114 protein-coding genes and 2 pseudogenes (1 of these 116 only partly in view) are annotated in these 113,682 nt (G+C 71.4%); 54 read left to right on the top strand and 62 right to left on the bottom strand.

Annotated features, from left to right (window positions below):
- The 5 genes from OQ02_RS25400 to OQ02_RS25380 form a co-directional block, all read right to left on the bottom strand.
- On the bottom strand, positions 1-559 hold the 5' end (the start) of the coding sequence (locus OQ02_RS25400; protein WP_033441070.1) for a hypothetical protein. 662 nt of this gene lie to the left of the window's left edge; 559 of the gene's 1,221 nt are visible here — the first part of the coding sequence; it begins with the start codon at positions 557-559; the stop codon falls past the left edge of the window.
- A gap of 65 nt (positions 560-624) precedes the next feature.
- A complete protein-coding gene (locus OQ02_RS25395; protein ID WP_033441069.1) occupies positions 625-1,167 on the bottom strand; it encodes a YbaB/EbfC family nucleoid-associated protein in 543 nt (180 codons plus the stop codon).
- Complete coding sequence (locus OQ02_RS25390; RefSeq protein WP_033441068.1) at positions 1,164-1,538, bottom strand: hypothetical protein; 375 nt, start codon at positions 1,536-1,538, stop codon at positions 1,164-1,166. The genes OQ02_RS25395 and OQ02_RS25390 overlap by 4 nt, the downstream gene beginning before the upstream one ends.
- A 4-nt stretch (positions 1,539-1,542) precedes the next feature.
- Entirely contained in the window at positions 1,543-2,709 is a 1,167-nt protein-coding gene (locus OQ02_RS25385; protein WP_033441067.1) for a C40 family peptidase, read from the bottom strand.
- Between the two features lies 1 nt (position 2,710).
- Positions 2,711-3,034: a hypothetical protein gene (locus tag OQ02_RS25380; protein ID WP_033441066.1), complete on the bottom strand. Its 324-nt coding sequence runs from the start codon at positions 3,032-3,034 to the stop codon at positions 2,711-2,713.
- A 128-nt stretch (positions 3,035-3,162) separates the two neighbouring features.
- On the opposite strand from OQ02_RS25380, the gene OQ02_RS25375 reads away from it, so the two are divergent.
- The 8 genes from OQ02_RS25375 (at position 3,163) to OQ02_RS25340 (ending at position 9,089) form a co-directional block, all read left to right on the top strand.
- Positions 3,163-3,729, top strand: a complete 567-nt coding sequence (locus tag OQ02_RS25375) for an SMI1/KNR4 family protein (protein WP_063747150.1) — start codon at positions 3,163-3,165, stop codon at positions 3,727-3,729.
- A 108-nt stretch (positions 3,730-3,837) separates the two neighbouring features.
- Positions 3,838-4,428, top strand: a complete 591-nt coding sequence (locus OQ02_RS25370; RefSeq protein ID WP_033441064.1) for a type II toxin-antitoxin system antitoxin SocA domain-containing protein — start codon at positions 3,838-3,840, stop codon at positions 4,426-4,428.
- On the top strand, positions 4,425-5,003 hold the full coding sequence (locus OQ02_RS25365) for a Fic/DOC family protein (RefSeq protein WP_033441063.1): 579 nt from the start codon (positions 4,425-4,427) through the stop codon (positions 5,001-5,003). The genes OQ02_RS25370 and OQ02_RS25365 overlap by 4 nt, the downstream gene beginning before the upstream one ends.
- An 88-nt stretch (positions 5,004-5,091) precedes the next feature.
- A complete protein-coding gene (locus OQ02_RS25360; RefSeq protein WP_442973677.1) occupies positions 5,092-5,613 on the top strand; it encodes an RNA polymerase sigma factor in 522 nt (173 codons plus the stop codon).
- Positions 5,610-6,380: an anti-sigma factor family protein gene (locus OQ02_RS25355; protein ID WP_033441061.1), complete on the top strand. Its 771-nt coding sequence runs from the start codon at positions 5,610-5,612 to the stop codon at positions 6,378-6,380. Before OQ02_RS25360 ends, OQ02_RS25355 begins: the two co-directional genes overlap by 4 nt.
- Before the next feature lie 17 nt (positions 6,381-6,397).
- On the top strand, positions 6,398-7,189 hold the full coding sequence (locus tag OQ02_RS25350; protein WP_033441112.1) for an ABC transporter ATP-binding protein: 792 nt from the start codon (positions 6,398-6,400) through the stop codon (positions 7,187-7,189).
- The gene (locus OQ02_RS25345) at positions 7,186-8,523 is read left to right on the top strand and encodes a hypothetical protein (RefSeq protein WP_051772793.1); all 1,338 of its coding nucleotides are present in this window, start codon (positions 7,186-7,188) and stop codon (positions 8,521-8,523) included. Before OQ02_RS25350 ends, OQ02_RS25345 begins: the two co-directional genes overlap by 4 nt.
- On the top strand, positions 8,520-9,089 hold the full coding sequence (locus tag OQ02_RS25340) for a hypothetical protein (protein ID WP_033441060.1): 570 nt from the start codon (positions 8,520-8,522) through the stop codon (positions 9,087-9,089). Before OQ02_RS25345 ends, OQ02_RS25340 begins: the two co-directional genes overlap by 4 nt.
- A gap of 15 nt (positions 9,090-9,104) precedes the next feature.
- Here the strand turns inward: OQ02_RS25340 and OQ02_RS25335 are convergent, their stop codons facing one another.
- The 9 genes from OQ02_RS25335 to OQ02_RS25300 form a co-directional block, all read right to left on the bottom strand.
- Positions 9,105-9,971: an aldehyde dehydrogenase family protein gene (locus OQ02_RS25335; RefSeq protein WP_033441059.1), complete on the bottom strand. Its 867-nt coding sequence runs from the start codon at positions 9,969-9,971 to the stop codon at positions 9,105-9,107.
- Positions 9,964-11,397, bottom strand: coding sequence for an aldehyde dehydrogenase family protein (locus tag OQ02_RS25330; RefSeq protein ID WP_033441110.1), 1,434 nt, complete (start codon positions 11,395-11,397; stop codon positions 9,964-9,966). Before OQ02_RS25330 ends, OQ02_RS25335 begins: the two co-directional genes overlap by 8 nt.
- A complete protein-coding gene (gene deoC, locus OQ02_RS25325) occupies positions 11,394-12,359 on the bottom strand; it encodes a deoxyribose-phosphate aldolase (RefSeq protein ID WP_033441058.1) in 966 nt (321 codons plus the stop codon). The genes OQ02_RS25330 and deoC overlap by 4 nt, the downstream gene beginning before the upstream one ends.
- Positions 12,360-12,457: 98 nt before the next feature.
- Positions 12,458-14,638, bottom strand: coding sequence for a bifunctional polysaccharide deacetylase/glycosyltransferase family 2 protein (locus OQ02_RS25320; protein ID WP_063747149.1), 2,181 nt, complete (start codon positions 14,636-14,638; stop codon positions 12,458-12,460).
- Positions 14,638-15,015 carry a hypothetical protein gene (locus tag OQ02_RS25315; protein ID WP_033441057.1) on the bottom strand — a complete coding sequence of 126 codons (378 nt, stop codon included), beginning with the start codon at positions 15,013-15,015 and terminating at the stop codon, positions 14,638-14,640. Before OQ02_RS25315 ends, OQ02_RS25320 begins: the two co-directional genes overlap by 1 nt.
- 74 nt (positions 15,016-15,089) lie before the next feature.
- Positions 15,090-15,737, bottom strand: a complete 648-nt coding sequence (locus tag OQ02_RS25310) for a DUF1707 SHOCT-like domain-containing protein (RefSeq protein WP_033441056.1) — start codon at positions 15,735-15,737, stop codon at positions 15,090-15,092.
- 34 nt (positions 15,738-15,771) lie between these two features.
- Positions 15,772-16,227 carry a hypothetical protein gene (locus OQ02_RS25305; RefSeq protein WP_156077308.1) on the bottom strand — a complete coding sequence of 152 codons (456 nt, stop codon included), beginning with the start codon at positions 16,225-16,227 and terminating at the stop codon, positions 15,772-15,774.
- Positions 16,224-16,391: a DUF397 domain-containing protein gene (locus OQ02_RS41970; RefSeq protein ID WP_063747148.1), complete on the bottom strand. Its 168-nt coding sequence runs from the start codon at positions 16,389-16,391 to the stop codon at positions 16,224-16,226. The genes OQ02_RS25305 and OQ02_RS41970 overlap by 4 nt, the downstream gene beginning before the upstream one ends.
- A gap of 16 nt (positions 16,392-16,407) precedes the next feature.
- Complete coding sequence (locus tag OQ02_RS25300; RefSeq protein WP_033441055.1) at positions 16,408-17,244, bottom strand: helix-turn-helix domain-containing protein; 837 nt, start codon at positions 17,242-17,244, stop codon at positions 16,408-16,410.
- Between the two features lie 96 nt (positions 17,245-17,340).
- On the opposite strand from OQ02_RS25300, the gene OQ02_RS25295 reads away from it, so the two are divergent.
- A complete protein-coding gene (locus tag OQ02_RS25295) occupies positions 17,341-17,541 on the top strand; it encodes a hypothetical protein (protein ID WP_033441054.1) in 201 nt (66 codons plus the stop codon).
- A 17-nt stretch (positions 17,542-17,558) separates the two neighbouring features.
- Here OQ02_RS25295 and OQ02_RS25290 read toward each other — a convergent pair whose 3' ends face one another.
- The gene (locus tag OQ02_RS25290) at positions 17,559-18,539 is read right to left on the bottom strand and encodes a Gfo/Idh/MocA family protein (RefSeq protein ID WP_033441053.1); all 981 of its coding nucleotides are present in this window, start codon (positions 18,537-18,539) and stop codon (positions 17,559-17,561) included.
- Positions 18,536-23,815, bottom strand: coding sequence for an NACHT domain-containing protein (locus OQ02_RS25285; RefSeq protein WP_033441052.1), 5,280 nt, complete (start codon positions 23,813-23,815; stop codon positions 18,536-18,538). Before OQ02_RS25285 ends, OQ02_RS25290 begins: the two co-directional genes overlap by 4 nt.
- Before the next feature lie 29 nt (positions 23,816-23,844).
- Here OQ02_RS25285 and upp point away from each other — a divergent pair, with 29 nt between their 5' ends.
- The gene (upp, locus tag OQ02_RS25280) at positions 23,845-24,471 is read left to right on the top strand and encodes a uracil phosphoribosyltransferase (protein WP_033441051.1); all 627 of its coding nucleotides are present in this window, start codon (positions 23,845-23,847) and stop codon (positions 24,469-24,471) included.
- A 195-nt stretch (positions 24,472-24,666) separates the two neighbouring features.
- Here upp and OQ02_RS25275 read toward each other — a convergent pair whose 3' ends face one another.
- Positions 24,667-25,506, bottom strand: a complete 840-nt coding sequence (locus OQ02_RS25275; protein WP_033441050.1) for an NmrA family NAD(P)-binding protein — start codon at positions 25,504-25,506, stop codon at positions 24,667-24,669.
- 201 nt (positions 25,507-25,707) lie between these two features.
- On the opposite strand from OQ02_RS25275, the gene OQ02_RS25270 reads away from it, so the two are divergent.
- A complete protein-coding gene (locus OQ02_RS25270; protein WP_033441049.1) occupies positions 25,708-27,009 on the top strand; it encodes a glycoside hydrolase family 18 protein in 1,302 nt (433 codons plus the stop codon).
- Positions 27,010-27,091: 82 nt separating this feature from the next.
- Here the strand turns inward: OQ02_RS25270 and OQ02_RS25265 are convergent, their stop codons facing one another.
- Complete coding sequence (locus OQ02_RS25265) at positions 27,092-27,682, bottom strand: TetR/AcrR family transcriptional regulator (protein WP_033441048.1); 591 nt, start codon at positions 27,680-27,682, stop codon at positions 27,092-27,094.
- A 75-nt stretch (positions 27,683-27,757) separates the two neighbouring features.
- Between OQ02_RS25265 and OQ02_RS25260 the strand changes: the two genes are divergently transcribed.
- The 5 genes from OQ02_RS25260 to OQ02_RS25240 all read left to right on the top strand — a co-directional run bounded on the left by OQ02_RS25260 (position 27,758) and on the right by OQ02_RS25240 (position 31,319).
- Entirely contained in the window at positions 27,758-27,964 is a 207-nt protein-coding gene (locus OQ02_RS25260; protein WP_033441047.1) for a ribbon-helix-helix protein, CopG family, read from the top strand.
- Between the two features lie 388 nt (positions 27,965-28,352).
- Entirely contained in the window at positions 28,353-28,736 is a 384-nt protein-coding gene (locus OQ02_RS25255) for a type II toxin-antitoxin system death-on-curing family toxin (RefSeq protein WP_033441046.1), read from the top strand.
- A 200-nt stretch (positions 28,737-28,936) separates the two neighbouring features.
- Positions 28,937-29,320, top strand: coding sequence for a MerR family transcriptional regulator (locus tag OQ02_RS25250; RefSeq protein WP_033441045.1), 384 nt, complete (start codon positions 28,937-28,939; stop codon positions 29,318-29,320).
- Positions 29,321-29,364: 44 nt separating this feature from the next.
- Positions 29,365-30,309, top strand: a complete 945-nt coding sequence (locus tag OQ02_RS25245; protein WP_051772798.1) for an aldo/keto reductase — start codon at positions 29,365-29,367, stop codon at positions 30,307-30,309.
- 26 nt (positions 30,310-30,335) lie between these two features.
- Positions 30,336-31,319, top strand: a complete 984-nt coding sequence (locus OQ02_RS25240; RefSeq protein WP_033441107.1) for an aldo/keto reductase — start codon at positions 30,336-30,338, stop codon at positions 31,317-31,319.
- Between the two features lies 1 nt (position 31,320).
- Here the strand turns inward: OQ02_RS25240 and OQ02_RS25235 are convergent, their stop codons facing one another.
- Positions 31,321-31,770 (bottom strand): flavodoxin family protein, encoded by a 450-nt coding sequence (locus OQ02_RS25235; RefSeq protein WP_033441106.1) that lies wholly within the window; start codon positions 31,768-31,770, stop codon positions 31,321-31,323.
- Between the two features lie 141 nt (positions 31,771-31,911).
- On the opposite strand from OQ02_RS25235, the gene OQ02_RS25230 reads away from it, so the two are divergent.
- Positions 31,912-32,244, top strand: a complete 333-nt coding sequence (locus OQ02_RS25230) for a hypothetical protein (protein WP_033441043.1) — start codon at positions 31,912-31,914, stop codon at positions 32,242-32,244.
- On the opposite strand, the gene OQ02_RS25225 is transcribed toward OQ02_RS25230, so the two are convergent.
- The 3 genes from OQ02_RS25225 to OQ02_RS25215 all read right to left on the bottom strand — a co-directional run bounded on the left by OQ02_RS25225 (position 32,231) and on the right by OQ02_RS25215 (position 36,472).
- Positions 32,231-33,856, bottom strand: a complete 1,626-nt coding sequence (locus tag OQ02_RS25225) for a phospho-sugar mutase (RefSeq protein ID WP_033441042.1) — start codon at positions 33,854-33,856, stop codon at positions 32,231-32,233. The genes OQ02_RS25230 and OQ02_RS25225 overlap by 14 nt on opposite strands.
- A 34-nt stretch (positions 33,857-33,890) precedes the next feature.
- The gene (locus OQ02_RS25220) at positions 33,891-34,703 is read right to left on the bottom strand and encodes a purine-nucleoside phosphorylase (RefSeq protein WP_081915937.1); all 813 of its coding nucleotides are present in this window, start codon (positions 34,701-34,703) and stop codon (positions 33,891-33,893) included.
- Positions 34,704-34,768: 65 nt separating this feature from the next.
- Complete coding sequence (locus OQ02_RS25215) at positions 34,769-36,472, bottom strand: serine/threonine-protein kinase (protein ID WP_051772791.1); 1,704 nt, start codon at positions 36,470-36,472, stop codon at positions 34,769-34,771.
- Between the two features lie 103 nt (positions 36,473-36,575).
- Here OQ02_RS25215 and OQ02_RS25210 point away from each other — a divergent pair, with 103 nt between their 5' ends.
- From OQ02_RS25210 to OQ02_RS25180, 7 genes are all read left to right on the top strand, one after another.
- Entirely contained in the window at positions 36,576-38,381 is a 1,806-nt protein-coding gene (locus OQ02_RS25210) for a methylmalonyl-CoA mutase family protein (protein WP_081915936.1), read from the top strand.
- On the top strand, positions 38,378-40,582 hold the full coding sequence (gene scpA / locus OQ02_RS25205) for a methylmalonyl-CoA mutase (RefSeq protein ID WP_033441040.1): 2,205 nt from the start codon (positions 38,378-38,380) through the stop codon (positions 40,580-40,582). The genes OQ02_RS25210 and scpA overlap by 4 nt, the downstream gene beginning before the upstream one ends.
- On the top strand, positions 40,575-41,588 hold the full coding sequence (gene meaB, locus OQ02_RS25200; protein WP_033441039.1) for a methylmalonyl Co-A mutase-associated GTPase MeaB: 1,014 nt from the start codon (positions 40,575-40,577) through the stop codon (positions 41,586-41,588). Before scpA ends, meaB begins: the two co-directional genes overlap by 8 nt.
- Positions 41,589-41,681: 93 nt before the next feature.
- Positions 41,682-42,002, top strand: a complete 321-nt coding sequence (locus tag OQ02_RS25195; protein WP_156077307.1) for a hypothetical protein — start codon at positions 41,682-41,684, stop codon at positions 42,000-42,002.
- 176 nt (positions 42,003-42,178) lie between these two features.
- Positions 42,179-43,345: a M20 family metallopeptidase gene (locus OQ02_RS25190; RefSeq protein WP_051772790.1), complete on the top strand. Its 1,167-nt coding sequence runs from the start codon at positions 42,179-42,181 to the stop codon at positions 43,343-43,345.
- Positions 43,342-44,604 (top strand): amidohydrolase, encoded by a 1,263-nt coding sequence (locus OQ02_RS25185; RefSeq protein ID WP_033441037.1) that lies wholly within the window; start codon positions 43,342-43,344, stop codon positions 44,602-44,604. The genes OQ02_RS25190 and OQ02_RS25185 overlap by 4 nt, the downstream gene beginning before the upstream one ends.
- Before the next feature lie 70 nt (positions 44,605-44,674).
- A complete protein-coding gene (locus tag OQ02_RS25180) occupies positions 44,675-45,049 on the top strand; it encodes a hypothetical protein (RefSeq protein ID WP_156077306.1) in 375 nt (124 codons plus the stop codon).
- Positions 45,050-45,188: 139 nt separating this feature from the next.
- Here the strand turns inward: OQ02_RS25180 and OQ02_RS25175 are convergent, their stop codons facing one another.
- Complete coding sequence (locus tag OQ02_RS25175) at positions 45,189-46,916, bottom strand: glycerol-3-phosphate dehydrogenase/oxidase (RefSeq protein ID WP_033441035.1); 1,728 nt, start codon at positions 46,914-46,916, stop codon at positions 45,189-45,191.
- A 181-nt stretch (positions 46,917-47,097) separates the two neighbouring features.
- Between OQ02_RS25175 and OQ02_RS25170 the strand changes: the two genes are divergently transcribed.
- Both OQ02_RS25170 and glpK read left to right on the top strand, forming a co-directional pair.
- Positions 47,098-47,838, top strand: coding sequence for an MIP/aquaporin family protein (locus OQ02_RS25170; RefSeq protein WP_033441034.1), 741 nt, complete (start codon positions 47,098-47,100; stop codon positions 47,836-47,838).
- A gap of 14 nt (positions 47,839-47,852) precedes the next feature.
- Positions 47,853-49,358 (top strand): glycerol kinase GlpK, encoded by a 1,506-nt coding sequence (gene glpK, locus OQ02_RS25165; protein ID WP_033441033.1) that lies wholly within the window; start codon positions 47,853-47,855, stop codon positions 49,356-49,358.
- 48 nt (positions 49,359-49,406) lie between these two features.
- Here glpK and OQ02_RS25160 read toward each other — a convergent pair whose 3' ends face one another.
- On the bottom strand, positions 49,407-50,810 hold the full coding sequence (locus OQ02_RS25160; protein WP_033441032.1) for an NAD(P)H-quinone dehydrogenase: 1,404 nt from the start codon (positions 50,808-50,810) through the stop codon (positions 49,407-49,409).
- A gap of 146 nt (positions 50,811-50,956) precedes the next feature.
- Between OQ02_RS25160 and OQ02_RS25155 the strand changes: the two genes are divergently transcribed.
- Positions 50,957-51,409: a gamma-glutamylcyclotransferase family protein gene (locus tag OQ02_RS25155; RefSeq protein WP_033441031.1), complete on the top strand. Its 453-nt coding sequence runs from the start codon at positions 50,957-50,959 to the stop codon at positions 51,407-51,409.
- A 3-nt stretch (positions 51,410-51,412) separates the two neighbouring features.
- Here the strand turns inward: OQ02_RS25155 and OQ02_RS25150 are convergent, their stop codons facing one another.
- From OQ02_RS25150 to OQ02_RS25110, 9 genes are all read right to left on the bottom strand, one after another.
- On the bottom strand, positions 51,413-52,330 hold the full coding sequence (locus tag OQ02_RS25150; protein WP_051772789.1) for a DUF559 domain-containing protein: 918 nt from the start codon (positions 52,328-52,330) through the stop codon (positions 51,413-51,415).
- A 143-nt stretch (positions 52,331-52,473) separates the two neighbouring features.
- Positions 52,474-53,274, bottom strand: coding sequence for an ESX secretion-associated protein EspG (locus tag OQ02_RS25145; protein WP_156077305.1), 801 nt, complete (start codon positions 53,272-53,274; stop codon positions 52,474-52,476).
- Complete coding sequence (locus OQ02_RS25140; RefSeq protein WP_033441030.1) at positions 53,274-54,572, bottom strand: PPE domain-containing protein; 1,299 nt, start codon at positions 54,570-54,572, stop codon at positions 53,274-53,276. Before OQ02_RS25140 ends, OQ02_RS25145 begins: the two co-directional genes overlap by 1 nt.
- Before the next feature lie 28 nt (positions 54,573-54,600).
- The gene (locus OQ02_RS25135) at positions 54,601-54,915 is read right to left on the bottom strand and encodes a transcriptional regulator (RefSeq protein ID WP_231500221.1); all 315 of its coding nucleotides are present in this window, start codon (positions 54,913-54,915) and stop codon (positions 54,601-54,603) included.
- A gap of 162 nt (positions 54,916-55,077) precedes the next feature.
- Complete coding sequence (locus OQ02_RS25130) at positions 55,078-55,665, bottom strand: DUF3558 domain-containing protein (protein ID WP_051772788.1); 588 nt, start codon at positions 55,663-55,665, stop codon at positions 55,078-55,080.
- Positions 55,666-55,671: 6 nt separating this feature from the next.
- Complete coding sequence (locus tag OQ02_RS25125; RefSeq protein ID WP_051772787.1) at positions 55,672-56,112, bottom strand: GNAT family N-acetyltransferase; 441 nt, start codon at positions 56,110-56,112, stop codon at positions 55,672-55,674.
- Positions 56,113-56,123: 11 nt separating this feature from the next.
- Positions 56,124-56,369, bottom strand: coding sequence for a hypothetical protein (locus OQ02_RS25120; protein ID WP_033441028.1), 246 nt, complete (start codon positions 56,367-56,369; stop codon positions 56,124-56,126).
- Positions 56,366-56,752, bottom strand: coding sequence for a DUF1707 SHOCT-like domain-containing protein (locus OQ02_RS25115; RefSeq protein ID WP_033441027.1), 387 nt, complete (start codon positions 56,750-56,752; stop codon positions 56,366-56,368). The genes OQ02_RS25120 and OQ02_RS25115 overlap by 4 nt, the downstream gene beginning before the upstream one ends.
- Before the next feature lie 10 nt (positions 56,753-56,762).
- Positions 56,763-58,526 (bottom strand): acetyl/propionyl/methylcrotonyl-CoA carboxylase subunit alpha, encoded by a 1,764-nt coding sequence (locus OQ02_RS25110; RefSeq protein ID WP_033441026.1) that lies wholly within the window; start codon positions 58,524-58,526, stop codon positions 56,763-56,765.
- Between the two features lie 117 nt (positions 58,527-58,643).
- Between OQ02_RS25110 and OQ02_RS41310 the strand changes: the two genes are divergently transcribed.
- Positions 58,644-59,315, top strand: a complete 672-nt coding sequence (locus OQ02_RS41310) for a hypothetical protein (RefSeq protein ID WP_156077304.1) — start codon at positions 58,644-58,646, stop codon at positions 59,313-59,315.
- Between the two features lie 190 nt (positions 59,316-59,505).
- On the opposite strand, the gene OQ02_RS25100 is transcribed toward OQ02_RS41310, so the two are convergent.
- From OQ02_RS25100 to OQ02_RS25090, 3 genes are all read right to left on the bottom strand, one after another.
- Entirely contained in the window at positions 59,506-60,825 is a 1,320-nt protein-coding gene (locus OQ02_RS25100; RefSeq protein WP_033441025.1) for a dicarboxylate/amino acid:cation symporter, read from the bottom strand.
- A gap of 201 nt (positions 60,826-61,026) precedes the next feature.
- Positions 61,027-61,647 carry a Maf family protein gene (locus OQ02_RS25095; protein ID WP_033441024.1) on the bottom strand — a complete coding sequence of 207 codons (621 nt, stop codon included), beginning with the start codon at positions 61,645-61,647 and terminating at the stop codon, positions 61,027-61,029.
- Between the two features lie 99 nt (positions 61,648-61,746).
- Positions 61,747-62,652 (bottom strand): NAD-dependent epimerase/dehydratase family protein, encoded by a 906-nt coding sequence (locus OQ02_RS25090; RefSeq protein WP_033441023.1) that lies wholly within the window; start codon positions 62,650-62,652, stop codon positions 61,747-61,749.
- 75 nt (positions 62,653-62,727) lie between these two features.
- Between OQ02_RS25090 and OQ02_RS25085 the strand changes: the two genes are divergently transcribed.
- Together OQ02_RS25085 and OQ02_RS25080 are read left to right on the top strand one after the other, a co-directional pair.
- Positions 62,728-63,642 (top strand): AraC family transcriptional regulator, encoded by a 915-nt coding sequence (locus OQ02_RS25085; RefSeq protein WP_033441022.1) that lies wholly within the window; start codon positions 62,728-62,730, stop codon positions 63,640-63,642.
- A gap of 95 nt (positions 63,643-63,737) precedes the next feature.
- Positions 63,738-64,142 (top strand): hypothetical protein, encoded by a 405-nt coding sequence (locus tag OQ02_RS25080; RefSeq protein WP_156077303.1) that lies wholly within the window; start codon positions 63,738-63,740, stop codon positions 64,140-64,142.
- A 115-nt stretch (positions 64,143-64,257) separates the two neighbouring features.
- On the opposite strand, the gene OQ02_RS25075 is transcribed toward OQ02_RS25080, so the two are convergent.
- Both OQ02_RS25075 and OQ02_RS25070 read right to left on the bottom strand, forming a co-directional pair.
- The gene (locus tag OQ02_RS25075) at positions 64,258-64,470 is read right to left on the bottom strand and encodes an acyl-CoA carboxylase subunit epsilon (RefSeq protein WP_033441020.1); all 213 of its coding nucleotides are present in this window, start codon (positions 64,468-64,470) and stop codon (positions 64,258-64,260) included.
- The gene (locus OQ02_RS25070) at positions 64,467-66,098 is read right to left on the bottom strand and encodes an acyl-CoA carboxylase subunit beta (RefSeq protein WP_033441019.1); all 1,632 of its coding nucleotides are present in this window, start codon (positions 66,096-66,098) and stop codon (positions 64,467-64,469) included. Before OQ02_RS25070 ends, OQ02_RS25075 begins: the two co-directional genes overlap by 4 nt.
- A gap of 176 nt (positions 66,099-66,274) precedes the next feature.
- Between OQ02_RS25070 and OQ02_RS25065 the strand changes: the two genes are divergently transcribed.
- The 7 genes and pseudogenes from OQ02_RS25065 to OQ02_RS25035 form a co-directional block, all read left to right on the top strand.
- Positions 66,275-67,099 (top strand): biotin--[acetyl-CoA-carboxylase] ligase, encoded by an 825-nt coding sequence (locus OQ02_RS25065; protein WP_051772785.1) that lies wholly within the window; start codon positions 66,275-66,277, stop codon positions 67,097-67,099.
- Positions 67,100-67,159: 60 nt separating this feature from the next.
- Positions 67,160-67,690, top strand: a complete 531-nt coding sequence (locus tag OQ02_RS25060) for a PH domain-containing protein (RefSeq protein ID WP_033441017.1) — start codon at positions 67,160-67,162, stop codon at positions 67,688-67,690.
- Positions 67,677-68,606: a hydroxymethylglutaryl-CoA lyase gene (locus OQ02_RS25055; RefSeq protein ID WP_033441016.1), complete on the top strand. Its 930-nt coding sequence runs from the start codon at positions 67,677-67,679 to the stop codon at positions 68,604-68,606. The genes OQ02_RS25060 and OQ02_RS25055 overlap by 14 nt, the downstream gene beginning before the upstream one ends.
- Positions 68,607-68,759: 153 nt before the next feature.
- The gene (locus tag OQ02_RS25050; RefSeq protein ID WP_051772784.1) at positions 68,760-69,239 is read left to right on the top strand and encodes a YbaB/EbfC family nucleoid-associated protein; all 480 of its coding nucleotides are present in this window, start codon (positions 68,760-68,762) and stop codon (positions 69,237-69,239) included.
- The gene (locus tag OQ02_RS25045; RefSeq protein ID WP_033441015.1) at positions 69,236-69,544 is read left to right on the top strand and encodes a hypothetical protein; all 309 of its coding nucleotides are present in this window, start codon (positions 69,236-69,238) and stop codon (positions 69,542-69,544) included. The genes OQ02_RS25050 and OQ02_RS25045 overlap by 4 nt, the downstream gene beginning before the upstream one ends.
- Before the next feature lie 14 nt (positions 69,545-69,558).
- Positions 69,559-72,288 carry a TNT domain-containing protein gene (locus OQ02_RS41305; protein WP_051772783.1) on the top strand — a complete coding sequence of 910 codons (2,730 nt, stop codon included), beginning with the start codon at positions 69,559-69,561 and terminating at the stop codon, positions 72,286-72,288.
- Positions 72,285-72,530 (top strand): annotated as a pseudogene (locus OQ02_RS25035) (hypothetical protein); the annotation flags it as partial. The gene OQ02_RS41305 and the pseudogene OQ02_RS25035, both read left to right, overlap by 4 nt.
- A 94-nt stretch (positions 72,531-72,624) precedes the next feature.
- Here the strand turns inward: OQ02_RS25035 and OQ02_RS25030 are convergent.
- Together OQ02_RS25030 and OQ02_RS25025 are read right to left on the bottom strand one after the other, a co-directional pair.
- Positions 72,625-73,899 carry an ATP-binding protein gene (locus OQ02_RS25030; protein ID WP_033441014.1) on the bottom strand — a complete coding sequence of 425 codons (1,275 nt, stop codon included), beginning with the start codon at positions 73,897-73,899 and terminating at the stop codon, positions 72,625-72,627.
- Positions 73,899-74,570 carry a response regulator transcription factor gene (locus OQ02_RS25025; protein ID WP_033441013.1) on the bottom strand — a complete coding sequence of 224 codons (672 nt, stop codon included), beginning with the start codon at positions 74,568-74,570 and terminating at the stop codon, positions 73,899-73,901. The genes OQ02_RS25030 and OQ02_RS25025 overlap by 1 nt, the downstream gene beginning before the upstream one ends.
- A 33-nt stretch (positions 74,571-74,603) precedes the next feature.
- Between OQ02_RS25025 and hisN the strand changes: the two genes are divergently transcribed.
- On the top strand, positions 74,604-75,383 hold the full coding sequence (gene hisN / locus OQ02_RS25020; RefSeq protein ID WP_033441012.1) for a histidinol-phosphatase: 780 nt from the start codon (positions 74,604-74,606) through the stop codon (positions 75,381-75,383).
- Between the two features lie 9 nt (positions 75,384-75,392).
- On the opposite strand, the gene OQ02_RS25015 is transcribed toward hisN, so the two are convergent.
- The 3 genes from OQ02_RS25015 to OQ02_RS25005 are packed head-to-tail and all read right to left on the bottom strand — an operon-like array spanning position 75,393 to position 78,844.
- Complete coding sequence (locus OQ02_RS25015; protein WP_033441011.1) at positions 75,393-75,944, bottom strand: GtrA family protein; 552 nt, start codon at positions 75,942-75,944, stop codon at positions 75,393-75,395.
- Between the two features lie 35 nt (positions 75,945-75,979).
- Positions 75,980-76,495, bottom strand: a complete 516-nt coding sequence (locus OQ02_RS25010) for a GtrA family protein (protein WP_033441094.1) — start codon at positions 76,493-76,495, stop codon at positions 75,980-75,982.
- Between the two features lie 36 nt (positions 76,496-76,531).
- Positions 76,532-78,844, bottom strand: coding sequence for a sigma-70 family RNA polymerase sigma factor (locus OQ02_RS25005; RefSeq protein WP_063747147.1), 2,313 nt, complete (start codon positions 78,842-78,844; stop codon positions 76,532-76,534).
- A gap of 267 nt (positions 78,845-79,111) precedes the next feature.
- On the opposite strand from OQ02_RS25005, the gene OQ02_RS25000 reads away from it, so the two are divergent.
- The 7 genes from OQ02_RS25000 (at position 79,112) to OQ02_RS24970 (ending at position 85,264) form a co-directional block, all read left to right on the top strand.
- Entirely contained in the window at positions 79,112-79,801 is a 690-nt protein-coding gene (locus OQ02_RS25000) for a GGDEF domain-containing protein (protein WP_231500220.1), read from the top strand.
- Between the two features lie 181 nt (positions 79,802-79,982).
- Positions 79,983-80,372 (top strand): GntR family transcriptional regulator, encoded by a 390-nt coding sequence (locus OQ02_RS24995; protein WP_033441010.1) that lies wholly within the window; start codon positions 79,983-79,985, stop codon positions 80,370-80,372.
- Positions 80,369-81,241: an ATP-binding cassette domain-containing protein gene (locus tag OQ02_RS24990; protein WP_051772781.1), complete on the top strand. Its 873-nt coding sequence runs from the start codon at positions 80,369-80,371 to the stop codon at positions 81,239-81,241. Before OQ02_RS24995 ends, OQ02_RS24990 begins: the two co-directional genes overlap by 4 nt.
- Positions 81,238-82,218 carry an ABC transporter permease gene (locus tag OQ02_RS41300; protein ID WP_051772780.1) on the top strand — a complete coding sequence of 327 codons (981 nt, stop codon included), beginning with the start codon at positions 81,238-81,240 and terminating at the stop codon, positions 82,216-82,218. Before OQ02_RS24990 ends, OQ02_RS41300 begins: the two co-directional genes overlap by 4 nt.
- 125 nt (positions 82,219-82,343) lie before the next feature.
- Positions 82,344-83,531, top strand: a complete 1,188-nt coding sequence (locus tag OQ02_RS24980) for a 5-(carboxyamino)imidazole ribonucleotide synthase (protein WP_033441009.1) — start codon at positions 82,344-82,346, stop codon at positions 83,529-83,531.
- Complete coding sequence (purE, locus tag OQ02_RS24975; protein ID WP_269321638.1) at positions 83,528-84,049, top strand: 5-(carboxyamino)imidazole ribonucleotide mutase; 522 nt, start codon at positions 83,528-83,530, stop codon at positions 84,047-84,049. The genes OQ02_RS24980 and purE overlap by 4 nt, the downstream gene beginning before the upstream one ends.
- Positions 84,050-84,100: 51 nt before the next feature.
- Complete coding sequence (locus OQ02_RS24970) at positions 84,101-85,264, top strand: acyl-CoA dehydrogenase (protein WP_033441008.1); 1,164 nt, start codon at positions 84,101-84,103, stop codon at positions 85,262-85,264.
- On the opposite strand, the gene OQ02_RS24965 is transcribed toward OQ02_RS24970, so the two are convergent.
- The gene (locus tag OQ02_RS24965; protein ID WP_033441007.1) at positions 85,254-85,517 is read right to left on the bottom strand and encodes a hypothetical protein; all 264 of its coding nucleotides are present in this window, start codon (positions 85,515-85,517) and stop codon (positions 85,254-85,256) included. The two genes, OQ02_RS24970 and OQ02_RS24965, sit on opposite strands and share 11 nt — an antisense overlap.
- A gap of 105 nt (positions 85,518-85,622) precedes the next feature.
- On the opposite strand from OQ02_RS24965, the gene OQ02_RS24960 reads away from it, so the two are divergent.
- Positions 85,623-86,027, top strand: coding sequence for a hypothetical protein (locus OQ02_RS24960; RefSeq protein WP_033441006.1), 405 nt, complete (start codon positions 85,623-85,625; stop codon positions 86,025-86,027).
- A gap of 19 nt (positions 86,028-86,046) precedes the next feature.
- Here OQ02_RS24960 and OQ02_RS41295 read toward each other — a convergent pair whose 3' ends face one another.
- The 6 genes from OQ02_RS41295 to OQ02_RS24930 all read right to left on the bottom strand — a co-directional run bounded on the left by OQ02_RS41295 (position 86,047) and on the right by OQ02_RS24930 (position 91,845).
- Positions 86,047-87,126: a VanZ family protein gene (locus tag OQ02_RS41295; protein ID WP_051772779.1), complete on the bottom strand. Its 1,080-nt coding sequence runs from the start codon at positions 87,124-87,126 to the stop codon at positions 86,047-86,049.
- 105 nt (positions 87,127-87,231) lie between these two features.
- Positions 87,232-87,708 carry an SRPBCC family protein gene (locus tag OQ02_RS24950; RefSeq protein ID WP_033441005.1) on the bottom strand — a complete coding sequence of 159 codons (477 nt, stop codon included), beginning with the start codon at positions 87,706-87,708 and terminating at the stop codon, positions 87,232-87,234.
- Complete coding sequence (locus OQ02_RS24945; protein WP_033441004.1) at positions 87,698-88,036, bottom strand: ArsR/SmtB family transcription factor; 339 nt, start codon at positions 88,034-88,036, stop codon at positions 87,698-87,700. The genes OQ02_RS24950 and OQ02_RS24945 overlap by 11 nt, the downstream gene beginning before the upstream one ends.
- 110 nt (positions 88,037-88,146) lie before the next feature.
- The gene (locus OQ02_RS24940; RefSeq protein WP_033441003.1) at positions 88,147-88,842 is read right to left on the bottom strand and encodes a TIGR03089 family protein; all 696 of its coding nucleotides are present in this window, start codon (positions 88,840-88,842) and stop codon (positions 88,147-88,149) included.
- Between the two features lie 286 nt (positions 88,843-89,128).
- Positions 89,129-90,310 (bottom strand): LCP family protein, encoded by a 1,182-nt coding sequence (locus tag OQ02_RS24935; RefSeq protein ID WP_033441002.1) that lies wholly within the window; start codon positions 90,308-90,310, stop codon positions 89,129-89,131.
- An 80-nt stretch (positions 90,311-90,390) separates the two neighbouring features.
- Complete coding sequence (locus OQ02_RS24930) at positions 90,391-91,845, bottom strand: LCP family protein (protein WP_231500219.1); 1,455 nt, start codon at positions 91,843-91,845, stop codon at positions 90,391-90,393.
- A 211-nt stretch (positions 91,846-92,056) separates the two neighbouring features.
- Between OQ02_RS24930 and rfbB the strand changes: the two genes are divergently transcribed.
- Entirely contained in the window at positions 92,057-93,049 is a 993-nt protein-coding gene (gene rfbB, locus OQ02_RS24925) for a dTDP-glucose 4,6-dehydratase (RefSeq protein WP_033441001.1), read from the top strand.
- On the top strand, positions 93,049-93,942 hold the full coding sequence (gene rfbD / locus OQ02_RS24920) for a dTDP-4-dehydrorhamnose reductase (RefSeq protein ID WP_033441000.1): 894 nt from the start codon (positions 93,049-93,051) through the stop codon (positions 93,940-93,942). The genes rfbB and rfbD overlap by 1 nt, the downstream gene beginning before the upstream one ends.
- Positions 93,943-94,140: 198 nt before the next feature.
- Here rfbD and OQ02_RS24915 read toward each other — a convergent pair whose 3' ends face one another.
- From OQ02_RS24915 to OQ02_RS24900, 4 genes are all read right to left on the bottom strand, one after another.
- Positions 94,141-94,581, bottom strand: coding sequence for an Imm1 family immunity protein (locus OQ02_RS24915; RefSeq protein ID WP_033441086.1), 441 nt, complete (start codon positions 94,579-94,581; stop codon positions 94,141-94,143).
- Positions 94,582-95,020: 439 nt separating this feature from the next.
- Positions 95,021-95,851, bottom strand: a complete 831-nt coding sequence (locus OQ02_RS24910; RefSeq protein ID WP_033440999.1) for a hypothetical protein — start codon at positions 95,849-95,851, stop codon at positions 95,021-95,023.
- Between the two features lie 140 nt (positions 95,852-95,991).
- Positions 95,992-96,228, bottom strand: a complete 237-nt coding sequence (locus OQ02_RS24905) for a DUF397 domain-containing protein (RefSeq protein ID WP_033440998.1) — start codon at positions 96,226-96,228, stop codon at positions 95,992-95,994.
- A complete protein-coding gene (locus tag OQ02_RS24900) occupies positions 96,210-97,061 on the bottom strand; it encodes a DUF5753 domain-containing protein (RefSeq protein WP_051772777.1) in 852 nt (283 codons plus the stop codon). The genes OQ02_RS24905 and OQ02_RS24900 overlap by 19 nt, the downstream gene beginning before the upstream one ends.
- 126 nt (positions 97,062-97,187) lie before the next feature.
- On the opposite strand from OQ02_RS24900, the gene OQ02_RS24895 reads away from it, so the two are divergent.
- Positions 97,188-97,418: a hypothetical protein gene (locus OQ02_RS24895; protein WP_156077302.1), complete on the top strand. Its 231-nt coding sequence runs from the start codon at positions 97,188-97,190 to the stop codon at positions 97,416-97,418.
- Here OQ02_RS24895 and OQ02_RS24890 read toward each other — a convergent pair.
- From OQ02_RS24890 to OQ02_RS24870, 5 genes are read right to left on the bottom strand one after another with little or no spacing between them, the layout of a single operon-like run.
- Entirely contained in the window at positions 97,394-98,479 is a 1,086-nt protein-coding gene (locus tag OQ02_RS24890; RefSeq protein ID WP_231500218.1) for a glycosyltransferase family 4 protein, read from the bottom strand. The genes OQ02_RS24895 and OQ02_RS24890 overlap by 25 nt on opposite strands.
- Positions 98,472-100,964, bottom strand: a complete 2,493-nt coding sequence (locus tag OQ02_RS24885) for a glycosyltransferase (protein ID WP_033440995.1) — start codon at positions 100,962-100,964, stop codon at positions 98,472-98,474. Before OQ02_RS24885 ends, OQ02_RS24890 begins: the two co-directional genes overlap by 8 nt.
- A gap of 47 nt (positions 100,965-101,011) precedes the next feature.
- A complete protein-coding gene (locus OQ02_RS24880; protein ID WP_051772776.1) occupies positions 101,012-101,404 on the bottom strand; it encodes a CU044_2847 family protein in 393 nt (130 codons plus the stop codon).
- Positions 101,405-101,418: 14 nt separating this feature from the next.
- A complete protein-coding gene (locus OQ02_RS24875) occupies positions 101,419-105,291 on the bottom strand; it encodes an nSTAND1 domain-containing NTPase (protein WP_033440994.1) in 3,873 nt (1,290 codons plus the stop codon).
- Positions 105,292-105,303: 12 nt separating this feature from the next.
- Positions 105,304-106,218, bottom strand: coding sequence for a glycosyltransferase family 2 protein (locus OQ02_RS24870; RefSeq protein ID WP_231500222.1), 915 nt, complete (start codon positions 106,216-106,218; stop codon positions 105,304-105,306).
- Positions 106,219-106,244: 26 nt separating this feature from the next.
- On the opposite strand from OQ02_RS24870, the gene OQ02_RS24865 reads away from it, so the two are divergent.
- Both OQ02_RS24865 and OQ02_RS24860 read left to right on the top strand, forming a co-directional pair.
- Positions 106,245-107,279, top strand: a complete 1,035-nt coding sequence (locus OQ02_RS24865; RefSeq protein ID WP_033440993.1) for a glycosyltransferase family 4 protein — start codon at positions 106,245-106,247, stop codon at positions 107,277-107,279.
- Positions 107,280-107,358: 79 nt separating this feature from the next.
- On the top strand, positions 107,359-108,483 hold the full coding sequence (locus tag OQ02_RS24860; RefSeq protein ID WP_033440992.1) for a glycosyltransferase family 4 protein: 1,125 nt from the start codon (positions 107,359-107,361) through the stop codon (positions 108,481-108,483).
- Positions 108,484-108,485: 2 nt separating this feature from the next.
- Here the strand turns inward: OQ02_RS24860 and OQ02_RS24855 are convergent, their stop codons facing one another.
- Positions 108,486-109,877: a hypothetical protein gene (locus OQ02_RS24855; RefSeq protein WP_033440991.1), complete on the bottom strand. Its 1,392-nt coding sequence runs from the start codon at positions 109,875-109,877 to the stop codon at positions 108,486-108,488.
- A gap of 92 nt (positions 109,878-109,969) precedes the next feature.
- Here OQ02_RS24855 and OQ02_RS24850 point away from each other — a divergent pair, with 92 nt between their 5' ends.
- On the top strand, positions 109,970-110,395 hold the full coding sequence (locus OQ02_RS24850) for a DUF4396 domain-containing protein (RefSeq protein ID WP_033440990.1): 426 nt from the start codon (positions 109,970-109,972) through the stop codon (positions 110,393-110,395).
- A gap of 10 nt (positions 110,396-110,405) precedes the next feature.
- Complete coding sequence (locus tag OQ02_RS24845) at positions 110,406-111,257, top strand: glycosyltransferase family 2 protein (RefSeq protein ID WP_081915941.1); 852 nt, start codon at positions 110,406-110,408, stop codon at positions 111,255-111,257.
- Positions 111,258-111,290: 33 nt separating this feature from the next.
- Here OQ02_RS24845 and OQ02_RS24840 read toward each other — a convergent pair whose 3' ends face one another.
- Both OQ02_RS24840 and OQ02_RS24835 read right to left on the bottom strand, forming a co-directional pair.
- Positions 111,291-112,178, bottom strand: a complete 888-nt coding sequence (locus OQ02_RS24840) for a DNA-3-methyladenine glycosylase family protein (RefSeq protein ID WP_033440988.1) — start codon at positions 112,176-112,178, stop codon at positions 111,291-111,293.
- Positions 112,179-112,192: 14 nt separating this feature from the next.
- Positions 112,193-113,269 (bottom strand): sugar phosphate nucleotidyltransferase, encoded by a 1,077-nt coding sequence (locus tag OQ02_RS24835; protein WP_033440987.1) that lies wholly within the window; start codon positions 113,267-113,269, stop codon positions 112,193-112,195.
- Positions 113,270-113,426: 157 nt separating this feature from the next.
- On the opposite strand from OQ02_RS24835, the pseudogene OQ02_RS24830 reads away from it, so the two are divergent.
- Positions 113,427-113,682: pseudogene (locus tag OQ02_RS24830) on the top strand (hypothetical protein); the annotation flags it as partial.

Below are 113,682 nucleotides of genomic sequence, written 5' to 3'. Positions count from 1 at the left end.
TCCCGTCGACGTCCGGCGTGTTCACGACCTCGTCGATCGCGTCGAGGACCTCGTCCCACTTCTCGGAGACGACCTCGGCGATCTCGGTCCACAGCGCCTGACCCTCGCGGCCGGTGAACGGCAGCGTGCCCTGCGGCAGCAGCGAGAAGCCCTCCGCCGAGTCCAGGATCTCGTGCACCTTCTCCAGGTCGCACACGTCGGCCAGCGAACGCACGATCGAGACCACGTCGGCCAGCTCGCCGATGACCCAGGTGTCGGGCTCCTCGGCGACCAGCTCCGGCACGCCGACCAGGTCGAACTGGTGGTTGTCGTCCGGCGACAGCTCGCCGACCGACAGCGCCGGCACCACGTGCCACGCCGGGTGGTCGGTCAGGTCGTGCTCTTCGGCCTTGCGCACGAACGCCGCCAGGTGCGCGGCATCCGGAAAGGCGTACAGGTCCTCCTCGTGGCCGAGGAATGCCTCCCACTCCTCGCCCTCTTCCCGCCAGCGCGGAGCCCAAAGGGTGACCACATCACCCTGAGTGAGCCCCAGCTCGATCGGGACGATGTCCTGTGCCATCCGACCTCCCGGTCACGCCATGCCCCTTTGCGATGCGGTGGCAAGAGTACGGGGTCGATCACGCACTACTGCCGTTGACCACGGAAAGGGTCGGCGAAGTAGTCGTCGTCGTCCGTTTCAACGGGCTCCGGGCGGGCCGCGGGCCGGCCCTGCCGCTGCCCGGCCCACGGCGGCGCGGGTGGTCCGGCGGCGCGCGGAGGTGCTGCCGGCCGGGCCTGTTCACCCCGTCCGGCCTGGTGCGCGCCGGTGGTCGTCGGCACGGGAACCGCAGGCACGGGAGCCGTGGGAACGGGCGCGGCCTTCAGGGGTGGCGGGCCGGCGAAGGCCTCCACCGCCATGGCCATGCCGTCGCCCAACGACTTGGCCAGCTCGTTGTAGCCGGTCTGCACGGCCGCGTCGGTCGCCAGCCGGGCCGTCTCCACGACCAGTCTGCCGACCGCGTCCGGTCCCTGCGCCAACGCGTTCGGGTGCAGGTCGAGCGCCTTCAGCTCACCCGTCGCGGTCGCCGTGGCGCGGACCAGGCCGGTCGGGTGCTCGGCCGAGCCGGTCGTCCGGGCCAGCAGCTCGGTCAGCCCTTCGGCCGCCGAGAGTCGTTGCTCCTGCGTCACCGCGAACCCCTCAGGTACGAGCCGCCGAAATCGTCGTCGTCCGGACCTCGTTCGAAGCCGATCTCGGTCAACGCCCGCACGGTCGCCGGATCGGCCACCCGTTCCACCGTCCGGTGCAGCCGCGTGGCGGCGTCACGGGACGCCCGCGCCGACACGCGCAGGATCTCGTCCGCCAACGCCCGCGGCCCCATGGTCAACGCCCCGGGCGCGATCCGCACCTCCTGCGGCGGGCCGCCGGGCGCCGCCACGACCGTGACCGCGCCGTCCGGCGACGACGCGCGGCCGAGCACCGGCCCGGTGCGCGCCGCGTGCTCGGCGACCTGCCGCCCGGTGTTCGCGACCCGTCGGGCCGCCCGCTCCGTCTCGTCCACGTCCTCAGCCCGTCGGTCGGTAGAAGCCCATGAAGCCCATGCCGCTGTTGCTCGTGCGGATCGCGCCCACCTGCACCGGGTCGCCCGCCTCCACCATCTGCCCGTTGCCGATCACCATCGCCACGTGCCCGTCCCACACCACCAGGTCGCCGGGCAGCAGCTGGTCCGGCGGCACGGACGCGCCCATCGCCTGCGACGACGCCGGCCGGGGGATGTCGAAGCCGGCACCCGCGTACGCCCACTGGGTCAAGCCGCTGCAGTCCGTGCCCTGCGGCGGGTTCGCGCCACCCCACACGTACGGGGTTCCCAAGGCGGACAACGCATTGCGCACGGCGCGTGCGGCCGTCTCGTTGGGCGCTTCGGCGGAGCTGCCGTCCGGCAGGTTCACGCCGACGCCGGTGCCGGGCTGCGGTGGGATGGCCACCGGCAAGCGCGGCCCGGTAGCACCGCCACCCCCGCCTCCACCCCCGCCACTACCTCCGCCACCGCCACCGCCACCGCCACCGCCGCTGTCACTACCGCCACCGCCGCCGGTCGAAGTGGACTGGCGCCCGCCGCCGTCACCGCTCGCCGACGACGCGGACGTGGTGCCGCCGCTCTCCGCGCCGATCGGATCGCCGAGCCCGGCGAAGTCCGGCTGCGCCAAGCCCTGCAACTGCGCGACCACGCCGGTCAGCTCGGTCCGGACCCGTTCCAGCTCCTGCGCGGTCCTGCCCTCGTAGTCGCGGGCCTTCGCGGTCACCTCGGCGGCCACCGCGAGCACCGCGCCGATCCCGCCGAACACGCCCGCCGCCACGGCCGCCGCCAACCGGGGCCACGCCCAGCCGGTGAACTCGTCGATCAGGCCCTGGATCGCGGTCTTGCCGGACGTCACCGCGTTCACGGCCGTGGTCGCGGCCTGCTGGGTGGTCGTCGCGTTGCGCGCCAACGTGCCGACGCCGCCGGAGAAGGTCGACACCCGCGCCTGGAACGCGTTCGCCTTCTCGCCGTACCAGTCGGCGAGCGCGGCGTTCGCCGCGCCGGTGTGCCTGCCGTCGATCTCGGTCAACGCCGAGGACGCCCGCCCGAACGCGTCCGCCGCGCTCGTCGCGCCGCCGGTGTCGCCGTCGAGCTTGGCCAGGTGGTCCTTCATGGGCTGGACCAGGGCCGCCAGGAAGCCTCCGACGTCCACGTCAGACCTGGGCCGCGCGGTCGATGTCGGCGCGGTTACGCGCCTCCTGCTCGGTGTACGCCTCGCCGGTCTGCCGCACGGCGGTGGCGAACGCGGACAGCCCGGCCGCGGCGGCGGCCACACCGTCCACTTGGGCCTGTGCCGCGCGCTGGAACGCCGCGCCCAACCCGACCTCGTCGCCGATCCCGCCGAAGCTGCCCGCGGCCAACGACGTCGTGCCCGCCAGCGTGGACGTGCCGATCGCGCCGACCTCGCTCGCCAGACCCGCGGCCGTGCCGCCGTACGCCGACAGCGCCGCGGTGTCGACGCCGAAACCCCGTTCCACCCTTGTCCCCCTTTTGGTGCCGTGCGGTCGCGATCCTGCCGCATCCGGAACCCCGTCGTGCGGCGTTCGACGAGATCCTGCCCCGATGGGCGGTACCACCGGCGGTGTCACGACCTGATCATGTGTGCGTGGGTGTTTTGCGCCATTGGGAACGGATCGTGGCGTGGCTCGACCACCACGCCCCCTCGACCGCGTCGGCGTTCGTGCCCCCTGAGGACAGCGCCGCGGTCGAGGCGCTGGCGCACGCGAGCGGGCTGACGCCGCCGGACGACCTGCGTTCGTGGTGGTCGGTGTGCGGCGGCACGGCCAACCTGGCGTTCGCCGAGGTGCTGCCGCCGTTCTACACGCCGCTCGGCCCGTCCAACGCGCTGCGGTCGTGGCGGCTGAAGGAGCGGTTCTGGCCGACGGACCTCGATTCGGAGGCGGGCACGCCGACGCTGGGCTTCCACCCGATGTGGTTGCCGATCGCGTTCGACGGGTGCGGTGACGCGCTGGCGGTCGACCTGCGGCCGGGTGTGCTGTGCGGGTGCGTGGTCGAGTGGGACCGGCAGGCGGGCGAGATGCTGAAGCCCGAGTGGACCAGCCTGGACGAGATGCTGGACCAGGTGGCCACCGCGCTGGAGCACCGCGGGCGCCTCGGCCACTGCGAGCCCCTGGTCACCACCGACGGACGGTTGGGGTGGCGCACCGACTGACGGGAGACCACCCCGGTGGCGGGGAACTCGCCGCCACCGGCACGACCGTCGCGCCACGATCTCCGGTAGAATGGGTTGTCGCAGCTCAGAGCACTAGCTGGAGGTGGCATGGCGGACGTCCACGACGTGGCCGCGGCCGTGCTCGACGCCACCGGTCCCGAGTCGCCGATGAAGCTGCAGAAGCTCCTCTACTACGCGCAGGCGTGGCACCTGGCCAAGTACGACGAGCCGCTCTTCACCGCCCGCATCGAGGCCTGGCGCCGCGGCCCGGTGGTGCCCGACGTCTACGTCCGGCACCAGGGCCAGTCCGAGGTCTGCGCCTGGGAAGAGGGCGATCCGGACGGCTTGAACGACCGTGAATCGTCGGTCGTGCGGTCGGTGGTCGAGCGGTACGGGCACTTCAGCCGGCACGAGTTGAGCGACATGGCGCACGACGAGGCGCCGTGGCGGGCGGCGCGGGACGGGCTGCCGGAGTCCGAGCCGAGCAGCACGCCCCTCTCGCACGAGGTGATGGCGCACTACTTCCGCAGGCTGACCAGCGGTCCGGACGAGGCGATCGAGGAGGCCGTCGGGAGTGCCCGGCTGGAGGGCCTGGAAGTACCGGACGACGTGGTGGCGACCATGCGCGCGGTCGCGGCTGGCGAGTTGACGATGTCCGAGGCGATCGCCAGGGAGATCGAGGCACTGCGGCGGTCGTGAACTCCGACGACCCCTACCTGGACCCCGAGTCCGGGGTGCTGCGCAACGTGTTCGGCTTGACCGACAAGGAGGAGTGCGACCAGGCCGAGACCAGGCTGAGCACGATGCGGGTCGAACAACTCGCGTTCGCGCCCATGCCCGGCCTCTACGACCTGGCGCACCTGCAGGCGTTCCACCGCCGGATCTTCGGTGACTTCTACCCGTGGGCCGGCGAGATCAGGCGGGTCGACATCGCCAAGGCGGCGATGTTCGCGGCGTGGCGGCAGATCGAGCCCTACGGGCTCTGGCTGTTCACCGAGCTGAAGAAGGAGCGGTACCTCCGCGACCTCGACCGCGACCCGTTCCTGGACCGCTTCACGTACTACTACGTCGAGGTCAACGCCCTGCACCCGTTCCGCGAGGGCAACGGGCGCACGCAGCGGGCCTTCTTCCGGCAGCTGGCCCGTGAGGCGGGCTGGCGGGTCGCCATCCACACGCTGGAACGCGGGGCGTTCTACGAAGCGTGCCGGCAGAGCATGAGCACGTCGGCGGACCTGTTACGCGAGCTGTTCGACGGCGTGACCACCCCCGCCTGACCACCCCCGCCGCAACCACTGCCCGATGATGTGGTGCAGGTCACTCTGATCCGAGAACCGATTCCCCCGGACGGCCGTCTTGCCGGATGTGAACGAGGAGCAACTGGTCCGCGCGGTGGCCCGTGGCGACCGTGCCGCGTTCGAAGAGCTGTACCGGCGCACGTCGCCGTGGCTGGCGGTGCGCCTGCGCCGCCGGTGCGCCGACGAGCAGGTCGTCGCCGAGGTCATGCAGGAGACGTACCTGGCGGTGTGGCGGGCGGCGGGGTCGTTCGCGGGCGCGGCGGTCGACGGCACGGCGGTCGGCTGGCTGTGGACGATCGCGGCCCGCCGGCTGGTCGACGCGTTCCGCCGCCGCGCGCACCAGGCCCGGCCGGTGCCGGTGGTCGAAACCGCGCCCGCCGCCGAGGACGAGGTGTTGGCGGGGGCGCTGAGCGACGACGTCGGCGGCGCGTTGCGCGACCTGGCGCCGGAGTTGCGCCAGGTGCTCCAGGCGATGGTGCTGGACGGGCTGAGCGTGCGGGAGACCGCCGTGCTGCTCGGGGTGCCCGAGGGCACCGTCAAGACCCGCGCCCGGCGGGCTCGGATCGCGATGCGGGAGGCACTGTCATGAGCGAGCACGCGTCCGCCGAGTCGATCGCCCGTTACGCCTCGGGTGACGACCTGCCCGGTGACCGGTTGTGGGCGGTGGAGGCGCACCTGGAGACCTGCGAGCTGTGCCGGCTGCGGCTGGCCGACCTGGCTCCACCGCAGGTCACGGCGTTGACGTCGGCGGTCTGGGCGGGGTTGGAGCCGGTCGGCACACCGGCACGCGGACGTCGTCGGATCGCGCGCTGGGCGACGCCGTCGTTCCTGCCATGGCTGGCGATGACGGCGTTCGTGGTGCTGGCGGCGCTGTCGGTGGACGGGTTCCTGCCGGTGGACTCGGTGTCGTCCGCGGTGCTGCTGGTCGCGCCGATCGTGCCCGTGCTCGGCGTGGCCGCGGCCTGGTCGCGGTTCATGGACCCGGCGCACGAGCTGGTCGTGTCGACGGCGCGGGCCGGGCTGCAACTCGTGCTGCGCCGGACGGTCGCGGTGCTGGTGACGGTGCTGCCCGTGCTGCTGGTGGGCGGCTGGGTGGCCGGCGCGTCACCCGCGTACTGGCTGCTGCCGTGCCTGGGCGTCACGTCGCTGACGCTCGCGCTCGGCGGCGTGATCGGGATTCGCCGGGCCGCCGTCGCCACCGCCGCCACGTGGGCGGTGCTGGTGATCGGCCCGGCAGCGGTGCTCGGCGGTGTGCCCGGCGTCCTCGCGCCGGCCGCGTCGCCCGTGTGGGCGGCGGTGCTCGTCGGGGGCGCCGCCGCCGTGTTCTTCAGGTCCGCGTCCTACGCGCGGCTGTGACGGAGGTGGGGGACGTGGTGCGTGCGGTGAGCGCGGCGGAAGTCGCGCCGACGGGGTACGCCTGGCAGGTGAAGGCGGAAGGCCTGCGCGTTCGCGCGGGTCGGAAGATGGCCGTGGACGGGCTCGACCTGCGGCTGGGACGCGGTGTGCACGGGCTGCTCGGCCCGAACGGCGCGGGCAAGACCACGCTCATCCGGTCGTTGGCGACGGTGCTGCGGCCGGCGTCCGGGACGTTGGAGGTGCTCGGCTCGCCGGTGTCCGGGCAGGTGGACCTGCGCGGCCTGCGCCGCGCGCTCGGGTACCTGCCGCAGGACTTCGGCTACTACAAGCGGTTCACCGTGCGGGAGTTCGTCGAGTACGTGGCGTGGCTCAAGGAGATGCCCAAGCGGGACGTGCCCGGCGCGGTGCAGCGGGCCGTCGAACGGGTCGGGCTGGCCGACCGCGCGGACGACCGGATGAAGACGCTGTCCGGCGGCATGGTGCGGCGGGCGGGCATCGCGCAGGCCATCGTCAACGATCCCGAGGTGCTGCTGCTGGACGAGCCGACCGCCGGGCTCGACCCCGGTCAGCGGGTCCGGTTCCGGGAGTTGGTGCAGGAGTTGGGTTCCGACTCGTGCGTGGTCGTGTCGACGCACCTGGTCGAGGACGTCGCGGCGGCCTGCACGGACGTCGTGCTGATCAACGCCGGTCGGCTCGTGTTCCAGGGCACGCCGGACGACCTGGCCGCCGCCGGTGGCTCGGACGACGTCGGCGACAGCCCGCTGGAACGCGGGTACTCGGCGCTGCTCGGAGAGGCGGGCGGCTGGTGAGGATTCTCGGGATCGAGCTGAAGCGGACCACCGCGCTGGTGGTCGGTGCACTGATCGCGCTGGTGATGGTGGGGTTGCTGTACTGGGGTCCGTCGACGAAGAACAGCACGGCGTGGACCCGGCAGTGGACGACGTTGGCCGAGTGGGTCCGGTCGATGCTGATGTTCTCGTGGCCGCTGACGCTCGGCGCGGGCGCGTTGCAGGGGCTGCGGGACCGGCGCTCCGGGGTCGAGGAGCTGTTCTCCTCCACGCCACGGCCGCGTGCGCAGCGGATCGGGTGGACGCTCGGCGCGCTGGCGGTCGGGTCGTTCGCCGCGTACGCGGTGGTGCTCGCGGTCGGCGCGGTGCAGTTGTCGTCGGACTACTTCCACTGGGGCTGGGTGCCGGTCGCGCTGGTCGGGGTCTTGTCGTTGGTGGGTGCGGCGTGGCTCGGCATGGGGCTGGGTCGGCTCCTGCCGTCGCCGCTGACGCCGCCGGTGCTCGCGGTCCTCGGGCTGGCGCTCATGGCGCTGGGGTTGCGGGAGACGGTGGGGGGAGAGTTCCGCTGGACGTTCCTGCTGCCGTCCCTGCCGTCGCCGACGACGGTGTTCGCGTCGGTGGCGGGTTCGGTGAGCGCGGTGCAGGCGCTGTGGTTCGCGGGGATGGCGTTGACGGGGTTCCTGCTGGTGGCGTTGCGCCGGTGGTGGCTGGGCGCGCTGCCGCTGCTCGTGGCCGGTGCGGTGGTGGCGCCGTTGCTGCCGGCCACGCCGGGGGAGGCGGTGGCGGCCGATCACGCGGCCTCCGAACTGGTGTGCGTGGAGCGGCTGTGCCTCACCCGTGCGCACGAGGGCGAGCGGGCGGCGTTGGCGGGGCCGGCGCGGGAGGCGTTGAAGCTGCTGGCGAAGCTGCCGTCACCGCCGACGTCGGTGCGCGAGGTGGTCGCCCCGGTGCGCCCGAGGGACGGGCGTGGTCCGGAGTCGGCGGACGCGGTGTGGGTGCACCTGGACGAGTTCACGTACTTCCGCCGCAAGCCGCCGACCGACGAGCAGGTGACGGCCTACCTGGTCGGCGGTGCGGGCACGCGGACCTGCTACGGCCAGGACGTGCCCCTGGGTGCGGCCCGTGAGCTGGCCGCGCGCACCGCGATGACGGCCTGGCTCACCGGGCGCTACGAGCCGCTGCCCATGTACCGGTCCTGGCTGAGCAGGGAGACCGACGGTCTGGCCGAACGGGCGTGGGACCACCTGCGGTCACTCCCGGAACCGGACCAGGCGGCCAGGGTGCAGGCGGCCCGCGACGTGCAGGCGGCGTGCTCGGGCGACGCGTTCTCGACGCTCATGGCAGGTGCGTCGTGACGCGGTGGCTGGTGCTCTACGCACGCTCACGGCACGTGCCGGCGTCGGCTGCCGCAGCCCTCGTCGGGGTGGCGGCGTCGGCCGTGCTCGCCGGACCGGGCGGCAGCCGGCAGTTCGCCGCGTTCGCCGTGGCCGTGGGTGTCGCAGCCCTCGCCACCGGCTTCGGCGGGCACGACCTGGCGCTCGACCGCACGGCCGCGTTCGGCTGGCCGCCGCGCCGTGCCGCGCACGTGCTGCTCGGCGGCGCGTTCCTCACCGGGCTGCTGCTCGCCGCGGGTCGGATCACCGACCCGCTCGCCGCGGACGCCTTCCTGGTGCGCGACGTCGTCGGGCTCGGCGGGTTGGCGGCGCTCGGTGCGCTGCTCCTCGGCTCACGGGCCGCGTGGGCGTTGCCGGTCGGGTGGACCGGCATCACGCTGGTCGTGCCGACCGGTGAGGAGCACTGGCTCAGCAGGCTGCTGAGCTGGCCGGTGCAACCCGCCGCGACGACCTCGGCCACCATCACCGCGATCGTGCTCGGCTGCACCGGCCTGCTCGCCTACAGCTCGTTCGGCTGCCGCCGCTAGGAGCGGCGCCGACCGTCAGACACCCATCGGGTGCCAGACCGTCTTCGTCTCCAGGAACGCCCGGAGCCGGGCCAGGTCCGGCTCGCGGGTGAAGTCCTCCGAAGGCCGCGTCCGCAGCACGCGCTTCACCGTCCCGGCCGCCGACCGCTCCAGGTCCGCCCGCATCGCCTCCGGCGCGCCGGTCAGGTCGAGCGCGTTCACGTCACCGTGCGAAGCCAGCCACGGCGCGATCTCCGCCGTGCGCCCCGTCAGCACGTTGACCACGCCACCGGGCAGGTCGGACGTGGCCAGCACCTCCGACAACGTCACCGCCGGCAGCGGCCGGTCCTGCGAGCTGACGACCACCGCCGTGTTCCCGGTCGCGATCACCGGCGCCACCACGCTGATCAGCCCCAGCAACGACGACTGCTGCGGCGCGAGCACCGCGACCACACCCGTCGGCTCCGGCATCGAGAACGAGAAGTACGGCCCCGCCACCGGGTTCGTCCCGCCCAGCACGGTGGCGACCTTGTCGGTCCACCCCGCGTACCAGACCCACCGGTCGATCGCCGCGTCCACCAGCGACTGCGCCTTCTTCACCGCGACGCCCTCGGAGGAGGCCACCTCGGCGGCGAACTGCTCCCGGCGGCCCTCCAGCACCTCGGCCACCCGGTACAGCACCTGCCCGCGGTTGTACGCCGTCGCACCGGACCAGCCCGGGAACGCCTTGCGCGCCGCCGCGACCGCGTCCCGCGCGTCCTTGCGCGACCCCTGCGCCGCGTTGGCCAGGAAAGCGCCCTTCGCGTCGACCACCGGGTACGACCGCCCCGACTCGGAACGCGGGAACGCGCCGCCGATGTAGAGCTTGTAGGTCTTCGCCACCGAAATCCGGTTCTCAGACATCGAGGTACGCCTCCAGCCCGGTGCGACCGCCCTCGCGGCCGAAGCCCGACTCCTGGTAGCCGCCGAACGGGGCGGTCGGGTCGAAGCGGTTGAACGTGTTGGCCCACACCACGCCGGCGCGCATCTTCTGCGCCGCCCACAGGATGCGCGAACCCTTCTCGGTCCAGATGCCGGCGGACAGCCCGTACGGCGTGTTGTTCGCCTTGGCCACCGCCTCGTCCGGCGTGCGGAACGTCAGCACCGACAGCACCGGGCCGAAGATCTCCTCCCGGGCGATCCGCATCGCCTGCGACACGTTGGAGAACACGGTCGGCGCGAAGTAGAAACCCTTGTCCGGCAACGGGCACGCGGACGTCCAGCGCTCAGCGCCCTCGGCGTCACCGGTCTCCACGAGCTGCTGGATCTTGGTGAGCTGCTCGCGCGAGTTGATCGCGCCGACGTCCGTGTTCTTGTCCAACGGGTCGCCGACGCGCAGCGTGGAGACGCGCACGCGCAGCTTCTCCAGCAGCTCCTCGGCCACCGACTCCTGCACCAGCAGGCGCGAACCCGCGCAGCACACGTGGCCCTGGTTGAAGAAGATGCCGTTGACGATGCCCTCGACCGCCTGGTCCAGCGGCGCGTCGTCGAACACGATGTTCGCCGCCTTGCCGCCCAGTTCCAGGGTGAGCTTGCGGCCGGTGCCCGCGAGCTGGCGCTGGATCAGCTTGCCGACCTCGGTCGACCCGGTGAACGCGACCTTGTCGACGTCCGGGTGCGACGTGACCGCCGCGCCGACGTCACCCGCTCCGGGGAGGATGTTCACCACACCGGGTGGCAGGTCGGCCTGCTGGATGATCTCCGCCAGCACCAGCGCGGTCAGCGGCGTCGTCTCGGCGGGCTTGAGCACCACCGTGTTGCCGCACGCCAGCGCGGGCGCGATCTTCCACGCCGCCATCAGCAGCGGGAAGTTCCACGGGATCACCTGACCGGCGACGCCCAGCGGCTTCGGGTCGGGCCCGTAGCCCGCGTAGCCGAGCTTGTCCGCCCAACCCGCGTGGTAGAAGAAGTGCGCGGCGGCCGTGGGCACGTCCACGTCCCGCGATTCCTTGATCGGCTTGCCGTTGTCCAGGCTTTCGAGGACGGCGAGCTCGCGTCCGCGCTCCTGGATCAGCCGGGCGATCCGGAAGATGTACTTGGCGCGCTCCGAGCCGGGCATCTTGCCCCAGACCCGGTCGTAGGCGCGGCGGGCCGCCTTCACGGCCTTGTCCACGTCCGCCGGCGCGGCGGTGCTGACCTCGGCCAGCACCTCTTCCGTGCCGGGGTTGACGGTCTTCAGCGGCTCACCGGCGCCCTCGACGAACTGGCCGTCGACGAACATCCGGTAGGTCGGCTTGAGGTTCGCGATGTCCCGTGATTCGGGCGCGGGCGCGTATTCCCACATGGTCAGTCCACCGTCACGTAATCGGGGCCGCTGTAGTGGCCCTCCAACTGGGTGCGCCGCTGCATCAGCAGGTCGTTGAGCAGCGTGGAGGCGCCGAAGCGGAACAGGTCGGCGGTCAGCCACTCCGGCCCCGCGACCTCGTGCACCGCGACGAGGTACTTGATCGCGTCCTTGGTCGTGCGGATGCCGCCGGCGGGCTTCACGCCTCTGAGTTCACCGGTCTGGGTGTGCCAGTCGCGGACGGCTTGCAGCATCACGTGCGTGACGGGCAGCGTCGCGGCGGGGGAGACCTTGCCGGTGGACGTCTTGATGAAGTCGCCGCCGGCGAGCAGGCCGAGCCAGGAGGCGCGGCGCACGTTGTCGTAGGTGGCGAGTTCGCCGGTCTCCAGGATGACCTTGAGGTGCGCGTCCCGGCAGGCGTGCTTGACCTGCACGATCTCGTCGAACACCTGGCCGTAGCGACCGGACAGGAACGCGCCGCGGTCGATCACCATGTCGATCTCGGTGGCGCCCGCGTCCACGGCGTAGGCCGTGTCCTCCAGCTTCACCTTCAGGCTCGACCGGCCGGACGGGAACGCGGTGGCGACGCTGGCGATGTCGATGCCCGTGCCGTCCAGTTCGCGGACCGCCGTCTCGACCATGTCCGGGTAGACGCAGACGGCGGCGACCTGGGGCACGTCCGGGTGTTCCGGGTCGGGTCGGCGGGCCTTCGCGGCCAGCGACCGGACCTTGCCGTGGGTGTCCGCGCCTTCGAGCGTGGTCAGGTCGACCATGCCGATGGCGGTGTCGATGGCCCACATCTTGCCGGCCTTCTTGATGCTGCGGGTGCCCAGACCTGCCGCGCGCTGTTCGACGCCGACCTGGTCCACACCGGGCAGTCCGTGCAGGAACCGGCGCAGCGACGCGTCGTCGCGGACGGCGTCCGCGAGCGCCGGGGGCAGCGACGGCGATGTCGATGGAGCAGCCATGTCGCCGAGTCTAGGCGGAATGGGACGGCCGTCCTAAGTGAGTGACTTCGGCCTGGTCAGGGGCACTGCGGCGAGGTTCGACCAGCCTCGTGCGACCGTCAGCCGATGCGAAGGGGTTTCGTGACCTCTTCCTCGACCCGCCGCACGTTCCCGAGCGGCGCGGTGACTTCGGCTTCCCTGGCCAGTTCGGGCGCGTGCTGGGCCGCCGTTCCGGTCCGCTTGAGCTTCTGCCACGGCAGCCGTGCCCCGGCGATGGCCGTGATCACGGACTGGATCACCACCAGGTACATGAGCTGCCGGTACACGACCGGTTGCAGCGCCACCGCCCACAGCGGCCGGAGGCTTTCCCGGTCCAGCCGGAACGCGATCACCGCCGGCACCAGCTGCAACACCAGGAACCCGAGCCACGCCGCCGCACCGCGCAGCGGATCGGTGAACAGGCTCAGCACCGCGAACACGTCGATCACCGGCGCCAACACCGGCAGTACGACCTGGTACAGCGCCAGGTACGGCAGACCGCGCCGACCGAGCCGCCCGCCCAACCCGCGCTCGAACAGCGCGCCCCGGTGCTTCCACATCGCCTGGAGCGTCCCGTAGCACCACCGGTAGCGCTGCCGCCACAGCTGGCCCAGCGTCGCCGGCGCCTCGGTCCACGCCCGCGCCGTCTCGCGGTACGTCACCGCCCAGCCCGCCCGCTCCAACGCCATCGTCAGGTCGGTGTCCTCGGCCAACGTGTCCTCGGGCACGCCTCCGACCTGCTGCAACGCGCTCAACCGGAACCCGCCGACCGCGCCCGGCACGGTGGGCATGCACTCCATCACGTCGTACATGCGCCGGTCGAGGTTGAAGCCGATCACGTACTCGATGTGCTGCCACCGCCCCAGCAGCCCGTCCCGGTTGCCGACCTTCGCGTTCCCGGACACCGCGCCGACGTCCGGATCGGCGAACGGCTGCACCAGCTCGGCGACCGTGTCCGGCTCCAGCACCGTGTCACCGTCGACCATCACCACCAGCTCGGTGCGGCAGTGCTTCAGGCCGGTGTTCAGCGCCGCCGCCTTGCCCGCGTTCGCCTGCCGGATCAGCGTCACGCCCGGCAGGTCCAGCGACCGGACCACCTCGCTCGTCCGGTCCGTCGACCCGTCGTCCACCACGATCACCCGCACCTCGGCGGTGCTCGCCAGGATCGTGCGGAGGGTCGCCTCGATGCCCGCTTCCTCGTTGTAGGCGGGGACCAGGACGGTGACCGGTTGAGGTGGCAGCCGCCGCACGTGCTTGCCGACCATGCGCGCCCGACGCGCGTGGATGCCAGTGGTGACCAGCAACAGCACGGCGCGCAGCATCGCCAGCACGCTCGACACGACGACCAGCCACAGCATCAGCTCGGTGGTGGCGGCAGCGGCGCGCACGGCCAGCGACACCGCCGTGCCCTCGGCCTGCTCCACGAAGGTCGCCGACCGCGCGACCGGCACGCCCAGGGCGTCGCTCGCGGTGCGGAACTGGCGGCCCTGGTCGAGCAGCTTCGGGATCACCGTCTCCAGCGCCGCCACGGTCTGCCCACGGTCACCGCCGCCGTCGTGCGCGAGCACCACCGCGCCGCGATGGTCGGCGGGTGTGGCCGCGGCGACGATCGCGTCGACGCCGGGATTGCGCCAGTCCTCGGTGTCGTGGGTGGACAACAGCACCAAGTGCCCGGAGCCCACCATGCGCTCGACGGACGCCAGGTCCTCGTTGTCCAGAGCTTCCGCGCTGGACGAGTACGGCGGCCGGACGAGCGTGCTGGCACGACCGGTCGACGACGCCACCACGAGCTGCGTCTGACCCAGCTCGACGGACGTGCGCGTCGCACCGACCTTGCCCAGGTCGACGTGCGTGAACGTGTGCAGCCCGACCTCGTGCCCCTCGTCGGCCATCCGCTCGACCAGGTCCGGGTGCCGCGCGGCGGCGACACCGGTGACGAAGAACGTCGCCTTGACGCCGTTGCGCCGCAGCACGTCCAGCACCTGCGGCGTCCACACCGGGTCCGGACCGTCGTCGAACGTGAGCACCACCGCGCCGTCCGGCACCGCGCGGGACGTCAGGCCGTTGCCGTCCGAACCGATCAGCGGACCACCGGCGCGGACCGACTCCGGCACGAGGTCCGCCGGTCCGGCCGACGGCGCCTCTCCCTGGCCGACCTTCTGCACCACCAGCAAGTCGAGCAGCAGGAAACCCAGCAGGACGACCAGCGAGAGCGCCAGCAACAGCCAGTGCGCACGCGGTGACGGCAGGTGCGCCCGCATCAGCCTCTACCGGGAGCGGTCGGCCGGTTCGACGCACCGGGAACTTCCGAGCGACGACCCTGGGACGGCTTCGTGGTGGCGGCCGTGTCCTCGGTGGTCGTCGTGGTCGTGTCGTCGGTGGTGGTCGTGGTCGGACGGGTCGTGACGACGACTTCGGGAGCCCGGGTGGTCGTCGAGGTGACCTCGGTGGTCGTGACGACGACGGGTGCCTCTTCGTCCGGGATCGGGAGCAGCGCCGAGCGGTTGACCGGCCCGCCCGCGAGAGCGACGGCGAGCAGCGTCAAGTAGGCGAGCACGCACGTCACGGCTGTGCCGATGACGATGCGCAGGACCCACCGGCGGCGGCCGGACGGGTCGACGAAGACGGGACTGGTCATGGCAGCGTTGGGCCATTCGGCTCAGCAAAGGGCGGCGGGGACGACGAAGGGTAACGCCCTCCCGTGCCGGGCGACTACCCCTCCAGCTCGTCCCGCTTCTGCCCCTTGATCTTCTTGCGCTTCGGCCGCTTCACCTCGACCGCGCCCATCATCGCGAAACCCGTGATGCGCACTACCGGTCCACCCGGGATGGTCGGCGCGCCCTTGTGCGTCGCGTCCTCGAACGCGCCCATGAAGCCGACGCCGTCGATCCGCACGGTGATGTCCTCGGGCACGATGATCTCCACGCCACCCATCAGCGCGTAGGCGTGGATCGTCGTCTCGGCCTGCGCGAACCGGGCCTTCGTCAGGTCGAGCTGGATGCCGCCCATGACCGCCACCGCCGTGTGCGTCGGCGGTACGACCCACTCGCCCTTGCGCTCCACCCCCGACCAGAAGGCGAACGAGGTGGACGAGCCGGGCGCTCCGCCGATGCGCGAGGAAGGCAGGTTGTGGTGGGCGGGCACCGGCAGCACGGTGGGCGGCGGCACGCCGAGGTCGGCGGTCAGCGGCACGAGTTCGCCGTACGTCTTGGCCGCGTACAGCGAGGCCAGGCGTTCGTCCAGTTCGTGGAGGTCCAGCCGGCCTTCGCCGTGTGCCTGCTGGAGTACCTGGGCGACCTTTTCGCGGTCGGCGTCCGAGGCACGCATCTGACGGGGGTCCGGCACCAGCTCGTCGCTCACGCACGTGAGTCTAGGAGGGTGCCCGGTGTTCGGGTCAGGTTCCCATCGCGATGAGGACGAGTTCCCCGGATTCCCGGTCGAGGTAGGAGTCCACGCGCCACTCTTCGAGGCGGAACGCGGCGTCGAGCGCGTCGCCGGTCAGGAACGGTCCGTGCGGCAACTGCTCGCGCAGCTCTTCGATGACTTCGGGCTTCTCGCCGGAAGCGGTGGGCGCGTGGGCGGACACCAGTCGTTCGACCTCCGACGGCTCCAACGCCACCACCGCGTTGATCCAGTAGGTGGACGGTCCGGGGACGTCCGCGCGGCCGAACGTGCCGGACATCCACCGCGCGCCAGTGGCAGTGGCGAGGGCGGGAAAGCGCTTCACCAGCGGTTCCAGGTCCGTGCGCAACTCGCCCGTGCCCGACTTCGCCGCCGGCTCGGACGCCTCCACCTGGCACCCGACCAGCAGCGCCGCCGCCAACGCGACCGCTAGGACACGTCGGCTCACCGTGTGAAGGTGGACCAGTCGACCCTGCCGAAGTGGAGGACCGGGCCGTCGGGGTTCTTGGAGTCGCGGATGGCTACGCGGTTGGCGACGTGGGCGACCTCGACGCAGTTCGCCTGGTCGCTGCTGCGACTGCTTTTGCGCCAGTTCGCGTTGGTGAAGTCCATCGGTGCGCTCCTCGCATCACGTCATCTGTCCGGCGACCTTGGCGATGAGCCCCAGCGACTCCTCAGGTGACAGCGCCAAGGCGCGCAGCCTCTGCCAGGCAAGCCTAGCGTTGGTGAGGTGCACTTCTTCTTCGAGGAACGTGCTGGTGCCCCGGCTTTCCACGTACACCAGGCTCGGCTGGTCGGCGAAGTCCATCACCAGGAACGGCCCGCCCAAACCGGGATGCGCGGTGATGTCCAGCGGCACGATCTGGATGACGATGTTGGCCCTGCTGCCCAGCGTGGCCAGGTGTTGGAGTTGGGCGCGCATCATGCCGGGCGACGCCAGCCGGCGGTGAAGAATCCCCTCGTCGATGAGCAAGTGGACCTGGGCGCGGCTCAGGATGACTTGTCGGCCCATCCGGGTGGCGACCAGCGCGTCGAGTTCGGCGTCGGAGAGACGGTCATTCGCCCCTTGGATGATGGCTCGGGCGTAGTCGGGGGTCTGGGCGAGGCCGGGTATCAGGACGGGCTCGTAGTTGTAGAGGGCGGTGGCCTCGGCTTCGAAGCCGATCAAATCCTTCCAGTTGGACGGCAGCTTGCCGTGGATGGCATGCCAGTTCCGGTGTTCTCCGCCTCGAACCAGGTCGACCAGTTCTTGCCGCAACGCCGCCGGCGCGCGGAGGAAGCCGAGGATGGCCGCGACCTCGTCGGCCCGCAGTCCCCGCTGCCCGGTCTCCATCCGACTGATCTTGCTCTCCGAACAGCCGATCGCCTTGGCCACATCGGCACAGCTCAGACGCCTCGCCAACCGCAGCGCGCGCAGTTCCGTCGATACCCGCCGCTGCCGGACGGATGCCCCCTTGCGTGTCATGGGCCCGACTGTCCCGTCTTGCCACGTGGGCACGAAAGTCGTGTCACCCGAAGGAGAGCGTTGCGCGACCGCGGAGCAAGGCCTGACCGTTCCGGTATGGAGAAGACCTGGAAGATCAGGGGAGCCGCCGCCACCTGGAAGATGACCGTGGCCATCCTCCCCCCGGAAGGCGAACCGCTGATCGAACCCCTGCCGGAGCAACCCGAGCCACGGCCGGACTTCGACGGCCTGGTCGACCACTTCCACGCGTTGGTCGGGATGACCGAGGCGCAGCTGCAACTGGAGCAGCTGACCTGAAAGACCCAGCTTGAAACTCAGCTGGGTCGACGCATCGGCAGCCCGGCGGCCCGGTAGGTGTCGTCCACGACCCGCATCGTGGCCACCGCGTCGTCCGCCGTCGTCGGGAACGGCTTGCCGTGCAGCACCGCGTCCGCGAACGCCGCCAACTGGTACTCGTACGACGGACGCCGCTCGAACCGCTCGACCCGCCGGTGTCCGTTCAGCTTCACCGCGAGGCGGTGCCCGAACTGCGGTGCGAACGGGTTGAGCACTTGCATGGAACCGTTGGCCCCCAACACCTTCGCCGACAACCGCAGCAGCGAGCGCGACCACAGCGACGCCACCACGGTCCCGGTGTGCCCTTCGGGGAACTTCAGCTCCGCCCGCATCGCCCGGTCGACTCCCGGTTCCTTCACCAGCGCCCGCGCCGACCGGACCTCCGGCTCACCACCGAGCAGCCGCACCAGGTTCACCGCGTAGGACCCGGCGTCCATCATCGCCCCGCCGGCCAACTCCATCGAGTACCGGATGTCCTTGAACCGGGGCAACGGGAAGCACAACCGCGCCTCCACGTGCCGCAGTTCCCCCAACTCCGCGACCACTTCCGGTAACCGCAACGCCAGCGGGTGGTACCGGTAGTGGAACGCCTCCATCACCACCAGCCCGCTCTTCCGCGCCGCCGCGGCGACCTCCGCCGCCTCGTCCGCATTGGCCGCGAGCGGCTTTTCGCACAACACGTGCTTCCCTGCCGCCAACGCCGCCAACGTCCACTTCCCGTGCAACCCGTTGGGCAGCGGGATGTAGACGGCGTCCACGTTCGGATCGTCCAGCAACTCCTCATACGACCCGTGCACGCGCGCGATCCCGAACCGGTCCGCGAACTTCCGCGCCCGACCGGCATCGCGGGCCGCCACCGCCGAAACCTCGACCGCCGTCGCCGAACGCCCCGGCCGCACCAACGCCGCCGGCACGATCCGCGCCGCCCCGAGAACCCCGATCCGAACGTGGTCCGTCATGCCCCGCTGACTACCCCGGGAAGCGCCGCGTCACGCCCCAACCGGCGGATCTCCGGGTAATACGGGTCCAGCTCGCCGACCGCGAACCGCACCTGCTTCACCGCCCACCACATCCGGTCACCGGGATCGCCCTTGTACGACCCGTCCGGCAGCAGCACCGCCGGCTCCTCGGCGTGCACCAGGATCGCCAGCTCAGCCCCGGTGTCGGCGTCCCAGATCCGCGCCGTGCCGTCGTCGGAGGTGGTCGCGATCCGCGTCCCGTCCGGCGAACAGGCCACGCTGCGCACGCCGGCCGTGTGCCCGATCAACGTCAACAAGCGCTCGCCGCTCGTGCTCCAGATCCCCGCCGTCCCGTCCGACGACGCCGTGACGACCCGGCCACCGTCAGGGGAGAACACCACGTCGAAGACGGGTTGCCCATGCCCTTCCAGCGTCTTCACCAGCTGTCCGTGGAGGTTCCAGAGCCGCGCGGTGCCGTCGAGCGACGCGCTGGCGATGCGGCTCCCGGCGGGGGAGAACACCACGCTCGACACCTGCGCGGTGTGCCCTTCGAGAACGACAGTCCGCGTCATGTCGTGCACCGAGACCGTGCCGTCGCCGTGCGCGGCGGCGAACGCGGTGCTCGCGGGGGAGAGCGCGACGGCGTTGGTCGGCGACTTCCTGGTGCTGTGCTCGCTGAGGCGGGAACCGGTCCTGGTGTGCCAGAGCCGCACGACGTTGCCGCCGGATGCGGTGAGGACCTGCGTGCCGTCCGGAGACATGGCGAGCGAGTGGACCTCGTCGGTCTCGCACCTGGTGGTGGCCTCGCGGCCGGTGATCCTGAAGCCCGTCTTGGTCGCATACGCGAACGTCCGGTCGACCGGTGAGAACGCGGCGAGCCGCCCACGTCCTGACCGGTGGTTGAACTCGGTGCTCACCGACCCCGTCGTGAGGTCCCAGATGCGAACCGCGCCGTCATCGCACGTGGTGAGCAACGATCGGCCGTCGGGTGAGTACGACGCCGATCCGACAGCGACCCACCCGTCGGACGACAGGCGCTGAAGGGCTTTGCCGGTCGCGTTGTGGAGAATCGCGGACCCGTCCTGCGCGATTCCTGCGAAGTGCTTGCCGTCCGGCGATGACGCGATGCCGCGCGAGCGCGAAGTCAGATCGAAGTTCCCGACCTTTCCAGCTTGGGTGTCGACGATCTCGTGGTGCAAGCCGTCCGTGAGGATCATCCGGGACTCGTCGAGGAAGTGCGTCCGGTCGATCCAGCCCAAGCCGGTCGCGATGCTGAACTGACGGGCGGAGCCCAGGTTCACGAGCATCACCCGGCTCGCGCCGTGGAAGGCGAAGGTCGTTCCGGCGGGCGAGAGGGCCACGCGGACACTGTGGTCCACCTCGGACCTCCAGATCGACTGGCGGTCGCTCGTGCGCCGGACCTCGACCTCGTAGCCCGACGTGGTCGCCACCGTGCTCCCGTCCGACGACACCACCACCTCCTGGTGCGCTCCCGGCAGCGCCGCCACGACCGCACCGGTTTCGGCGTTCCAGAACCGGACCAGCCCGTCGGCGTCCCGTCCGGCCAGCTGATCTCCGGGCCCGACGAACCAGATCCGCCCGGTGACGTGGTGCGGCAGACCGATGACCAGATCACCGGTTCGCGCGTCCCACACGGTCACGGCGCCGTCTTCCTCCAGCGTGGCGATCCGCCGGCCGTCCTGCGCGAAGGCGATGTCCTTGATCGGGTGCGCGATCGTCCGCCAGACCCTCAGGGGCCGGTTCGCTGCCACGTGCCGCAGCTCCACGACGTGCTGACGGGCCATCGCCACCAGTGCGCCGTCCGGCGAGAACGCGACCGCCACCACGTCGTCGCCCAACGGCGCGAGCATCGGCCCGGCCACGTCCCGGCCGATCACCGCGGCCTCGGCGGGCATCGGACCGGCCACGCCCAGCAGGGCCGCGCGGTCCCACCGGCTGCCGGCCAGCACGGCCCCGGTGAGGTCGCCACCGATCACCCGCACGTCGGTCAGGTTCGCGCCGGTCAGGTCGGTCTCCGCGAAGTCCTTGTCGTACAGCCGCTGCCCCGAGAGGTCGGCCCCGCTCAGGTCCGCTCCCCGCACGTCCAACCCGCTGAAGTCGTACGCGCGCAGGTCGGCGCCGACCAGGTTCAGGTGGACCCGCGCCTCCAGCCGCCGCGCCACCTCGGTCGCGTTCTGCTTGGCCGCCTCCGACGCGTCGGAGTCCGTCAGGACGCCCTTCGCCCACTTCAGAGCCACTTTGTGCCCGGCGAGGTCGCACAGGAAGTCGACCATGAGCCGGGACATCTTCCGGTTGACGATCTCCGTCTCGGGCAGCTCGTCGGCGGCGACCTTGGCGACCAGCCACTCCATCACCGACTGGTGGACGAACGCGAACCCGCCCGTCTCCGTCCGCACCAGCAACGACCCGGAGCCCACGGCGTGCGTGGCCTGGTCGATCGAGTAGCCGCGCTCCGTCAACCGGGTCAACGTCCGCACCACGGTGTGCGCGAGGTCCGACGTCTGGATGGTCGTCGCCGTCGTCTCCCACAGCCGCAACGCCAACGCCGTGCACGCCGCCAGCCGCTCGGCGCCGTCGAACGAGGGCGTCCCGAACCGGTGCCGCTGCCGGTTCACCTCCTGCACCAGCCAGAAGTCGACCAGCTCCCGGTACAGCTCGGCCGCGCTGATCTGCCCGTGCTCCTCCTGCACCTCGCGCAACCGCTCGTCGTCCAGGCCGGCGATGAACGACAGCATCCGGGGGTTCCGCGACAGCCCGAGCAGGTCGTGGATCGCACCCAACAACCGGAACCGCGCCGCCGCCCGTTTCTCGTCGCCGCCGTAGTGCCTGGTCAGGAAGTCGAGGATCTGGTCGTCGGTGAAGTCCTCCAGCACCACCACCCGGCTGGCGGCCAACGCCGACACCTTCTGCCCCAACGCGTTCAGCACCTGGTTGGTGGACTGGAAGTGCTGGGTCCGGCTGGTCAGCACGACCTTCGCCCGATCGGTGACGGCCTGGAGCAACGTGGTCAGGTAGTCGGCCGCGTTGTCGTACCCGACGCGCAGCTCCAGCTCGTCGAACCCGTCGAACAACAACGCCAGCCGCCCGCTGCTGATCATGTACCGCAGCTTGGCCACGTCGACGGCCTGGACGTGCTCGTGGACCAGGTGCTGGGCCAGCAGCTCGTCCAGCGTCGGCGCCTTCTCCAGGCTGCGCAGCTCCACCAGCACCGGCAGCAGACCGGGGTGCTCGTCGGGCAGCGCCCGCGTCAACTGCCGCAGCAGGAACGACTTGCCGCGCCCGAAGTCGCCCAGCACCACCACGAACCGGGCGACTTCCTCGCGCAACCAGGTGAGCGTCCGGAAGAGGACGTCGTCGCCACCGTCCGGCGACCCCACCACGCCGAACCGCTGCTGGACGTACAGGTCGGCCGGGTACACCTGGTCTGCGGCCAGCCGTCGGGCCTGCCGGTCCGCCAGCGGCCGGAGGTCCAGCAAGCCGCCGTACTCCACGAAGCTGCGCAGCCGCACACCCTGCCGTTGCGCCGCCAGCACGAGGTCCGGAGGCGCCGGCGGGCCGCTGTAGACCAGCTCGGACGGCACCGACGGGTCCGCGGCGGCGAACGGCTTGTGCACCTCCTCCACGAACCGGGTCACCTCCGCGACGCCGGGTTCGGCGGCCACCCCGACCGGCCACTGCTCGAAGCCGCCGACCGGGCGTTGCTTCGACACCCGGAGGTAGTGGTCCTCGGGACGGGGTGTGACGGTCGCGGTCGGGTGCGCCACCTTGGTGGCCTCCAGCACCCGGTCGAAGAAGGTGTCCGAACCGCCGGTCAGCCGTTCGGTCGAGATGACCACCCGACGGCGGCGGGACGGCAGCGCGACGAGCTTCCAGCTGCCGCTCTCGTGCCGTGAACCGGCCAGCAGCAGGTCGACGGGCGGCAGCCCGACACTCGACTCGACGTGCCCCTGCCCCTGGCCCTGCCCGTTGCCCGACCCCTGCCCTCCGACCGTTCCCTGGCCCGGCCCTTCGCCCGGCCCCTTGTCCGACCCTCCGACCGTTGCCTCGCCCGACCCTTCCACCGTTCCCTGGCCCGGCCCTCCGATCGGCCCTTGGACCGCGCCCAGCCGCCGCCAGTGCGTGCGCTTCGGGTGGCGCAGCAGCTCCCGGAACCGCTCGACCTGCGGTTCGCCCAAGCCGAGGACGTCAACCTCGTGCGTCACGGGCACGGTGGTGTTCAACCCGGCGACCACGAGTTCCAGGTCCGGGTAGTCGAACAGCGTCCACGGCTCGTCCGGCGTGAAGCTGAACCTGCCGCCGTGGAACTCGTCGAACGCCGCCGCGAACGGCCCCCACTTCGCCCAGTACGGCGCGGTCGGCACACGGCCCCACGCCTCCTCCTGCGCGAAGTACGCCTGGCACGCCCGCCGGTTCACGTCCCGCACTCCCGGCACGACGACCACCCGTTCGCGTGGCAGCCGAACCGCGTCCGCCACCTCGGCCAGCAACCCGAAACCGGCCGCGAACTCGTCGGGCAGGCCGTGCTCGGTCAGGTCGCCGGTGAACACGATCAGATCGGGCCGCAGCTCGGCGAACTCGCGCGGTGACCACACGTCGAGGCCCGACCCGAACCTCGTGCCGGCGAGGTGCAGCACGGTGAGGCTGTTCGGCGACCCCGGAAGGGCTTCGGCCAGCTGCTCGGCCGTGATGGCGTAGCTGTCGCGGGCCCCGGCCGTGGCGATGATGCCGACCACCCGGCCGGTCGCCGGGTCCCACACGGGGCTGCCGCTGTAGCCGCGTTGCACGGTCAGCGCCGAGTCGCTGTCCAGCTGCAACAGCCGTCCGCCGACCTGACCGCGCACGACCGCCCGCACCCACGCGCCGTCCGGGCGGCCGGCCGGGTAGCCGAGCACGTCGACCGGACTGCCGTTGCGGAGCGGGGTGGAGATCAACCGCGCGGGTGTGACCTCGGCGGGCAGGTCCAGCTCCAGGACGGCCACGTCGTCACCGGGCCGACCTTCTTCCGGCGGCGGGGGAGCCCACGTGTGAACCCGCGCAGTGACCGTCGTGCCGTCCTGGGCGCCGTCCAAAGCCGGGAAGTCGACCGTGATCGTCCCGGATGGCTGCTCGGGCGACCGTTCGTCCCGCCCCAGCGCCAGGTTGACCACGTGGGCGCAGGTGACGACGTGGCCGCCGAGCACGACTCCCGCGCCGACCGTCCCACCACGGGCGTCGAGGAGGCGGACGACGGAGGTGGGTAACGAGCCGTCGGGCATCGGCTACACGTACCACATACTGTTCGACCATGGACGTCCTCGTTGTCGATCACCCACTTGCCAGGGCGCGGCTGACCACCATGCGCGACGCCCGCACGGACAACGCGGCGTTCCGCGCCGCGTTGCACGAGCTCACCGTGATGCTCGTGTACGAGGCCACGCGCGACCTGCCGGTGGCCGAGGAGCGGGTGCACACGCCCGTCGCCCGGACCACCGGCTACCGCTTGGCCAACCCGCCGCTGCTGGTGCCCGTGCTGCGCGCCGGTCTCGGCATGGCGGACCAGGCGCACAAGCTGATCCCCGACGCGCAGATGGGGTTCGTCGGGTTGGCGCGGGACGAGGAAACCCTCCAGCCGACGCCGTACATGGAGTCGCTGCCCGAGTCGCTGGCCGGCCGTCCGGTGTTCGTGCTGGACCCGATGCTCGCCACCGGCGGTTCCATGGCGTACACGATCCGCCTGCTCACCGATCGCGGCGCGACCGACGTGACGGCGATCTGCGCCCTGGCCGCGCCCGAGGGCATCAAGTACCTGGAGGACTCCGGCCTGCCCGTCCGCCTGCTCACCGCCAGCATCGACGAACGCCTGAACGACTCGGGCTTCATCGTCCCCGGCCTGGGCGACGCCGGCGACCGCCAATACGGCGCCGTCCACTAACCCCACCCCGTGAGTCCTACGTTCAGACCCCGTGAGTCCTACGTTCAGGACCCGTGAGTCCTACGTTCGCGTCCCCCGAGTTCAACGTTCAGTACAAGATCGTTTGTTCTGAGCGTTGAACTCGGGTGTCCTGAACGTAGGACACGGTTGTTCTGAAGGTACGACTCTCGTGTTCTGAACGTAGGACTCACGCGGTTAGGTGAGGTCGGCGGTGTGGTCGGCGGCCCACGTGGCGAGGGTGCGGCCCGGGTGGCCGGTCACGGCGGTGAAGTCCGGGGTGACGGAGGCCGGTTCCTCGTTGTGCTGCGCCATGTACCCGAGCAAGTACTCGGCCACGTCGTACGGCAGCCCTTCGTCACGGATGAGGGTGGCGCGTGCCTGGCCGTAGGTCAGGCGTTCGAACGTGATGGGCCGGCCCAACCCCCGGCCGATGGCCGCGACCTGTTCGACGTGCGTCAAGGCCTCGGGACCGCTCAACGTGTACGCCTTGCCGGCGTGCCCGTCGCGCAGCAACGCGCGCACCGCCACCTCGGCCACGTCGTCCTCGTGCACCGGCGCGCCCACCGATTCCGGGAACGGCGCCCGCACCACGTTCTCCGCCTTGATCGTCCGCGCCCAGATCAGCTTGTTGGCCATGAACTCACCCGGCCGCACGTGGGTCCACTCCACCCCGGACTCCTCGATCACCCGCTCCACGTCGTGGTGCAGCTCGTAGCTCCCCGGCCGCTTCACGGTCACCGCACTGCTCGACAGGAACACCACCCGCCGCAGGTCCGGCGCACTGCCCAGGAACGCCTCCGCGTGCGCCACCGCGTCCTCCGACTCGATCGCCGCGAGCAGGAACACCGCCGTCACGCCCGCCAACGGCAGCTCACCCGGCCGCGTCAGATCACCTCCCACCACCTCCACGCCGGCAGGCAGCACGGCCCGCGCCGGGTTCCGCGTCAACGCCTTCACCGGCACGCCCGCCGCCGCCAGTTGCCGCACGACCGCGCCGCCGACCGTTCCGGTCGCCCCGGTCACCAGGATCGTCACAAGCTCCCCCTCATCAACGTATTCAAACTTGAATGGCACCGAAGCTAGCGCGATCACCCCTCACCCCGCACATGCAAAAGTTTGCAAGCAACGCGAGGAATATTCGTATCAACGGATTCGGCCGTTCGGGGGTAGAAGTGGTCTAGACCTTGTCGTTAGCGTGGTCTGGACCACAGAGGCAGCGCCGCCCGGAGGAGAAGCATGTCGAGTCGAAGATGGGTGCTTCCGGCCTTCCTGGCCGCCGCGATGACCGTGTCGCTCGCCCCGCAAGCCGTCGCGCAAGGCGAGCAAGACCGGCACGGCGGCGGCCACCACAAGGCGCGGACCGTCGGGTACTACACGCAGTGGAGCGGCTACGGCCGCAACTTCCTGGTCAAAGACCTCGTGGCCAACGGCACCGCGCCCCGCCTCACCCACCTGAACTACGCCTTCGGCTTCCTGGACGAGTCCGGCAAGTGCGTCAGCGCCGACCCGTGGGCCGACTACCAGCGCCCGTTCACCGCCGAGCAGAGCGTCGACGGCACCGCGGACGTCGCGGGCCAGCCGCTCTCCGGCAACCTCAACCAGCTCAAGCAGCTCAAGGCCGAGCACCCCGACCTGCGCGTCAACATCTCGCTCGGCGGCTGGACCGGCTCCAAGTACTTCTCCAACGCCGCCCTCACACCCGAGTCCCGCGCCGCCCACGTCGCCTCGTGCCTCGACATGTGGCTGAAGGGCAACTTCCCCGACGCCGCACCGGGTGCCGCGGCCGGCGTGTTCGACGGCGTCGACCTCGACTGGGAATGGCCCTCGTCGGAAGCCGCCCCGGGCAACGTCGTCCGCCCCGAGGACAAGCAGAACTTCACCGCGCTGCTGGTCGAGTACCGCAAGCAGCTCGGCAAGCTGACCAGGCAGACCGGCGAGCGCTACGACCTCACTGCGTTCCTGCCCGCCGACCCGCGCCAGGTGGACCGCGGCTTCGAGGTCGCCAGGGTCTTCGAACTGCTGACCTTCGGCACGATCCAGGGCTACGACTTCCACGGCGCGTGGGACCCGCTGACCAACCAGCAGTCCTCGCTCCGCACGCCCGCGGCCGACCCGACCGCGCCGCCGTTCAGCTCCCAGGTGGCCATCGACCACTACCTGAAGTCGGGCGCGCCCAGGCACAAGGTCGTCATGGGCGTCCCGTTCTACAGCCGCGGCTGGACCGGCGTGCGCAACGAGAACCAGGGCCTGTTCCAGCCCGCCACCGGACCCGCCCCCGCGACCTACGAGGCCGGGTACGAGGACTACCGGATCCTCAAGGCGCAGCTGCCGAACTTCACCGTGTACCGGGACACCAAGGCCGGACACGCGTGGCTGTTCGACGGCACGACGTTCTGGACCTGGGACGACCCGGTCGAGATGAAGCGCAAGGGCCGTTACGTGGCCGAACGGCGCCTTGGCGGCGCGATGATCTGGTCGCTCGACGGCGACACCGCCGACGGCGAGCTGATCAAGGCGCTCACCAGCGGACTGTCCTGATACCAGGCAGTCCACGGGGTCCGGGGAGGTTTCGCGGCGGCCACCTCCTCGGGCCCCACCTTCACGTTCAGCGCCGCCACGTTCAGCGCCGGCGCCAACCGTCCGCGAACGCACGCAGCGCGCGCTCGTAGACCGGAGCGATCTCGACGCCCGGCGGCAGGTTCCCGTTGAGCTCCAGGCTCACCAGGCCGTGCACCATGCCCCACATCGCCACCGCGATCCGCTCGTGCGGCTCCTGCGCGAACACCCCGGACTCGACCGCGCGCCCGACGTCGCGGACCACCGGCTGGAACGTCTGCACGGCGGCCTCCTCGGTCTCCTCCGAAGGCTCGAAGTCCGGCACCTTGCTGAACATCACCAGGTAGAACTGGGGGTCGGCGAGCGCGCTCTCCCGGTACGCCAACCCCAACTGGACGACGTCCTCCACCGGATCGCCGGTCTGCGGCACGGCGGTGAGGCGTTCACCGAATCGGCGGAACGCCTCTTCGTACACGGAGTTCAGCAGTGCGGGCTTGCCGCCGAACAGCGAGTAGACGGCGGTTGTCGACGTGTTGACATCCGCCGCGAGCCTGCGCAAGCTCAAAGCGCCTGGCCCTTCGGCGGACAGCAATTCTCCTGCGCGCTCGAGCAGGCGGGCGCGGAGCGCGTCGTCGTGGGTCTTGGGTCGTGGCACTCGCCCATCGTATCGCAACGGCGTTATAAAACGTGGTCTAGTCAACGTGGTATCAAGTTGGTACCGTCCTTTCCCATGGCGATGACTCTGCGTCTGAGCGAAGAGGAGAACCGGCGGCTCGACGAACTCGCCGCGGCCGAGGGGCGTTCGAAGCAGGAGGTCGTGCGCTTGGCGTTGGCCGAGCGGTGGGCCAGGTCGCAGAAGGAGGAGCAGCTGTCCGAGGTCCTCGGGCGCGTGCTCCCCAAGTACCGGGGCCTGCTCGACCGCCTGGGCTCCGCCTGATCCGACCCGCCTGACGAGTGCGGAACCCCGCACCGGCGGCGACGCGTGCCACACGTTCGGGTGACCGACCCCCAACGCCCTCGCCGTTCGAACAGATGTTCGATAAGATCCATCCATGCAGCTCAACCGCGATCATGCCGGTTGTTCACCGCGCCACCTCTGTGAACGTCCCCGCCGATCGGAAGCGCACCGGTATGGTTCGCCGTTGAAGATCAGACTGCGTCCAGGTTGCGCCTCGGTGCACAACGCGGTCGACAAGTTCCTCGCCGCCCGTCGGGCGGGGAGGCGATACGGACCTGAGGGGGTGGGCGGTGCCGCAGGAGGCATACCGGACGCGGCGTGGCCGCACCGGAGTCCCGGCCCTTCAGGACAGGGAGCGCGTCAAGCAGTGGTCAACTACCTCGACGCCGGTGACTTGCTCGTGCTGGCGACCGCCGTCACGGGCGGGGATCTGGTCGTGCGCGACTTAGGTCTCCTCGACTCCGCAGCCCACCGCCCGCGGGCGACCGTGCTGGGGGTCGAGGCTTACGACACGCTCTGGCTGAAAGCTTCCGCGCTGCTCGACTCCATCGTCCGCACCCGCCCGCTGGCCGAGGGCAACTGGCGGCTGGGCTGGGTCGCGGCAGTGACGTTGTGCGACATCAACGGCTGGTGGATCGACGCGGCGGAAGACGACGCCCTGGACCTGGTGCGAGCGCTGGGCCGGGAACAGATGGACGTGTCCGGGATGGCCGCCCACCTTGAGGCCTGGAGCCTGCCCAAGGACGACTGACCCCGCTCACGGCCGCTCCCGCTCACGGCCGACGCCCACGGCCGACGCCCACGGCCGACCCACGCCAACGGCCGACGCCCAGCCGACGCCCCACGGCCGACCCCCGAGGCGACCCCCGAGGACGACGTCCGACGCGAATCGGGCCGAGTAGCGCGAATCGGGTTGACCTGGAGTGCACTCCAGCTCCTACCGTCGACAGCGTGACTTACTCGATCGCCCAAGCGGCCGAGCACAGCGGGTTGTCGATCGACACGCTGCGCTACTACGAACGGATCGGCCTGGTCGACCCGCCCGCTCGGGACTCCGGCGGGCGGCGCAACTACAGCGACGACGACCTCGGCTGGCTGGTCTTCCTGACCCGCCTCCGCACCACCGGCATGCCCATTCGCATGATGCGCGAGTACGCGCAGCTCCGGCACCGCGGCGCGGCCACGGCCGGGCGTCGCAAACAGATCCTGTTCGAGCACCGGGCGTCGGTGCGCGAGCGCATCGCCGAACTCCAGTCGTGCCTCGAAGTGCTCGAGTACAAGATCTCGCACTACGAGCAGATCGAGCACACCTTCGTCGAGGGGATCACCGCGTGACGCTGCTGGGCGAACTCCGGGTCGGCAAGCAGGGCCTGGGCTGCATGGGCATGAGCCAGTCGTACGGCGTCGGGGACGAGCGGGAGTCGATCGCCACCATCCACCGCGCGCTGGACCTGGGCGTCACCCTCCTCGACACCGCGGACGTCTACGGCGGCGTCACGCGTCCCGGCACCGCCGACACCGCGGGCACCGGCGCGAACGAGGAACTGGTGGGTCGGGCGATCAGGTCCCGCCGCGACGAGGTCGTGCTCGCCACCAAGTTCGGCCTCGCCGACCCGGACCGACGGCCGCGCGCCGACGCCGGGTACGTCAAGGAGGCCGTCGAGGACTCGCTGCGCCGCCTCGACACCGACCGCATCGACCTCTACTACCTGCACCGGGTCGACCCGACCGTGCCGATCGAGGAGACCGTCGGCGCGATGGCCGAGCTGGTCACCGCGGGCAAGGTGCGTCACCTGGGCCTGTCCGAGGCAGGGGCGGCCACGATCCGCCGCGCGCACGCCGTGCACCCGATCACCGCGCTCCAGAGCGAGTGGTCGCTGTGGACGCGCGACGTCGAGGACGAGATCGCGCCGACGTGCCGTGAGCTGGGCATCGGCATCGTGCCGTTCTCGCCGCTCGGCCGTGGTTTCCTGACCGGCCGCGTCACGTCCGTCGCCGACCTGGCCGACGACGACATGCGCCGCAACCTGCCCCGGTTCGCCGAGGAGAACTTCGCCCGCAACACGGCGATCGTCGCGGCCCTGCGCGGACTCGCGGCCGAGCGCGGTGTCACGGCGGGTCAGCTGGCGCTGGCCTGGGTGCACCACCAGGGCGAGCACGTCGTGCCCATCCCGGGCACCAAGCGGGTGAAGTACCTGGAGGAGAACGTCGCCGCCGCCGACCTGGAGTTGAGCGCCGACGACCTCCGGGCGATCGAGGACGCGGCACCGGCCGTCGCGGGCGACCGCTACCCGGCCGAGTTCCTGAAGCTTTCCAACCAGTGACGTCGTTCGAGGGGAAGAGCAACACCATGGAGAACCGCCGTCTGGGTGCGCTCGAAGTCAGCGCACAGGGTCTTGGCTGCATGGGCATGAGCGACTTCTACGGTCCCGGTGACGAGGCCGAGTCGACCACCACCATCCACCGCGCCCTCGACCTGGGCGTCACGTTCCTCGACACGGCCGACATGTACGGGCCGTTCACCAACGAGGAGCTGGTGGGCCGGGCCGTCGCGGCACGTCGGGACGAGGTCGTGCTGGCCACGAAGTTCGCCGTGGTCCGCGAGCCGGGTCTGCCGCGTGCCGAGTGGGGCCTGCGCGGCGACCCCGAGTACGTCAAGCAGGCCGCCGAGGCGTCGCTGCGCCGGCTGGGCACCGACCACATCGACCTGTACTACCAGCACCGGGTCGACCCGAACGTGCCGATCGAGGACACCGTCGGCGCGATGGCCGAACTCGTCGCGGAGGGCAAGGTCCGGCACATCGGGCTGTCCGAGGCGGGCGCGGCGACGATCCGCCGGGCGCACGCCGTGCACCCGGTCGCGGCCGTGCAGACAGAGTGGTCGCTGTTCTCCCGGGACATCGAGGACGAGGTCGCGCCGACGTGCCGCGAGCTGGGCATCGGCGTCGTCGCCTACTCGCCGCTGGGCCGCGGCATCCTCACCGGCCGATACACGTCGAAGGACGACTTCGCGGCCGGTGACTTCCGGGCGGTCGGCATGCCCCGGTTCTCCGACGAGAACTTCGCGCGCAACCTCGCGCTGGTGGAGTCGCTGGGCGAGGTTGCGCGCGAGCACGACGTGACGCCCGGCCAGATCGCGCTGGCGTGGGTGCACCACCAGGGCGCGGTGCCGATCCCGGGCACCAGGCGGGTCAAGTACCTGGAGGAGAACGCCGCCGCGGCCGACATCCGGCTGACCGAGGCGCAGCTGGCCCGCATCACCGACGCCGTGCCCGCCGACGCGGTGGCCGGCACCCGCTACGCGCCCGAGGTGATGGGAACGCTCGGCCGGTAGCTCACATCAGGGACGCCGCGACGGTGGCGCCCAACTCCCAGCACTGCTGCCGCGCCGCGCTGTCCGGTGCCCCGGTGAGCGACAGCGGCTCCACCACGGGCTTCCACTTCAGCCCGGTCGTGATGTCACGCAACGCCTTCAGGGCACCCTCGGTGCCCAGGTTCCCGTGCACGTAAGCCCCGAACGGCCGACCGCGCGTCGCGTCGAGGCAGGGGTAGTAGATGGTGTCGAAGAAGTGCTTCAACGCCCCGCTGATGTAGCCGATGTTGGCGGGCGTGCCGAGCAGGTAGCCGTCGGCCTCCAGCACGTCGGACGCGGTCGCCGACAACGCGGGCCGGCGGACTACCTCGACACCCTCGATCTCAGGGTCCGTCGCACCGCTGACGACCGCCTCGAACAGCTCCTGCATGGCGGGTGACGGCGTGTGGTGCACGATCAGCAGTCGGGGCACGCGGGACAGGCTGCCGCGCACCGGGACGGCGCGCAACCGCTCGGTAGCATGGTCACGCCCGGTGACGAGCCGGTTCACGGCCGCCGGGAACCGATGCGGCCGTTGTGCGTCTTCAGTAGTAGCAGTGCACGGGAGGGAGTCATGGAAACTCGGAGTATCGCCACGATGCAGCGGAACCGGCGGATGACGTGGGGTGCCGGTGTCGGCATCGGTGTCGGGCTCATCGGCCTGCCGCTGGTGTTCATCGCGCTGTGGCCGGGGGTCGACCACAGCCCGTGGGACGTCAACACGATGATCCTGGCGGCCGGTGTGGCGCTGTGCACGACCAGCTACATCGCGGGCCGGATCTCGGTCGCCGCCGCCACCCAGAACCGGTCCCGCCCGGTGAGCCCGCCGACCAGGCGGCCGTACCTGGTGGCGGGCGGTGCGCTCGTCGTCGCCGTGCTCTGCCTGCTGATCGCTATGGTGCCGTGAGCAGGTCCGACACCTGAGTCCGGAGCTCGGCCAACCTGCCCTCGGCGCGTACGCGGGCGGCCGGCAGGTCGTCCGCGACCGGCTCGACGACCTCCAGGTACGCCTTGAGCTTCGGCTCCGTGCCGGACGGCCGCACGACCACCCGCACGCCCTCCTTCGTGAGCCGCACCACGTCGGCCTCGGGCAGCAGGTCCTCGAAGGCGAAGCCCGCCGGCGGGTCGGCGCGCAACCGGGCCGTCAACGCCCCGATCCGGCTCAGGTCGGTGAACCGCAGTGAGACCTGGTCGGTCAGGTGCAGGCCGTGCTCGACGGCGAGCTGGTCGAGCGCGTCCAGCAGGGTGCGCCCGGACGCCTTCAACCCGGCCGCCAGGTCGCACGCCACCACGGCCGCCGAGATGCCGTCCTTGTCGTTCACGTGCGCCGGGTCGACGCAGTTGCCCAACGCCTCCTCGTACGCGAACACCAAGCCCTCGCCCGCGCGCACCAACCACTTGAACCCGGTCAACGTCTCCGCGTACCGCGCGCCGCGCGCCGCCGCGATCGACTTCAGCAACGACGACGACACGATCGTGGTCGCCACCAACGGATCTGGTCCGTCCACAGTGGACAGAACCAGCGACCCGAGCAGCACGCCCGTCTCGTCGCCGCGCAGCATCCGCCACGACCCGTCGCGCTCCCGGACGCCCAGCGCGCACCGGTCCGCGTCCGGGTCCAGCGCGATGGCCAGGTCGGCCGACTCGGCCGCCGCCAGCTCCAGCAACCGGTCCGCCGCCCCGGGCTCCTCCGGGTTCGGGAACGACACCGTCGGGAACGTCGGGTCCGGCACGGCCTGCTCCCGCACCACCCGCACGTCGGTGAACCCGGCCCGCCGCAACGCCTCCACCGCCGTCGCACCGCCGACACCGTGCATCGGCGTCAACGCGACCCGCAGCTCGCGCGCCACGCCGCGCGGCAGCGACGCCACCCGCTCCAGGTACTCGTCCACCTCCGCGTCGGACACCGGCAGGTAGTCGTCCGACAGCGGCACCGACACGGCGGCCGGCACACCCCGGATCGCCGCCTCGATCGCCCGGTCCTCCGGCGGCACGATCTGCCCGCCACCGGCCAGGTACAGCTTGTAGCCGTTGTCCGCGGGCGGGTTGTGCGACGCGGTGATCTGCACGCCCGCGACCGCGTCGTGCCGCTTGACGAGGAACGCCAGGACCGGCGTCGGCAACGGCTCCGGCAGCACCCGCACGGTGAACCCGGCGCCCGCCAGCACACCGGCGGTGGCGGCGGCGAAGTCCTCCGACCCGTGGCGCGCGTCGCGCCCGACGAACACCGTGCCGACGTGCCCGTTCGCCTTGAGCCACGCGGCGAGACCTGCCGTCGTGCGGATGACGACGGCCCGGTTCATCCCGTTCGGCCCGGCCCGCACCGGCCCGCGCAGCCCGGCCGTGCCGAACGTCAACGGCCCCGACATCCGGTCCGCCAGGTCGTCGGCGGCGGAGGCGTCACCACCCATCGCCCGCGCCAGGACGGTCTGCAACTCCAGGCGCGTCGCGGCGTCCGGGTCGTCCGCGATCCAGCGGAACGCCGCGTCGCGCAGGGCAGGGGTCAGGCTGCTGTTCATCGAACCTCCGGTGAGAGGAGCACGTGCGGAGGCTCTACGCCCGGTCCACGAGGTCGCGCAGCAGCGCGCCCATCCGGCTCGCCGCGGCCTGACCGGCCTCCAGCACCTCTTCGTGGTTGAGCGGTTCGCCGGTGATGCCCGCGGCCAGGTTCGTCACCAGCGACAGGCCGAACACCTCCACGCCCTCCGCGCGGGCCGCGATGGCCTCCAGCACGGTGGACATGCCGACCAGGTCCGCGCCCATCGTGCGCAGCATCCGGATCTCGGCGGGCGTCTCGAAGTGCGGCCCCGGCAGGCCCGCGTAGACGCCTTCCTCCAGCGACGGGTCGATCTCCCGCGCGAGCTGCCGCAGCCGCGGCGAGTACAGGTCCGTGAGGTCCACGAACCGCGCGCCCACCAGCGGGGACGACGCGGTCAGGTTCAGGTGGTCGCCGATCAGCACCGGCTGGCCGACCGCCATGCCCTGGCGCAGGCCACCGGCCGCGTTGGTCAGCACGACCGTGGAGACGCCGGCCGCGGCTGCCGTGCGCACGCCGTGCACGACCTTGGTCACGCCCTTGCCCTCGTAGCCGTGCGTGCGGCCCAGCATGACCAGCACGTTCTTGTCGCCGACGGCCACCGACCGTACGGTGCCGCCGTGGCCCACGGCGGTGGGCGGCTCGAACCCGGGCAGCTCGCCCATGGGCACCTCGGCGGTGGGCTCGCCGATCAGGTCGGCGGCCGGGCGCCAGCCCGAACCGAGGACGACGGCGATGTCGTGCTTGGCCACCCCGGTCCGCTCGGCCAAGGCCTTCGCGGCGTCGGTGGCCAGGGCCTCGGGGGTGGTGTTCTCACTGATGGCGGTCACGGCCGCGAGCCTAATAGCCGACCTCGCGCGCTGCCCGCAGTGCCTGCGGCCGGCCGGTGCCGCCGCTAATCCCGCACTTCGAACGTGTTCGCGATGGTCTCGAACAGCCGGTCCCGGCCCATCTCCTCCTGCTCCGTCGGCACCACGACCTCGACCACCCACAGGTCGTTGCCCCGCGGCAGGACCCGCGAGTACCGGCTTCGGCGCAGGTCAGGGCCTGCGGGCGCGGAACCGCGGGCCAACGTGGTCGCCCGCTCGACGGTCCGGTAGGCGAACTGGACGGCCGACTCGGGCCCACCCTGCGGCAGGTCCGCCGTCGGCTCCAGCGCCTCGCCGAAGTACTGGCCCTCGGCCCACCGCGACCGCACGAGCCCGAGGTAGTCGTCGATCGTGTTCCGCTCGTAGAAGTCCGGGAACCGCTGCACGGCCACCTCGTACAGGCCGTTCGGCGCGACCAGGTGCACGACCGTGCTCGGCCCCAGCCCGTTGTTCATCCGCTGCTCGAGGAAGCTGGTCCAGTCCGGCCCGACGTCGATGGTGAACTCCGCGCCCTGCTCGCCGTTCGCGGCGGCGGCCGAGGCGGTGACGGGCAGCAGCGACGGCGTCTCGATGATCACCGGCAGGGTCGGCGTGCTCTGCGGTGGCGGCGGCAGCAGCGACGCGCCGGCCACGGTCCTGGTCAGCGCGAAGCCGGACACGCTGCCGATCGCGAACAGCACCACCGCCGACAGGGCCACCACCAGGCTCGCCGCCGGTCGCCGCCGCAGCAGTTCGAGGGTCGGCGGCGCCACCACCGCGAACGGCAGCGGCCCGGGGTCGGCGGCCAGCGGGGTCTCCGGCGGGACCGACGGCCTGACCGGGACCTCCGGCGGGCGTTCGGCCTCCACGACCGGCGGGCGCTCGATCTCCACCACCGGGCGGGACGGCGCCGAGGCGGGGAAGACGTCGGTGCCCAGCTCGGGCAGCAGCGGCCGGACCTGCCGCCGCACCTCGCCCAAGGACATCCGGTCATCGGGCGTCTTCGTCATCAACCCGGCCACCACCGGCTCCAGCGCACCGCAGGCCGACGCCGACGGCACCTCGCCGTGCACCACCTGGTTGATCGTCTGGAGCACGTTCGCGCCCTCGAACGGCTGCTGCCCGGTCATCGCCGCGAACAACGTCGCGCCCAGCGACCACTGGTCCGCCGCGAACGACACCGCCTCGCCCGCCGCCACCTCCGGCGCGATGAACGCGGGCGTGCCCAGCGCGATCCCCCGACTGGTCAGCGTGGCCTCGGCGACGTTGCGCGCGATGCCGAAGTCGGTCAGCTTCACCCGGCCGTCGTCGGCCACCAGCACGTTGCCCGGCTTCACGTCCCGGTGCGTGATCCCGGCCCGGTGCGCGGCCTCCAGCGCGGCGGCCACCGCGTCCGCCACGACCGCGCCCTGCACGTCGGTCAGCGGCCCGCGCTGCCGCACCACCTCCGCCAGCGACGACGACGGCACCAGTTCCATCACCACGTAGGGGTCGCCGTCGGCCTGTACCACGTCGTAGAGCGTCACGAGGTTGGGATGGGCCAGAGCGGCAGCGGAACGGGCCTCGCGGAGTGTGCGTTCCCGAAGCAACTCCGCTTCGTCGTCCGGCGTACCGGGAGGGCGCAGGATCTCCTTCACGGCGACGTCCCGGCGCAGGACTTCGTCGTGTGCGGCCCAAACCGTGCCCATCGAGCCGCGTCCCAGCACGTGCCGCAGGCGATAGCGGCCGGCGATCAGACGCTCCGTTTCCACTGCGCCATCATTCACCCCCGTGGAAGACTGGCGTCTGCATCGTTCACGGCGGTGAACCTCACATAGCCGCCGTACTCACCGGTAAACAAGACTGCGGAGCATGATGGACCCGTCAGGCGAGTTGGCGCTGGCCGCCGAGTTCCCCACCCCTGACCGAGAGCAGTGGCTGGAACTGGTCCAGGGTGTGCTGCGGAAGTCGGGTGCCGACTTCGGTTCTCTGATCACCACCACATACGACGGCATCGAGGTCCAGCCGCTCTACACGGCCGACGACCAGGTGCCGGACGCCGGTTTTCCCGGTCTGGCCCCGTTCACCCGCGGCGGTCGCCCCCAGGGCGCGGTCGAGGGCTGGGACGTGCGGCAGCAGCACCGGGTCGCGGACCGCGAGGCGGTCATGGCCGACCTGGAGAACGGCGTCACGTCGCTGTGGCTCAAGGGCCTCGACCCGGCCGCGTACGACGACGTGCTGGCCGACGTCTACCTGGACCTCGCGCCGATCGTGGTCGACGGCGGCGAGGGCTTCCTCGACGCGGGCCGCGCCATGCTGCGGGTCTGGGACCAGCGGCCGGTGCTGCCGAGCGAGGTGCGGGGCAACCTCGGCGCGGACCCGTTGGGCGTGCGCGCCCGCACCGGGCAGCCCGCCGACTTCGCCGCGTTGACGGATCTCCTGGGCAAGGCGCGGGCGTTCCCCGAGCTGCGAGTGGTCGTTGTGGACGGTCTTCCGTTCCACGAGGCCGGTGGCTCGGACGCGCAGGAACTCGGCGCGTCCCTCGCGGCCGGTGTCGCGTACCTGCGGCACCTGACCGGTACCGGGCTGAGCGTCGCGGAAGCCGTGCGGCTGCTGGAGTTCCGGTACGCGGCGTCCGCCGACCAGTTCCTCACCATCGCCAAGTTCCGCGCCGCCCGGCGCTTGTGGGCCAGGGTCACCGAGGTCGCCGGCGCGCCGAGCGCGCAGCTCCAGCACGCGGTCACGTCGCCCGCGATGATGACCCGCCGCGACCCGTGGGTGAACATGCTCCGCACCACCCTGGCGTGCTTCGGCGCGGGCCTCGGCGGTGCCGACGCGGTGACCGTGCTGCCGTTCGACGCGGCCATCGGCCTCTCCGACGACTTCTCCCGGCGCATCGCCCGCAACACCCAGTCGCTGCTGCTGGAGGAGTCGCGGCTGGCCGGCGTGATCGACCCGGCGGGCGGCTCCTGGTACGTGGAACGGCTCACCGACGACCTCGCGCACGCCGCGTGGGCGTGGTTCCAGGAGATCGAGGCCGCCGGCGGGCTGCCGGCGGCGTTCGACCTCGTCGCCGACCGCATGGCCGTGACCTGGGAGAACCGCCGCAAGCGGCTGGCCGACCGGTCCGACGCGATCACCGGCGTCAGCGAGTTCCCGAACCTGGCCGAGCAGCCCGTCACCCGCCGATCCGCGCCCGCGGAACCGGGAGGCGGCCTGCCGCGCGTCCGGTACGCCGAGGCGTACGAGGCGCTGCGTGACGCGGCGGAGGCGACCCCGGAACGCCCGAAGGTCTTCCTCGCCACGCTCGGCCCGGTGGCCGCGCACACCGCGCGGGCGTCGTTCGCGGCGAACCTGTTCCAGGCGGGCGGCATCGAGACGCCGAACGCCGGTCCCACCAGGACGGTCGAGGACGTGGTCGAGCGGTTCCGCGAGAGCGGCGCCCGGATCGCGTGCCTGTGCGGCAGCGAGACGAGCTACGCCGAGCTGGCCGCGCCGGTGGCGGAGGCGCTGCGCGCGGCGGGTGCCGAGCGCGTCCTGTTGGCGGGCAAGAAGTCGACTGCCTCCGATTCCGGCGCGCAGATCGACGAGTACGTGTTCATGGGCTGCTCGGCGCTCGACGTGCTGGAGCACACGTTCGAGGCACTGGCCGTCCCTACCTCAAGCGGAGTCCAGCGATGATCCCCAACTTCGCCGAGGTCGACCTCGGCGAGCCCACCGCCGCCACCGCCGCGCAGTGGCAGACCGCCCTCCAGGAGGCGACCGGCAAGGGTGCGGACGCGCTGATGTGGGAGACGCCGGAAGGCATCGGCGTCAAGCCCGTCTACACGGCCGCGGACACCGAGGGCCTCGACTTCCTGGGCACCTACCCCGGTATCGCGCCGTTCATGCGCGGCCCGTACCCGACGATGTACGTGAACCAGCCGTGGACCATCCGGCAGTACGCCGGGTTCTCCACCGCCGAGGAGTCCAACGCCTTCTACCGCCGCAACCTCGCGGCCGGCCAGAAGGGCCTCTCGGTCGCGTTCGACCTGGCCACCCACCGCGGCTACGACTCGGACCACCCGCGGGTGGCCGGTGACGTCGGCATGGCGGGCGTGGCCATCGACTCGATCTACGACATGCGGCAGCTGTTCGACCGCATTCCGCTCGACAAGATGAGCGTGTCGATGACCATGAACGGCGCGGTGCTGCCGATCCTGGCGCTGTACGTCGTCGCGGCCGAGGAGCAGGGGGTGGCGCCGGAGCAGCTGGCCGGGACCATCCAGAACGACATCCTCAAGGAGTTCATGGTCCGCAACACCTACATCTACCCGCCGCAGCCGTCGATGCGGATCATCTCCGACATCTTCTCGTTCACGTCGCAGCGGATGCCGAAGTTCAACTCCATCTCGATCTCCGGCTACCACATGCAGGAAGCCGGCGCGACGGCCGACCTGGAGCTGGCCTACACGCTCGCGGACGGCGTGGAGTACCTGCGCGCGGGCCGTGACGCGGGCCTGGACGTCGACGCGTTCGCGCCCCGGCTGTCGTTCTTCTGGGCCGTCGGCATGAACTTCTTCATGGAGGTCGCCAAGCTGCGCGCGGCCCGGCTGCTGTGGGCGAAGCTGGTGAAGGGCTTCGACGCGAAGAACCCGAAGTCGCTGTCGCTGCGCACGCACTGCCAGACGTCCGGCTGGTCGCTCACCGCGCAGGACGTGTTCAACAACGTCGCACGCACGTGCGTCGAGGCGATGGCCGCGACCCAGGGCCACACGCAGTCGTTGCACACCAACGCGTTGGACGAGGCGCTGGCGCTGCCGACGGACTTCTCCGCGCGCATCGCCCGCAACACCCAGCTGCTGCTCCAGCAGGAGTCGGGCACCACGCGGGTGATCGACCCGTGGGGCGGCAGCGCGTTCGTGGAACGCCTCACGCACGACCTGGCGCACCGCGCGTGGTCGCACATCAGCGAGGTCGAGGCCGCGGGCGGCATGGCGCAGGCCATCGACGCGGGCATCCCGAAGCTGCGCATCGAGGAGGCCGCCGCGCGCACCCAGGCGCGGATCGACTCCGGCCGGCAGCCGGTGATCGGCGTCAACAAGTACCAGGTCGAGGTCGACGAGCACATCGACGTGCTCAAAGTGGACAACGCCGGCGTGCGCGCGCAGCAGCTCGCGAAACTGGCCCGGTTGCGCGAAGAACGCGACCAGTCCGCAGTGGACGGTGCGCTGGACGCCCTGACCCGGGCGGCCGGCGCGGACGGGAACCTGTTGGAGCTGGCCATCTCCGCGGCCCGCGCCAAGGCCACCGTCGGCGAGATCTCCGAGGCGCTGGGCAAGGTCTGGGGCCGGCACTCCGCGCAGATCCGCACCATCACGGGGGTTTACCGCGAGGAGGCCGGCTCGGTGTCCAACGTGGAGTCGACGCGCGAGGTCGTGGCGGCGTTCAACGAGGCCGAGGGCCGCCGTCCCCGCATCCTGGTCGCGAAGATGGGCCAGGACGGCCACGACCGCGGCCAGAAGGTGATCGCGACCGCGTTCGCCGACCTCGGCTTCGACGTGGACGTCGGCCCGCTGTTCCAGACCCCGGACGAGGTCGCCCGCCAGGCCGTCGAGGCGGACGTGCACATCGTCGGGGTGTCGTCGCTGGCCGCCGGTCACCTCACGCTGGTGCCCGCGCTGCGCTCGGCGCTGGCCGAGTCCGGCCGCGAGGACATCATGATCGTGGTCGGCGGCGTGATCCCGCCGCAGGACTTCGACGCGCTGCGCGAGGCGGGCGCGGCGGCGATCTTCCCGCCCGGCACGGTCATCGCCGACGCGGCCGGTGACCTGCTGCGCAAGCTCGCCGTGCAGCTGGGCCACGAGGAGTTCGCGGCCGAGCAGCCGGGACGAGATGGCTAAGCGGATCGACGTCGGCGAGTACGCCAAGGGCGTGCTCGCCGGCAACCGCGGCAAGCTGGCCCAGGCCATCACGCTGGTCGAGTCGACGCGCGCGGACCACCGGGTGCTGGCGCAGGAGCTGCTGGTCGAGCTGCTGCCCCACGCCTCCGGTCCGTCCGGGACGGGTGCGCACCGCATCGGCATCACCGGCGTGCCCGGCGTGGGCAAGTCGACGTTCATCGACGCGTTCGGCTCGATGCTGACCGAGCAGGGTCACCGGGTCGCGGTGCTGGCGGTGGACCCGTCGTCCACCAAGACCGGCGGCTCGATCCTGGGCGACAAGACCAGGATGGCCCGGCTCGCGGTGGACCCGGCGGCGTTCATCCGGCCGTCCCCGACGTCCGGCACGCTCGGCGGCGTGGCCAAGGCGACCCGCGAGTCGATCGTCCTGGTCGAGGCGGCGGGCTACGACGTGGTGCTGGTCGAGACGGTCGGCGTCGGCCAGTCCGAGGTCGCGGTGGCGAACATGACGGACTGCTCGCTGTTCCTCACCCTCGCCCGCACCGGCGACCAGCTCCAGGGCATCAAGAAGGGCGTGCTGGAGCTGGCCGACGTGATCGCGGTCAACAAGGCCGACGGGCCGCACGAGCTGGACGCCCGCAAGGCGGCGCGCGAGCTGGCCGGCGCGCTGCGGATGCTGCGCCCGCCGGACGCCCTGTGGCACCCGCCCGTGCTGACGTGCAGCGGTCTGGACGGCACCGGGCTGGACGCCGTGTGGCAGCAGATCGGCAAGCACCGGGCGACCCTGGAAGAAGCCGGTGAGCTGGCCGAACGGCGTCGTCGGCAGCAGGTGGACTGGACCTGGGCGATGGTGCACGACCAGTTGCTCACGAGCCTGCGCGCGGCGCCTGCCGTGCGCGCGGTCGTGCCCGAGGTCGAGCGGCAGGTGCGTGATGGCGAACTGACCGCGACGCTGGCCGCCGAACGCATCCTGGGCGCGTTCCGCGAGTTCGAACGCGGTGTGTGAACGAGCAGGACCACTACGCGACGTGAACGGTCACCGGTTTGGACGACCACTGACAGTGGTAACCACGGAAGGCGGTGGCTAGGCTTGGCGGCCATGTGGCGATCTGTGCTCGCGGTGTGCCTGCTGGTACTGGCCGGTGTCTTCACCGTGTCCGGCACAGGGACCGCTGTGACGACATCGTCGCAGGTGGCGGCGGTGCAGACGGAGAGCCTGGCACCCGGCGGCTCGATCGAGCTGGCTCCGGCCGCCCCCGGTCCCGTGGTCGACGCGCCGCAGGAGCCGACCCCCGAGAAGAGCGCCGAGACGCGCCGGAAGTTGTGGCTCGGCGGTATCGCGGTGCTCCTGTTCGCCCTCGTGTACTGGCGCAACAAGAAGCGGTGGTCGAAGTGGCGTGCGGGTCGTAAGAAGGGGTGACTCCCACCCAGTGGGAGCTTTTCGGCGCTGTGTGGTCGGCTTTGAGCATGACCTGCGCAGACGTGATCGGTCTGACCGAACATCGAGCACCGCTTGGCGCAGCCCCGCGACCGGTTGCCGGTTGATCAACCCGAGGTGCGTCGTGCCCGCCGGACCGTGATGCAGGATGGAAGCAAATGGGTACCGACTTCAAGATGAGCACGCGCTCGGCCGTCGAGCGGTACTCGACTGCGCTGGTAGACCTATCGCACAGCATCCACGCGGAGCCTGAGCAGGCGTTCGCCGAGCACCGCAGCGCGGCCAAGGTGGCCGACCTGCTCGCCGCCGAGGGCTTCGAGGTCGAGCGCGGCGTCGCGGGCCTGGAGACGGCGTTCACCGCGTCGTTCGGCTCTGGTGAGCTGGTGCTGGGCCTGTGCGCGGAGTACGACGCGCTGCCCGAGGTGGGCCACGCGTGCGGGCACAACGTCATCGCCGCCGCCTCCACCGGCGCGGCCCTCGCGCTGCGTGACCTCGCCGACCGACTGGGCCTCACGATCAGGGTGATCGGCACCCCCGCGGAAGAGGTCGGCGGCGGCAAGGTGCTGATGCTCGAACGCGGGGTATTCGACGACGTGTCGTTCTCGATGATGGTGCACCCGGCCCCCTACGAGGCCGTCGCCGCCCGATCGCTGGCGATCACCGACGTCGAGGTCCACTACACCGGCAAGGCCTCGCACGCCGCCGCCGCGCCCCACCTCGGGGTGAACGCGGCGGACGCGATCACCGTCGCCCAGGTCGCCATCGGCCTCGCCCGCCAGCACCTCGAACCCGGCCAGATGGTCAGCGGCATCGTCACCCGCGGCGGTACCGTCCCGAACGTGGTGCCCGCGCACACCTCGGCGATGTTCGACCTCCGCGCCGACGACCTCGACTCCCTGCGCCGGCTGGAGGAGCGGATCAACCGCTGCTTCGAGGCCGGCGCGGTGGCCACCGGCTGCACCCACGAGGTCGTGAAGGTCTCGCCGGTGTACGCCGAACTGACCCCGGACCCCTGGCTCGCGGACGCCTACCGGCGCGCGGCCGTCGAACTGGGCAGGAATCCGATGAGCCCCGAGCAGGAGCTCAAGGAGAAGATCGGCAGCACCGACATGGGCAACATCACCCGTGCGCTGCCGGCCATCCACCCGACCATCGCCATCGACTGCGGAGACGCGGTGAACCACCAAATCGAGTTCGCGACCGCCTGCGCGTCGGCCTCGGCCGACCGCGCCGTCCTCGACGGGGCACTCGCCCTTGCCTGGACCACAATTTCCGCTGCCACCGACGGTGCGCAGCGCTCTCGACTGCTGGTGGGTGCGGCATGACGGTAGTGGACTCGCTTCTGCCGGAGGAGGGTGCCGAGGTGCTGTTGACCGAGCGTGGGGTCAGCATTGCCCCTGTGGATGATCCCGGTGAGGGTCGCGGACCCTCGTGGCTGGACGACTGGCTCGCGGCGAACGCGGCCGAGGTCGTCGCCTGGCGCCGGCATCTGCACGCGCACCCGGAGCTGTCGCGGCACGAGTACGCGACGACGGAGCTGATCGCGGACGTGCTGCGCTCCGCCGGCCTGAAGCCGCGCGTGCTGCCCGGTGGGACCGGTCTGGTGTGCGACGTCGGTTCGGGCCCGCGCTGCGTGGCTCTCCGCGCGGACATCGACGCGTTGCCGTTGCCGGAGAAGACCGGTGCCGCGTATTCGTCCACTGTGGATGGTGTGTCGCACGCCTGCGGGCACGACGCGCACACCACCGTGCTGCTGGGCGCCGCGCTGGCGCTGGCGTCCGCCACCGAGCTGCCGGGTCGGGTGCGGCTGGTGTTCCAGCCGGCCGAGGAGGTCATGCCGGGTGGCGCGCTGGACGTGCTGGCGGCGGGTGGTCTCGACGGGGTGGAGCGGATCTTCGGGCTGCACTGCGACCCGAGGCTGGAGGTCGGCCGGATCGGGACGAGGATCGGTGCGATCACGTCGGCCAGCGACATGCTGGAGCTGCGCCTGACGTCGCCCGGCGGTCACACCTCCCGGCCGCACCTGACGGCCGACCTGGTGCACGCGCTGGGGACGGTCATCACCGGTCTGCCGGGCCTCTTGTCGCGCCGTGTCGACCCCCGTTCGGGCACGGTGCTCGTGTGGGGCGCGGTGCACGCGGGTGAAGCGCCCAACGCCGTGCCGCAGGACGGTGTCCTGCGCGGGACGCTGCGGACGGGCGACCGCGACATCTGGGCCGAGCTGGAGCCGCTGATCAAGGAACTGGTCGGCGCGCTGCTGGCCCCGACCGGCGTGGGCTTCGACCTGCACCACCGACGTGGCGTGCCTCCGGTCGTCAACGACCGCGAGAGCACCATGCTGCTGCGGGCGGGGATCGAGGCGGCGCTGGGCGAGGACGCGTTGGCGGGGACCGAGCAGTCGTCCGGTGGTGAGGACTTCGGCTGGTACCTGGAGCACGTGCCCGGCTCGTTCGCGAGGCTGGGTGTGTGGGACGGTGCCGGCAAGATGCGCGACCTGCACCAGCCCGGCTTCGACCTCGACGAACGCGCACTCATGGTGGGCGTCCGCGTCATGGTCCACGCCGCCTTGGCCGCTCTTGCCTGACCGTGCGGGGTCCACTTGGGCCCTGTGAATACCGTGGGCTTTCCTCGGCTGGTCGCGGATGATCCCTGCCGTGACCAGCCCTGAGGCGCGCTTGTACGAGGCCGTCGCCGGCTGGGAGTACGACCTGCCCGGCCTGCGGGTGCTGATCGACGCGGCGTGCACGGCCCGGGTGGACGGGCTCGACTCGCCCGCGTTGCGCGATCTGGCGGGCGCGTTGCCGAGGGACCGGCTGTCGGACGTGACCGAGTCGACGAAGACTGCGCTGGACGAACTGCGCGTGCCGTGGCCCGGCACCGTGCCGCCGGGGTACCGCGTCGCGGCCGGGGCGGGGTGGTTCGGCGATCCGGGACGGACACCCTCCGCCTGGAGGTCGTGCCGCACCGCTCAAGCTCGGAGGTGCGCGTCCACGTCAACGACGTCGACGTCATCGGCGAGTCCGGGCTGACCGGCGTCGACCAGTCCGCGGGAGTCGCCGTTCGACGTGCGGCTGAGCCGAGGCGTCACCTTCACCGCCACCGACTACGACGCCGAACTCGCCCGCCGGGCCACCGAGAGCGGGGGGACCCCCGGCTCCGGACGTCGGGTCAGCTGATCGGTTCGACGATCTCCGGTCGGGCTTCCGGCGCCGAAGAACGCACGGCGTCGGCGGCCGGGTCGTCCGGCTCGGCCTGCGACGCGCGCTCCGCGTCCACCCGGGCCGTGTACACCGACACCTCGTGCGCCACCCGCTCCTCGTCCCACCCGTGCACCCGCGCCATCAACCGGGCCACCGGCAACGCGCACGTCACCCCCCGGTGCGGGTACTCGATCGAGATCCGCGTCCGCCGGGTCAGCACGTCCTCCAGGTGCAACGCCCCCTCGTGCGAAGCGGCGTACACGACCTCGACCTGCAAGTAGTCCGGCGCACCCGGCACGGGCTTCAGCAGCTCCGGGTCCGCCGACTCCAGCACCTCGTGCACCAGCGACCCGTACCGGTCCAGCAGGTGCCGCACCCGGTACGGGTGCAGCCCGTACCGCGAAGCCAGCTGGTCGGCCTGGTTCACCAGCGCGTGGTACCCGTCCGCCCCGACCAGCGGCACCTTGTCCGTGATCGACGCCTGGATCCGCCCCGGCAGGTCGACCGCCGCCGCGTCCACCGCGTCCGCGCCCATCACCCGGTACGTCGTGTACTTCCCACCGGCGATCGCCACCAACCCCGGCGCCACCCGTGCCACCGCGTGCTCACGCGACAGCTTCGACGTCGACTCGCTCTCACCCGCCAGCAACGGCCGCAGCCCGGCGTACACGCCCTCGATGTCGTCGTGCGTCAACGGCGTCGCCAGCACCGTGTTGACGTGCGTCAGGATGTAGTCGATGTCCGACCGCGTCGCCGCCGGGTGCGCCAGGTCCAGGTTCCAATCGGTGTCGGTCGTACCCACGATCCAGTGATTTCGCCAGGGGATCACGAACAGCACCGACTTCTCCGTGCGCAGGATCAAGCCCGACTCGGACACGATCCGATCCCGCGGCACGACGATGTGGACGCCCTTGGACGCCCGCACCCGGAACCGGCCGCGACTGCCCGACAGCCGCTGCAACTCGTCCGTCCACACCCCGGTCGCGTTGATCACCGCGTGCGCCCGCACGGACGTCTCCCGCCCGTCCTCCACGTCGCGCACCCGCACGCCGGAAATCCGGTCCGCCTCCCGCAGGAAGCCCACGACCTGCGTCGACGACCGCACGACCGCCCCGTAGTGAGCCGCCGTCCGCCCGACCATCATCGTGTGCCGGGCGTCGTCCGCCTGCGCGTCGTAGTACCGGATGCCACCGACCAGGGCGGACGGCTTCAGCGCGGGCACCAGCCGCAGCGCACCGGCCCTGGTCAGGTGCTTCTGCCCCGGCACGGACCGCGCGCCGCCCATCGTGTCGTACATCAGCAGCCCGGCCGCGGTGTACGGGCGCTCCCACACCCGCCGCGTCAGCGGGTACAGGAACGGCACCGGCTTGACCAGGTGCGGAGCCAGTCGGGTCAGCATGAGTTCGCGCTCCCGCAGTGCCTCGCGCACGAGCCCGAACTCCAGTTGCTCCAGGTACCGCAACCCGCCGTGGAACAGCTTGGACGACCGGCTGGACGTGCCGGAGGCCAGGTCACGGGCCTCGACGAGCGCCACCCGCAGACCTCGCGTCGCGGCGTCCAGCGCGGTGCCGACGCCGACCACGCCACCGCCGATGATCACCAGGTCGAAGGTGTCCGCACCGAGGCGTTCCCACGCCTCTGATCGTTCGAGGGGGCCGAGCCTGCCTGCGGTGGCGGGGTGCTTGCGTGTAACCACGAATGCCTCCCTGATGCTCGTTCGACCGGCCAGGCCAGGACTGAACTCGACCACGTTACCGGCTGGTACGCCACCCGTGGACAACCGATGTGCGCGGAACTAGCGTCACGGACATTGTGGGGTGGGCAGCGCCGCCGAACCCGGACCGTGCTGCCTCCTGCCAAGGCGAGGAGGTCGGCGAGTGAGCAGTGGCTCGATCTTCGTGTGGGAATTGCTGGGCACCGCGATCCTGATCTTGTTGGGTGCCGGTGTCGTCGCCAACGTCGTGCTCAAGGACACGCTGGGCAACGCCGGCGGCTGGCTTCTGATCAACTTCGGCTGGGGTTTCGCGGTCTTCGCGGGCGCCAGCATCGCCGCGCCCAGCGGCGCGCACATCAACCCGGCGGTCACACTGGGCCTGGCCATCGCGGACAAGACCCCGTGGTCGCAGGTCCCCGTCTACTTCGCCGGTCAGTTCGTCGGCGCGTTCCTCGGCGCGGTGCTCGCCTGGCTGGCGTACAAAACCCAGTTCGACGCGCACGACGACCCGGCGGGCACGCGCGGCATCTTCTGCACCGGTCCGACCATCCCCAGGGCCGGCTGGAACGTCGTCACCGAGGTCATCGGCACGTTCGTGCTGGTCGCGTGGATCCTGCTGAGCCCGGGGGCGAAGGAGGCCGAAGGCGGGCTGCCGCAGCTCGGCAACTCCGCGCTCGGCTACGCGGCGGTCGCGTTCCTGGTCGTCGGCATCGGCGCCTCGCTCGGTGGCCCCACCGGGTACGCCATCAACCCCGCCCGCGACCTCGGGCCGCGCATCGCCTACGCGATCCTGCCCATCCGCGACAAGGGCAGCGCCGAGTGGGGCTACTCCTGGGTGCCGGTGGTCGGTCCGCTGATCGGCGGCGCGCTCGCCGCACTCCTGTACCTGGTTCTCCCGGTCTGAAAGGACTCCAGCACATGACGAAGTACGTGGCCGCGATCGACCAGGGCACTACGTCGACCCGGTGCATGGTCTTCGACCACTCGGGCCGGGTGGTCTCGGTCGACCAGAAGGAGCACGAGCAGATCTTCCCGCAGGCCGGGTGGGTCGAGCACGACGCGAACGAGATCTGGACCAACGCCAGGCAGGTGGCCGCCGGCGCGCTGGCCAAGGCCGACCTCACCACCGCCGACATCGCCGCGGTGGGCATCACCAACCAGCGCGAGACCGCTCTCGTCTGGGACAAGACCACCGGGCAGCCCGTCTACAACGCGATCGTCTGGCAGGACACCCGCACCGACAAGATCTGCCAGGAACTGGCGGCGGCGGGCGGGGGCCAGGAGCGGTACCGGGACAAGACCGGGCTGCCGCTGGCCACGTACTTCTCCGGCCCGAAGGTCCGCTGGATCCTCGACAACGTCGAAGGCGCGCGGGCCAAGGCCGAAGCCGGCGACCTGCTGTTCGGCAACATGGACACCTGGGTGCTGTGGAACATGACCGGCGGTGTGAACGGCGGCGTGCACGTCACCGACCCCACCAACGCGTCGCGCACGCTGCTGATGGACCTCGACACGCTGAACTGGGACGAGGGCATCGCGGCGGACATGGGCATCCCGATGTCGATGCTGCCGGAGATCCGGTCGTCGTCCGAGGAGTACGGCAAGGTCCGCGAACGCGGTGCGCTGGCCGGCGTGCCGATCGCGGGCATCCTCGGCGACCAGCAGGCGGCGACGTTCGGCCAGGCGTGCCTGTCGCCCGGCGAGGCCAAGAACACCTACGGCACCGGCAACTTCGTGCTGCTCAACACCGGCACGGACAAGGTGATGAGCGAGAACGGCCTGCTCACCACCGTCTGCTACAAGATCGGCTCGAACGACCCGGTGTACGCGCTGGAGGGTTCGATCGCGGTGACCGGGTCGCTGGTGCAGTGGCTGCGCGACAACCTCGGCATGATCGGATCGGCGGCCGAGATCGAGCAGCACGCCAGGACCGTGGAGGACAACGGCGGCGCGTACTTCGTGCCCGCCTTCTCCGGCCTGTTCGCGCCGTACTGGCGGTCGGACGCGCGTGGCGCGATCGTCGGCCTGACGCGGTTCGTGAACAAGGGCCACCTGGCCCGCGCGGTGCTGGAGGCGACGGCGTTCCAGACGCGTGAGGTGATCGACGCGATGGACGCCGACTCGGGCGTGCCGCTGAAGTCGCTGAAGGTCGACGGCGGCATGGTCGTCAACGAGCTGCTGATGCAGTTCCAGGCGGACATCCTCGGCGTGCCGGTGATCCGGCCGGTGGTCAACGAGACGACCGCGCTGGGCGCCGCCTACGCGGCCGGTCTGGCGGTCGGGTTCTGGGCGTCGGAGGACGACATCCGGCAGAACTGGGCCCAGGACAAGCAGTGGGACCCGGCGATGGACGACGAGACCCGCGCCCGGACGTACGCGCAGTGGAAGAAGGCCGTGACCAGGACGTTCGACTGGGTCGACTGACCGAGCGGGGCGCCGCCGCCGGGTGCGCGGCGGCGCCCCTCCCCGGGGTCAGTCGAGGTCGTCGTGCCGCATGAGCTGGCGGCCGGCCTCGGTGATCGAGCCGGTCAGCGACGGGTAGACGGAGAACGTGGTGGCGAGGTCGTCCACCGTGAGCTGGTTCTGCACGGCCAGCGTGATCGACAGGATCAGCTCGCTGGCGTTCGGCGCGACCACGACGCCGCCGATCACCACACCCGTCGCCGGGCGGCAGAACAGCTTCACGAAGCCGCGGCGCAGGCCTTCCATCTTGGCGCGCGGGTTCGTGGCCAGCGGCAGCATGATCGTGCGCGCGGGCACGTCACCGGAGTCGATCGCCTGCTGGCTGATGCCGACGCTGGCGATCTCCGGGTTGGTGAACACGTTCGCCGCGACCGTCTTCAGCCTGATCGGGCTCACGCCCTGGCCCAGCGCGTGCCACATGGCGATGCGGCCCTGCATGGCGGCGACGCTGGCCAGGAGCAACAGGCCCGTGCAGTCGCCCGCCGCGTAGACGCTGGAGACGCTCGTCCGGGACACCCGGTCGACCGGGATGTAGCCGCCGCGACCGGGCTCGATGCCGATCTTCTCCAGGCCGAGGCCGGCGGTGTTCGGGACCGAGCCGACCGTCATCAGGGCGTGGCTGGCCTCGATCGTGCGACCGTCTTCCAGGTGAATCAGGACGCCGTCGCCGACGTTCTCGACCCGGTCCGCGCGGGCGTGCTTGATCACGGTCGTGCCGCGTTCGGCGAACACGTCCTCCAGTACCACTGCCGCGTCGGCATCTTCGTGCGGAAGCACCCGGTCGCGGCTGGAGACCATGGTCACCTTCACGCCGAGTTCCGTGTAGGCGGAGGCGAACTCCACACCGGTGACACCCGATCCGATGACGGCCAGGTGCTCCGGCAACTCCGGGAGGTCGTAGATCTGCCGCCAGGTGAGCACCCGCTTGCCGTCGGGCTCGGCGCCGGGCAACACGCGCGGGGTCGCACCGGTCGCGATGAGCACCACGTCGGCCGGCAGGACTTCCTCCGCGCCGTCCTTGTCGATCGCCACGACCTCGTGCTGGGCGAGGCCGCGGGCGTTGTCGCAGAACTTCGCGGTGCCGTTGACGATCCGGACGCCCTCGCGCTGGAGGCGGGCGCGGACGTCGGCGGACTGCGCGAGCGCAAGGCCCTTCACCCGCCCGTGGACGACCGGCAGTTCGACCGCTGCTTCCGCGTTGTTCATGCGAATGCCCAGCTCACCGGCGTTGCGGAAGGCGCTCCGGCCGCCGGCGGAGGCGATGAACGTCTTGGACGGCACGCAGTCGTAGAGCACGCAGGCGCCGCCGAGGCCCTCGTTCTCCACGATGGTCACGTCGGCCCCGTGCTGGGCCGCGACCAGTGCCGCCTCGTAACCTGCGGGGCCACCGCCCATGATGACGATGCGGGTCACGACACGTCCTCCTCGTGGTTGTCGGTGCCATCAGCACCTTTGATAGCCGCTGGTAGCCGCGCACAACCGTACGCGGTCGGGTGTCGGAGTGTGTCGTCCGGTCTTCTGGTACCTCGCGGTGATCGGGAGGTCGCTAGGCTGTCGTCGTGCCGCTCTATGCCGCGTACGGGTCCAACATGGACCCGAACCAGATGATGGAGCGAGCCCCCTACTCCCCGATGGCGGGGACCGGGTGGCTCGCCGGATGGCGTCTGACGTTCGGTGGCGAGGACCTTGGCTGGGAGGGCGCGCTCGCCACCATCGTCGAGGACCCCGACTCGCAGGTGTTCTGCGTGCTGTACGACGTGAGCCCGCGAGACGAGTCCCGCCTCGACCGCTGGGAGGGTGCCCTCGGCCTGTACAAGAAGATCCGCCTGCGCGTCCAGACCCTGGAAGGTTCGGTAACCGCCTGGCTCTACGTCCTGGACGCCTATGAGGGCGGTCTGCCGTCGGCCCGGTACATCGGCGTGGTCGCCGACGCCGCCGAAGCCGCCGGCGCCCCCGACGACTACGTCTCCGACCTCCGCACCCGCCCCTGCCAAGGCATAGGCCCCTCGTGAGTCCTACGTTCGGAACGCGTGAGTCCTACGTTCAGGACCCCTGAGTTCAACGCTCAGGAGTTGGAACAGGCGGGTGGGGTTCCGCAAGTCCGAGACGTCGGCCCGGAGGACCTTCCAGCCACGCCGCCGCAGGTCCTCGTCACGGGCGCGGTCGGCCTCGGCTTTGTCGGCGTGCGCCGCGTAGCCGTCGTACTCCACCGCGACCCGTGCGTCCGGCCAGGCGAAGTCCAGCCGCCAGACCTCGCGGTCGGCCAGGTCGCGGACGGAGTACTGCGGCGTGGGCAAGGGGAACCCCGCTTCGGCGATCATCAGCAGGAGCGCGCTCTCCGCCGGTGACTCGGGCAGGCCCGTTGCGAGATCGAGCAGGAAGACGCCTTGCCGCTTGCCCCGGAAGTCACGGCGGGTCGCGATGCGCACGGCGAGGTCGGCCTTGAACTCGGCGCGTTGCTGCGGTGGGAGGGCGGCGAGCGCCTGGTCCGCGCAGGCCAGGGCGGTCGAGCGATGACGGCCTCGGCAGAGGAGGTCGGCGAGGGCGTAGTCGAGCGCCATGAGGCGCAGGCCGTCGACCTTGACGACGTCCGCCGGGTCGTACTGGTAGTAGTGCACGACCAGGTCCGGGCGAGGCCGAAGCCTGCGGTCGTAGTCGAGCAGGACGTGGACGCGGTTGGTCTCGGCGGCCGTGCACCCGTGCAGCCAGACGGCCGTGTGGTTGGTCAGCACCGCGTCCGGCCCGGCCATCAGCAGTGCGGCGGCGGCCCGGGTGTGCAGGTTCGTCATCCGGTCCCGTCGGATGACCACCGTGCGGCAGTAGTTGACCAGGTGGCCGTCATTGAGCGCACGGCGCAGCCCTTGCAGGCCGAGGTGGTGGTGCAGGCGCGTGCGCGGGTAGGCCCCATGGAGGCCGGGAGGTAGTTCGATCATGTAGAACCGAGCGCCGGGACGCCGATTCCGTACCTGGTTCACCCGATCGTGCAGCGACGCCGTTCTGAGCGTTGAATTGGGGTGTTCTGAACGTTGGACTCACGGGTTCTGAACGTTGGACTCACGGGTCCTGAACGTAGGACTCACGGGGTGGGGGTGGACAGGTCTTCCAGGTGTTGGATCAGGCGGCGGCCGTCCACGGGGGAGACGGTGCTCCACGGCTGCTGGCCCGGCGTGGCGCGGCGGAGCTGGATGTAGCGGCCCTGCGGGTTGTCGAAGAACGACACGACGCGGTCCTGCCGGACGCGCTTGCCCCACTTGTCACGGGTCGCCGAGCCGAACTGGCCGCGGTTGCCCGCGTCGCGGAACATGTCGGCCAACGTTCGCGCGTCCTGCTGGCGAACGCCCCGCGCGAGGAGCGCCGCCTCCAGGTCGTCGGGCGTGCCCGCGGCGGCAGCGGCGGCGTCCAGGTCGGCGCTCGGCAGGGTCACCGAGTGACCGGGACCCGCCGGCAGGGGCGGCAGTACGGAGAGGGCTTCCCGGGGCAGGCCCTCGCTGCTCGCCGGGCGGAGGGTCAGCCGGCCGTCGTCCAGCACGGCGAGAACGCCGGACTGCCCCTTCGCCGCCGCCAGCAACCGCACGCTGCGACCGAGCCAGAGCCGGCCGTCCACCTCGTGCTGCGGACGGTTCAGCAGGTGGAGCAGGTCCTCCAGCATCGGGTCCAGCGACACCGGCCGACCCAGCCCGCGGCGGTCCAGGTCGGCCCACGCCCGTTGCTCCAGCTCGGCGCGTTCCGCGTGCGTCTTGCCGGGCGACGGCACCTTGAGCACCAGCGGCATGGTCTCCAACCGCAGGTGCTCCCACAGCACGTCGAACTCCAGCGCCGAGATGGTCACCGGTTCGCGCAGGTCGTTGCTGCCCAAGTCCAAACCGAACATCGTCATCAGTGGGTGGTGCTCTCCCCGATCACCGCAGGCGAGATCGTCCCGCCAACGCCGTAGATGTCGTCCGTCTCCCGAAGGTAGTCGGCGGCATCGTGCGTGGCATCTTCTTCGTCGTCCCCGCCACGGGGGCCGCCCAACCCGCCGAACGGGTCGAACGCGGGCGCGACCGGCGCGGGCGTGCTCCGCTTGTGCACGGTGTCGCCACCGCCGACCTGGCCGCCGGCCAGCGCGCCCGTCGACCCACCGGGGGCCGCCGTGGCGGCGTGCTGCGCGTTGGCCGCCGCGAACGCCCCGAACTCCGCCGAGCTGACCGACGTCGTGCCGCTGGACGACGACGTGCCGCCCGAGAGCACGTGCTGAGCCGCGGCGTTCTGCCCGCTCGTCGTGTCCGAGGACGCAGAGGAGCCGGAAGAACCGGAAGAGCCGGAAGACGACGAGCCGCGCCGTTCCTTGTCCGACCGACCCGCACCGCCGATCACGCCACCCGTCCCGAAAGCCGCCGAACTCGGCCCCGCCGGAACGACCGCGGCGGTAGACGGCCTGGTCGACGCGACCGGAGCCGCCGAAGACGTGCCCGTCGACCCGCCACCCGCGTAGCTGCCGGAGCCCGACGACACGGGAGGACGCCACATCGGCATGCCGCCGCGCCCACCACGACGCCAACCACCACCGCCGCCGCCGCCACGACCGCCACGAGGACCGCCGTACGCCCACCCCGGCTGCGACACGCCGGCCGAGTCGTTCCGCACCACGTCGCCCGCGCTGATCACCAGCTGCGGCGGCTGGTGGAACTGGCCCAGCGTGGTCGTGTTCGACACGGTGCTGGACGCGTACGTCGTCATCACCTCACGCGCCCGCTGCTCGGCCGCGTTCTGCGCCTTCTCCTGCTTCTCGTAGTCCGTCTGCCCGCCCACCAGGTTCGTGAGCGCGCTGACGAGCAGGTTCGGCTCCTCCGCCGTCACCTTCACCGGCGGCGGCATGTCCGAACGGGCCTTGGAGATGTAGTCGGCCTGCAACTCGGCGGAGATGCGCATCACCTCGGCGCCGGTACGGGCATCGTCCGCCCACGCCGCCAACGGGTTCAGGCCGCTGCGGGCGTGGTCCGCCGCCGAGCCCTCCCACGTGGCGCCGGAGCGCTGCACGCCGGCGAGCAACTCGGCGTTGATCTCGGTCAACGCGGTCGAGACGCCCTGCCACCGCTCCATCGAGGCGTGCGAGGCTTTCGGTCCCGGCCCGGAGTTGATCTGCCGGTACAGCTCTTCGTGGCTGTACCCGCTCCAGCGGTGTCCATCGGGCATGAACGTTCCCCTTGCCTGCGCCGGGCGCTCAGCGGCTGCCCTGCTGTCCCATCAACCCGGTGTTGTCTTCTTCGATGGACGTGTACTGCCGCTCGACCAGGGTCAACGCGTCCATGGCCGACTTGAGCTGCCGCTGGTAGTTCTCCAGCGCCGTCAACGCCGAGTCGCCGGACTCCAGCGACCGCTCGTTGAACCGCTCCGCCGCTTCCTGGCTCACCGGATCACCGGCCCACGGGCGGACCCGGACCTCGGTGATCGCCAGCTCGATCTCCTTGTCCAGCTTCGTGAGCGCGCCGGCGAACGCGCTGCGGAGGCTGGGGATCGCGCTGGGCTCAACGTTCAACGTGTGGGCCAAGGGCGGTGGTGAGCCCGTGTCAGCGCCCTGACCGTTGTCTTCCGACGCCATGGACGACTTCCCCGCCTTCCTGCTTCCCGTCGCGCATGGTCACTGTAGCCACCGGGTCCGACAGCGGGGAGTAGGTGGCGTGCACATCCCCCGCGTGGATCAACGCCGTTGCAGCAAACCGGCTACCGCCGCTTCTGCCGCGCGCTGCGCCCCTTGGCACAGAGTGTCTTGTTTCGCCGCCGTGGCGTTACCGCCGTCGCGGAACATCACGTCCAGGAACTGGCCCTCGGCGAGGTCCACTTCGACGTTGCACACGTTGTCCATGCCGGGTGTCCGCACGGTCAGACCTGGGAATCCGGCCACGGTCGTCTGCTTGGCGTCGACCTGGGCGTTCTCGCTCAGCCAGACACCGACGCCCTCCACCGTGACGAGCGTCAACCTGACCACGTTCCCGCTGATGTTGCTGCGCATGGTGCACGCCTTCGCGTTCCCGAAGCTCGATTCCACATAGGGGCTGGGCGGGTTGTCCAGGCTCAACTGGGTCCGCTGCTCCGCCGAGAGCATCGCGCACGGGTCCACTTCGTCCAGCCGGATGTCCTGTGGCCTGGGCGGCAACGACGTCACGGTGGTCGTCGTCGGCGGCAGCGGCTCGTCCACCCGGCCGTCGGCCTTCTTCTCCGGGAAGGGCGTGCAGGCGGCCAACGTCCACGCGCACAGCGTGGCGATGATCACACGAGCAACCCTCATGGGCACCTACCGTAGCCGTGTCCACACGCCAAGTGGAGACCCGGCGGTGAAGCCGCATTTCACAGCTACTCGCCGGGCCGGTTCGTCAGGTGGGGTCGCGGTGATCCGCGGCAGGTCGAGGAAGCCGAACCCGAACCGCAGCACGGCGGACGCCGCGTGCGTCGCGATCCCCTTGCCGCGCAGGTCGGGGGTGGTCCAGCAGGTGAGTTCGCCGGTGCGGGCCAAGGCGACCTCGCCGACGGCCGTCCCGGTGAGCTGGTCGCACACGGCCCAGGAGCAGCACTCCTCGGTGTGCCACTGGTCCGCCCGTTCGGCGATGTGCGCGCCGGCGGTGGCGAGATCGGGGAACAGGCCGCCGCCCACCAACGCCACCCGGTCGTCGATGCGGTCGTCGACGCGCAGTTGACGCAGGTAGAACTCGCCCGCGTTGATCTCGACGGCCTCCATGGCGCGGGAGACTAGTCGGTGACGAAGCCGTCGTGGTGCTCGGCCACTTCTTCGAGCAGCGCGCGGTGGTCGGCGGCCGGTTGGCCACCGGGGCCGGTGACCAGCTCCACCACCCAGTCGGCGTCCTCGGCGTCGTCCTCGCCCGCCAACAGGTCTTTGTGCACCGCGCACGGCGACCAGCCCGCCGCCGCCAGCTCGCGCGCCGCTTCCTCGGCGTCCTCGCGGTCGTGCAGGACCAGCAACAACGACCCGTTCACCGTGAGCCCATCCGGCCGACCAGCAGCATCGCCGCGGGGATCAGCAGGAGGATCAACGGCGTCTTCACCACGAAGAGCAGGGCGAAGCTCACGAACGCCACCGCCATCACGACGGCGCCGTTGAAGCGCGGATCGCGCCTGATGTCGCGCTGGACCGACCCGACCGGCCGCACCTCGGGTTCCACGCGGGTGAAGCTCGGGCGCGGCGCGGGCAGGTCACCGAACAACGAGTACAGGTCACCGCGGGTTTTCGCGGTGGCGACGCGGGCGGAGCGCTCGCCGAACTCGTCCACCGTCAGCCGCCCCTCGCCGAGGTGCGTGCCGAGCAGTTCGAGCGCGTGCTCGCGCTCCGCGTCGCCGATCCGGATGTCCCGCTCGCTCACACGGCCGAGCCTATTCCTTGAGCTCGCAGAGAACGGTGCCCTGGGTGACCGTGGCGCCCGGCTCGGCGGCCAGACCGGTGACCACACCGGCCTTGTGCGCGATCACCGGGTTCTCCATCTTCATGGCCTCCAGCACGACGATCAGCTCGCCCGCCTCGACCTGCTGCCCGTCCTCGACGGCGACCTTCACGATGGTGCCCTGCATGGGCGCGGCCACCGCGTCACCCGACACGGCCGCACCGCCCTTGCCGCCACTGCGCTTGCGCGGCTTGGCCTTCACCGCGGTCTTCGCGCCGCCGCCACCGCCGAACGCCAGGTCACCGGGCAGCGACACCTCCAGCCGCCGTCCGCCGACCTCGACCACCAGGGTCTGCCGCGGCTCGTCCTCCTCGGCCTCCGCGCCGTCCGAGAACGGGGCGATGGTGTTGTCGAACTCGGTCTCGATCCACCGCGTGTGCACGATGAAGCCGTCCTCGCCGACGAACGCCGGGTCGCGCACGATCGCGCGGTGGAACGGCAGCACGGTGGCCATGCCCTCGACCACCATCTCGTCCAGCGCGCGCCGCGCCCGTTCCAAGGCCTGCGTGCGGTTCTCGCCGGTGACGATCAGCTTGGCCAGCAACGAGTCGAACTGGCCGCCGATGACCGTGCCGCTCTCCACACCGGCGTCCACCCGGACACCGGGGCCGGACGGTGCGACGAACGTGGTGACGGTGCCGGGGGCGGGCAGGAAGTTGCGGCCCGCGTCCTCGCCGTTGATGCGGAACTCGATCGAGTGGCCGCGCGGCGTCGGGTCCTCGGTGAAGCGCAGCTTCTCGCCGGCCGCGATGCGGAACTGCTCGCGGACCAGGTCGACGCCCGCGGTCTCCTCGCTGACCGGGTGCTCCACCTGGAGCCGGGTGTTCACCTCGAGGAACGAGATCGTGCCGTCCACCGCGACCAGGTACTCGACCGTGCCCGCGCCGTGGTAGCCGGCTTCCTTGCAGATGGCGCGCGCGGACGTGTGGATCGCGGCGCGCTGCTCGTCGGTGAGGAACGGCGCGGGCGCCTCCTCGACCAGCTTCTGGTGGCGGCGCTGCAACGAGCAGTCGCGCGTGCCGACGACGATCACGTTGCCGTGCTGGTCGGCCAGCACCTGCGCCTCGACGTGCCGCGGCTTGTCCAGGTACCGCTCGACGAAGCACTCGCCGCGGCCGAACGCCGTGACGGCCTCGCGCACCGCGCTGTCGAACAGCTCGGGGATCTCCTCCAGCGTGCGGGCGACCTTCAGGCCGCGACCGCCGCCGCCGAACGCCGCCTTGATCGCCACCGGGAGGCCGTGCTCCTCGGCGAACGCGATGATCTCGTCCGGCCCGTTCACCGGGTCCTTGGTGCCGGGCACCAGCGGCGCGCCCGCGCGCATCGCGATGTGCCGCGCGGTCACCTTGTCGCCGAGGTCGCGGATCGCCTGCGGGGTCGGGCCGATCCACGTCAGGCCCGCGTCCATGACGGCCTGCGCGAAGTCCGCGTTCTCGGAGAGGAAGCCGTAGCCGGGGTGCACCGAGTCCGCGCCGGCGCGCTTGGCGACGTCCAACAGCTTGTCCACGGACAGGTAGCTGTCACCGGGCGTGCTGCCACCCAGGGCGAACGCCTCGTCCGCCAGCCGGACGAACGGGGCGTCCCGGTCCGGGTCGGCGTACACGGCGACGCTGGCCAGCCCGGCGTCACGGCAGGCGCGGATGACCCGGACGGCGATCTCGCCGCGGTTGGCGACGAGGACCTTGCGCAGCGACACGACGTCCTACCTCCTGGCAACTGTGGAACTTGGAGCGGCAATGGTCGGGGAGTTTAGTGACCCGTCAGTACGCGGTGACCGAGAGACAGCTCACGCTTGGTGGAACAATCCGCAATCGTGACACGCCCGCCCATGGCCGCGCTCGCGATCGCTTGCGCGGCGGTCCTGACCACCGTGACCGGGTTGGCGATCGCCTGGTCACTGCGTCCGACGGCGGTCACGGACGCCGGTGCGACGGCTCCGCGCGACGATCTCCGGTGCGGGACGACGGCGTGCCGGTCCGTGGTGAAGAAGCAGGTCGGCGTCGATTCAGTGGAGTTGCTCGTCGGTGAGGGCGCGGGCCGGATCCGTACCGGTGGGGCTTCGGGGCCGAACATCTTCGAGTTGACCATCGCGTCGTCCGGCGCGCGGATCACCGAGCAGTCGTTGCAGTGCGTCGACGCGGAGGTCGGGGTGTGCCTGGCGCGCGGCGAGGTCGGCGGCGAGGTGGTGGGCGAGGTGCTCGTGCGCAGGTCGGGGGCCTGGTCGCGGGCTCAGGTGCCGTACGTGTCGAGCGGGGCGTACTTGGCGCTGCGGGACGTGAACCAGGACGCGGTGGCCGACGTGGTGGCCGTGCAGCGGGCGTGCCCGACGGGTGCGGACTGCGCGCGTTGGTTCGTGCAGGTGTTCTCGCTGGCCGGCGGGGGTGGCGAGCTGGGCTGCACGCCCGTCGTCCGTGAGCCGGAGGCGCTGTCCGGGTGGCCCGAGGTGGCTCCGGACCCTTCGGAACTCCGTCAGTGCGGTGCATGAACGGGCACTGCCGTGCAGGAAGTGGACACCCGGCGTGTTCCGAACGTTGAACTCGGCGGTCCCGAACGTAGGACTCACGCGTTCTAAACGTAGGACTCACGCGGGGTTTGCGTGAGTCCTACGTTCGCGTCGGGTGAGTCCTACGTTCCGTACCCGTGAGTCCTACGTTCGGAACGGGTGAGTTCAACGCTCAGGCGGGGACCGGGGTGCTCGGCGCGGTGCGGAGCGACGGCTCGGCGGGTGCGTTGAGGACCTCGTCGTCCAGCAGGCCCTCGGTGCGGGCGACCAGGACCGGAACGGTGATCTGGCCGGTCACGTTGGTGGCCGTGCGGACCATGTCCAGGATCGGGTCGATCGCGTAGACGACCGCCACGCCGGTGGCGATGACCTCCGGCGGCATGTTCACCGCACCCAGCGTCAACGTCAGCATGGTGAACCAGCCGGTGGTGCCGGCGGTGGCCAGCGCGCCGAACACGGCGACCGCGACGATCGCCACGTACTGCCACAAGCCGAGCTGCACGCCGAACAGGTTGGCGATGAACACGGTGGCGATGGCCGGGTACACCGCGGCGCAGCCGTCCATCTTCGTCGTGGTGCCCAGCGGCACGGCGAACGACGCGTAGTCGGCGTCCACACCCAGGTTCGCCGCGGCCTGCCGGCTCAACGGCAGCGTCGCGCCCGACGACCGCGACACGAACGCGAACTGGATCGCCGTCCACGCCTTGCCGAAGAACGTCACCGGCGACACCCGGCCGACGAACCGCAGCAGCAGCGGGTACACCACGAACAGCACCAGCAGCGACCCGCCGTACACGGACGCGATCAGCGAGAACAGCGGCCCGACGAACGAGTTGCCGTAAGTCGCGAACGCCGTGCCGATCAGGCCGAAGACGCCGATCGGCGCGAGCAGCACGATCCAGCCGACGATCTTCTGGATCAGGTCGAACGCCGACCGCGTCAGCGACACGAACGGCGCGGCCTTCTCGCCCAGCGCGTACGCGGCGAAGCCGACCAGCACCGAGATGAACACCACCTGGAGCACTTCGCCCTCGGTGAAGGCGCTGAACAGGTTCGACGGGATGAGCGTTTCGAGCAGGGTGCTCCACGAGCCCTGGTCGCGCGCGGCCAGCTTCTCCACCGCCGCCTGCGACGGCTCGACCTGCACGCCGGCGCCCGGCTTGAAGACCAGCGCGATGGCCAGGCCGATCAGCACGGCGATCAACGAGGTGATGGCGAACCACAGCAGCGTCTTGCCGCCGAGCCGGGCCGCGCGCGAGGTGCCGAGCCTGCGGAGGCTCGTGATGCCCACCACGATCGCGGTGAACACCAGGGGGATCACGGTGAGTTGCAACAGGCTGGTGAAGGCGTCACCGATCGTGCCGAGGGCGGTGATCAGCCACGCCTGGTCGGTGCTCTGGGCGACGTACCCCGCGAGCGCGCCCAGCACGAGCGCGGCGAGGACGGTGATGCCGAAGACCTTCGGCTTGGTGTAACTGCGGACGAACGACATGGGTGTGCTCCGGAATCGGCGCAGGGTGGACGACCGGGACGGACGGCCCGGGGCGGACGGCGGGGGCGTCAGCCCCGACAGCCCGTGTTCGTCCTGCGCCCGAAGTCGATGTGACGGCGGCGCGTCAGCAGTTCACCCACGGCTCCCCCAACGCGAGACTCCTGCCAGGAGCTTCCCGCATCAGGCGGATTGTGACCACGGCTACCACATGTCGGACACCGCGACGCCGACTTGACGGAGCAGCTTCCGGGTGAGCGGCAGGCTGATGCCGATCACGCTGGACGGATCGCCGTCGATGCCGTCCACGAACCAGCCGCCCTGCCCGTCGAGCGTGAACCCGCCCGCCACCTGCAGCGGCTCGCCCGTCGCCAGGTACGCCTCGAGCTCGTCGTCGGTCGGGCGGCCGAACCGGACCAGCGTCGCCTCGTGCCCGGCGGCCCGGTCCACGACCTCCCCGCCACGCATCCGCAGCACCGCGTGCCCGGTGAGCAGGGTGCCGGTGGTGCCCGCCATCTTCTTCCAGCGCTCGCGCGCGACCTCGACCGTGCCGGGCTTGCCGTGCACGTCGCCGTCCGCGGTCATCAGCATCGAGTCGCACCCGACGACCACCGCGTCGTCGTACGTGCCGTCGTCCGGTGCGGTGGCGATCGCCTCGGCCTTGGCCGTCGCCAGCGCGGTCACGAGCTCTGCCGGCTTCGCGTCGGCGAGGGAGGCGGTCAACGCGTCCTCGTCGACGCCGGACACGCGGACAACGGGCTCGACCCCGGCCGCGCGGAGCACGGCCAGGCGGGCGGGGGACTGGGAAGCGAGGACGAAGCGCACGCGTCGAAGCCTAGGCGGTGTGCCGGAGGTCTCGTCCCAGAGACCTCCGGCGCACCGCCGGCTCTGGTGCCGGTGACCTGAGCTGTCCCGGCGGCCCGGTCAGCCCCGCAGCAACTCGCGGAGCACGTCGTCCAGCGGGGTCGGCTTCAGGTCGAACTCGGCGGCCGTGTCGGACCAGTCGAGGACCGACTCGCGCAGGTACAGGTACTGCATCTCCGTCATCTCGGCCATGACCGGGTCGGCGGCGGCCTGCGTGTGCAGTTCGAGCGGGGTCATCTCGCGCACCGGCGGCAGGGGGACGCCGGCCACAGCCGCGTACCGGGCCGCCATGTCGCGGATCGGGAGGTCGGAGGTCTGCGGCGTGTGCCAGGCGCGGCCCCACGACCGGTCCGACGTGGCGACGGCGACCAGCGTCGCGGCCACGTCGCCGGTGTACGTCCAGCTGTGCGCCACGTCCAGATCAGCGGGGAACACGACCTCCTGTCCCGCGAGCACCTGCGGTCCGATCAGCAGGTTGAACATGGCCAGCGCGCCGACGCCCAGGTAGTCGCCGGGGCGGACCTCCGCGAACCGCAGCCTGCCCGCCTCGTGCGCGGCGAGCCCGTCGAGGTACATCCGCGCCCGGACCCGGCCCTTGATCGAGATCGGGCGCATCGGCAGGTCCGGCGTCAGCGGGCCGTCGATCGGGCCGCAGCCGTAGGGGTTGGACAGGTTCACGTACGCGGCGCCGGTCTGCTCGGCGGCGGCCAGCAGCGCGTCCGACAGCGCGGGCGTCTCCTCCGGCCACCGGTGGTACGGCGGCATGGCGCAGTTGATGATCGTCGCGGCGCCCTCGGCCAACCCGGTCAGGTGCAGGGTCGCGTCGGCGGCGACCACCTCGATCCGGTCGTGCTCGGGCCCGGTGCCCCGGCGGGTGACCACCCGGACGTCGTGGCCGGACTCGGCGAGCCGCAGTGCGGTGGCGGTGCCGGTCGGACCGGCGCCTACTACAACGTGGAATGTCATGCAGTCGAAGGTATTGCCCGGCAAGAAGACTGTGGATAGCCAAGAAGCTCCAAAAGATGTCCTAGAGTCTTCACCATGGATGTCCTCAGTGACGTGCTGACCGTGATGCGAACGGGTCGCCCGACCGCGGCCCGCTCCGTCAGCCAGGCGCCGTGGGGCGTCCGGTTCCAGCGCGGCACGGCCGCCGGCTGCCACGTGGTCCTCTCGGGCAGCTGCTGGCTCATGTCCGAGCACCGCGAGCCGCTGCCGCTCGGCGTCGGCGACGTGCTGTTCATCCCGCACGGCGACGGCTACGCGCTCGTCGACCGGCCCGGCACCCCGACCGTCGACTTCGAGCCGGAGCCGGACGACGCGACCCCGCTCGACGAGATGCACATCGACGGCGGCGGCGCGGCCACCGAGCTGCTGTGCGCGTCCTACAGGTTCGACCCGGCGCGGTCGCACCCGCTGCTGGCCGACCTGCCGACGATCATCCACGTGCCCAACCGGGTCGGGCAGCACCCGTCGTTGCGCAGCGCGGTCGAGCTGCTGGGCGACGAGCTGTGCGACCCGCGTTCGGGCACCGAGGCCGTGCTGCCCGCGTTGATCGACATGCTGCTGCTGTACGTGCTGCGGGCGTGGCTGGACGAGCAGCCCGGCGACGCGGCCGGCTGGGCGACGGCGCTGCGCGACCCGGCCATCACCACGTCGCTGCGCCAGATGCACCGCCACCCGGAGAAGCCGTGGACGGTGGTGGACCTGGCGGCCGTCGCGGGCCTGTCGCGGGCGGCGTTCGCCAAGCGGTTCACCGCGGTCATCGGCCAACCGCCGCTGGAGTACCTGACGTGGTGGCGCATGACGACGGCCGCGCGCATGCTCCGCGAGACCGACGCACCGCTCCGCGCCGTCGCCACCCACTGCGGGTACGCCTCGGAGTACGCGCTCGGCAAGGCGTTCAAGCGCGCGTACGGGGTGGCACCGGGCCTGTACCGCGGGCGGGTGGGTACGTGATGCCGAAGCCCGGCAGCGGCGTCGGGACGTCGTGATCCCGGCGTTGCGTAGATCTACCGATGCGCCCTGCGCGGCGGTCGGGCACCGTCGGAATCGTGCAGCGTTTGGCTCTGGTGGTCCGCCGGACCGATCGGGGTCGAGGCCGGTACCGGTGGCTCCTGGTGTTCCCGGCCGTCCTCGTCCTCGTCCTGACGGCGCGGATCGTGTCGACGGACCCGGTCGGGTACGGCGTGCCGTTCTGGCCGTTCGCGAACGGCAGCGACCGCGTCGAGTACCTGGTGATGGACCACGTCACGTCCGTGGTGCGCACGTTGCGGCGGCTGGACGCGGTGCCGTCCGCGGTGGCCGCGGAGGGCGTCGAGGTGCTGGACGCGCGGGTCGGTGCGAGCAGCATGTGGATGCGGGTGCGCATGCACGTGCCGGACGGTTCGCGTTGCCGCGAGGTGACCGTCCTCGGCGACACCGGGGTGCAGGTCAACTCACGCCGCGTGGACTGCTGAAGTCCACTGCTCAAGCCCACTGCTCAAGCCCACTGCTGGAGTCCACTGCCGAAAGACCGGCTGAAACGGGACCACCGCCGAACCCGGGAGTCCGGCGGTGGTCCTGGAACGCCTGTCAGCCCGGTAGGCCGGACGAGCGCCAAGCTCCGGGGCCGTGCGGCAGTGCGCGCCTGAGCAGCCGCGACTTGTCCGCCCACGCCGACCGGCGCAGCTTGTCCCCGACCTGGCCACCGCTCGCGGCCAGGCCCGCCACGACCGCCGCCACCGCGGCCAGTTCCACGTCGTCCGGGTTCCCTCGCACCACCCGGAGGTGCGGCGCCCCGCTCACAGCGGGATGTTCCCGTGCTTCTTGGGCGGCAGCACCTCGCGCTTGTCGCGCAGCATCGCCAACGCCCGTGCGACGTACGCCCGCGTGGACGACGGCGGGATCACGCTGTCGACGTAGCCGCGTTCCGCCGCCACGTACGGGTTGCAGAGGGTGTCCTCGTACTCCTGCTGCAACTTCGCCCGGAGCGCGTCCACGTCCTCGCCCGCGCTCGCGGCGGCGGCCAACGTCTTGCGGTGCACGATGTTCGCCGCGCCCTGCGCGCCCATGACCGCGATCTGCGCCGTCGGCCACGCCAGGTTGATGTCCGCACCCAGGTGCTTGGACCCCATCACGTCGTACGCGCCGCCGTAGGCCTTGCGGGTGATCACGGTGACCAGCGGCACGGTCGCCTCGGCGTACGCGTAGATCAGCTTCGCGCCGCGCCGGATGATGCCGTTCCACTCCTGGTCCGTGCCGGGCAGGAAGCCGGGCACGTCGACGAACGTCAGCACCGGGATGTTGAACGCGTCGCACGTCCGCACGAACCGCGCCGCCTTCTCCGCGGCGTCGATGTCCAGGCAGCCCGCGAACTGGGTCGGCTGGTTGGCCACGATGCCGACCGAGTGCCCGTCCACCCGGCCGAAACCGACCAGGATGTTCGGCGCGAACAGCGGGTGGACCTCCAGGAACTCACCCTCGTCCAGCACCCGGGTGACGACCTCGTGCATGTCGTACGGCTGGTTCGCCGAGTCCGGGATCAGCGTGTCCAGCTCGCGGTCCGAGTCGGTGATCGAGTCCTCGATCGAGCCGTGCACCAGGTCGTCCGCCGTGTCGAACACGGGCGGTTCGGACATGTTGTTGGCCGGCAGGTACGACAGCAGCTCCTTGACGTAGGAGATGGCGTCGTCCTCGTCACCGGCGAGGTAGTGCGCGTTGCCGGACTTGGTGTTGTGCGTGCGACCGCCGCCCAGCTCCTCGAAGCCGACGTCCTCACCGGTGACGGTCTTGATCACGTCCGGGCCGGTGATGAACATGTGCGAGGTCTGGTCGACCATCACCACGAAGTCGGTCAGCGCGGGCGAGTAGACGTGGCCGCCCGCGGTCGCGCCCATGATCAGCGAGATCTGCGGCACGACGCCGGACGCGGCCACGTTGCGGCGGAAGATCTCGCCGTAGAGGCCGAGCGAGACGACACCCTCCTGGATGCGCGCGCCGCCGCCCTCGTTGATGCCGACCATCGGCCTGCCGGTCTTGATCGCCAGGTCCATGACCTTGACGATCTTCTCGCCGTAGACCTCGCCGAGCGAGCCGCCGAAGACCGTGACGTCCTGGCTGAACACGCACACCGGGCGGCCGTCCACGGTGCCGTAGCCGGTCACCACGCCGTCGCCGTAGGGCTTGTTGCGCTCCTGCCCGAAGTTGGTCGAGCGGTGCCGGGCCAGCTCGTCCAGCTCGACGAACGAGCCGGGGTCGAGCAGCATCTCGATGCGTTCACGCGCCGTCTTCTTGCCCTTGGCGTGCTGCTTCTCCACCATTCGCGCCGAACCGGCGTGCACGGCGTCGTCATTGCGCCGGTACAGGTCGGCAAGTTTCCCGGCCGTGGTGTGAACGTCCGGCTCGTCGCCGATGGGGGCGGTCCCACTGCTCATGGCCGCGCAGCTTAGCCGGGTCGGATCGGCGGGCCGCCGGTGTAGTAGCCCAGCTCACGATCCGCGGTGTTGACCTCCAGTGCGGTGGAGGTTGCAGGCTTGACCCCGTGATCCGCCCCACGGTCCACACCGCTCCGACAAGCGCGTGGGGCGGGTCGCGACTTCCCGCGTAGGCCATGCGGTCGAACGCCGGCGCTCATAGTCTGCGCACCGTGACCCTGGACGCCGCGGGACTCCGCGCCAAGCTCATCGGCCCCTATGCGGCCATCGACGTCGTCGATCACACCGGTTCCACCAACGCCGACCTGCGCGTCGCGGCGGCCAAAGGTGCCCACGACCGCACCGTCCTCATCGCCGAGCAGCAGACCGCCGGGCTGGGACGACGAGGTCGCGGCTGGTCGTCGCCGACCGGTGGCCTCTACCTCAGCGTGCTGTTCCGGCCGGGTGGTGTGTCGCCGTCACGGCTGCCGTGGTTGACGCTGCTCGCGGGTGTGGCGCTGGTCCGCACGGCGAGGAGCGTCGGCGTGGACGCCACCCTGAAGTGGCCGAACGACCTGCTCATCGGTGACGCCAAGGCGGCGGGCGTGCTGGCCGAGATCACCGCGGGCGCGACGCAGGCCGTCGTCCTCGGCATCGGGCTCAACGTGGCGAAGCTGCCCGACGACGTCGAGCCGGGCGCGGGCGGGCTGCGGCCGACCAGCCTCGAAGACCACGGCGGCCCGCTGGACCGCACCGAGGTCGCCGTCACCCTGCTCACCGAACTGGACGCGCTCGAAGGCCGGTGGCGGCGGGCCGGCGGTGACGAGCCGTCGTTGCGCGAGGAGTACCGCGAGCACTGCGTCACGCTCGGCCGCCCGGTGCGGGTGGAGCTGTCGAGGGGCGAGCAGCTGCTCGGCACGGCCCACGACCTGGAGTCCGACGGCACGCTCGTCGTCCGTGACGATTCAGGTGCCGACCACGCGATTTCCGCGGGGGACGTGGTGCACCTCCGGGTACGGTGAACCTGCCCAGCAGGGGGCGAGCCCGGTCAGCGGCGAGCCCAGCCACCGAAAGGGACCGTCGTGGCCTACCCGGACGACCTGCTCAGCCCCAGCGAGCACGTCGTGATCCACAAGCACCCGCACTGGAAGACGTTGGTCGTCCCGGTGCTCGTGCTCCTCGTCGCGGTCGGCGGTGGCGCCTACCTCGCGGCGCTGGTGGCCGACCTGAGCTGGGCGGCGGTCGCCTGGATCGCGCTGGCCGCGGTCGTCGTGGTGCTGGTCACCTGGCTGACGCTGGCGCCGGTGGTCCGCTGGCGCACCACCCACTTCATCGTCACGAGCGACCGCGTGATGTACCGGATCGGCGTGTTCAAGCGCACCGGCCTGGACATCCCGCTCGGCCGCATCAACAGCGTCCGGTTCGAGCACAGCCTGGTGGACCGGGTGCTCGGCTGCGGCACGCTGATCATCGAGTCGGCTTCGGACGAGCCGCTGGAGTTCGACGACATCCCGGGGGTGGAGAAGGTGCACTCGATGCTCTACCGGGAGATCAACGACAACCCGGAGGACGACTTCCGGCACGAGGAGAAGGTCGGCGATGGGAGCGCGTGACGTCGGTCTGCCCGAGGCGGTGGGCACGAGCGGACTGCCGGACCGGGTGACGATCTGGGAGGTCGGTCCGCGCGACGGGCTCCAGAACGAGTCCGAGGTCGTGCCGGTCGCCACCAAGCTCGAGTTCCTGGACCGGCTCGCCGACGCGGGCGGCACGGTCCTGGAGGCCACGAGTTTCGTGCACCCCAAGTGGGTGCCGCAGCTGGCCGACGCGGAGGAGCTGCTGGCCGGCCTGGTCAAGCGCCCCGGCGTGAGCTACCCGGTGCTGGTGCCCAACGAACGCGGCCTGGAGCGCGCGCTGCGGGCGGGCGTCGACCACGTCGCGATCTTCGCCAGCGCCACCGAGACGTTCGCCCGGCGCAACCTGAACCGGTCGCTGGACGAGCAGTTCGCCATGTTCGAGCCGGTCGTGGCCAAGGCCAAGGCCGAGGGCCTGCTGGTCCGCGGGTACGTGTCGATGTGCTTCGGCGACCCGTGGGAGGGCGCCGTGCCGCGCGACCAGGTCATCGGTGTCGGCAAGCGGCTGCTGGACATGGGCTGCGACCAGCTCTCGCTGGGCGACACGATCGGCGTGGCCACACCCGGCCAGGTGACGGCCCTGCTGGCCGGCTTCGGCGGGGTGGACCGGCTGGCGGTGCACTTCCACGACACGTACGGGCAGGCGTTGGCGAACACGTTGGCCGCGTTGCAGTCGGGCGTGCGCACGGTCGACTCGTCCGCCGGCGGCCTGGGCGGCTGCCCGTACGCGGAGTCCGCGACCGGCAACCTGGCCACCGAGGACCTGGTGTGGATGCTCGACGGGCTGGGCGTGGCGCACGGCGTCGACCTGGACAAGCTCGCCGACACCAGCGCGTGGATGGCGGAACGGCTCGGCCGGCCGAGCCCGTCGCGGGTGGTGCGGGCGCTGCGCGGCTAGCTCGTCATTCGTGAAGTGAATCCGCTCGGGTGAATCCGTCGAACGGGCGGGAACCGGCGTGTCGGTCGTAACGTCCAACGCGCGACCGACGACCATGCCACCGCGGCCGGCCGTGGCAAATCGGACTGGCGACGGCGTAGACCGGAGGTGGCCGTGACGACCGATCACCGTGCCCGGGTGGACGAGCTGCTCGCCGACTACCGGCGCAGCCGTGACCAGTTGGCGTCGGTTCAGCGCGACCTGGCGAAGGTGTCCGGGTCGGCCACCAGCCCGGACGGCTCCGTGACGGCCGTGGTCGACGCCAAGGGCGCGCTCGCCGACCTGGTGTTGAGCGACAACGCGTACCGGCTGCGTCCCGCGCAGCTCGCCGAGCTGATCGTGCGCACCACGCGGGACGCCGCGGCCGAGGCCGCCGAAGGCGCCTACCGCACGTTGAGCCCCGTGCTGCCCGCCGGCACGGACCCCGAGGCGTTGTTGCGCGGGACGGCCGACCTGCGCCCGGAGGAGATCCGGCCGCCCGAGCCACCTCGACGGCGTCCGGTCGTCGACGACGACGAGGACTTCGAGCAGCGCGACTGGCTGGACGGCGACGCCGCCGTCCACGGGAGCAGCGGCCAGAGGAGAACGAGATGACCGGCTTCCAGACCGACCTCGCCCGCCTCGCCGAAGGGGCCGACGACTTCACCGCGTTCGCCGAGCGCGCCGGGAAGATCGCGGGTGACCTGGGTGGCCTGCTGGACTCCCTCGGCGATTGCTGGGGTGGTGACGCGATCGGGCAGAGCTTCGCGGCGAGCCACGTGCAGCCGTCCGGTGACGTGTTGGCCGGGCTGAGCGGGTTGGGCGGCGGGTTCGGCGGCATCGGGGAGCGCTTCGCCGAGACGGCCCGCACGTACCGCGAGGTCGAAGAGGGCAACCGCAACGCGCTCGGCGCGATCTGACTCAGGGGGCCGTGATGGGGATCGAGCTGCCGGCCGAACTGGCCGAGGTCGCCGCCAAAGCCGGCGTGTCGTGGCCGCAGGCCGACGAGGACGCCCTCCGCGCCTCCGCCACCGCGTGGCGGGAGGCGGGCGCCAAGCTGTCCACGTTGGCGGGGGAGTCCGACGGTTCGGCGAGCAAGGCACTGGCCGCCATGTCCGGGTCGGCCGGTGATGCGGCGCGCGGCCACTGGGGCAGGTTCACCGCGCCGGACGGCACGTTGAACTCGGTGGTGCGCGGGTGCCACGCGGCGGCCGACCGGTTGGACCACGCGGCCGAGCAGGTCGGCGCGGCCAAGGTCGAGTTGGTGCGCGAGCTGGTGAACCTGGCCAAGAACAACGACGCGGCGCAGCAGGCGGCGGGCGCCGGGCACCCGACGGCGTTGCTGGGGCTGGACGCCGCGGTGCGTGGTGCGGCGGCGAACGTCGCCCACCTGACCGACACGTTGACGAGCGCGGTGCGGTTGGACAGCGGCGTTCAGGTCGGCGGCCAGCAGCCTCTGGTGAACGCCAATCCGGGGGTTCACGCGCCGGGTGACGCCGGTTCCGCGCAGGGTTCCGGCCCTGGTTCAGGTCCGGGTTCCGGTGTGGCGCCGGGTGGCGACCAGCAAGGTGGTGGCCAGCCGGGTGGTGGCCAGCAGAGCGGTGGCCAACAGAGTGGTGGCCAGAGCGGTGGTCTGCTCGGTGGTCTGCTCGGCGGTGGTTCGCCGGGCGGCGACCAGGGGCAGGGCGGCGGGCTGGTGGACGGTCTGCTCGGCGGCGTGACCGGCGATGGCGGTGCTGCGAGTGGCGGTGCTGCGAGTGGTGCTGCTGGTGGCGGTTCGGGTCAGGCTCCCGGTCTGGTCGGCGGGCTCGTCGGTGCCGTGACCGACACGGTCGGCGCGGTGGCGCAGCCGGTCGTGGGCGCGGTCGGCGCGGTCGTGCCACCTGTCGCGGCCGTGGTGGAACCGGTGCTGGACACGGCGGGCGACGTCGTGCAGGGCGCGGGCGATGCCGTCGACAACACGGTCGGCCGCACCGTCCAGGGTGTGGTGGACACGGTCCAGGGCGTGACCGAGACCGTGGTGCCCGGCCGTGACAACGGACCCGGGCACGACAACGGACCCGGGCACGGCGGCACCCCGCCGGGTCAGGCCGGAGCACCGTCGGGCCAGGGCCCCCGGATCGTCGGCGACCTGCTGAACCCGGTCCTCGGCGCGGTCCCGGCCGCTGCCGCGACGGTCGGGGACGTCGTCACGCGGACCGAGGGCACGGTCAACCAGTCGTCGGCGGCGCTCCTGGACCGTCCGCTGCCGCACACCGAAGCCCCGCACGCGCCCGCCCAGCCCGCGACGCCGGTGTCGAACCAGCCCTCGCCGCAGGGACCGGGGTTCGGCGGCCCGTCGCTCGGCGGTGGACCTGCCGCAGCGGCGCCGGCTGCGGCGGCTGCCTCCGTGGCGCAGAACCCGGCCGCGAACGCCGCTGCCAATGCCGCCGCGAACACGCAGGCTCCGGGTCAGCAGACCGGGCAGCAGGCGGGGCAGAAGGCCGAAGCCCGTGCGGCACAAGCGGTTCAAGCCCAGCCTCAGCCCGGTCAAGCCCAGTCGGGGCAAGCCCAGGGCCAGTCCCAGCCTGGCCAGAACCAGCAGGGGCAAGGCGCGGGCGGTCAGGCCAAGGACGCGGGCGCCGCCCAGGCCAAGGGCGAGGCCGTGGCCAAGGCGGAAGGCCAAGCGAAGGCGGACGGTCAGGCGAAGGCCGAAGCCAAGGACGTCCTGGCCGCCGTTGCCCAGCAGGTCAAGGACAGCGCACTCGGCCTGGCGATCCTGCCCGTGCCGATCGGCGTGCCCGCCGGCGCGCGCGACACCACCTCCACCGGCTTCCCGCTCCAACCCGGCCCGACGGCGGGAACGCTGCCGGCCGAACCGGGAGACAACCGGCCTTCGTCCCCGGTCGAGGCCGCGCGGACCGCGCAGCCGACCACCGAAGCGGCGGCCTTGTTCCTGCTGCACATGTTCCCCGGCGGCAAGCTCCCGCAGCCCAGCGCCGAACCGGCACGCCAACTGCTCCCGCCGTCCGAGGACGAGTCGTTCGCGGCGGGGCTGCGCTTCGAGCCGCAGGGCCACCCGGACGGCCACTTGGTGGACGCGTCCGCCAAGTTCGGCTTGGACCTCCTCGCCACCGGCCAAGAAGGACTGCGGTCAAGGCTGTCCGGTGCGGACCCGACCGAAGCGCCCACGGCCGCGGTGTCGACCGACCCGGTGCCGGCACGCAACCGCCCGCGCGTGGTCCTCACGCCCGGCACCGCGCCCGACCCGGAGCTGCTGGACGGCTACGACCCGTTGGCGGGCCTGCACGAACGCGACTGGGAGCGCAGGTTCCTGGTCCGCGCCGACCCGCCCGAGTACGCCTGGCCACCCGGTGAGCTGTTCCCCGAGGGCGGTTACGAGGCGGGCCAGGCCGGCAGCCTCGCGGTCGGCGTGGAGCTGGACCGGTTCGGCGGACCGGAAGGCCGGGTGCTGTCCCAGCTCGGCACCGCGTACCCGGCGCGGTCCCTGCCGCCCGCGCTCGTCGACTCGGGCTACCACCGCTACCGGGTGGTCAAGGTGCTGCCGGTGTGGTTCACCTTGTCCGCCGAGTGGTTCGGGCAGCCCGGCGGCGGCGTCCGGTACCGCGCCACCTACCCGGTCGCCGACCTGATCGCGCTGGGCTACCTGGAGGAGATGGGATGAACGCCGAGTCGATCCAGGGTTGGCTGCTGGCCGTCGGAGTGCCCGCCGAGGTCGTGTCGATCGGGGCGGAAGCCGACAACACGTGGTGCCTGCTGCCGACCGAGGAGGGTTTCGAGGTCTTCTGGCGCGAGCAGGGCAACCGGTACGACTGGGCGGCGTTCACCAGCGAGGACGTCGCCTGCCACTACCTGTTCGGCCGGCTGGTGTGGGCGCAGGTGGTGCGCGGCGCGGTCGGCGTGCTGACCCAGCCCGAGACCACGCAGCCGGAAGCGGCGCAGGCCGAAACCAAGCAAACCGAAGCCGCGCAGACCGAGACCAGGCAGCCGGAAGCCGCGCCTAGCGAGGCGTGAGGTCGGTCCGCCAGGTCACGCCCACCACGTCCTCGGCCTTCGGCACGGGCAGGAACACGGCGAACGTCGCCGGTCGGGCGGTGGACAGCTCCAGCCGCCCGCCGTCGGCGTCCACCAGCGCCCGCGCCAACGCCAACCCGACGCCGGTGGACCCGCCGCCGGACACACCGCGCTCGAAGATGTGGTGCGCCAACTCGTCCGGCACGCCCGCGCCCCCGTCCGCGACCTCCACGACGATCGTCCCCTCGTCACGCCGCGCGGAGACGACGACCTGACCTTCACCGTGCCGCAAGGCGTTGTCCAGCAGCACGCCGATCGCCTCACGCAGCCGTGCGGGCGTGGCCCGCGCCAGCAGACCCTCCGGCACGCGCACCCGCAGCACGCGCCCGACGCTCTTCAGCGGATCACGCCACTCCTCGGCGATGGCCGACAGCTCGGCGCCCAGGTCGAGCGGTTCCGCGCCCACCGCACGGGCCGCACGGGCGGCGGCCAGCATCTCGTTCAGCACCTCCGCCAGCCGTTCGGCCTGCTCCAACGCGGCCCGCGCCTCCACGGCCATGTCCGGCTCGGGGTGCAGCGACAACGCCTCCAACCGCAGCTGCAACGCCGTCAACCTGCTGCGGAGCTGGTGCGAGACGTCACCGACCAGCTCCCGTTCCCGCTGCACGAGCTGCGCCAGCGCGCCCGCCGACTTGTCCAGCGCGTCCGCGACGAGGTCCAGTTCCGGCACGCCGTGCCGCCGGTCGTCGTGCCGGAAGTCACCCGCGCCCAGCCGCGCCGCGCGCGAAGCGACGTGCCGCAACGGCATGGCGAGCTTGCGGGCCGTCACCGTCGCTACCACCGTGCCGGTGCTCACGGACAGCACGACCAGCAGCACCACCAGCGCCGCGACCTGGTACTGCGCGGTGTGCATGGGCGCGGACGACAGCTCCAGCCGGACCGTGCCCTGCTGCGCGATCGGCACCTCGACCGACAACGGGTTCGGACCGGGTGTCCTGCCGAACTCCCGCACCCCGTCGGCCGACGTCACCACGAGGTGGCCGCCCTCGGGCACGCCGACCTCCACCGGCTTGAGGTCGATCGCCCGCCCGCTCGCGATCTGGTCGTCGATGGACGCGGCGATCCGCTGCGCCCGCGCGGCGAGGTCGGTGCGCGCGCCGTCGTCCACCAACCGCAGGGCCGTGTACCCCAGCGGGATGCCCAGGGCGAACCCGGTGACCGCGACGGCCAGCAGGATCGCCCGCAGGATCCGGGTGCGCATCAGTCGGCGGTGTTGAAGCGGAAGCCGACTCCGCGCACGGTCGCGATGCGGCGCTCCACCGAGCGCACGTCACCGAGCTTCCGGCGCAGCCAGGACATGTGCATGTCGAGGGTCTTGCTGCTCTTCAGCTCCGGGTCGTTCCAGACCTCGGACAGGATCTCGTCCCGGTGCACGACCTGGCCCGCGCGCTGGATCAGCACGCGCAGCAGTTCGAACTCCTTGTTGGCCAACTGCACCTCCAGCCCGTCCACGGTGACGCGGCGCGCGGCGAGGTCCATGCGCACGCCGTTGACCTCCAGCGTGCCGGGTGAGCGGCGGCGCAGCAGGGCGCGGATGCGGGCCATCAGCTCGGCCAGTCGGAACGGCTTGGCCACGTAGTCGTCCGCGCCGGCGTCGAGCCCGACGACGAAGTCGACCTCGTCCGACCGCGCGGTGAGCATCAGCACGGGGATGCCCCGACCGTTCGCGCGCAACCGCCGGCACACCTCCAACCCGTCCATCCCGGGCAGGCCGAGGTCGAGCACCAGCAGGTCGATGCCGCTGTGCTCGGCCGCTTCCAACGCGCCCGGACCGTCGCCGACGACCTGGACCTGGTACCCCTCCCGCTGCAACGCGCGGGACAGCGGTTCCGCGATCGCCGGGTCGTCCTCGGCCAACAAGACCACGCTCACGCCGCTCAGCGTAGGCGTGGCACCATCCTCCGCGTGTCCGCCCTCAGCGCAGATTTGTCCCTGGCCCTCCGCTTGGCGGACGAGGCCGACAAGATCACCACGGCGCGGTTCCGCGCCCGGGATCTCGTGGTGGAGCGCAAGCCCGACCGCACGCCCGTGACGGACGCCGACGTGGCCGTCGAGGACGCGATCCGCGCCGTGCTCGCGGTCGAGGCGCCGGACGACCAGGTGGCGGGCGAGGAGCGCGGCGGCACGGCGGGCGCCGGGCGGGCGTGGGTGGTCGACCCGATCGACGGCACGAAGAACTTCCTGCGCGGCGTGCCGGTGTGGGCGACGTTGATCGCGCTCGTCGTGGACGGCGTGCCGGTGGTCGGCGTGGTCAGCGCGCCCGCGCTGGGCCGCCGCTGGTGGGCTTCGACGGGCGGCGGCGCGCACATGTCGGACGCGACGGGCGAACGGGCGATCACCGTGTCCGGCGTGCGCGACCTGGCCGACGCCTACCTCTCCACCACGCACCTCGGCACGTGGGTCGAGTACCACTCCCGCGAGGCCTACCTGGCGCTGGTCGACGCGTGCTGGGAGAACCGGGCGTTCGGCGACTTCTGGCAGCACTGCCTGGTCGCGGAGGGCGCGATCGACCTGGCCGCCGAGCCGATCGTGAACGCGTGGGACGTGGCGCCGTTCCAGGTGCTGGTGACGGAGGCCGGCGGCCGGTTCAGCGACCTGGGCGGGGTGGAGCGGTTCGACGGCGGCAACGTGCTGTCGAGCAACGGGCACCTGCACGACTCGGCGTTGCAGGTGCTCACCCGCTGAGCCTCCGCGTCAGGACCGGCCGAGGGGTTCCTCGTCCTCCGGCCTGTCGTACTCCCTGGTCACCCGGCGCGGCCGGAAGTCCGCCTCGGGGAAGACCCACTTCTTGTAGCCCCACCAGCGGAACGCCATGGCGATCAGGGTGCCGATGATCTGCGCGCTGACGAAGTCGGCCAGCTCCTCGCCGAGCCTGCTCACGTTCGGCTCCTGGAGGTCGAGCAGGTAGCGCGACACCCACAGCGGCAGCGAGTTGAGCGCGATCCCGACGCCGTTGACGAGGAAGAACAGCGCCGCCTCGTGCGACCGTTCCCGCCCGCCCCTGGTCTTGAACGACCACTCGCGGTTCAGCACGTACGACACGATCGTGGCGACCAGGGTCGCGACGATCTTCGCGGTCACCGGGTTCTCGGTCAGCACGATCGACTTCAAGGTGAAGAAGATGACCGTGTCGATCACGAAGCAGGTGCCGCCGACGACGGCGAACTTCAGCAGCTCTCTGTGCTTGAGGGCCAGCGAGCGCAGCGGTTCGGGCAGCCGGCGGACGACGTTCTCGACGAAGGACACCCGAGCAGGATACGGAAAAGAGGTGAATCGCCTGTTCAGGCCACGTCGCGCTGCTCCGCGACGACGGGAAGCGGTGTCACCGACGGCCGTGCGTCGGCCTCCGGGAACACGAACTTCCGCATCGCCCAGAACTTGAAGACGGTGGCCAGCACCATGCCGATCACCGAGCCGCTGGCGAAGTCCGCGATCTCCGAGTGCAGGTCGAAGACGTGCCGGGAGGCGTACAGCGGCAGCAGGTTCACCCCGATGCCGATGCCGCTGACCAGGAAGAACAGCCCGGCCTCGTGGTGCCGCTCACGCCCGCCCCTGGTGTGGAAGGACCACTCGCGGCTCAGCACGTACGACGATATGACCGCCACCAGCACGGCGATGGCCTTGGCCGTCACGACCTTGTCCTGCAGGACGGTCAGCTTCAGCGCGTACCAGATGCCGTTGTCGATCAGGAATGTCGTGCCGCCGACGACGGCGAACCGGATCAGCTCACGGTGCTTGTTGATCAGGAACCGGACGGGTTCCGGTAGGAGTCCCAGGACTCTGCGCGCGAGTGGCAGCACCGGGGCAGGCTACCGAGCCCTGTGCTCGAACGATCACGAAGGGGTACGACAACGATCAGGGCGTGAGGCCTCCGGCGCGGGCGGGTTCCCCGGCCGACACGGTTCTCCCTGGCCCGGATGGGTGGGGGTGGTCGGCGCAGGCGTGGTCGGCGCGGTCGTGGTCGGATCCGGCGTCGGTGTCGGCGTCCCGGTCGACGGAGGCACGGTCGTGGTCGGGTCCGTGGTCGGCGGCTGGGTGGTCGTCGGGTCCGTCGTGGTCGGGTCGGTGGTGGTCGGCGCGGTCGTGGTCGTGGTCGTCGTCGGAGCCGGCGTCGTGGTGCTCGTCCCCGGCGTCCCCGGCGCCTCCGTCGGCCGTTCGACCGGCGGCTCGGGCACCTGGCCGTCACCCTCGTCCGGGCGCATCGAGAGGGGCACGTCGACGCTCTTCGACGCGTTGCCGAGGGTCGCGCTGACCCGCACCACCGCGTTCCGGTGCGGGGAGCCGAGGGCCCACACCGCGAGCCGGAACGTCTTGTCGCGGTCCAACGGCACCTCGCACACCACCCTTCGCCGCGCCGGCTCGTCGCAGCCGAACGCGACCAGCGTGACGTGGTCGTCCGATGACACGACCAGCCGCAGCGTGCCCGCCCGGCCGCCCGTGTTGGTGGCCCGGATGTCCAGGCGCGTGTCCCAGAACCCGTGCTGCCACTTGTCGACCAGCAGTTCCAGGTCGTCGTGCACCGGCCGCACCTCGACCGCGACCTCGATCGACACGCTGACCGACGTGCCGGCGGTGAGCGTGCCGGTGATCCGGCCGTTCGCCGCGTCCGGATCGGCCTGGAGGCGGAACACGAACGTCGCCGTCCCGCCGGGTGCGATGCCCTGGGTCGTGCTGCACGTCACCGAGCCGGTGCCCGCGGGGCAGGTCACGTCCTGGGTGGCGGCGCCGTCGAACCGGACCAGCCGACCGCCCGCGAACGACGCGGCGCTGCCGACGGACCGGACGCCGGGCGGCAGGTTCAGCGCGGCGCTGACCGGCTCCGACGCGGTCTCACCCGAGTTGAGCACGGTGATCGGCAGGTCGACCGGCGCGTCACCGGGGACCAGGGTGAACCCGGCGGGCACGGTCGGCACCAGGTTCGGCGGCGTGGGCTGCGGCTCAGGTGCGGGCTGCGGCTGAGGTGCGGGCTCAGGTGCGGGCTGGGGTGCGGGTTGCGGAGCCGGCTGGGGTGCGGGTGGGGGCGCCGGTTCGGGAACGGGCACGGGTGCCGGCGAGGGCTGCTCGGCCGGCTGCACCGGAGCGGGCTGCACGGGAGCGGGCGGGACGGGAGCAGGGGGCACGGGCGCCTGGGTCGGCACCTCCTGCTGGACCGTCGGCTGCTGCACGGGCTGCGCCGTGGGCACCTCCTGGTCGCCCCCGGAGGCCAGACCGATCGCCACCGCGACGACCAGGGCGGCGGTCGACACGGCGGCGGTGAGGAACTGGCGCGGTGCGGACGCGACGGCACCGGCGGCAGCTCCGCCCGTGCCCGCCGCGGTGGCGACCACGACGGCCTTCGCGGTGCCCGCGCCGACGGCGGCCAGGTAGCCGGACGTGCCGATGCCGAGCACCAGCGGTGCGATGATCCCGCGCAGCGCGCCGTTGACGTCCGCCAGCTCGACGGCCAGCGCGCGGCAGTTCGCGCACTCGTCCAGGTGCGCCTCGACCTGCGTGGTCTCCCGCTTGGACAGCCCGCCCCGGGTCCACGCGCCGAGCCGGTCGACGGTGGCGCGGCAGCGGTCGGCCTGCGTCTCGGCCAGGTGCACCTGGAGGTAGGCCTGCTTCAGCCCTTCACGGGCGCGGTACGCGAGGGCGGACACGCCGTTGGCGGTCAGGCCCAGCAGCGGCGCGACTTCGGCGGGGGACTGGCCCTCGATCTCGGTGTGCCAGAGGACGGTCTGCCAGCGCTCGGGGAGCAGGGCGAACGCCCTCGCGGCCATCGACCGCTCCAGGCCGGCCACGGCGGTGTCCTTGAACGGCACGCTCGTCGCTTCCGGCGCGATCTCGGCCACGTCGTCGGCGAGTTCGAGTTTCTTGTCACGTCGCGTCTTGTCGTACGCGGTGTGGCGCAGCGCGGTGAGGAGGTAGGCGCGGAAGGCCGAATCCGGCCCGCGGCCGGCGCGCAGCGCGTCGAGCACCTTGGCGAAGGCGTCGGAAACGAGGTCGTCGGCCTCCGCTGACGACCTGGCGAGCTGGCGGGCCAGGTTGTGGGCAGCGGAGACGTGGCGTTCGTACAGCTTCCCGTAGGCATCGATCTCCCCGCCGCGCACGGACTCGATCAGCTCCGCGTCGCTCGGCCCCTGGACATCGGCAGGAACGGTCGCCAAAGTGTTTCTTCCCTCCTCGCGCGGCGCCAGTGTGACGCACCGGCTCGCGGAACGTCACCTGAATCCCCCTCAACGGGGAGGATGAATGCCGTCATGGATGAACTCCCCGGACGTCCCGTTACCGGAACCGACGTCGAGGGAGGCATCCGGGTGGGTGTTCGGGAAGCAGTCGCACGGCGTTCCGACGCTGACGGGTCGCGAGCACTGCGGTCGAGGTGGCGCAACGCCTCACTGGCCGCGGGCTGGGCGTTCCCGGGGGACTGGCCGGTGGACGAAGTGGACGAAGTCTGCCGTGCGGTGCTGCGCCAGGGCGATCCGGGCCCTGAGCTGTACCGGCTGGGCGGCGCCCGAGCCGAGGCGGGCACGGGCCTGGCCGAGGCGTTGCTGGACCTGGCGGCGTTGCACGCGGTGATGGAGGAGCCGGCCGGGTCGACCGGGATCGTGTCGGCGAGCATCGACGCCATTCCGGCCCGGATGCTCCGGTGCACCGCGCTGGGCTGGGGCGATGCGATGACGAGGCAGGTCGGCAACTGCACGGCGGACAACCCGCTGACCGGCCTGGCCACGCCCGCCTACCTGCGCACGCGGTTGCGCGAGGTGTACGCGGAGTCACGCGCGGTGGGCCGCCAGGAGCACGTGCTGGTGCTCGTGGAACTCGACCTGACCCGGACGTCCGGGTGGTCGCGCGTGGTGGCGATGACCTTGTTGGCGGACGCCTTGAAGGAGGTGTTCGACGCGGGCGAGACGGTGGCGTCGATCGGGCCGTCGGTGGCGTGCGTGCTGCTGCGGCGGGACAGACACCTGGCGCGGGCCGTGTCCAACCTGCGGATCCTCACGGCCGACCGGCTGGCGGTCGACCCGCACGTCGCGCCGTCCGGTCCGGTCCGGCTCTGGGTCGAGGAACTGCCGGAGACCCGCCAGGAAGCGCTGAAGTTGATCGCCGAACTCGGCCACTGACCCCTCCCGGACGTCGAACCCCTGTCCGACGTCCGCTGCCGACTCCCCTCCCCGGAAGAGCCCGGTGCCTGCCTCCCCAGCGCACCGGGCTCTTCTTCGCGTTCGCGTTGACAGCGGGTCCGCCGCGGTGGTTACCTTCGTGTCACTGTCTTAGTTGAGTAGAACAATTTGGAGGCGCCGGGTGGAGTTCCGCATCGACCGGTCCAGTGGCCTCCCCGCCTACCTGCAACTGGTGCGCCAGGTGCGCGAAGCGCTGCGCATGGGCTGGCTGAGCCCCGGAGACCGGCTGCCGACCGTCCGCGACGTCGTCGCGAGGAGTGGTGTGAACGCGAACACGGTGCTCAAGGCCTACCGCGAGCTCGAACTGTCCGGCCTGGTCGAGGCACGTCAGGGTTCCGGCACGTTCGTCAAGTCCGGGCTCGGCTCGACCGACCCGGAGGTGATGGCGGCGCTGAGGACGCGGCTGGCCGAGTGGGTCCGTGAAGCGCGTGAGGCCGGTTTGGACATCGAGGACATCGACGCACTCGTGCGGTCCGTCCTCACGGAGGGGGAAGGGGTGGCGGTCGGATGACGACCGTTGTCGAGCCTGTCGGCGACACCGCGATCGCGGTGCGCGCGCGGGCGTTGGGCAAGCGGTACCGCAGCAAGTGGGCGCTGCGGGAGTGCACGTTCGACCTGCCGGAGGGCAGGGTCGCGGCACTGGTCGGCGCGAACGGCGCCGGCAAGACGACGTTGATGACCGTCCTCTCGGGCCTCCTCGACGCCGATGAGGGGTCGGCGGGCGCGGTGGGCCGGGTGGCGTTCGTGTCCCAGGAGAAGCCGGTCTACCGGCACTTCTCGGCGGCCGAGATGCTGCGCCTCGGCGCCCGCCTCAACGTCGTGTGGGACGAGGCGCGGGCACGTCGCTGGCTGGCGCGGTTCGAGATCCCGCTGGACAAGGCGTGCGGCAAGCTGTCCGGCGGCCAGCAGGCCCAGGTGGCGTTCGCGCTGGCCATCGGCTCGCGGCCGGACGTGCTCATGCTGGACGAGCCGCTGGCCAACCTCGACCCGCTGGCCCGCCGCGAGGTGACCGCCGAGCTGCTGAGCGAGGTCGCCGAGACCGGGATGACCGTGCTGCTGTCCACGCACGTGGTCGCCGAGCTGGCCGGCGTGGCGGACTACCTGCTGCTCCTCGCGCACGGTCGGCTGCTGGCGGGCGGTGACCTGGACGAACTGCTCGCGCGGCACGTCGGCTACACCGGCCCGCGCTCGGACGCGCCACCCGTCCCGGGCACCGTCGTGGCGGCGCGGCACGACGACAACCAGTCGTCGTTCCTGGTCGAGCTGCCCGCGGGGCAGCCGCGGCCGGTGGTCGCGGGCCAGTGGACCGAGCGCTCGCTGACGTTGGAGGACTACGTGCTGGCGCAGCTCGAAACCACCAGGAAGGGGGCCGGCGCATGACCGCCACCACGACCGCCGCTCCGGTGGCCACCCGCTCCCACGTCGGCTGGGGCGACCTGCTGTGGCTGACCTGGCGGCAGCACCGCTGGACGATCCTCGGCACGGGCGCGCTGGTCGTCGCCGTCGTCGGGCTCGCCCTGGGGATGGCCTGGCACACCGACGCCACCGGCGACACCCACGAACTGCTCGGCGAGTGGGGCTACATCGGCACGGCCCAGATGCTGACTTTCGCCCCGACGGTGTTCGGCGCGGTCATCGCGGTGTTCTGGGCCGCGCCACTGCTGTCCCGCGAGTACGAGCAGCGCACGCACCTCGTCGTGTGGAGCCAGGACATCACCCCGCTGCGCTGGCTGACCGGCAAGGTGGTGCTGCTCGGCGTGACCGCCGTGGCGTTCGCCGCCGGTCTCGGCCTGGCGCTGGTCAAGCTGTTGAACAGCATCAACGAGGTCAACGTCCAGCCGCCGTTCCCGCCGTTCTCAACCTCGTCGTTCGAGGCGGCGCCGCAGGTGCAGGCGGGCTACGCGGCGTTCGGCTTGGCGCTGGGTCTGGCGTTCAGCGCGGTCACCCGGCGCACGGTTCCGGCGATGGGGCTCACGCTCGGCGTCTTCTTCGTCACCCGGAGCTTCGTGGCCGGGGGGTGGCGGCCGTACTTCCTGGAACCGCTGCGCAAGGTCGAGCCGTACGGGGTCTTCTCGATGTCCGTCGGCACCGGGGACGACCAGTCGTGGAGGGTGAAGGGCTACCTCGCCGACGCGGCCGGCAACCAGATCCGCAACTTCGACGTGTGCACCGACGTCAACTCGCACGTGGAGTACACGAAGTGCATGAACGACAGCGGCATCCACTACGTCAGCTATCACCACCCGATCGAGCGGCTCGTGCCGTTCCAGTGGTTCGAGACCGGTGTCTTCGCCGTGCTCGCCGCCGGCCTCTTCGCGCTGGCCTTCGTGTGGGTGCGCCGGGCCCGTCGGGTCTGACCAGGACCGGGCCTGCCGCCTTCGCACCGCGGCGGCCCTGCTGAGGGGCCCGCGCACCTCGGGGGGTGCGCGGGTCTTCCCCTGCTGCCGGAGCACGGTGTTTGTGCAGGTAGAATCACGAAACCGTGGACTCCCGAACTCGTCTCCCCGTCGTCGGCATGATCGGCGGCGGCCAGCTCGCCCGCATGACGCACCAGGCCGCCATCCCGCTCGGCCAGTCGCTGCGGGTGCTCGCCGAGTCGGACTCCGACCCCGCCGCGCTCGTCGCGCGTGACGTGGAACTGGGCAAGCACACCGACCTCGACGCGTTGCGCGCGTTCGCCAAGTCGTGCGACGTCATCACGTTCGACCACGAGCACGTGCCGCAGGAGCACCTGCACGCGCTGGTCGCCGACGGCGTGAAGGTGTTCCCCGGTCCGGACGCCCTGGTGCACGCGCAGGACAAGCTGGTCATGCGGGCACGGCTGGCGGAGCTGGGCGCGCCGGTGCCGCCGTTCTCCGCCGTGCTGGAAACGGCGGACGTGCTTCGGTTCGGGGCGCGACACGGCTGGCCGTGCGTGTTGAAGGCGGTGCGCGGTGGCTACGACGGGCGTGGGGTGTGGATGCTCAACACGCCGCAGAGCGCGCAGCGGGTCGTGCCCGAGCTGCTGGCCGCCGGCACGCCGTTGATGGTCGAGCAGTGCGTGCCGATGCGCCGCGAGCTGTCCGCGCTGGTCGCGCGCTCGCCGTTCGGCCAGGGCGCGGCGTGGCCGCTGGTGGAGACCGTGCAGTCGGACGGGATCTGCGTCGAGGTGCTGGCCCCGGCGCCGGACGCGCCCGTCGAAGAGGCTCAGGAACTGGCGTTGAAGATCGCCGGCGCGCTCGGCGTGGTCGGGCTGCTCGCGGTCGAGCTGTTCGACACCGCGCACGGGCTGGTCGTCAACGAGCTCGCGATGCGCCCGCACAACTCCGGCCACTGGACCATCGAAGGCGCCCGGACCTCGCAGTTCGAGCAGCACCTGAGGGCCGTGCTGGACTACCCGCTCGGTGCGACGGACCTCGCCGCGCCCGCCGTCGTGATGGCGAACGTCCTGGGTGCGGCGGACGTGCCCGAGATGGGGCCGGACGAGCGGCTGCACCACCTGTTCGCCCGGTTCCCCGACGCGCACGTGCACCTGTACGGCAAGGCGGAGCGGCCGGGGCGCAAGATCGGTCACGTGACGCTGCTCGGTGAGCGGATGGACGACGTGCGGCAGCGGGCTCGGCTCGCCGCGCACTGGCTGTCCGACGGTGTGTGGCTGGACGGCTACGAGATCCACGGAGGGCAGCAGTGACGCAGGTCGGCGTGATCATGGGCAGTGACTCGGACTGGCCGGTGATGAAGGCCGCGGCCGAGGCGCTGGCGGAGTTCGACGTGACCTACGAGGTCGGCGTGTACTCGGCCCACCGGACGCCGCAGCGGATGCTGGACTACGCCGCTTCGGCCTCGTCACGGGGGTTGCAGGTGATCATCGCCGGGGCCGGTGGTGCGGCGCACCTGCCGGGCATGGTGGCGTCGGCGACGGTGCTGCCGGTGATCGGCGTGCCGGTGCCGCTGAAGTACCTGGACGGGATGGACTCGCTGCTGTCGATCGTGCAGATGCCGGCCGGTGTGCCGGTGGCCGCGGTGTCGGTCGGCGGCGCGCGCAACGCGGGGCTGCTCGCGGTGCGGGTGCTGGCGGCGTCGGACCCCGACCTGCAGAAGCGGATGGCGGCGTTCCAGGCGTCCCTGTCGGACCTCGTGCTGGAGAAGGACGCGGCGCTGCGGGATCTGGCGCTGCGGGCTGTTGCGGACGGCACTGCGGACAAGTGAGTGAACGCGCGCTAACATCCTGGCAGGACGCCTACCGGGAGGTAACTTAACGTGGACCCGAGCTTCGGTACCTACCAGCTCGCCGAGGAGCACGAGGCGCTGCGCGAGGCGGTCCGCTCGCTTGCGGACAAGGAGATCGCACCGCACGCGGCGGACGTCGACGAGCAGGAGCGCTTCCCGGTCGAGGCGTTGAACGCGCTGGTCAAGGCCGGTTTCGCGGCCGTGCACGTGCCCGAGGAGTACGACGGCCAGGGCGCCGACTCGGTGGCGACGTGCATCGTGATCGAGGAGGTCGCGCGCGTGTGCGCGTCGTCGTCCCTGATCCCGGCCGTGAACAAGCTGGGCACGATGCCGATCCTGCTGTCGGCGTCGGAGTCGTTGAAGCAGCAGGTGCTGCCGTCCATCGCGGCCGGTGAGGCGATGGCGTCGTACGCGCTGTCCGAGCGCGAGGCCGGGTCGGACACGGCGTCGATGCGCACGCGCGCGAGGCTCGACGGCGACCACTGGGTGCTGAACGGCACGAAGTGCTGGATCACCAACGCGGGCGAGTCCACCTGGTACACGGTCATGGCGGTCAGCGACCCCGATGCGGCGAAGAAGTCGCAGGGCATCTCGGCGTTCGTCGTGCACAAGGACGACCCGGGCTTCGTCGTCGGCTCGAAGGAGCGCAAGCTGGGGATCAAGGGCTCCCCGACCCGCGAGATCCACTTCGAGAACTGCACCATCCCGGCGGACCGCATCATCGGCGAGCCGGGCACGGGCCTGAAGACGGCCCTGAAGACCCTGGACCACACCCGTCCGACGATCGGCGCGCAGGCCGTGGGCATCGCCCAGGGCGCGCTGGAAGCCGCAGTGGCCTACGTCAAGGACCGCAAGCAGTTCGGCAAGGCGATCTCCGAGTTCCAGGGCGTCCAGTTCATGCTGGCGGACATGGCGATGAAGATCGAGGCGGCCCGGCACATGGTGTACGTGGCGGCGGCGAAGGCCGAGCGCGGCGAGCCGAACATCGGCTTCATCACGGCGGCGGCCAAGTGCTTCGCGTCGGACGTGGCCATGGAGGTGACGACGGACGCCGTGCAGCTGTTCGGCGGCGCCGGCTACACCCGTGACTTCCCGGTGGAGCGCATGATGCGCGACGCGAAGATCACGCAGATCTACGAGGGCACCAACCAGATCCAGCGCGTCGTCATGTCCCGCGCCCTGCTCAAGGGCTAGGTTCCCGCACCTCACGGGGCGTGACGCCGGTCGTCGGTGTCACGCCCCGTGTCGTGTCCGGACCCCAGAACTTCGTGTCCCCCAACGGCAGGTACGCGTCCTCCGGCCCGATGGCGCAGCGCCCGATCGACACGTACACGTCACCGAACCTGGTCGGCACCGCGAACGCGTCCGCCTGGTCCAGCTCCTCCTCGCAGTAGCGGTGGAGGAGGTGGAAGAAGGTCCGGCACTCGTCGTCCGTCAGCGGTCCCATGAGGCGAGGCTAGGGCAGTTTCCGGCCCGTGAACGTGCTGAACGGTGTGGCTTGGACCGGTATGGTCCGCGAGGTCATGCTGTCTCCAGGTCGGACGCCTCCACGATGACGGACCTCAGCGAGTTCCGGCGCGTCTGCCACGCCGTCGCCCTGAGCAGTGGCGGCCGGGTGGTCGAGTTCCGCATCGCCGACGGCGTGACGCCGAACTTCCACCAGGCGATCATCGCCTACCGCGATCGCCTGGTCGCCGTGGTCTGCACTCGCCACTCGGGGCTGATGGCCGTGGCGGAAACCCGGGCCGTCGGCTTCGCCGACGTGTCGCCGATGACCTTCGTGGAGGCTCCTCGGCTGATGGCCGTGCTGGCGGACGTGTCCGGGTTCCGGCTGCTCACCCCGGCCGAGCTGAACGGGCGGTTCGTCGCCGAAGACTGGCCCGAAGTCCTGGCGCACGACATCAAGTACTGGCGACCGGCCAACCTCGGGGAAGCGCTCTTCAACCACTTCGACTGAACGAACGCCGAATCGCGGGTCAGTGCTCCGCCGGAGCGGGACGCCGTGGCTTCGCCGGGCGCCTTGCGGTCCTGACGGCGCGGGTGTCCGCGGCCAGGTCCGGCCAGCTCCGCTGGTCCCGGCGGAAGACCGGGGCGACGAACGCTCCGAGGACGATCAGGGCCGGCACGGCGACGTCCACGGCGAACCACCAGCCGGACGGGGCTAGCATCACGTAGGCGACCAGGCCCGTGACACCGAGCAGTTCGCGCAGCGCGATCCGCAGCGGGCCGGCGCGAGTGCCGTCCACCCTGCGCACCTGGTACCGCAGCAGCCACCCACCCGGCGTCCGGCCGTCCGCCACGGACGGCAGCGCGATGCGGATCACCACCGCCAGCACGACCACCCACCAGCGGTTGTCCTGGAAGACCAGGTGGGCGACCACCACCAGCAGCAGCAAGTCCACCACCGCACCCAGGAGCCTGCGGGGCACGGTCACGGTGCCGGGCGGGGCGGTCGAGACGTCCGGGTGGGGCACCGCGGGGATCACCAGCGCGACCGGGGCGATCATCCACCCGAGCAGCGAACCCGTCGTGTTCGAGATCAGGTCGTCCACGTCCGCGATGCGGTACGGGCACGGGTACGCGCCCAGATTCCCCGAGTACTGCACGACCTCGACGGCCAGCGAGACGCCCAGCCCGATCACGGCCACCGCGAGCACCCCGCGGCCGTACGACTTGCGCAGCACCACGCCCAGCGGCACGAACAGCGCGACGTTGAACGCCTGCTGGATGAACGCGGTCGACGTGACCACGGCACCCAACCCGGAACGCCCGTTGGCCGCCATGTTGTGGCGCATGTCGGTCACCCACTGGAACGGCGTGGTGGACAGCATCTGTTCACCGGTGCACGCCAGCGGCGCCGAGGGGAAGGGCAGGAAGATCAGCGCCAACGCCACCAAGCCGTACGCCAGCAGCCCGTACAGCACCACGGCACGACGGGGTTCCACCCGGCCGAACCGGTGGTAGTGCAGGGCGATCACCGGCAGCAGCACCAGCGCGCCCACGCCGACGAACGCCGCGAAGCCCGTCCGAACGGACTCCAGGTACGAGCTGAGCATGTCCACCGATCCGGTTCGCGATCACGGCACGTGGGTCAACCGATCATTAACCGCTGACCGGGGCCGCCAAACCCGATCCGGCGCGTTGCCGCCGAACGGACGTGCTCAGACCACCGAAGCCAGGTACGCCGCGAGCCGGTCGTAGCTGATGTCGGCGCCGTCCTTCATGCCGGTCTCGGTGGCCTTGTCCCGCGCCTCCCGGGACGGGAACTTCATCGTCTGCACGACCGTCGTCCGGTCACCCTCGGCGACGAACTCCGTGGTGTTCACGGTCGACGGCCACTCCGGACCCCACGACTCGGTCTGCACCGTCCGCGAGTGGGGCGTGACCTCCCGGTACTCGCCGGTCATCGCCATCTCGGTGCCGTCGTCCCGCTGCCACACCATGTGCCACCGGCCGCCCGGCCGCAGGTCGATCTCGCACACCGGCATGGTCCAGCCCTCGGGGCCGAGCATCCAGTGCACGACGTGCTCCGGCTTGGTGAACGCGTCGAACACAAGCGCTTGCGGCGCGTCGAACGTCCTGGTGAAGGAGACCTCCACGTCGGACGGCGTGCTCCACAGCGAGGTGTCAGTGGCCATTGTCCTGCTCCTTCATGCGTTCCAGGTAGGCGTCCAGGCGTCGGTAGCTGTCGTCCCAGAACCGCCGGAAGCCGTCGGCCCACAGCGTGACCTCGCGCAACGGCGTCGCATCGAGCATGCAAGGCCGCCACTGCGCGTCACGGCCGCGCGTGATGAGGCCGGCCCGTTCCAGCACCCGCAGGTGCTTGGACACGGCCGGGCCGCTCATCGCGAACGGTTCGGACAGCTCCTTCACGGTGGCCGCGCCTTCCGCCAGCCGGGCGAGGATCGCCCGACGCGTCGGGTCGGCCAGCGCCGCGAAGGTGATGCTCAGGGGGTCGTCCGCCATGCCTACCTAACCAATCGGTTACCTAACTGATTGGTTTTCTACGCCTCCGTCGAGCGCCTGTCAACACCCACCCATGACGGGGCTGCCTTGGTCCTACCTTGGCCGTCGCCTCAGCCGACCAGGTCCAGGGTCGTCTGCTCGCTTGCACGACGTGCGGCCAGCAGTTCCGGCGCGGCGTTGCTGCACTGCACGAGTGACCCGCCGCCCGCGAGCACGGCGAGGAGGCCGTTCAGCAGCCCGTCCGGCAACGTCCACTCCACAGTGGACAGAACACGCGAAGTCGCGGTGATGCCCAACGTCGCCGCCCGCTGGTGCGCCTCCTCCACCACCTCGTCCACAGTGGACTTGAGGAGGGCGTGGGTGGTGCCGGGAACCGGTTCCCACGGCGTGAAGTCGTCACCGAACACGCGCACGTCGTCGTTGTAGTCCACCGCCGCGCCGCTGCCCAGTCCCATCGGGTGCAGCGACGCCACGGCCGTCACCAGGGCGCCGGGTGCCTCGCCGCCGGGCGCGACGACCGCCACCTTCGCGCCTGTCGGGTCGTCCGTCACCGCCGCGCCGCACCACCACGCACCCAGCAGCACGCCGGCCGTCTGCCAGTGCGCGGGCAGCAGCACGGCCACCGGGTCGCCCGGCTCCACGTCGTGCTCGTCGCGCAGCCAGTTCGCGGTCTTGGCCGCCCAGTTCCGGATCGTGGCCCGCGACAGCTCCACGCGCGTGCCGGCCGCGTCGTCGTAGTGCGTGATCAGGGGCCGGCCGGGATTCGCCGCGAACAGGGGTGCGAACAGGGCATCCGTGACGGTCATGCGCCAACCTTGCCACGCCCCGTCCCCGCCCCACCCACCCCTCCCGTGAGTCCTACGTTCGCGTCGCGTGAGTCCTACGTTCAGGACACCCGTGTCCTACGTTCGGGACCCCTGAATTCAACGCTCAGAACACCGGCGTGCAACGGCCAGTTCAAGATCGTTTGTTCTGAGCGTTGAACTCGGGGGTCCTGAACGTAGGACTCACGCGTTCTGAACGTAGGACTCACGCGTTCTGAACGTAGGACTCACGGGGCGGGAATGTAGGACTCTCGAGTGTGTGTGTGGGTTAGTCGATGCAGGGTGGGGACGACTGGAGGGTGGCGGGGCGGGGGTGGCCGTCGAAGGTCACCAGGCGGTCGCCGGCCAGCTTGCGGGTGGTGGGGGCACCGGCGGGGGACGACGGAAGCGGCGTGGCGGGGGACTTCTCGCCCAGCAGCTGGGCCACGAAGGCCTTCACCGCGGCCGGGTCCACCGTGACGATGCTCTGGCCGCGTTCGTTGCGCGCACCGACCCCGGTCACCGGGATGGTCGCGAACTCGACGTTCCCACCGGCCAACCCGCGCGCCTGCCCGGCGAACGTCGTCAGGTCCAGCTTCTCGTCCACCACCACCGACTTGCTCACCGCGTCCAGCAGCCCCGACAGCCGCGCCGGGTCGGTGAACGTCCCCGCGGACATCAGCTTCGCCGCCGCCGCCGACATGAACACCTGCTGCCGCGTGATCCGCCCCAGGTCCCCGTTCGGAATACCCTTCCGCTGCCGCACGAACGCCAGCGCGTCCGCCCCCGAGATCGACTGGACCCCCGCGCGGAAGTTCGCCCCCGAATCCGGGTCGGACGTCGCCTGCTTCAGGCACACCTCCACGCCCCCGATCACCTCGGTGAGCAGGTAGAACCCGTACAGGTTGATCTCCGCGTAGTGGTCGACCCGCACCCCGGTCAACTCCTGCACCACCTGCACCAACGCCCGCCGCCCGGCCTGGTCGCCCCGCTGCGAGCGCTCGGTCAGGTCGGACACGCCCTCCGCCTGGAGCCGCTGCATGGTGAAGAACTTGGTCAGCCCGTACGCCGAGTTGATCTTCTCCGAGCCGATGTCCGGCACCGGCACGTACGTGTCTCGCGGGATGGACACGGCCCGTGCCTTGCCACCGTCGTGCGGCAGCCGCATGACGATGATCGTGTCCGTGTTGAGCGTGTCCGTCGCCTCGGTGCGCAACTGCCGCAGCACGTGGTCCGGCAGCGGCCTCCCCTGCGCGTCGGTGCGGCTGTCGCTGCCCACCAGCAGGATGTCCGTCGCGCCGTCGGCCACGGGCGGCGCGTTCGGCACGTCCGACAGCGCGGTCAGCACGTCCGTCGTGTTCACGCTCTCCTGCACCCGCTTCAACGTCGACCAGCCGTAACCGGCGGCCACGAGAACGGTCGCGGACAGCAGCGCGAGGAACGTGCGTCCGGCAATCACCGCGGCCTTCACCGACGTTCCTCCAACGACTGGGACTGTCCGATCAGGCTAACCGGCTGCGGCCGGTCGGACGTGCGAATTCGACCAGGGGTTCAGTTGACGCAGACCACACCGTCGGCGGTGATCGGCGGGGTCGAGCCGGTGGTGGGCGCGACCGTCCCGGTGCCTTCGACCGACGCCGGGTCGGACTGGTCCGGCACCGCGTAGTCCGCGCCGAGGTGAACCTGAACCTGCCCCCTTGGCACGGAGTCGTCCGCGATGGCCTCGGCGTTACGGCCCAACGCGGAAATCACCTTCTCGGCGCTGGAGGCCTCGTCCGGCGAGTGCCGCACGGACGTCGTCTCCAGGTACTCGCCGCTGGCCGCGCGCCCGCGGACGAACCCGTTCTGCACCAACATGTCCAGCACGTTGGCCGCCAACCGGGCCACTCCGGCCGAGTTGTAGACGTGCACGGTGATCTCCGACGGCGGCGGCCCGGTCGGCGTCGTGGTGGTGGGCGACTTGGAGGACGACGAGCCGTCCGTCGCCAGGTTCTTGATGAACTGCCGCACCTTCGCCGGCTCGACCGGCAGCACGTTGCCGTCGCTCCACGTGTCCGTCGGGTCGCCGACGGGAATCGTGCGGAACTGGATGTTGCCCGACACCAACCCCTGCATCTGCTCGGCGAACTCGGTGAGGTTCCACCCCGCGTTGATCACCACGGACTTCTTCACCGCGGTCAGCAACTGGTCCAGCTTCCCGAAGTCGGTCAGCGTGCCCGTGGACAGCACCTTGCGGGCCAGCGCGCCGATGAACACCTGCTGCCGCACGATCCGGTCCAGGTCGCCGCCGGGCAGCCCACCGCGCTGCCGCACGAACGACAGCGCCTGCGCGCCCTCGATGGTCTGCCGACCCGCCCGGAAGTCCGCACCCGAGTCGCGGTCGCGGGTCTCCTCGTTCAGGCACACCTCGACGCCGCCGATGGCCTTGGTGACCTCGTAGAAGCTGGCCAGGTTGACCTCGGCGTACTGGTCGACGGTGACCGAACCGCCGGTGAGCTGCTCGATCGTCTTGATCAACGTCCGGCGCCCGGCCAGCGTCGACTCCAGTTCGACGCGGGCCTCGTCGGTCACGCCCTCGTTGCGCAACCGCTGCGCCGTGTCGTTCTTCTGCCGCGCCATCGCGGAGTTCAGCTTGTGCTTGCCGAACCCGTCCGCGATCTCCACGTACGCGTCGCGCGGGAACGAGATGGCCACCGCGCGGGTGCCGTCCTGGGGGATGTGCACCAGGATCATCGTGTCGGTGTTCAGCGTGCCGTCCGCCACACCGCCGTTGAGCAGCGCCAGCACTTCGTCCGACAGCGGGTTGCCCTGGGCGTCCGTGCGGCTGTCGACGCCGACCAGCAGCATGTCGATCGCGCCGTCGAGCGGCTTGCGGACCTTGCCCTCGTCCTGCTCGGCGACCGAGGACTGGAAGACGTCCGTCGTGGTGATGTCGTCGTCGATGTCGCTCAGGTAGTACCAGCCGTACCACGTGACGACGAGCACAGCCGCCGAGACCAGCGCCACGATCGAACGGGCGGTGACCGCGAGAACACGAAGAGCAGCCGATCTGCCGGCTGTTCCGGGCGGACTCCGGTCCACTTGCCTGCCTCCCCCGTGCGTACAAGCTTCCTGCCACTCCTCTTATACGGGAGACGCTGTAACAACCAGGTGGGTTGCACGGTTAAAGCCCGTGACAGACTTCGGTGGGTGGACCGCTCGTAGGAGGGCACTGAGCATGCGCGTACTGGTAACGGGTGGGGCCGGGTTCATCGGCTCGCACTACGTGCGGGAGTTGGTGGGCGGCTCGTACCCGGCCTACGCCGATGCCGAGGTGGTGGTGCTGGACAAGCTCACCTACGCGGGCAACGTGGCGAACCTGGCGCCGGTCGCGGACGACCCGCGGCTGACCTTCGTCCACGGCGACATCTGCGACCGCGAACTGGTCGCCGACCTGATGAGCCGGACGGACGTGGTGGTGCACTTCGCCGCCGAGTCGCATGTGGACCGTTCGATCTCCGGTTCGGCCGACTTCGTGCTGACCAACGTGCTGGGCACCCAGGTGCTGCTCCAGGGCGCGCTGGAGGCCGGGGTGGCCAAGTTCGTGCACGTGTCCACCGACGAGGTGTACGGCACGATCGACGAAGGGTCGTGGACCGAGGAGCACATCCTCGAGCCGAACTCGCCCTACTCGGCGTCCAAGGCTTCGTCGGACCTGTTGGCCCGGTCGTTCTTCCGCACCCACGGGCTCCAGGTGTGCGTCACGCGGTGCTCGAACAACTACGGTCCGTACCAGTTCCCCGAGAAGGTCATCCCCTTGTTCGTGACGAACCTGGTGGACGGCAAGAAGGTGCCGCTGTACGGCGACGGGCTGAACGTGCGCGACTGGCTGCACGTGGACGACCACTGCCGCGGCATCCAGCTCGTGCTGGAGGGCGGTCGCGGTGGCGAGATCTACAACATCGGCGGCGGCACCGAGTTGACCAACCGGGAGCTGACGGAGCGCCTGCTCGACGCGACCGGCCGTGACTGGGATTCGTCCGTCGAGCCGGTGGCCGACCGCAAGGGCCACGACCGGCGCTACTCGGTCGACATCACCAAGATCAGCACCGAACTCGGGTACGCGCCGCGGGTCGACTTCGCCGAGGGCCTGGCGGCGACCGTGCAGTGGTACCGGGACAACCGGTCGTGGTGGGAGCCGCTGAAGCAGCGCGCGGCCCTGGCCGGCTGATGGCGCTCGCACTGCTGGTGCCCGGTGGTCGGGGGCAGCTCGGGCAGGACGTCGTGGCCGCCGCGCCCGGTGACGGTCTGGTGCACGCGCCGTCGTCGGCCGAGCTGGACCTGACCGACCCGTCGGCCGTGGCGGACGCGGTGGGCGTGTTCGCCGCGACCGCCCGTGACGCCGGTTTCCGGCCGGTGGTGGTGAACGCGGCGGCCTACACGGCGGTGGACGCGGCGGAGACCGACTTCGACCGGGCGTTCGCGGTCAACGCGGTGGGGCCGGGTTACCTGGCGTCGAACTGCCGCGAGCACGACGTGCCGCTGCTGCACGTGTCGACGGACTACGTGTTCCCGGGTGACGGGACGCGGCCGTACGAGCCGTCTGACCCCACCGGGCCGCGGTCGGCGTACGGGCGCACCAAGCTCGCCGGCGAGGAACGCGTGCTGTCCACTTGGGACAGTGCGTGGGTCGTGCGCACGGCGTGGGTCTACGGCGAGCACGGCGCGAACTTCGTGAAGACCATGGCCCGCTTGGCTGCCACGAACGACACGCTGTCCGTTGTGGACGATCAACTGGGCTCGCCGACGTGGTCCCTGGACCTGGCTCACGGCCTGGTGTCACTGGCCGGTCTGGTGTCGTCGGGCGGCACGCCGTCACGGGTGCTGCACGCGACCGGCGCCGGCGAGACCACCTGGTGCGGCTTCGCCCGTGCGATCTTCGCCGAACTGGCCTTGGACCCGGACCGGGTGAAGCCCTGCACTACCGCCGACTTCCCCCGCCCCGCGCCGCGCCCGGCGTACTCGGTGCTGTCCGGCAAGTCGTGGGAGGACGCCGGCCTGCCGCCTCTGCGTCACTGGCGTGAGGCCTTGACGGCCGCGGTGGCGGCGCACGCCGTCCCCTAACCCCACTCCACCAGTGAGTCCTACGTTCAGGACCCGTGAGTCCTACGTTCGCGTACCCCGAGTTCAACGCTCAGTACAAGATCGTTTGTTCTGAGCGTTGAACTCACGCGTCCTGAACGTAGGACTCACGCGTTCTGTACGTAGGACTCACGCGTTCCGAACGTAGGACTCACGCGTTCCGAACGTAGGACTCACGGGTTAGGCGGGTTGCCAGGTGACGGTGGTGGGGCGCTGGGCGGTGGTCAGGAACTGCTTGAGCGCGGTCGCCAGGACGTCCACCGGGACGCCCGCGCCGGCCGGGTAGTCGACGTACTCGGAGCGGTACTCGGGGGAGGACGGATCGCCCTTAAGGGTCGAGTAGTCGTGGTCCGGGTCGGCGTAGGTGAGGTAGCCGTAGCCGCTGTGGATGGCCGCGGCGACGTCGTGGTCGGGGATGCGGGTCGTGCCGGGTGCGCCCAGCAGCCCTTCGGAGTCGATGATCAGCTCGCGGTCCTGGTGCTCGATCACGGCGGGGCCCGCGCCGGGTTCGGCCAAGCGGCTCAGGAGGGTGTCGACGTCCTCCGGCGCGCTGACGGTCAGCTCGTCGGCGGCGTCGGTGTCGCTCGCGTCGTTGATCGGCCACACAGCCGTGAAACTCATGGCGGGCATCATGGCAGTGGACGCGGTGAGTGACCACCCGAGGGGTGGGTGTTGGGCCGTTGGAGTGGAGTCGGATTGTCGCACTAGTTTTGCGCGCAAGCAGTACGGCACCCTTTCGCCCATGTCCGCGCTTGGGCGATCCACTGAAGCGACCGCGTCCCGCCATGACGGCGAGCGTCAGCGGTTCCTGCGTTGCGTCTGTGCCGTGACGGGGTCACGGCAGATCTCGTGGAACGTGCTCAAGAACCCGCAGGCAGATCAGCGGGCGGGCCGTTCATAGGACCTCACGCCACTCGACGCAGGTCGCCACTCGACGCGGGTCGGGACTCGACGCAGGTCGGGCGCTTCGACAGGGTGGTGTCCCGAGGACGAGCCCGGCCGGCCGGACAAGGCCGTCGTCAGGTTCGCACTGGCGATTACGGCAGGTCCGGGTCTCGCCCTACTTGCCGAGTTTCGCTTCGACCGCCTTGTGAACTGCGGCGATGTACTCGGTCGTCGTCCACTCGGCGATCTCCTCGTCCGTGAACGGCAGTACCCGCCGGCTCTCGATGCCCTCCTCGTTCAGCTCGGCGGGCGGCTTTTCCCCTCGCTTCTCGTAGAACTCGACGGCGGTCAGGGCCTGGCTCACCTCGGGGTCCATCGGGGTCTCGATCCTGATGAACAGCGCGTAGTCCTCGGTGCGCACGGCGGCCAACACGGACCCGCGGTAGACCCCGGAGGCCTTGATCGCGTACGCCTGGCCCTCTACCCACGGACCGTCCAGCTTCTTGTCGAGGAAGGGCTTCAGAGCGCCGTCCCTTTCGCGGACCTTGTGCTCGTTGCCGCCTACCTCGAGTTCTTCGTAGACCGCGAGCCAGTCCTTCAGGCGCTTCTGGTAGTACTCCTCGACGCTGCTCCACGCCTTTTCGTTGCGGTTGTAGATGGCGATCGCCACATCGGCGTTCTCCGGGTGCTTCCGCTTCGGGAGGTCGATCTCGAACGTGGCCAGGCAGTCGAAGGTGTTCGGGGTCATCGCGTCCCCCATCGCCAGGTACGACGGCCCGTTCACGTACTTGGAGTACGACAGGCGCTTGGCCGCCAGTTCCGGCTGCACGGTCGGGCAGAAGTCGTCCTGCCAACGCCCGATGGCCTGGGCGCGGTCGGCGCCGGCCGCGCCGGAGGCGTTCCCCGCGGAACCGCTCGATCCGCACGCCGCGACGGGCAGGAGCGCGACGGCAGCGACGGCGACGACGACCCAGCGCTTCGAACGGCCCAACCTGGCGACGACCATCTTCGGGAACGACCTTCCGCGATCACAGAATTGCCGTGGGCACGTGTGGCCCCGACTGTGATCACGACGCTAATAGCGGTCGGCCTGCTCGGATGTCAGGCGATCACCCGACATCCAGGCGGGCGAAGGTGACCGGTACGTCACCTCAGGGTCGCCAGGAAGGTTGCCCAGGTGGTGCGGGGGAGGGTGAGGGTGCCGGTGGACGGCGACTTGCTGTCCCTGATGCCGACGACGGCGGTGGAGTGCGCCACCTCGACGCAGCCGGAGTTGGCACCGCTGAACGACGACTTGCGCCACGCCACTTCGACGCAGTCCGAGTTGCCGCCGCTGAAGGTGGATTTACGCCAGGTTCCGAAGGTCAGCTCCGACGCTCCCATTCGCTGTGCTCCTCCTTGACGTACTTCCGCAGCAGGGCCAGCGAGTCCGGCGCGCTCAGCGCGGTGCCGCACAAGTGCTGGAACGCCAGCCTATACCGCTCGACTTCGGCCTCTTCCTCCAAAAAGAGGGTGCCGGTGAGGTGGTCGATCGCCACCGTGCCGTAGCCGTCGTCGAACCGGAAGCAGGAGAACGGCACCCCCATGGCGATGTGCTCGCCCGCGCGAGTGGGGATGATCTGGAACTGCACGTTCGGCAGGGAAGCCAAGTCCGTCAACCGGGAGAGCTGGGCGATGTGGACGTCCCTGCCACCCACTGCGCGGAGGAGGGCTTCCTCCGTGATCACCGCCCAGACATCGAGTCCGCCGTCGAGCACGCGGTCCTGGCGCTTGATCCGCAGCTCGACTCGCTGTTCCAGGATCGAATCGCCGATGCCGGGGTTGGCCGCGCGGATGACCGTGTGGGCGTAGTCGGGAGTCTGGAGCAAGCCCGGGACCAGGTCGATCTGGTAGTTCGACACGCTGACCGCGTCGGTCTCCAGTTCCACGAAGTCGATGTTCTCGGGGTTCGCCGACTCGTCGTACACCTGGTACCAGCCACGGGTCTTCGCGGTCCGGGCCAAGGTCACCATGCTCTCCACGGTGGCCCGGCCCGCCCCGTACAGCTCGCAGAGCAGCCGCACCTCGTCGGGCCGCGCGCCCAACTGGCAGATCTCGATCTTGGTGATCTTCGGCTGCTTGCAGCCCAGGTGGGTGGCGGCGGCCTCCAGGGACGTGCCCGAGTTGACCCGGAGCTGGCGCAGGCGGCGCGCCAGGCGGCGCTGTTGGGGAGTCATCGTGCGTTCCCTCGATCGGGTGAAAATTTGGAATGTGATTCCAGTGAAGCTTGCACTCGGGGGAGAGTGTGCGCAACCTAGCAGAACCGGATTCCGTCGATCGAGGAGGGTGTTGTGGAGGTTCGGGTGACGCACGTGCAAGGAAACACGCCGTTGAGGGTGTGGGCGGACGACGAGGCCGAGGTGGTCTGCCTCTCCGTCGGCCCACGGCCCGGCGAAGTCGTCCTCGGCCTCACCATCAGCGGCGCGTCACGCCTGCTGGAAGCCGTCCGGCGGGAGCTGAAAGTCCTCGACCCCGCCGGCTACGACTGCGACACCTGCCTGGACACCGGTCACTGCCCGGCGGCACGCCGATAGGCCGCCACCGTCTTCTCCGCCGTCTTCCGCCACGTGAACCCGGACGCGTGCGTCCGCCGCGCCATCTGGTCGGCGGGCGTGGGAGGGGCCTCCACGGCGTCGACCATCGCCGTCGCCAACGCCTCCACGTCACCGACCGGCACGTGCGTCGCGTACCCGCCGGCCACCTCGCGCAACGCCGCCACGTCCGTGCACACCACCGGCACGTTGCACGCCAACGCCTCCAGCACCGGCAGCCCGAACCCCTCGTCGCGCGACGGCAGCACCAGCGCCGCCGCCCCCGCCACCACGCTCCGCAGGTCGACGTCGTTCAGGTACCCGGTCCGCATCACCCGGCCGTCCGAACTCACCACGTGAGGCCCGGCCAGCACCAACGGCGGCAGAGAAGGGCGCACCTCGTGCGCGGCCAGCAACGTCCCCAAGCCCTTGCGCGGCCCACCGGCCCCGACGAACAGCAGGTACTCCGACGGCAACCCCAGCCGCGCGCGCAGAGCCGGTGACGGCGACCGCGCGGCGAACCAGGCCGGGTCGACCCCCAGCGGCGTTACGACGATCTTCGACTCCGGCACCGAAAGCCGTTCCACCACGACCTCGGCCACCGCGCGCGTCGGCGTGCACACCACATCCGCGCGGGTCGCCGACTGCTGCACCAGCTCGGGCAGCCGGCGGTCCGACGGCGGCAGGTCGCCGGGCGCGTCCAGGAACGCCAGGTCGTGGATGGTCGTCACGCCACCCGCCCGGATCGTGGGGGGCAGGATGAAGTTCGTCGCGTGCATGACGTCGGTCGGCCCGGCCAGCAGCTCCACCGGCGGGAACGGCATGCGCAGCCAGAACTGCCGCAGCAACCGCGCCGACACCGGCAACCCGCGCGCCACCACGTCGTGCGGCAGCACGGTCCGCAGCGCACGCCACCCCCGCAGCGTGAACGCGACCGCCCGCATGTCGACGTCGTCCCGCATCGACGCCAGCTCCTCGGCCAACGCCGCCGTGTACCGGCCGATCCCGGTCCGCTGCCCGAGCAACGGGGTGCCGTCGATCAGCACCCGCAACGGCCTAGCCACGGCCGCGCAACTTCTTGAGGACCCGGCCGGTCGCCCGCCGCGCCACCTCGCCCGCGCCACCGGCGGTCATGTACTCCTTGGCCAGCGACACGTCCCGCTGCACCTTCTCCAGCCGCCCGAGCTGCCGGTTCGGCACCATGAACGACGCCCCCGGCAGCCGGTCGGCGGCGGGACGAGGGTTGCGGCAGAACGCGGTCAGCGGCGCGAGCACGTTCTCCCAGGTGAACTGCTCCCGCACGTCGGCGATCCGCGCCACGCACCCGGCGGCGAACGCCTCGTCGTACATCACCTTCTCCAGCGCGTCGGCCAGCGCGGCCGGGTCCTCCGACGACACCACCACGCCCAACCGCTCACGCCGCACGAGGTCGGCGAACGAGTCGCCGTCCGTCGTCACGATCGGCAGCCCGGCCCACAGGTAGTCCAGCACCCGGGTCCGGAACGCGAACGTCGTCTCCACGTGCTCGTAGTGCGTGGTCACGCCCGCGTTCGCGTCGAGCAGCCAGTTCTGCCGCTCGTTGTACGGCACCCATGTCTCGTTGAAGAGCACGTGCGACCCGATGAGGTCCAGCCGCTTGGCCAGCGCGCGGGTCTGCCCGGCGATGTCCATGTCCGGCACCTCGGGGTTCGGGTGCTTCATCCCCAGGAACACCAGCCGCGCGTCCGACCGCCGCGACCGCAGCAGGTCCATCGCGTGCACCAGCGTCAGCGGGTCGAACCAGCTGTAGACGCCGCCGGCCCACAGCACGACCTTGTCCGACTCGGCGATGCCCAACGTCGACCGCAGGCCTGGCCCGGTGCGCTGCGGCGGCTTGGCCGGCAGCCCGAACGGCACCTCGGCGAGCAGCGACCGCACGGTCGGGTCGTTGTCGTACAGGGTGGGCGTGAGCCTGCCCAGCGCGGTCAGGTGGCCGAGCCAGAAGTGCCGCTGCCGCTCCGACGCGCACAGGAAGAAGTCACCGCGGGCCAGCTGGTCGTTGATCACCGTGGTGATCCCGCGCAGGTCCTTGTGGCGCTGCTCGTCGGTGGAGTCCTTGCTCTGCTCCAGCAGCTCCAGGTGCATCGGGTCGTAGATGTCGCAGACCACGACCTTCGTGTCGTCCTTCTCCTTCAACCAGGGCGCGAACTCCAGCACGTGGCCCTGCAGCACGATCACGTCGGCCCAGTCGACCTGCGGCTTGAGGTCCCGTCGCTGGACCCTCGACACCGGGAACGACGACTCGGGCGGCGAGCACAGCGGGTTGATCGTGACCAGCCGGACGTCGTGCTCGCCGGACAGCACGTCGGCCATGTTCCACGCCCGGATCGCGGGGCCGGCCATCTTCTCCGAGATGGCGTCACCGGTGATGATCAGCACCCGTCGCGGCCGGCCGAACACCTCTTCGAGCCCGAACACGTCGACCAGCACGTCGTGCGCGGCCAGGTAGCGGGGCAGCGGGTAGGCGGGCTCCATCGCCTTGCGCATCAACGGCACCAGGTCGGCGTCCGACACCCGGCGCGCGGCCTGCTCGGTCTTGCGCGACTCGGCCAGCGACGGCAGCAGCTCCACGAACTGGTCGATCGCCAGGAACCCGGCCAGCGCCTCCCGCGACACCGGCACCGGCGCGCGGTCGTTCGCCGGGTTCTCCGGCCGGCGGGTGATCTCCAGCTGGGTCGCGTCGATCTCGCCGCGCGCGGTGGCCCGGCGGACGACCAGGGCGAGCGCGGCGGGCAGCGCCTTGGCCAGCGTCTCGTCCGAGAAGTTCTTGTAGAGCGCGGCGAGCGCGTTGCGCTCCAACAGGTACAGCTCACGACTGCTGTCCACAGTGGACATCGAGGCGTGGTGCTTGTGGTAGGTCAGGGACGTCGGGACGTACCGGACGCGCCAGCCGCGCAGGTTCATCCGCCAGCCGAGGTCGACGTCCTCGTAGAACATGAAGAACCGCTCGTCGAACCCGCCGAGCTCGCGGAACACCGAGGTCCGCGCGACCAACGCCGAGCCGGTGCCGAACAGGACGTCGCGGGGGGTGTCGTGGGTGCCGTCGTCCGGCATGCCCGCGTGCCGCTTGTAGCCCATGCCGAACCACGTCAGGCCGGCGTCCACGAAGTCGATCGCCTCGCCGTCCCAGTCCAGGACCTTGCTCGCCACCGCGCCCACGGCGGGCTCGACGCGCAGCACCCGCACCGCTTCGCTCAGCCACTCCGGGTGCGGGCGGGCGTCGTTGTTCAGGAACGCGACGACCGAGCCGCGCGCACTCCGGACGCCGAGGTTGCAGCCTCCCGCGAAGCCCAGGTTGTCGGGCGACTCGATCACCTCGACGTTCGGCGCGGCGGCCCGGATGCGGTCCGCGCTGCCGTCACCCGAGGCGTTGTCGACCACGATGACCTGGAGTTTGTCCGTCGGGTAGCGCAGGTCGCCGTACAACGCCCGCAGGCACGTGATGGTGTCGTCGGCGCCGCGGTAGTTGACCACGACCACCGACACGACAGGCAGGCTTCCTTGCTCCACGGGCTAACTCTGCCTCATCACGCTCCGCAGTGTGCGGTCAAGGTGTCCTATGCCTCCGAGTCGCCCTCGGAATCCGGCTCTGACTCCTCGTCCTCGACCGGCGCCGGTGCGGGCAGGCTGTCCCGCAGCCACTCGACGGTGATCTTGACGTGGGCCTCGGCGGACGACTTGGCGATCGCCAGCGCGGCGCTGGAGCCGACCTTGAGGCCGATCTCCACGGCGACCCGGTCCGGTCGCGGAGACGGCATGTCGCCGATCTTCGCCGCCACCGACCGGGCCACCTTCCGCGCCCGCTCGATACCGCTCTCCAGCGTCTCGCCGGCCCGCTCGACGGCCGCGTCCCACCGGCGACCCGCGCGCACCGGCCCGTCGTACTCCTCGTCCAGCTCGAACGGCACCAGGTCGCCGTCCTCCGTGCGCACCTCTACGTACTCCGCCACTTCGCTCCTCGTGTTCAGCAGACAGCGTCCTTGAACGACCCGGACGGCCGGTCGATCTCCAGCGTCAACCCGCTGCGCCGCACGACGCCGCACACCTGGTCGAGCCACACCGCCGGGTCCGCGGACTCCAGGCCGCCGGCGTCGGCGAATCCGGGCGCGGCGGGTCCGGGCAGTCGTTCGGAACTCATGTCGGGGCGGTCGAGCAGGGCCGGCAGACCCCACATCAGGTTGCGGCTCCAGAGCACCACCTGGCCGCCGCTCGCCTGAGGGTCGCCGATGGTCACCTCGACGTCGTCCGGGTCCGGGCGGAACCGCAGCCGGCTCACCATCATCTCGTCCGGGATGTCCAGCCGGTCTTCCCGCTCACCGGTCTCCAGGTCGAAGACCTGCACCGCGTTGTCGGCGTAGAGGGCGACCAGTTCACCGTCCTCGTCCGTCACGATCCGGTTGGCGGTCGACGAGCTCGGGTCGCCGTAGGAGAACTCCGAGCCGGGCACCTCGAGGCCGTCGGCGAGCGAGTAGCGGCGCACGCGCAGGTCACCGGTGACGATGACCACCTCGTCGTCGCCGACGGGCGCGGTGACCGGGGCCATGCCCTCGGTCAGGGCGATCGGCTTGCCCACGGGCTTGCCGGTGCGCGCCTCCCAGACGCCGAGCCGGTCGACGCGGTGGGTGAGCAGGCGGCCCGCGTCCAGGAACTCGAGGGTGGTGTGGTCGTACTCACGGTCGGAGCCGGGCGCGGTGAGGTCGCCGAGCGGCGCGAGGTCGGGCAGGTTCCACAGCTTGACCACGGGTGAGTCGCCGTCGCGGGTGGCCAGCGTCTTCGAGTCGGGCGACAGGGCGTAGGAGTCGCGCACGGAGTCGTCCGGGTGCCACCTGCCGGCGCTGACCCCGGCCACGCGGGAGCGGTCGGCGGTGCGCCAGACCTCGACCCGGCCGGACTGCCGGAACAGCACGGCGTGCGCGCCGTCCGGGGTGATCGCGACCCGCTGGGCGCCCCGCAATGCCTGGTCCAAGCCGTCCGGGGGCGGCACGCGGAGCACCAGCGACTGTTCGGAGTACTTCAGCACGACCCGGTACGCGCCGGAGTCCTCGACCGCGACGCTGTGCACCCATCCGGACTTCGGCACGGTGATGCCCGTCCGGGACTCCGGCGAGCCGAGCCACAACTGGTCCCCGCTCGACGTTGGCCGCTTGATCACCGCGAACGCCTTGCCGTCCGGGCTGAACGTGCCGCTCACGCACTCGCCGGTGCCAGGGTTGACGCTCTCCAGCGCGGCCTTGTCGGGCAGCCGCTGCATGACCAGCTCCTCACCGACGCACTGGACCGTGACCGGTTCGGCACGGGTGAACGCCCTGGCCGGGTAGACGGCGGGCACCTCCCGCGACCCGACGGAGGAGAGGGCGAGCCGCTTGTCGTCGACGTCGACCACGGGTTCCCCGCCGGCGAGGACGTCACTGAGGGTCGCCGTGCCGGGCGGGCGCTGACGGTCGCCCTGCACCTCGGCGGGGGAACCGACCGTCCAGGTGGTGCCTTGGTCGAGGTCGACCACGTGCACCTCGGTCGTGCCGATAGTGGCGTGGGCGAGCCAGCGGCCGGTGGCGTCGGCCTCCATCACGTCGGCCCGCGCCTCGACCGTGCGCACCACCTGCCCGGTGCGGGCGTCGCGGATGTGGACGTCGCCGCTCGGGCCGTGGTCGGCGATCCGGTCCTCGGTCAGCCAGATCACGTCGGTGCCGCCGTCCGCCACGTCCACCCTCTTGGCGGGCGAGGTGGTGACGTCCCACAGGCCGACCAGCCCGCCGAGTTCGCCGTACTCGGCGATCCGCGTGCCGGTGAGGTTGGGCAGGGACGCGCCGGGCGTGACCACCTCGGCGTGCCGCAGGGAGCGGGCCAGACCGCGCAGGGCCTGCCTGGTGTTCACGTTGTCGACGGTGCGGAAGGCGAGGGCCGTGGTCGTGATCAGCTCCGGCACCGCGTACGCGGATCGGACGCGGTCGAGAAGCGTCTCGACGGCCCGGTCGGCGTCCACCTCGCCCTGCTGGCCGATGAACCGGCTCACCGCGTAGGTAGTGGACACGGTCAGGCTGAACACCAGGCTGACGGCCCCGGCGCGCACGGCGATCCGCCGGTGGTGCCCGTTGTTGCTCGCTTCCAGGAACCGGCGTTGCCGGTCGGTGAGGTCGTCCCGGCGCTCCTTGTAGACGGTCCTGGCGTGGCGCAGCGCCTTGCCCCGGATGAGGAGGGCGCGTTCCCCGGTGTCGTGCCAGCGGGTGGACTGGCGGTCCACCTCGTCCTGCCAGAGCCGGAACTCGCGGTCTTCCTCGACCCAGCCGCGCAACCGGTCCCAGTGCCGCACCAGCGACTCGTGCACCAGCTCCACAGTGGACGGTCCGAGGGTGACCAGGCGGGTGCGCGCGAGGTCGAGCGCGATTTCGCCCAGCTGGTCCGGCGGAACGGCCCGGCGCACGAAACCGCCGTCCTCCAGCGGGCTGACGAGCTGCGTCAGCACGCGGCGCACGGCGTCCGGGTCGAAGCGCTGCCACACCTGCTCGGCGTACGTGGACACCGCTCCCGCGACGCCGCCCAGCTCCCGGTACGCGTCGTGCGTCAGCACGCCCCGGTCCTGCCGTTCCCACAGGAGCGTGAGGGTGAACTCCAGCAGTGGCAACGGGTTGCGCTCGTTCTGGAGGTCTTCCAGGACCGCGTCGGCCAGGCCTTCCTGCAACACCGGCATGCCGGGCTCGGCCAGTGGGCCTTCGACGGCTTCGCGCAGTTCGGCAGCGCTCGGAGCGCCCAGCGTGGCGGTGTGGCCGGCCAGCCGTGAGCCGAATTTCGGGTCGGCCAGCAAGCGGTTGAGCGGTTCGGTCGTGGTCGTGACGACGACGTCCACGCGTGGCGTGCGGTGGTGGGACGCGGCCGTGTCCAGCAGCGCGTCGAGCAGGGCGGCCGACTCGTCCGGGAACCGCGTCACGGCCTCGTCGAACTGGTCGACCACGAGCGTCAGGCGGCGCAGGTCCTTGCGGATGATCAGCCGGTTGACGGTGTCCTCGACCTGGTCGGCGGCGATGTCCTCGACGCCGAGCGCGGTCGCCAGCGCCGCCCACGGCGAGCTGCCGGTGGCCGGGCGGACGATCACCGCTTCCGGCAGCGTCGGCACCAGGCCGGCCAGCACCAGGGACGACTTGCCGCAGCCGGACGGGCCGGTGACGACCAGGACGCCGTCGCGGTCCAGCCGCTCCTTCAGCTCGCGGGTGCGTTCCGCCCGGCCGAAGAAGAACTCGGCGTCACCCGGCTGGAACGGCTCCAGGCCGCGGAACGGGCTGGGCTGGTTCGTGATCGCGGCCAGTTCGGGCCACGCGTCGTGCAGGACCGCGCCGGACAGGGCGTAGCCGATGCGGTGCTCGCGGCGGGCCTCCACCTCGACGACCATGCCGACCACCGCGCCCAGGTCGTCGTCGATCACCGGGCCGCCGCTGAACCCCTGGAGCATCGGCAGGCCGTGCGCCCGGTCGTCCTCGATGTGGATGCGCCCGCCCGCGATCGAGCCGCGCACCACGCCCTGAGACCACACACCGTCCGGCCGGCGGTCCGGCACGCCGAACGTGCGCACCCGGTGGTCGCGGATGTCGTCCTCGGCGACCACCCGGACGGCACGCGCGCCGACCGGGGTGCGGTCGAGCCGGAGGCCGATGGCGTCGACGCCGTCCGCGCGGTGCACGACCCGGGCCCGCACCACCTCGCCGAGGACGGGGAAGTCGACCTCCACCTCGTCCTCGTCGCCGATGACGTGCGCGCAGGTCAGGATCGTGTCCTCGGACACGAGGAAGCCGACCCCGATCGGCTCGCGGTCGCGGAACACCCGCACCAGCGCTCGCTCGACCACCAGGTGTCCCCCCTAACGCCCCGCCCACTCACGCCACACCGCGCGCCTCGACACCTTCGCACGTCTGCCGATCTTCGCGCGGTGGATCAGCGTGGTCGGCAGCCGGACGAGCACTTCCAGCAGCACCTGAAGGCGGAGCGGGACGCGGAAGTTCTCGGCGTCGGGGGTGTTCCGCCGCAACGGCAGCAGCGCGGTGATCACCGCGAACCTGGCCAGTTGCCCCAGGGCGGTGCCGAGGGGAGCGCAGCGCAGGAGCATCAGCAGCCGGTTGCGCTCGTTCCAGCGGTGGAAGAGCCGGGAGCCGGGCTTGGTGCTCGCGCCGTGCCGGTGGTGGACGCGGGCCGGGCCGATCGACAGCACCCGGTGACCGGCCAGCCGCAGCCGCCAGGCCGTGTCGGTGTCCTCGTAGTAGCAGAAGAACCCGCCTGGGACACCGCCGACGTGGTCGAGCGCCGCACGCCGGATCAGGGCCGCGCCGCCGCAGAAGCCGAACACCTCGCGACCGGCAAGCACCAGGTCGGCGCCGTGGCCGTCGGCGGTGAGCCGGACGCCGACCGACTGGGTCGAGCCGTCGGCCAGCAGCATGGACGGGGTCGCGGCGGCGGCGTCGGGCGTGGCGGCCAAGGCGTCTTCGAGGGCGGCCAGCCAGCCGTCGTCGGGGGTCGCGTCGTCGTTGAGCCAGGCCACGTAGTCGGTGGTGATCCGCGGCAACGCCGCCGCGAGGCCACCCGCGTAACCCCGGTTCACGGGCAGGCGCAGGACGTCCGGGCGGCTCGGGTGGGCGGCGATCAGGTCGGCCGTGCCGTCGTCGGACGCGTTGTCCACCACGAGCGTCCGGTGTGGACGTTGGCGGGCAAGGGCGTCGAGGCACGCGGTGATGTGCTCACGGCCCCGCCACGTCACCACGACCACCGTCGTGCTGGGGATCGACACGGCGTGAGACGGTACGCGACGTGCCCGAACTGGTTGTGCTGACCGAGCAGTTGCTGGCGCCGGTGCCCGGTGGCACCGGCCGGTACACCCGCGAGCTGGCCGCCGCGCTCGCCGCCGCCGCGCCCGCCGGGTGGACCGTGACCGGGGTGGTGAGCAGGCACGCCGACGTGTCGGCGGCCGTGGTGCCCGGTGTGCAGGGGCCGCGCGTGCTGCCGCTGCCCCGGCGTGCGCTGATCGCGGCGTGGGAGCGGGGGGTGCCGTACTGGCCCGGTGGCGACTCGGTGCACGCGTTCACGCCGTTCGCGCCGCCGCGCGGTCGGGTCGTGGTGACCGTGCACGACACCGTGCCGTGGACCCACCCGTCGACCCTGACACCGCGCGGGGTGGCGTGGCACCAGCGCGTGATCAGCCGCGCCGTGTCGCGGGCGGGCGCGATCGTGGTGCCGACGTCGGTGGTGGCGGACGAGTTGCGGCGGTACGCGCCCGGTCCCGTCCCCGTCCACGTGGTGGGAAACGGGGTCACGGCGTTCCCGGCGGAGGAGGCGGTGGACGTTCCGCCGCGGTACGTCCTGGCGATCGGCACGATCGAGCCGCGCAAGGGCTTCGACCTCTTGGCGTCCGCGACCGGCGAGCTCGGCGTGCCGCTCGTCGTGGTCGGGCCGCAGGGCTGGGGCGGGGTGGACCTGCGCGCGCCGCACGTCCACCTGCTGGGACGGTTGAGCGACGCCCAGCTGGCCTTCGTCCTGCGGCGGGCAGCGGTGCTGGCCGCGCCGAGCCTGGCCGAGGGGTTCGGGCTGCCGGTGGTGGAGGCGATGGCGGCCGGTGTGCCGGTGGTCCACTCCGACGCTCCGGCGCTGGTGGAGGTGGCCGGCGGTGCGGGGATCACCTTCGCCCGGGGCGACCGCGCGGCGCTGGTGTCCGCGCTGCGCACGGTGCTGTCCGATACCGCGCTCTTTGGGCGATTGGTCACATCGGGTTTGGCCCGAGCCAAGGCGTTCACCTGGGAGAACGCCGCCCGCTCGGTGTGGGACGTCCATCTCGGCCTGGTCCGCTGAGGAACCGTTTACCCCATTTCCCGGCAACCTGCCGGCCGGCCGCCGTACCCTTCTCCGCGTGCCATCCGTCGAGCCCAGCGTGCTCATCGACGCCACCGCCGTCCCGACCGACCGCGGTGGCGTCGGCCGCTACGTGGATTCCCTCGTGGCCGCGCTCGACGCGGACGGCGCGCGGCTCAGCGTCGTGTGCCAACGCCGTGACGCTGCGTTGTACGCGTCCCTGGCGCCGGGCTCGCGGATCGTCCCGGCGACGGACGCGGTGGCGACCCGGACGGCCCGGCTGACGTGGGAGCAGATGACGCTGCCGAGGCTCGCGGCCAGGCTCGGCGCCGACGTCGTGCACTCGCCGCACTACACGGTGCCCTTGGCGAACCGCGCGGCGTCGGTCGTGACACTGCACGACGCCACGTTCTTCACCGACGCGGTGCTGCACTCGTCGGTCAAGGCCCGGTTCTTCCGCGGGTGGACCAGGGCTTCGCTGCGACGTGCGGCGCTGTGCATCGTGCCGTCGCGGGCGACCGCGGACGAGCTGGCCCGGGTCGCCGGCGCCGACCGGCGGTTGCTGCACATCGCGCAGCACGGCGTGGAGACCGAGCGGTTCCACCCGCCGACGCCCGAGGAAGTGGCCGAGGTCCGGCGGATGCTGTCGCTGGGTGACGCGCCTTACGTGGCGTTCCTGGGCGCTCTGGAGCCGCGGAAGAACGTTCCGGCGCTCATCCGCGGGTTCGCGCAGGCGTGCCGGGACAGACCGAATCCGCCCGCGCTGGTGTTGGCCGGTCAGCCCGGGTGGGACAGCCAGGTGGAACGCGCGCTGGACGCCGTGCCGCACCGGCTTCGCGTGATCCGGGCCGGTTACCTGCCGTTCCCGTCGTTGGCGGGGTTCCTGGGCGGTGCCGAGGTGGTGGCGTACCCGTCGCTCGGTGAGGGGTTCGGGCTGCCGGTGCTGGAGGCGATGGCCTGCGGTGCGGCCGTGCTGACCACCCGGCGGTTGAGCCTGCCCGAGGTGGGTGGCGACGCGGTGGCGTACTGCGGGGTCGGCGCCGGTGACATCGCCGCCGCGCTGGGCGAGCTGCTGGACGACCCGGCCCGCCGTGACGCCCTGGCGGCGGCGGCGGTGGTGCGGGCCAAGGACTTCTCCTGGTCCACGTCAGCCGCCCTGCACCGCCTGGCGTACGAACGCGCCGCCCACACGCACCGCCGCTGACGTCACGCCAGGATCGCTTCGACCAGCTGACGCGCCGACTCCACCGGGATCGCGGGATTGGTCGCTGCCGCGGTGACCAGGGCGAACTCGTTGCCGGACAACAGGCGGCGCAGCTCGGGCTCGGGCAGCGCGGGGTTGGCCGCGGCGGTGACGCGGGTGTTGTGGTGGGTGTGGCCGAGCAAGCGCACGATCACCGACGGCGGTAGGCGAGGGCTGGTCGCGGCGGGCACCCTCGCGTACTCGTCGTCGCCTTCCGCGAACGCGGTCAGCGCCTCGACGGTCAGGCTCGGGTGCTTGATCAGCTCCCACGTCGCGTGGCCGCAGGGGATCAACCCGGCCACCACGTCGCCGGGCGTGTCCGGGTGGTTCTCCGCGAGCAGCAGCCGCACGCTGTGGTCCGCGTCCGCGGCCAGCCGGTGCACCGCGTCGACCGGCAGGTCCGAAGACAGCGCCACCGCCCGGCGGAAGAAGACGAACGGCGAGTCCACGTGTTCGAGGCGCAGGGCGAGCGGCGCTTCGTCGGGCGTCAGCCAACGGGTGAGGTGGCTGTGGTGCGGTTCCACCGACGCCTCGACCCGCTCCTGCACGTCGGTGGGCAGGTCCCGGTGGAGCATCACGGCGGCCCGGACGTCCTCGTCCGGATCGTCGGCTAGGCGCAGCAACAACGGCAGCGGCAGGTCGGGGTTCGCCACGAGGTTCTCACGGACCCACGGGTCCGGGTCCGCCGCCAGGTCCGCGGCCAGGTCCGCCGTGAGCGGCAGCGTCTCCGCCGCGTTCGCGCGCGTGTGCCCGTCCGGGTCGGTCGCCAGGGTCCGGACCAGGTCGGGTGGCACCGTCTCGCGGTGCAGCGCGCCCCGGCGGATCGCCGGGTCGGCATCGGTGAGCAGGGCACGGGTGGCGGGTTCGGGCAGTCGACGCCGGGCGAGCGTGGAACGGATCTTGGAGGACGGGTCGGCGACCAGGTGGAGCACGGCCTCGACCGGCGCCCACAGGGCTGCTTGACGCCGCACCTCGTCGTCAGGGTCGTCCGCGAGCTTCCACGCGGCCGGCTCCGGCAGGGAGGGGTCGCCACGCCTCCGATACCGGTCGCCGTTCGACGCCAGTCTCCTGCGGACCCCGACGTCCTGGTCCTCGGCCAAGCGCGCCCACGCGTGCCGGGCGGCGATCGTGCCCGCGAGTTCGGCCCTCACCGTGACGTCCGGGTGGGCGGCCAGCGTCTCCGCCGCGTCGGGAGGCAGGTCCCGGCGGACTGCCAGCGTCATCAGCGTCTCGCGGTCCGCACTGGCCAGGAGAGGTCGGACGACGTCGAACCCCAGGCCGGTGTTCTTCGCGAGTCCCCGTGCGAGGAACGGGTGGTTGGTCTCGGCCGGCGGCCACGCCGCTTCGTCGCGCATGCTGCCGGAGGCTACGGGGACTCCGGCGCGCCGTCGCTTGGCTTTCGATACCCCCTAGGGGTATAGTCGCCGGCATGAAGGCAACCTGGACGATGGCGATCTCGGCGACGCTGCACTGCCTCACCGGCTGTGCCATCGGTGAAGTGCTCGGCATGGTCATCGGCACCGCGATCGGGCTCCCGAACTGGGGCACCGTGGTGCTGGCCGTGGCGTTGGCGTTCTTCTTCGGCTACGCGCTGACCCTGCGCGGCGTGCTGCGGACCGGCGTCTCGTTCGGCGCGGCGGTGAAGGTGGCGCTGGCCGCCGACACGGTGTCCATCGCGGTGATGGAGATCGTCGACAACGCCATCATGGTGGCGGTGCCGGGCGCGATGGACGCGGGCGTGTCCAGCCTGCTGTTCTGGGGTGCCCTGGCGTTCTCACTGGCGGTCGCGTTCGTGCTGACCGTGCCGGTGAACAGGTGGCTCATCTCGCGCGGCAAGGGGCACGCCGTCGTGCACCACGCGCACCACCACTAGGGTGACCGCCGTGACGCGTTACGGAGACGAGGTGGCGGTGGTGACCGTCACCTACTCGCCCGGTGAAACCCTGGACGGCTTCCTGTCCACGTTGTCCGCGGCGACCACACGACCGGTGTCGGTGGTGCTGGCGGACAACGGATCCACCGACGGCGTGCCGGAACGGGCCGCGGCCGAGCACCCGCACGTCACCTTCGTGCCGACCGGCGGGAACCTCGGGTACGGCGCGGGGGCGAACTTCGGTGTCGCCACTCTGCCGGAGTCGGTCGGGTGGGTCGTGGTGGCCAACCCGGACCTGTCCTGGGGCGTCGGGAGCCTGGACGCGCTGCTGGAGGCCGCCAAGCGGTGGCCGCGCGGCGGCGCGTTCGGGCCGTTGATCCGCGAGCCGTCCGGTGCGGTGTACCCGTCGGCCCGACTGCTGCCGTCGTTGGGGCGAGGGCTGGGGCACGCGCTGTTCGCGCACGTCTGGCCGTCGAACCCGTGGTCCGCGGCCTACCGGCAGGCGGCGGCGTCACCGGAGGAGCGCACCGCCGGGTGGCTGTCCGGGTCGTGCCTGCTGATGCGGCGGGAGGCGTTCGACTCGGTCGACGGCTTCGACCCCCGGTACTTCATGTACTTCGAGGACGTCGACCTGGGCGACCGGCTGGCCCGTGCGGGCTGGCTGAACGTGTACGTGCCGGAGGCCGAGGTCGTGCACATCGGCGGCCACTCCACCCAGCGCACGTCCGACCGCATGCTCGCGGCCCACCACTCCAGCGCCTACCGCTACCTGGCAGACCGCCACCGCGGCCCCGTCTGGGCGCCGTTGATGCTCGCGGTCCGTGCCGGCCTGGCCCTGCGCCTTCGCCTGATGACCCGCTGACCGCGGGCCGCCCCGCGTCCGCTGGAGGGCCGATCACATGGCGCGGTAGTCGCGGGGTGAGAAGCGGGGGCCGAAGCGGGGTTTCCTGGCACCCGAAGCCAGGACGTAGACGACCGCGCGGTGGCGTTGGGGTGCGTACGGTGCCAGCACTTCGGCCATGCCGTCGTCGTCCAGCGGCCCGCCGAGCAGCGCCCACCCCACGATCCCGGCCAGGTGGAAGTCGCCGAAGCTCACCGCGTCCGGATCACCCCACGCGCGCTGCGCCACCTCGGCCGCCGTCCACACCCCGATGCCCGGCACCTTCCGCAGCAGGTTCCGGCCGTCCTCCCCGCCGAGGTCGAACGCGCCCTCCAACCGGTGCGCCACCTGCGCCGCCGCGATCAACGCCCGCCGACGACCGCCGTCCACGCCCGCCCGGTGCCACTCCCAGTCCGTGATGCCCAGGATCGCGCGCGGCGTCGGCGGCACGTACAAGTCGGCGACGCCGGGCGCGGGCGTGCCGAACCGGCGGGCCAGTTCCCGGTACGAGCGGAACGCCTCGGTCCCCGTGACCTTCTGCTCCAGGATCGCGGGCAGCAGCGCGTCCCACACCCGGCCCGTCGAGCCCAACCTGATCCCCGGACGTCGCCGCCGCGTCTCCGCGATCAGCGGGTGGTGGCACTCGAACGCGGAATCGTCGTCCGCCGCGCCCAGCAACGCCGGCAGCCCGTCGAGCAGCCACTCCGCGCCGTCACCCCACGCGTCCGCCTCCACCACGTCGGAGGCGCGGCGGACGTGCAGGGTGCCCGGACCGGTCGGGGTGTTGGCGGCCAGCCACACCCCGTCCCCGGACCGGAACGTCGGATCGCCCGGCCCGCGACGCAAGCGCCCCAGCACGGCGCCGACGTCCAGCGGGAACGGCGGCGCCCACGTCCTAGGCATCGGACATCAGGACCTCACACATCGGCGGAGAAGCGCACCCCGCCCTCGGGCAGCACGACCCCCGGCCACACCCGCGCACCGTTGATCAACTCACACCGGGCGCCGACCACCGCGCCGTCACCGATCACCGCGTCCGACACCACCGCACCGGCCTGGACCAGCGAGTTCGCGCCCAGCACGCTGCGCTCGACCCGGGCGCCCTCGCCGACCACCGCGCCGTCGAACAGCACCGCGCCGTCGACCACGGCACCGGCCGCGACCGTGCAGCCCGCGCCGATCGTCGCGCCGCCCAGGACCACCGCGTCCTCGTCCACGACCGCGCCGTCGAGCACCAGCGCGTCACCCTTCGACGTGAGCGCGGCCGTCGGCGCGATACCGCGCACCAGGTCCGCCGAACCCTGCACGAACGCGGCAGGCGTGCCGAGGTCCAGCCAGTACGAGGCGTCCACGTGACCCTGCACCCGCGAACCCGCCGCCAACAGCCCCGGGAACGTCTCGCGCTCCACCGACACCGGCCGACCAGCGGGAATGCCCTCGATCACCTCGCGCCGGAACACGTAGCAGCCCGCGTTGATCTGGTCCGTCGGCGGGTTGTCCGTCTTCTCCAGGAACGCCGTGACCCGACCGTCCTCGTCCGTCGGCACGCAGCCGAACGGGCGCGGGTCCTCGACCCGGACCAGGTGCAGCGTCACGTCCGCCTCGGCCTTGCGGTGCGTCTCGACGATGGCACGCAGGTCGACACCCGACAGGATGTCCCCGTTGAACACCATCACGTCGCGTTCGCGCAGCTTGTGGGCGACGTTGCGGATCGCGCCCGCCGTGTCCAGGGGCACCTCCTCCACCACGTACTCGAGCTCGAGGCCGAGCGCCGCGCCGTCGCCGAAGTGCTCCTGGAAGACCTCCGCCTTGTACGACGTGCCGAGCACCACGTGCTTGATGCCGGTTTCCCGGATCCGCGACAGCAAGTGGGTGAGGAACGGCACCCCGGCGGTCGGCAGCATGGGCTTGGGCGCGGACAGGGTCAGTGGTCGAAGCCGGGTTCCCTTGCCCCCGACCAGAACCACAGCCTCCGCACCTTGCAGCACCGACATGCCGTTTTTCCTCCTCCGCTTACTTCCACCTGTAGTTTGCGAATACTCTGGCATGAGCACTCAGCGACACGGGCGGTGGTCCCGTGTCGGCGAGCGCCACCGATCGGCAACGCCGGCGTTCACCAGCCGGCCCAAGGCACACGCAGGAGAGATCCGGATGGACCCCCGCGCTCGGGCCGACGCGGCGCTGGCCCGTGCTCGTGCACGTGGCATCCACGTCGTGACGCCGGACAACATGACGTCGCCGATGGACTCGTCGGCGACCCAGCAGATCCCGCGCGCCATGGTCAACGCGGTCGACCCGCACGGCGCCGACCCGGACTCGACCATGGTCCTGTCCGCCCACGTCGCCGCAGGTCACGCGCCGCCACCCCCAGCCCACCCCGCCCCGCCTTCCCCACCGAACCAGCCCT

Origin of the sequence: Saccharothrix sp. NRRL B-16314 (assembly GCF_000716595.1) — a bacterium.
GTDB lineage: Bacteria > Actinomycetota > Actinomycetes > Mycobacteriales > Pseudonocardiaceae > Actinosynnema.
Note: the sequence above shows the minus strand (reverse complement) of the source record. Positions and strands in the feature narration are given on the sequence as shown.

Coding starts and splice junctions, on each gene's coding strand:
- OQ02_RS25335 (WP_033441059.1), bottom strand. CDS start 9,971: ATGTCTGAGAACCGGATTTCGGTGGCGAAGACCTACAAGCTCTACATC.
- OQ02_RS24945 (WP_033441004.1), bottom strand. CDS start 88,036: ATGGCGGACGACCCCCTGAGCATCACCTTCGCGGCGCTGGCCGACCCG.
- scpA (WP_033441040.1), top strand. CDS start 38,378: ATGATCCCCAACTTCGCCGAGGTCGACCTCGGCGAGCCCACCGCCGCC.
- OQ02_RS25145 (WP_156077305.1), bottom strand. CDS start 53,274: ATGACGATGTTCGGTTTGGACTTGGGCAGCAACGACCTGCGCGAACCG.
- OQ02_RS25370 (WP_033441064.1), top strand. CDS start 3,838: ATGGCGGACGTCCACGACGTGGCCGCGGCCGTGCTCGACGCCACCGGT.
- OQ02_RS24910 (WP_033440999.1), bottom strand. CDS start 95,851: ATGGTCGTCGCCAGGTTGGGCCGTTCGAAGCGCTGGGTCGTCGTCGCC.
- glpK (WP_033441033.1), top strand. CDS start 47,853: ATGACGAAGTACGTGGCCGCGATCGACCAGGGCACTACGTCGACCCGG.
- OQ02_RS25090 (WP_033441023.1), bottom strand. CDS start 62,652: ATGACATTCCACGTTGTAGTAGGCGCCGGTCCGACCGGCACCGCCACC.
- rfbB (WP_033441001.1), top strand. CDS start 92,057: ATGCGCGTACTGGTAACGGGTGGGGCCGGGTTCATCGGCTCGCACTAC.
- OQ02_RS25130 (WP_051772788.1), bottom strand. CDS start 55,665: ATGAGGGTTGCTCGTGTGATCATCGCCACGCTGTGCGCGTGGACGTTG.
- OQ02_RS25300 (WP_033441055.1), bottom strand. CDS start 17,244: ATGACACGCAAGGGGGCATCCGTCCGGCAGCGGCGGGTATCGACGGAA.
- OQ02_RS25285 (WP_033441052.1), bottom strand. CDS start 23,815: ATGCCCGACGGCTCGTTACCCACCTCCGTCGTCCGCCTCCTCGACGCC.
- OQ02_RS24940 (WP_033441003.1), bottom strand. CDS start 88,842: ATGACCGTCACGGATGCCCTGTTCGCACCCCTGTTCGCGGCGAATCCC.
- OQ02_RS25210 (WP_081915936.1), top strand. CDS start 36,576: ATGGACCCGTCAGGCGAGTTGGCGCTGGCCGCCGAGTTCCCCACCCCT.
- OQ02_RS25355 (WP_033441061.1), top strand. CDS start 5,610: ATGAGCGAGCACGCGTCCGCCGAGTCGATCGCCCGTTACGCCTCGGGT.
- OQ02_RS25045 (WP_033441015.1), top strand. CDS start 69,236: ATGACCGGCTTCCAGACCGACCTCGCCCGCCTCGCCGAAGGGGCCGAC.
- OQ02_RS25100 (WP_033441025.1), bottom strand. CDS start 60,825: ATGTCGTTCGTCCGCAGTTACACCAAGCCGAAGGTCTTCGGCATCACC.
- OQ02_RS25065 (WP_051772785.1), top strand. CDS start 66,275: ATGCGGTCGAACGCCGGCGCTCATAGTCTGCGCACCGTGACCCTGGAC.
- OQ02_RS25270 (WP_033441049.1), top strand. CDS start 25,708: ATGTCGAGTCGAAGATGGGTGCTTCCGGCCTTCCTGGCCGCCGCGATG.
- OQ02_RS25260 (WP_033441047.1), top strand. CDS start 27,758: ATGGCGATGACTCTGCGTCTGAGCGAAGAGGAGAACCGGCGGCTCGAC.
- OQ02_RS25195 (WP_156077307.1), top strand. CDS start 41,682: ATGTGGCGATCTGTGCTCGCGGTGTGCCTGCTGGTACTGGCCGGTGTC.
- upp (WP_033441051.1), top strand. CDS start 23,845: ATGGACGTCCTCGTTGTCGATCACCCACTTGCCAGGGCGCGGCTGACC.
- OQ02_RS24990 (WP_051772781.1), top strand. CDS start 80,369: ATGACGACCGTTGTCGAGCCTGTCGGCGACACCGCGATCGCGGTGCGC.
- OQ02_RS25185 (WP_033441037.1), top strand. CDS start 43,342: ATGACGGTAGTGGACTCGCTTCTGCCGGAGGAGGGTGCCGAGGTGCTG.
- deoC (WP_033441058.1), bottom strand. CDS start 12,359: ATGGCTGCTCCATCGACATCGCCGTCGCTGCCCCCGGCGCTCGCGGAC.
- OQ02_RS25225 (WP_033441042.1), bottom strand. CDS start 33,856: ATGAACAGCAGCCTGACCCCTGCCCTGCGCGACGCGGCGTTCCGCTGG.
- OQ02_RS24960 (WP_033441006.1), top strand. CDS start 85,623: ATGACGGACCTCAGCGAGTTCCGGCGCGTCTGCCACGCCGTCGCCCTG.
- OQ02_RS25055 (WP_033441016.1), top strand. CDS start 67,677: ATGGGAGCGCGTGACGTCGGTCTGCCCGAGGCGGTGGGCACGAGCGGA.
- OQ02_RS24915 (WP_033441086.1), bottom strand. CDS start 94,581: ATGAGTTTCACGGCTGTGTGGCCGATCAACGACGCGAGCGACACCGAC.
- OQ02_RS25150 (WP_051772789.1), bottom strand. CDS start 52,330: ATGATCGAACTACCTCCCGGCCTCCATGGGGCCTACCCGCGCACGCGC.
- OQ02_RS24900 (WP_051772777.1), bottom strand. CDS start 97,061: ATGACTCCCCAACAGCGCCGCCTGGCGCGCCGCCTGCGCCAGCTCCGG.
- OQ02_RS24965 (WP_033441007.1), bottom strand. CDS start 85,517: ATGGGACCGCTGACGGACGACGAGTGCCGGACCTTCTTCCACCTCCTC.
- OQ02_RS25190 (WP_051772790.1), top strand. CDS start 42,179: ATGGGTACCGACTTCAAGATGAGCACGCGCTCGGCCGTCGAGCGGTAC.
- OQ02_RS24835 (WP_033440987.1), bottom strand. CDS start 113,269: ATGTCGGTGCTGCAAGGTGCGGAGGCTGTGGTTCTGGTCGGGGGCAAG.
- OQ02_RS24840 (WP_033440988.1), bottom strand. CDS start 112,178: ATGCCTAGGACGTGGGCGCCGCCGTTCCCGCTGGACGTCGGCGCCGTG.
- OQ02_RS41970 (WP_063747148.1), bottom strand. CDS start 16,391: ATGGACTTCACCAACGCGAACTGGCGCAAAAGCAGTCGCAGCAGCGAC.
- OQ02_RS25230 (WP_033441043.1), top strand. CDS start 31,912: ATGGAAACTCGGAGTATCGCCACGATGCAGCGGAACCGGCGGATGACG.
- OQ02_RS41295 (WP_051772779.1), bottom strand. CDS start 87,126: ATGCTCAGCTCGTACCTGGAGTCCGTTCGGACGGGCTTCGCGGCGTTC.
- OQ02_RS25315 (WP_033441057.1), bottom strand. CDS start 15,015: ATGACCAGTCCCGTCTTCGTCGACCCGTCCGGCCGCCGCCGGTGGGTC.
- OQ02_RS25290 (WP_033441053.1), bottom strand. CDS start 18,539: ATGACGGACCACGTTCGGATCGGGGTTCTCGGGGCGGCGCGGATCGTG.
- OQ02_RS25030 (WP_033441014.1), bottom strand. CDS start 73,899: ATGCGCACCCGGATCCTGCGGGCGATCCTGCTGGCCGTCGCGGTCACC.
- OQ02_RS25085 (WP_033441022.1), top strand. CDS start 62,728: ATGGATGTCCTCAGTGACGTGCTGACCGTGATGCGAACGGGTCGCCCG.
- OQ02_RS24850 (WP_033440990.1), top strand. CDS start 109,970: ATGGCGATCTCGGCGACGCTGCACTGCCTCACCGGCTGTGCCATCGGT.
- OQ02_RS41305 (WP_051772783.1), top strand. CDS start 69,559: ATGGGGATCGAGCTGCCGGCCGAACTGGCCGAGGTCGCCGCCAAAGCC.
- OQ02_RS24905 (WP_033440998.1), bottom strand. CDS start 96,228: ATGGGAGCGTCGGAGCTGACCTTCGGAACCTGGCGTAAATCCACCTTC.
- OQ02_RS24950 (WP_033441005.1), bottom strand. CDS start 87,708: ATGGCCACTGACACCTCGCTGTGGAGCACGCCGTCCGACGTGGAGGTC.
- OQ02_RS25140 (WP_033441030.1), bottom strand. CDS start 54,572: ATGCCCGATGGACACCGCTGGAGCGGGTACAGCCACGAAGAGCTGTAC.
- OQ02_RS25320 (WP_063747149.1), bottom strand. CDS start 14,638: ATGCGGGCGCACCTGCCGTCACCGCGTGCGCACTGGCTGTTGCTGGCG.
- OQ02_RS25125 (WP_051772787.1), bottom strand. CDS start 56,112: ATGGAGGCCGTCGAGATCAACGCGGGCGAGTTCTACCTGCGTCAACTG.
- OQ02_RS25070 (WP_033441019.1), bottom strand. CDS start 66,098: ATGAGCAGTGGGACCGCCCCCATCGGCGACGAGCCGGACGTTCACACC.
- meaB (WP_033441039.1), top strand. CDS start 40,575: ATGGCTAAGCGGATCGACGTCGGCGAGTACGCCAAGGGCGTGCTCGCC.
- rfbD (WP_033441000.1), top strand. CDS start 93,049: ATGGCGCTCGCACTGCTGGTGCCCGGTGGTCGGGGGCAGCTCGGGCAG.
- OQ02_RS24855 (WP_033440991.1), bottom strand. CDS start 109,877: ATGCGCGACGAAGCGGCGTGGCCGCCGGCCGAGACCAACCACCCGTTC.
- OQ02_RS25240 (WP_033441107.1), top strand. CDS start 30,336: ATGGAGAACCGCCGTCTGGGTGCGCTCGAAGTCAGCGCACAGGGTCTT.
- OQ02_RS25245 (WP_051772798.1), top strand. CDS start 29,365: ATGGGCATGAGCCAGTCGTACGGCGTCGGGGACGAGCGGGAGTCGATC.
- OQ02_RS25295 (WP_033441054.1), top strand. CDS start 17,341: ATGGAGAAGACCTGGAAGATCAGGGGAGCCGCCGCCACCTGGAAGATG.
- OQ02_RS41300 (WP_051772780.1), top strand. CDS start 81,238: ATGACCGCCACCACGACCGCCGCTCCGGTGGCCACCCGCTCCCACGTC.